Origin of the sequence: Nocardioides nitrophenolicus, assembly GCF_016907515.1 — a bacterium.
Classification (GTDB): Bacteria; Actinomycetota; Actinomycetes; order Propionibacteriales; family Nocardioidaceae; genus Nocardioides; species Nocardioides nitrophenolicus.
Genome location: NZ_JAFBBY010000001.1, coordinates 4,726,279 through 4,838,378, shown reverse-complemented (window position 1 = coordinate 4,838,378; position 112,100 = coordinate 4,726,279). Strand labels below are relative to the sequence as shown.

Sequence of the window (112,100 nt, the reverse complement as noted above, 5' to 3'; positions counted from 1 at the left end):
GTCCATGGCGACGTAGAGGAAGCCGAACTGGCCGAGCGACATGAACGCGCCGACCGCCGCGACCGTGCGCCACGGCACCGGCGGCGGGTCGAGGAGGAACACCGCCGGCACGACCACCGCCAGGAAGCGGGCGGCCACGAACAGCAGCGGGGGGACCTCGCCCATGCCCCAGTCGATGACCACGAAGTTGAAGCCCCAGATCACGGCGACGAGGGCGGCGAGGGACTGGTCGCGACGGCTCACCAGGCCATCCTCCCGGCCGTCACCGTGAAGCACCAGCGAACGTTGATGCATGTTTGGATGTAGCTTTGCTGCATGATCGATCTCGACGCCCTCGCGGGTCTGCGCGCCGTCGCCACCCACGGCTCGGTGGTCGCGGCGGCGGCCGCGACCGGCTTCACGCCGAGCGCGATCTCGCAGCAGGTCAAGCGGCTGGAGCGGCAGACCGGCGTCCCCCTGCTCGAGCGGGTCGGGCGCGGCGTGATGCTCACCAGCCACGGCCAGCACCTCGTCGAGGCGGGCGAGCAGGTCCTCGCCGACCTGGAACAGCTCGAGGCGCGACTCCAGCAGCGCGCCGGCGTGGTGGCCGGCCGAGTCCGGCTGGCGGCCTTCTCGACGGCGATGCGCGGCCTGGTCGCGCCCGTCGCCCGCGGGCTGCGCGACGCGCACCCCGAGCTGACCCTCACCCTGTTCGAGGGCGAGCCGTGGGACGTCGTCGAGCTCGTGGCGAGCGGGCGGGTCGAGCTCGGGATCGTGCACCGCTGGGGCGGCGTCCCGCTCGCCGTCCCCGACCACGTCGCCGCGACTCCGCTCCACGGCGACGTCGCCGACCTGATCGTGCACCGCGACGACCCGCTCGCCGCCCGCCCCGGGGTGACTCCCCACGACCTCGCCGACGTGGGCTGGATCGCCACGCCCGAGGGCACCATCTGCCGCCAGTGGCTCTCCCGGATGTACGACGGCACCGGCCGCCCGCCCCGGATCGCCCATGTGTCGGCGGAGTTCGAGTCCCACCTCGCGCTGGTCCGGGCCGGGCTCGGCGTCGCGCTGATTCCCCGGATGGGGCGCGCCCCGCTGGGCGAGGACCTGGTCGCCGTACCGGTGACCGACCCGGAGCCGGTCCGGCTGATCGACGCCCTGCACCGACGCACGATGACCGAGTCGCCGGCGGTCCAGGCGGTGCTGGCGGCGTTCGACGGCTAGGACGTCGGTCGGCCTCGGGCGTCAGTCGGCGCCGCGGAGCACCGCGAAGTCGCCCAGCCCGATCCGGATCTCGAAGCTGCGCCGGGTGAGCAGCCAGCCGTCGCCCTCGCGGACCCAGTGGTCGTCGTACTCCCCCAGGCACTCGTAGAACGAGCCCTCCATCGGGCCGGCGCCCACGTGGTAGACCCGCGCATAGGTCCGGGTGCGCGCCCGGTCGCCGTCGACCTCGACCCGGTGGTTGCCGAGCAGGTGCTGGGTCGGGCCGACGCCGTCGAGGTGGGCCCGCATCTGCGCGACGATGGCGTCGGGACCACCGTCGCGGCCGTAGCCGTGGGCGTCGGGGGTGAACGCACGGGAGAGGGTCTCCCAGTCGCGCCCGTCGATGGCTGCGGCGATCTCGGCGAGGCGCTCGATCAGCGCTGCGCGGTCGTCCATGTGGCTTCCTCTCGGTGCGAGCGACGGTGTCCCGGACGTCGGGGACGTCCGGGACACCGTACGGATCAAGCAGGGTCCGTCGGGACCAGTCGGGGTCGGTCGGGATCAGCTCACTTGCCGAGCCACGCGTCGTCGAAGAGCACCGCCGTCTGGGTGGTGGGCGTGATCCCGTGCACGTTGTCGTTCCAGGCCTCGAGGAAGCCACCGAAGCCGACGTTGAGGTAGACCGCGTCCTTCTTCCACAGCTCCTCGATCTTCGCCAGGGTCGCGTCGCCCTCCTCGGGGCCGTCCGCGGCCCGCAGCTCCGCGAGCAGGCCGTCCATCTCCGGGCTGGCGTAGCGGCCGGGGTTGGCGCCCGAGGTGCTGTTCATCGCGGTGTCGAGCGCGGCGTACGGGTCGGAGTCCGGGATGCTGTTGGACCCACGGGCCAGGTCGAAGTCGCCGTCGACGTACACCTTCTTCACGACGTCGCCCACGGCGGAGACCAGGTCGAGCTGGACGTCGAAGCCGACGGCGTCGAGCATCGCCTTGATGGCCACGGCGCCCGACTTGGAGACGGCGTCGCTGAGGCCGACGTAGTGGAGCTTGCCGTCGAAGCCGTCGGCCTTGGCCTCGTCGACCAGCTTCTTCGCGGCGGCGGCGTCTGTCTCGACCGGCGCGACGCCCGTGTCCCAGATCGAGTTCGCGCCCATCAGGCCCCGGTCGGCGAGCAGGTCGCTGCCGGTGGTGCGCTCGAGGAAGGTGTCGGCGTCGAAGGCGAGCTCGATCGCCTGGCGCACGCGCACGTCGGCCGTGGCCGTGCCCTCGCGGTGGTTGAAGTTGATCGTCGGCACGCCGCTGACCGCGCTCATGTTGCCGGTGTAGCCCTTGGCGACCAGGTCCTTGACGACCTTCTCGCTCCCCACGTAGACCGCGTCGACCTCACCGGCCTCGAGGGACTCGAGCTTGGTCTGGTCGGGGCCGAGCTGCAGGAACTCGATCTTGTCGAGATGCGGGCGGCCGCCGAAGTAGTCCTCGTTGGCCTTGACCACGGTCTTCTCGCCGGGCGACTGGCTCTCCAGCACGAAGGGGCCGGCGCCGATCGGCTTGAAGCTCGCCGGGTCGGCGTACGCCGCCGGGGCCAGGATCAGGCCGGGCCCGGCCGCGAGCAGGCTGGGGAAGCGCGCCCACGCGCCGTTGAAGGTGAAGGTGACCGTCGACGTGTCGGTCGCGACCATCGACTTCAGGTTGGCGCCGAGGATCTGGCCGTGCAGGCCGCGGTTGGTGATGAAGCGCTGGATGCTGGCCACGACGGCGTCCGCGTCGAGCGGCGTGCCGTCGGTGAACTTCACGCCGTCGCGCAGGCTCAGGGTCCAAGTGACGTTGTCGTCGCTGGAGAGCGCCTCGGCCAGCTGCGGGTCGTAGCCCTGGGTCTCGGGGTTGTAGCGCATGAGGGTGTCGTAGATCGACGCCATCACGTTGAGGCCGGTCGAGCCCGTCGGGTAGGTCTTCGTCGGGTCGAGGACGAGCGCCTCGGAGTACTCCGCCATTCGCAGGGTGCCCCCGTCGACCGGCGTGCCCGGGTCCTTCTTCGGGTTGACGATCCCGTCCTTGTAGAGGTCCTTCGGCGACGCCTGGGCGCCGGAGGAGTCCTTGTCCCCGTCGTCGCTGCTGGCGCAGGCCGTGGCGGCGAGAGCGGTCGCACACAGGGCCGCGGCCATCCGCGTGCGCACGGAAATGCGTGTCTTCACTGTTCACTCCAGGTGGGTCTCGTACGGGGCTGTCGGGGCGCCTCCAGGCCCCCGGTGGCCTGTGCGTGGCGTCACACTAGGAAGGCGCCGCCCCGTGGAGTCGCGACGATTCCCACTCAGCGGGCAGGCAGCAGCGCCTGTCGTCCCTGCTCGACGAACTCCCTCTCGATGGCGTCGCGACCCGCGTCGTCGAGCAGCCGGAAACCGGCGGTCCGGCCGACCCGCACCCATACCGGGTCGGTGGTGTGCCACGCCGCGCGGCGAAGCGGCCCCTTGTCGATCTTGCCGCTCCCGGTGAGCGGCATGGCGTCGATCACGCGGACGTACGTCGGCCACCACTTGGCGCCGAAGTCCGGCTGTGCCGCGAGGTGCTCGCCGAACGCGACCGGGTCGAACGCGGCGCCCGGCTCGAGGTCAACGGCGACCATGACGTTGTCGCCGGTGCGCGGGTCGGGTACGGCGAACACCGGCGCGGCCGCGACCCACGGGAGGCGCTGGATCACGCGCTCCACCGGAGCCGCGGAGAAGTTCTCGCTGTCCACGCGCAGCCAGTCGGAGGAGCGGCCGGCGAAGTAGAAGAAGCCGGCCTCGTCGCGATAGGCGAGGTCGCCGGACCAGAAGTCGTCACCGCGCACCCGGTCGGCCATCGCGCCCGGGTTCTTGTAGTAGCCCTCGAAGGCGGCGGCCATGCCGACGGCGACCAGCTGCCCGACGGCGGCGCCGTCGACCAGCCGGCCCTGCGCGTCGAACCGGGCGCGCGGGCACTCCGCCCCCGTCTCCTCGTCGAGCACCCGGACGTCGACCTCCCCGGCGGGCAGGCCGAGCGAGCCGACCGGGGTGTCGGGCGTGCGGTTGATCCGGAAGACGCCCTCGCTGAGGCCGTAGCCCTCCATCACCTCGCAGCCGAACCGCTCGGTGAACCGGGCGACGTCGGCCTCCGACGCCTCGGTGCCGAAGGCCAGCTCCAGGGTGCTGGTGCGGTCGCGCGGGTCCTCGGGCCGAGTCAGGACATAGGACAGTGCTCGCCCGACGTAGTTGACGTAGGTCGCGCCGTGGCGGTGGATGTCGTCGGCGAACGCGCTCGCCGAGAACCTGCGGGTCATCGTCACCGTCGCGCCCGTCGCCATGGCGGGCGCCAGGTTCATCATGACCGCGTTGCCGTGGAACAGCGGCATGCACAGGTAGGTCACCGAGTCGCGGCGCATCCGGACCCGTCCGACGATCGCCTGGGTGAGCCGCCCGAGCCGGCCCTGGCCGACCACGACCGCCTTCGGTGCGCCGGTCGATCCCGAGCTGAACAGCAGCATCGCGAGGTGGTCGGGGCCGGGCAGCGCGGCGGGCTCGGGCACGCAGGCGCCGCGGAAGGGTGCCAGCCATTCGTCGTACGCGCCCTCGTCGACGTCGTGGACCGGCACGCCGTCGAGGTCCGAGGCGAGGTGGCGCAGCCGGCTCTCGGTGACGACCAGGTCGACGTCGGCGTGCCGGGCGTCCTGCGCGATCTCGGGAGCGCTGCGGCTGGCGTTGAGCCCGACCACGACGGCATCCGCGAGCGACGCCGCGGCGATCCAGAACACGTAGTCGGGGACGTTCTCGAGCAGCACTCCGACATGGACCTGGCGCCCCTCCGGCGCCGGCACGGTGGCCCGCAGCGCCGCGGCGCGCGCCGCTCCCTCGCGGACCACCTCGTCCCAGGTCCACTGCCGGTCCTCGAAGAGCAGGCCCGGCTCGGCGTCACCGGTGCGGCTCGCCACGATCTGCGCGAAGGTCTCCATCACACTCTCTCCTCGGCCGACGGATGCGTCGGCGTCTCGATTCTTGCGGGTCTCTCGGGTCTCTCGGGGTCGCTGCGCCGGGTCCGCCCCAGCACCAGGCAGGCGACGGCGGCGACCAGCGAGAGGCCGGCCCCCGCCAGTCCCCCGGCGACGAAGCCGGACTCGCTGGTCTGCCGCCCGTCCCCGGCGCAGGCCGCCAGCACGGCCAGCGCCAGTGCGCTGCCCGTGGACATGCCGAGGAAGCGCAGGACCAGGTTGAGGCTCAGCGCACTCCCGGTCTCCGCGGGCGGCACGAAGCGCACCATCAGCCAGGGCATGGAGTTGAAGGTCATCCCGCTGCCGAAGCCGCCGATGACCACGGCGAGGGTCACCTGCCACAGCGCGTCGTGGCCCAGCGCGAGCGCGAGGTTGGCGGCGGCGAACAGCAGGCACCCGGAGGCGAGCAGCACGTCCGGTGCCACGAACCGGCCCAGCCACAGCGCGATCCGCGAACCGAGCACGCTGGTGACGGCGTACGGCGTGAGCATCAGGCCGGCCACCGCGACCGACCGGCCGAGCCCGTAGCCGTGGTCCTCGGTGGTCTGCACGAGGATCATCGACAGCGACAGCAGCACGAACATGCCGAGCGCGGCCAACAGCCCGCAGACGTTGGCGACCAGCACCCCCGGGCGCACGGCGACCCGCAGGTCGACGAGCGGACGCCGGGCACGGAGCAGCCACCAGCCGCACCCGACGTAGGTGAGCACCCCACCGGCCAGCAGGCCGAGGGTCAGGGGTGCGGTGAGACCCCAGGCCGTGGCCTGGGTGACGGCGAGGAGCACGGCCGCGGTGGCGGTGCTGAGCAGGACCGCGCCGAGCCAGTCGACGCCGCGCGGCGCCTCCTCGTCGCTGTCCGGTACGACGAGCAGCGCCACCACCAGCGCCGCCGCCGCCAGCGCACAAGCCCAGCCGAAGGCGCCCTTCGTGCCGGCGAAGGTCGCCACGAGGGCCGTGACCGGGAACCCGAGGCCGGCGGCGGTGACGTTGGCGACCGAGATCGCCGCCACGGCGCCGCGGACCCGCTCCTCGGGCAGCTCGCTGCGGGCGATCGAGAACGCGAGCGGCACGATCGCGAACGCGAGCCCCTGTAGGATCCGGCCGGCCAGCAGGGGGCCGAACCCGAGCGGGAGGGCGCCGAGCGCGGTGCCGAGCACCACGAGCACCAGGCACCCGAGCAGCACCGGTCGGCGGCGGCGTCCGGCGCCCAGCCGGCCGACGATCGGGCACACGACGGCCGCGGTGACCAGGGTGGCGGTGATCGCCCACTGCGCGGTGACCAGCGAGACGCCCTCGGTGTGCGCGATGCCGGTGACCAACGGCGTGCCGAGACTGCCGACCACGCCGGTGACGGTGGTGACGAGCAGGATGCCCGGGAGGACCCAGCGGTCCTCCCGGGCCTCCCGGGAGTCGGGCATCCTCGGGCTCAGCCGAGCCACGCGTCGTCGAGCAGGATCATCGAGTTCGCGCCGCCGGTGATGCCGTGCACCTTGGTGTTCCACACGCTCAGCTCCGAGAACGGGCCGAAGGTGACGAACGGGACGTCCTCGTTCACCTGTTCCTGGAGCGCGGCGATCGCCTTCAGCTGGTCGTCCTTCGTGGTGGCTGCCTGGAAGGCGGCGATGTGCTCGTCCATGGCGGGGCTGGTGTACATCCCGTAGGTCTGGGTGCCGCCGCTGTGCATGGTCGCGTACATCCGGGCGAAGGGGTCGGCCTCGACGAAGTTGATGCTCCAGCCCGCGAGGTCGTAGTCACGCTCCACGGCGATCCGGGTGATCTGCTCGGAGATGGTGCGGGCCGGCTTGGACTCGAGGGTCATCCCGACCGCCTCGAGCGAGGCCTTGACCGCCTGGGTGGCGGCGCGCGAGGCGGGGTCGGTGCCGTCGACGTACCGGATCACGCCGTCCCAGCCGTCCGCCTTGGCCTCCTCGACGAGCTTCGTGGCCTGCTCCCGGTCCGGCTCGAGGCCGGCGACGTCGGTGTGCCACACGGAGTAGTCGGGGAACAGGTCGGACGACGCGATGCCGGTGCCGCCGAACATCCGCTCCCGCATCAGGTCCGGGTCGATCGCCAGCGCGATCGCCTTGCGGACCCGGACGTCGTGGCCGGCGGCGCCCTCGGCGGCGTTGATGATGGCGACATTGCTGGCCGCCCGCATGTTCACGTACGCCGGCAGCCTCTTGTCGAGCACCTCGTCGACGAGGTCGGGATCGCGGACCAGGGCCGCGTCGATGTCGCCGCCCTCGAGCGAGTCGAGGCTGGTGCGCTGGTCGCCGAGGAAGGCCATCCGCACGCTGTCGAGATGAGGCGCGCCGTCCCAGTAGTCCTCGCGGGCCACCAGCTCGATCGACTCGCCGTGCTTCCAGTCGCCGAGCGTGAACGGACCGGCGCCGACGGGGTTGAAGCTGCCGTCGGCGCCCACCGACGACTTCGCCACCACCATGCCGGGACCGGTGCTCAGGATGCCCGGGAACAGCGGCCACGGCCGGGCCAGCTCGTAGGTGACCGTGCGCGCGTCGGTCGCGGTCGCCGAGGTGACGTTGCCGGCCCACAGTGCGGTCTCGGGGGCCTTCGCGGTGGCGTAGCGCTGCTGGCTCCACACCACGGCCTCGGCGTCGAGCGGCGTGCCGTCGGAGAAGGTGACCCCGTCGCGGAGCTTCAGGGTCCAGGTCGTGTAGTCGGCGTCGGGCTCGATCGACTCCGCGAGCCGCGGGACGAACTCCTGCTTCTCGGGGTCGAAGGTCGTCAGCGTGTCGAAGATGTTGGCCATCTCGTTGCCGCCGGTCGTCGCGGCCGCGATGGTCACGGTCGGGTCCAGCGAGGTCGGCTCGGTGTAGGCGCCGTAGGTCAGGGTGCCGCCGTCGACGGGCTTGCCGCCGTCGTCGACATTGCGGAAGCCCTCGGCGAGGGCCTTGCCCTGGCCGCGTGGCTTCTTCTCCTGCTCGGACGCGCAGCCGCTCACGAGCAGCGCCGCGGCCACCACGACCGCGGCGGTGCGACGCAGTCCCGGGACTCGGATGGACATGACGATCTCCTTCGGTTGAGAGGGTGGTTGCGACCAGGTCAGACGAGACGGACGTCGCGGCGGTTGACCTTGCCGGTCGCGTTGCGCGGCAGCTCCTCGAGCGTGATCTGCCAGCGGGTGGGCACCTTGTAGCGCGCGAGACCGGCCGCGGTGTGCGCGCCGAGCTCCTCCTGGGTGACCTGCGCCCCGGGGTGCAGCACCACGACCGCGGCGACGCCCTGGCCGTAGTCGGGGTCCGGTACGCCGAGGACGATGCACTCGCGCACGGCCGGGTGCGCGACGATCCGGTCCTCCACCTCGGCGGGGTAGACGTTCTCTCCCCCACGCAGGATCAGGTCCGAGCGGCGGCTGGCGATGTGCAGCTGTCCGTCGGCGAGGTGGCCGAGGTCGCCGGTGCGGAACCAGCCGTGGGGCGCGGTCGAGGCCGCGGTCGCCTCGGGGTCGTCCCAGTAGCCGAGCATCAGCTGGGCGCCCCGCAGGTGGATCTCCCCCTCCACCCCGTCCGGCACGGGAAGGCCCGCGGTGTCGCGGACCTCGACCTGCACGGTCGGCACCGGCCGGCCCACCGTCGACGGGTCGGCGGCCAGCTCGGCGGCCAGGGCGAGGGTCGCCGCGGTGCTGGACTCGGTGAGGCCGTAGGTCGTGCCGAGGGAACGGCCCGCGACGGGCAGCGCCCGGCGCAGCGCCTCCTTGAGCTCGGGCGAAGAGGGCGCGCTGCCGACCGAGATGCTGCGCAGCGACGACAGGTCGAAGTCGGCGAGCCGGTCGCCGAGCTCGACGATCCGGCTGAGCATGGTCGGCATCGCGCCCCAGTTGGTGAGCCGCTCGGACTCGATCAGCCGCAGCACCTGCTCGATGTCGAACTTCCCGAGGTGCAGCACCGCCGTGTCACCGACGACCATCCGGACGACGGCGAGGTTGTGCAGCGCGGCGATGTGGAACAGCGGCGTGACCAGGAGGAACCGGCGGTCGACCTGCGGGAAGCCCAGCTCGGCCGCGACCGCGTCGTTGAGCAGGTGGAACCACACCGCCGCGATCACGTTGCGGTGCGAGTGCGTCGCGCCCTTGGCCCGGCCGGTGGTGCCGCTGGTGAACAGGATGACGGCCGGGTCGTCCTCGACGATCTCCCCGTCCGGCTCGGGCAGCGCGACACCGCGGCTCTCGGCGGCGATCCGCGGCAGGTCCTCCTCCACGGTGAGCACCGGGACGCCCGTCCCCTCGGCCATCCGGGCCCGTGCCGCGTCGGCGATGAGCACCTTGGGCGTGGTCAGCTCCAGGCCGTGGACCAGCTCGGGCCGCGCCCACATCGAGTTCATGCCGACGGCGACGGCGCCGATCGAGACGGCGGCCCAGAAGCCGACGATCCACTCGGGGCAGTTCGCCGCGCACAACGCCACCCGGTCGCCCTTGCCGACGCCGTGCTCGGCGCGCAGGACCTGGGCGAGCGCGGCGACCTCGTCGTAGTGCTCGGTGAAGGTGATCCGGCGCTCCCGGGTCACCAGGTACTCCGCGTCCCCGAAGCGCCGGGACGCCTGGAGCAGCTCGCGCAGCGAGTGCTGCCGGTGGGCGTAGACCTCGAGGCCCTCGCCGCGCACGTCCTCGACGCGGATCTCGTAGGGCGCGCCGGGCGCGGTCAGGCGCGCGACGGCCTCCTCGCGGGTGGTCATCCTCGGTGTCTCCTTCGCTGCTGTGCTCACCGGACGGTCAGCTGCCCGCCGTCGACGTTCCACGCCTGCCCGGTGACCCAGGCGCCCTGGTCGCTCGCGAGGAACACCGCGACCGCGGCGACCTCCGCCGGCGAACCGGCCCTGCCGAGCGGCAGGTTGGCGCGCACGTAGGCCCGCCAGGACTCGGGGTCCCGGTCCGCGATCCGTCCGGTCTCGGTCACGCCCGGGCACAGTGCGTTCACCCGGATGCCATGGCCACCGAGCTCCTTGGCGGCCGAGGACGTCAGGGACTGCACGCCCGCCTTCGAGGCGGAGTACGCACCGGTGCCGGCACCGCCGAGCTTCCCGCCGATCGACGAGATGTTGACGATGCTGCCGCCGTCACCCTGCGCGACCAGCTGCCGGCCGAAGACCTGGGTCATCAAGAAGGTGCCGCGCAGGTTGACCGCGATCACCCGGTCGAACGCCTCGACCGGGAGCTCGGTCAGCGGCACCCGGTCCTCGCCTCGCGACGCGGCGGCGTTGTTGACCACCACGTCCACCCGGCCGAGCTCGGCGAGCACCAGGCCGAGCAGTCGGCGTACGTCGTCGGGGTCGGCGACATCGCACACGACGGGCAGCGCCCGCCGGCCCAGGGCCCGGACCTCGTCGGCGACCGACTCGATGTCGCGCCAGCCGGCGGCGGCCTCGTCGGCCGGCCGGTCCTCGGCACGACGACCGGTGCCGGTGACCACGACGTCGCACCCGGCGCGCGCGAGCTCGACGGCCAGCGACCGGCCGATCGAGCGCATCCGGCCGGCGCCGGTGACGACGGCGACCTTGCCGGCCAGGCCGGTCAGCTCGTAGCCGCTGCTGCCCATGGGACCTCCTGGAGCTCGATGAACAGTCCGCGTGCCTCGACGGTGCGCGCGCCGTCGACCTCGACCCACGCCTCGGCAGTGGTCTTGCGCCCCGTGGTCTCGAGGATCCGCGCGCCGAGCTCGAGAGGTACGTCGAGCGGCGTGCGCGCCAGGTAGCGCAGGTCGAGGGTCCCGGTGACCGAGCGGCGCCCGGTCGCCTGGACCAGGGTGCCGAGCATGCAGTCCATCAGGTGCGCGAGATAGCCGCCGTGCACCGACTCGGGCGGTCCCTCGTAGAGCGCGTTCGGCACGGTCGTGGCGGACGCCGCGTCACCGTCGAACCGGATGGCGAGGGGCAGCGCCTGCGGGTTGAACCGGAAGACCGGCCAGGCCAGCCCGGGCCCGATCTCCCGGGCCCGCGCGGGCTCGTCGAAGGAGGCACGCAGCGCGCGGGGACGGGTGCGCCGGCCCAGTGTCGCGGCGAGCTCGTCCATCCGGTCGCGGGCGGCGCGGAGCTGGTCGGGCTCCACGTCCGTGGTCGCCGCGGCCAGCATCAGCCGCCGGGTGGCGGCGGCGAGCTCGGCGACGTCCTCGGCGGCCACGTCAGACCCGCTCGATGATCGCACCGGTGACCTGCGCTCCGCCGGCGCAGATGGCCACCATCGCCAGCTGCTGGTCGCGGCGCTCGAGCTCGTCGAGCACCGAGGCGATCAGCCGGACACCGGTCGACCCGACCGGGTGGCCGAGCGCGATCGCGCCGCCGTTGACGTTGAGCCGGTCCTCGTCGACCCCGTGCACCCGGGCGAAGGACAGCGGCACCGAGGCGAAGGCCTCGTTGACCTCGAACAGGTCGATGTCGCCGATCGTCATCCCGGTGCGCTCGAGCAGCCGCTCTCCAGCCCGGACCGGGCCGTCCAGCAGGTACCGCGGCTCGGCGCCCAGCAGGGTCTGGGCCACGATCCGCCCGCGCGGACGCAGGCCCTCGGCCCGAGCCCGGTCCGCTGACATCACCAGCGCCGCGGTGGCGCCATCGGAGATCTGCGAGGCGGTGCCCGCGGTGTGCAGACCGCCCTCGCGGATCGTCCTCAGCCCGGCGAGCGCCTCCAGGCTGGTCTCGCGCAGGCCCTCGTCGCGACTCACCACGGTGCCGTCGGTCAGCTTCACCTCGATCACCTGTCCCGCGAACCGGCCGGCGTCCCATGCCTCCCTGGCCCGCTGCTGGGAGCGCAGGCCGAAGGCGTCGAGGTCGGCCCGGGTCAGGCCGCGCCGCTCGGCGATCCGGTCGGCCGCCTCGTACTGGGCCGGCAGGTCGACGGTCCAGTCGTCGGGGCGCGGCCGGCCGACGGTGCCGTCGCCGAGGTTGGCGAGCAGCGGCACCCGGGACATGGCCTCGACGCCGCAGGCGATGCCCGCGTCGACGTACCCAGCCGCGACCTGGGCGGCGACCAGGTGGACCGCCTGCTGGGCCGAGCCGCACTGGGCGTCCAGCGTGGTGGAGCCGACCTCCTCGGGCAGGCCCGCGTGCAGCCACGCGAAGCGCACGACGTTGCCGGACTGCTCCCCCGCCTGGGTGACGCAGCCGCCGATCACCTCGCCGACCGTGGCGGGGTCGACACCGGTGCGCTCGAGGATCGCCCGCTGGGCGCGGCCGAGCAGGTCGACGGCGTGCAGGCCGGAGAGCGCGCCACCGCGCCGGCCGTACGGCGTGCGGATCGCGTCGACGATGACTGGTCGGGACATGGGATCTCCTGGTCGGTCGGGGGTCAGGCCGGGGCGCCGATGCGCGGGGCGGTGGGGAGCACCTCGCCGAGCTCGGCGGCGACGGCGTCGCCGCCGCCGAGCGAGAAGGCGAGCTGCCGGCCCCACAGGAAGTAGCGGTGGATCGGGTAGTCGACGTCCGCGCCGATGCCGCCGTGCAGGTGCTGCCCGGCGAGGACGACGCGCAGCCCGCCGGCCGAGGCCCACCACTTGGCGACCAGGCTCGCGGACTCGCCGGCCTCCTCGCCGCCGTGCTCGGGGTGGTCGAGCAGCCAGGCGGCCTTGAGCGTGGTCAGCCGGATCGCCTCGGTGTCGAGGTACGCGTCGGTCGCCCGAACGGCGACGGCCTGGTTGGTCGACAGGGGCCGGCCGAACTGCACCCGCTCGGAGGTGTAGGCGGCGGTGATCCGCAGATCCTCCTCGCAGACGCCCAGGGCGAGCGCGGCGAGTGCGATCCGCAGCCGGCGCCGGGTCCAGGCGACGACCGTGGCACCGTCGGCGGGGAGTAGGTCGTCGTCGGTGAGCACGACGTCCTCGAACGCGACCGCACCCGCGCTCTCGTTGCTGGTGGCCGCGACCGGGACCACGCTGACGCCGTCCCGGTCGACGGGGACGAGCGCGACCCGCAGGCCGCCGCCCTCCACCGCCACCGGTACGACGAGCGCCGCGGCCACCGGTGCGGCCGGCACCTGCGGCAGCTCACCGCTCACTCGCAGCCCGCCCTCGGTCCGCAGCCCCGTCAGCCGGGCGAGCTGGCCGGGAGCGGCGTCGAACGCGCCGGTGACGACCTGCGTGCCCTCGACGATCGGTCCGAGCCAGCGCTCGACCTGCGCGGCCGAGCCGAACTCCGCGAGCGGCAGGGCGGCTCCGGCGACGACCGACCACAGCGGCACGGGTGCGACGTGGCGGCCCTGCTGCTCCAGCACGGCGACAAGCCCGCCCAGGCCGAGGCCGGCGCCGCCCTTCTCCTCGGGGACGGCGATGCCGATCAGGCCCGAGGAGGCGAGCGTCTCCCACAGCTTCGCGTCGAAGCCGCCGTGGTCGCGCTCGACGTCGACGACGCGCTCCACCGGGGCGAGGTCGCCCAGGATCCGCGCGGCCAGGTCGCGCACCTCGGCGTGCTCCTCGATGAGGTCGAAGTCCATCTCAGTTCCCGTCCTTCTTCGCGGTCTGGTTCTCCTTGCGGCGGGCGCCGAGCGTCATACCGAGCGTCTTGGCCGCGACGATCTCGCGCATGACCTCGTTCGTGCCGCCACCGAAGGTGTTGTTCTGGGCGCGCCGGCCGAGCGACTCGACCCGGCCCTGGACCGCCGCGCCGGGTGAGCCCGGACGCAGCAGGCCGGCGGCGCCGAGCACCTGCTGCAGCCGGCCGTAGGCGGTCACCACCGCCTCGGTGCCGAAGATCTTGGCTGCGGCCGAGTCGCCGCCGCCGAGGGTGTTGGCCGCGACGTCGGAGACCAGGCGCAGGTTCATCAGGTCGGCCGCGCTGAGCAGGGCGTAGGTCTCGGCGAGGGCGCTGCGCACCCACGGCACGTCGTACAGCGTGGTCGCGCTGTCGGGACCGACCTTCTCGGCCTGGGCCCAGGCCAGCACCTCGTCGTACATCTGGTTGGCGATGCCGCCACGCGCCGCGAGCGCGACCCGCTCGTGGTTGAGCTGGCTGGTCATCAGCTTCCAGCCCTGGTTGAGCTCGCCGACCACATTGCTCAGCGGGACCCGGACGTCCTCGTAGTAGGTGGCCGAGGTGCTGATCCCGCCGACGGTGTGGATCTCGGTGACCGAGAAGCCGGGGCTGCTGGTCGGCACGAGCACGACCGAGATCCCCTGGTGGCGCGGCGCGTCGGGGTCGGTGCGGACGGCGAGCCAGACCCAGTCGGCGAAGACGCCGGCGCTGGTGAAGATCTTGTTGCCGTTGATGACCAGCTCGTCGCCGTCGACCCGCGCCCGGGTCTGCAGGCTGGCGAGGTCGGTGCCGGCGCCCGGCTCGGTGTAGCCGATGGCGAACATGAGCTCGCCCAGCAGGATCTTCGGCAGGAAGAAGTCCTTCTGCTCCTGCGAGCCGTGCTTCATCAGGGTCGGTGCGACCGTGTTGAGGGTGACCAGCGACAGCGGGGCGCCCGCGCGCAGCGCCTCGTCGTAGAAGACGTAGAGCGCCTCGGGGTCCTCGCCACGGCCGCCGTACTCCTCCGGGAAGCCGAGGCCGAGCCAGCCGTCCTTGCCCATCCGGCGCAGGACCCGGTCGAACACCGGCCCGCCCTCGGTCTGCTCGGCCAGTGCCGCGCGCTCCTCGTCGGTGATGGTGGCTGCGAAGTACGCGCGCAGCTCGGCGCGCAGTGCCTGGGAGCTGGCGGAGAGCTCTGGGTACATGGCTTTGCTTCCTTGGTCGGTGGTTGTCAGCGCGGGAGCCGGAGCACCCGGCGCGCGATCACGTTGAGCTGGATCTCGATGGTTCCGCCGCCGACGAGCACGGCGGGCAGGCCGAGGTGGTCGATGACGGGGTCGGTGGTGTGCTTGCCGGTCGGGGGTACGGCGACCAGCGCGTCGCGTCCCAGGACGCGGAGCAGGTCGCGGGAGTTGTCGCGCTGGGCGAGGGCGTTGCAGACCTTCTGCACGCTGATCTCGGCGCCCAGATCCAGCCCGTCGATCCGGGCCAGCACACTGCGCAGGTTGAGCGCGGCGAGCGCCATCTCGCGGCCGACGCAGCGGCCGAGCACCTCGACGACGGCGTCGCGGCCGGCCTCGTGGGCGCCGGAGGCGAGCACCGAACGGACCAGGTCACTGGACCCGTGGCTGAGCCGGGCGCCCATGCTGAGCCGCTCGTTGGCGAGCGTGGTGACGGCGAGCCGCCAGCCCGCGCCGGGCTCCGCGACGAGGCACTCGTCGGGCACGAAGACGTCGTCGAGGAAGACCTCGTTGAACTCCGAGAGCCCGGTCGCCTGCCGCAGCGGCCGCACGTCGACACCGGCGCTGCGCATGTCGACGAGGAAGTAGGAGATGCCCGCGTGCTTGGCGGCGTCGGGGTCGGTGCGTGCCAGGCAGACGCCCCAGTCGGCCTCGGCGGCCATCGAGTTCCAGACCTTCTGGCCGGTGAGCACCCAGCCACCGTCGACCTTGCGGGCGCGCGTGGACAGGCCGGCGAGGTCGGAGCCGGCGCCGGGCTCGGAGAACAGCTGACACCAGAAGATCTCGCCGCGCAGGGTCGGGTCGACGAACCGCTGCTGCTGGCCGGGCGTGCCGTGCAGCAGCAGCGTGGGCAGCACCCACTCGCCGATCACGGTCGAGGGCTGCGCGAGCGCGCGGCGCGCGAACTCCTGGGCGATCACCGCCTGCTCCTGCGGCCCGGCCGCGCGTCCCCAGGGCTCCGGGTAGTGCGGCGCGACCAGGCGCGCGTCGGCGAGGTGCTCCTGACGCCGGCCGCCGCGCGAGGGCGCCCATCCGGTGGCGGGAACGCCGTCCTCCGGGAGCTCGAGGGCGGCGTCGAGGACGGTCGCCAGCTCGGCACGCAGGTCGGGCAGGGCGTCGTCCGCGACGAAGCCGAAGTCGCGCTCCGCGTCGAGGGCTGCGCTGCCGAGGCGGGCCGCCCAGGTGGCCTCCTCGCCGAAGGCGGCGGACAGGCTGATGGCGCGGCGCCAGTAGAGGTGGGCGTCGTGCTCCCAGGTGAAGCCGATGCCGCCGAAGAGCAGCACCGCCTCGGCAGCGAGATCGACCACCGCCGGCAGCGCGGTGAGGCCGACCTGGGCGGCGGCGAGACGCTGCTGCTGCGGGTCGTCGTGCTCGTCGCCGCCGGCCCGCGCCGCGTCCCACGCGACCGCGCCGATCGTCTCGGCCCGCACCAGCAGCAGCGCGGCCTTGTGCTGCACCGCCTGGAAGCTGCCGACCGGGACGCCGAACTGCTCGCGGGTGGAGACGTGGTCGACGACCGCGTCGACGAACCACCGGGCGACGCCCGCGGCGTCCGCGGCGAGCAGGGCGGCGGCGACCAGCTCGACCCGCTCGACGGCGGGTGCGGTCAGCACCTCCGTCGCGGGCACCGCGCGGCCGTCGATGACGAGCCGGCCGACCGGGCGGGAGAGGTCGGCGGCCGGCTCGCAGACGACCTCGCCGGCGGCGGGCGTCAGCACGCACCACACCGGCTCCCCCGCTGCCGTGGTCGCCCGGACGACGACCAGCTCGGCGCCGGGCAGGCCGAGGACCGGGCGGCTCTCCCCGTCGAGCAGCCAGCCGCCGTCGTAGGGCGTGGCGGTGAGGCCGGCGCCGTCGGACAGCGCTCCGGTCGCGCCGTCGGCGAAGCGCGCCAGGGCGGCGCTGCGGACCGGGCTCGCCGGTGCTGCCGCGACGACGGCGCTGGCGAGGACGGTGCTCAGGAAGGGTCCGGGGTGCAGGGCGCGACCGAGCTGCTCGGTGACGACGGCGAGCTCGACGAGACCGGCGCCCGCGCCGCCGTCCTCCTCGGGGAGGTGGATGGCGTGCAGCCCCTGCTGGACGAGGGCGTCCCATGCCTCCGGCCGCTTGCCGGCGGCGAGGTCGTCGAGCTGGGCGCGGGTCGCCTCGATCGGGGCGACCCGGCGGGCCCAGGCGGCGACGGAGTCGGCCAGGTCGCGCTGGTCGTCGGTGAGGGCGAGTGCCATGTCAGAGCCGTTCGATCAGGAGGCAGGTGGTGGCGGCCGAGGCGCAGATCGCGACCATCGCCACCTGGCCGTCGCGGCGCTCGAGCTCGGCCAGCGCGGTCGCGATCAGCCGGATGCCGGTGGCGCCCGCGGGGTGACCGAGGGCGATCGCGCCTCCGTTGGGGTTGAGCCGGTCGTCGTCGACACCGTGGACCCGCGCGAAGGACATCGGCACCGACGCGAACGCCTCGTTGACCTCGAAGACGTCGACGTCGCCGATCGTCATGCCGGCACGGGCCAGCACCTTCGTGGCAGCCTCGATCGGCGCGTCCAGCAGGTACTCCAGGTCGCCGCCCATCACGCACTGGTTGAGCAGCCGCGCCCTCGGCCGCAGGCCGAGCTCCTCGGCCCGCGCCCGCGACATGAGCAGGGCGGCGCTGGCGCCGTCGGAGACCTGGGAGGAGGAGCCGGCGGTGTGCAGGCCGGCGTCCTTGACCGGCGTGAGCCGGGCCAGACCCTCCATCGCGGACTCGCGCAGGCCCTGGTCGCGGGTCACCGTGCCGTGGTCGGGCGTGGCGACCGGAATCACCTGGTCGTCGAAGAAGCCCGCATCCCAGGCCGCGGCGGCACGCTGCTGGGAGCGCAGGCCGAAGGCGTCGAGGTCTTCGCGGGTGAGGCCACGACGGGCCGCGATCCGGTCGGCGGCCGTGTACTGGTCGGGGCTGTCCACCGACCAGCTCTCGGGACGCGGCGTACCGAGGCCGGTGCCGACCTTGTAGGTCAGCGGCACCCGCGACATCAGCTCGACGCCGCAGGCCAGGCCGACCTCGAGCGAGCCGATCGCGATCTGGCCGGCGACCAGGCTGACCGCCTGGGCGGCCGTGCCGCACTGCGCGTCGATGGTCGTCGTACCGGTGGCGGTGGGCAGGCCGGCGTGCACCCAGGCCGTCCTGGTGATGTTGCCGAACTGCTCGCCGATCGGCGTCACGCAGCCGCCGATGGCCTGCTCGACGAGGGCGGGGTCGATGCCGGTGCGGTCGAGGACGCCACGCTGGGCGTGGCCGAGCAGCTCCGCGGCGTGCACGCCGGACAGCCAGCCGTCGCGCTTGCCGAACGGCGTGCGCGCGGCGTCGACGATGACGGGACTCATGCGGGTGCTCCTTCGAGGGAGTGGACGGCGAGGCCCCAGTCGCGGATCAGGTCGAGGCTCACGGTGGTGCGGCCGGTGACCTCGGCAGCGCAGTCGCACAATGCGAGCACCGCCTCGACCATCTGCTCCAGCGACTCCACCTGGTCGGGGCGGATGGTGTCGCCGACGAGCAGCGACGCCCCTTCGCTGAGGACGGCGGCCCGCGGCTGGACGGTGTTGACCCGGACGCCGGTGCCGTACAGCTCGGCGCCGAGGCCGTTGGTGATCCGGTTGAGCGCGGCCTTGGACGCGGCGTACACCGCGAGCTCGGTGCCCGGCTCGACCAGCTCGAACGGTGGGCCGTCGAAGTGGCGGGCCGACGCGCTCGAGACGTTGACGATCCAGCCCTCCCCCGCGGCACGCATGCCCGGGAGCACCGCCTGGACCAGGTCGAGCGGCGCGTGCACGTTGACCTCGAAGGTCAGCCGGCGCCGGCGCAGCGGGAAGTCGCCCAGCGGCTGGTAGATCGCGGCCGCGGCGTTGTTGACCAGGATGTCGACGCTGCCGCCGAGCAGCTCCTCGGCGGCCGGCACGACCCCGGCCCGGCTGTCCTCGTCGGCCAGGTCGGCGACGTACGACGCCACCCGGGTGCCGTGCTCCGCCACCCGGGCCGTCACCTCGGCGAGGCTGCCGTCGAGCCTGCTCCCGCCGGGCTGGGCGGTGCGGGCGACGAGGACGACGTCGGCGCCCTCGGCGGCCAGCCGCTCGGCGACGCCCGCCCCGATGCCCCGGCTGGCGCCGGTCACCAGCGCGCGGCGGCCCGCGAGTCGCCTGCTCATCGGTCCGCGGCGAGGACGAGGGCCGAGTGCGGGACCGGCGAGCCGCCGGTGACCAGCACGTTGTCGAGCGTCTTGGCGGGCTGGTTGACCGACCTACCGCGGATCAGGCGCACGCCCTCGGCGATGCCGTTGACGCCGTGGATGTAGCCCTCACCGAGCTGACCGCCGTTGGTGTTGACCGGGAGCCGGCCGTCGACCTCGAGACTGCCGTCGGCGATGAAGTGCCGGGCCTCGCCGCGACCGCAGAACCCGTACTCCTCCAGCTGCAGGAGCACCATCGGCGTGAACGCGTCGTAGAGGATCGCGGCGTCGATGTCGTCGGGGCCGATCCCGGCCTGGCGCCACAGCTGCTGCGCGACCAGCTCGACCTCGGGCATGGCGTCGATGTCGTCGCGGTAGTAGCTGCTCATCGAGATCTGCTGCGGGCCGACGCCCTGCGCGGCACCGGTGATCACGGCCGGCGGGTGCGGCAGGTCGCGCGCCCGCTCGGTGCTGACGATGACCAGGGCCTGGCCGCCGTCGCTCTCCTGGCAGCAGTCCAGCAGGCGCAGCGGGTCGGCGATCATCCGCGAGGCCTGGTGCTCCTCGATCGTGATCGGGCGCTCGTAGAACCAGGCCTTCGGGTTGGTGGCCGCGTGCTTGCGCGAGAGGACCGAGATCCGGCCGAAGTCGGCGCTGGTGGCGCCGTACTTCTCCATGTAGAGCCGCGCGAGGAATGCCTCCTGCTGAGCCGGCGTGAGCAGGCCGTAGGGGTTGATCCAGTTGCGGTACTCCTGGTCGGTGTTCTGGTTGTAGGCGAACGGCGGCGGGCCCTGGCCGAAGCGGTGGCCCGAGCGCTCGTTGAACGCGCGGTAGACCACGACGACGTCGGCGACACCCGACGTCACGGCCAGCGCGGCCTGCTGTACCGGAGCGCAGGCGCCGCCACCACCGTGCGGGATCCGGCTGAAGAAGGTCAGCTCCGGGATGCCGAGCGCGCGGGCCACGGCGATCTCCGGGTTGGTCTCCATCGTGAACAGCGCGAAGCCGTCGACCTCCTCGACGCCGACCTGCGCGTCGTCGAGGGCGGCGAGCACGGCCTCGCAGGCCAGCTGCCACTCGCTGCGGCCGGAGTTCTTGGAGAACTCGGTCGCGCCGATGCCGGCGATCGCGGCGCCGCCGGAGAAGGGGCGGGTCACTGGATGCCTCCGCTGGGGTGGTCGATGGTGACGGTGGCGGTGACGTGCGCGCCGCGGACGTTGCGGCCGACGACCTTCAGCGTCACGGCGACATCGGTGACCTCGGCGACCTCGCCGGAGAAGGTCATCGTGTCGCCGGGGAAGTTCGGCACGCCGAGGCGCAGCGCCACCTTCCGGATCCGGGTCGCGGGGCCGAACAGGTCGGTCACGTAGCGGTCCAGGAAGCCGTTGGTGGAGTTGATCGACATGAAGATGTCGGGCGTCCCGCGCTCGTTGGCCTTGCCGGGGTCGTGGTGGACGTCCTCGAAGTCCTGGCTGGCGATCGCGGTCGCCACGATGGTGGTGCGATCGAGCGGCAGCGCCAGCTCGGGCAGCGTCTCGCCGACGACGGGCCGCACGACGGTGGGCGTGCTCATCGGGCACCTCCTGCCGGACGGAGCTGCGGCAGCATCTCGCCGTGGGCGTGCTCGGCGAAGCCGACCTCCAGCTCGAGCCCGCGGCGCAGGTCGTCGTGGTCGACGCCGCTGATGTCGGCGACCAGACGGGTGCCCTCCTCGAGGTCGACCAGGCCGACCGCGAGCGGGTAGGTGAACGCCGGGTCCTGCGGGTGGTGGACCACCGTCCAGCTGTGCAGGGTGCACCGGCCGCTGGCGGTGACGGTGTCCCACGCGAAGGACCGGCACGCCGGGCAGGCCGGTCCGGGTGGGTGTCGCAGCGTCTCGCAGTCGGCGCAGCGCTGGATCTCCAGCCGGCCCTCGCGGGCGGCGGCGAAGAAGAACTCGTTGTCCTGGGTGACGGTCAGGCCGGGGACGGCGGTGCGTCGCTCCGGAGTGGCGTCCTTCATGCCGCGGGCTCCTTGGGTGCGTCCTTGGTGGTGGGGTCGAAGCGGAGGATCACGAACCTCTCGTCGACGAGGAGCCGGTCGGCCTGGTCGACGTACCGCTTGCGCAGGGTGATGAAGCAGCCGTCGCCCAGGCCGGTCCGCTTGACCGGGGAGATGTCCTCGATGGTGAAGTGGCAGGTGACCCGGGTGCCGGGCGTGAGCTCGCGGACGTACTCCTGCTCCTGCGCGGTCGCGACCACCGAGCTGAACCCGTGCTCGTCGAGGAGCGCGAGCAGCCGCGAGTAGGCGTGGCTCTCCTGGACCCCCTCGGCCCGCAGCGCCTGGACCTGACGCCAGCGGCGGTAGCCCTGCATCACCCAGGTGGTGACCATCGCCGGCGGGCAGATCACGTCGTCACGGCCGGTGGCGCGCGCGGCCTCCGGGTCGACGTACACGGGGTTGAGATCGTCGTGCGCCTCGACCCAGTTGCGGATCATCGCCTCGTTGACGGCGTACCGCGCCACGCGGGGCGGCTCGGCCACCTCGCCGACGAGCTCCCCGAACCGGGCCTCGAGCTCCTGCATCGACCGTCCTCCGCCAGATCGCGCCTACTTGAGCAAGCGCTTGGTTATAGACCGTCGGAACGGCCCCTGCGCTTCCTCACGATGTCCGCCTCCGGCCGTGCCGCGCGAACGGCACTCCCGCTGAGCGGACACGCATCCACGACGTCCCGACAGGCCGGAGAGAATCCACGACGACCCACCAGGAGGTACCCATGCGCACGATCACCGGGCGTCGCACCGAGATCATGGAGGTCGCGGCGGCGATGTTCGCCGAGCGCGGCATCGGCGCGACCACGGTCCGCGAGATCGGCGAGTCGGCCGGCGTGCTCTCCGGCAGCCTCTACCACCACTTCTCCTCGAAGGACGAGATCGTCCGCGAGGTGCTCGCCGACTTCATGGACCAGATCGAGCGCGCGTTCTCGGCCGTGGCGGCCGCGTCCGGGTCGCCCGAGGACACCGTGCGCGGCCTGGTCCGCGCGACACTGGAGTGCATCGACAGCCACCCGCACGCGACCCGCATCTACCAGCGCGACCGCGCCTACCTGCGCAAGCACGACCTGCTCGACGCGATCGACACCAAGGCACGCTCCGTACGCCGACACTGGCGCGCGGCGATCGAGGCCGGGGTGGCGACCGGGGAGTTCCGCGCCGACGTGCCCGGCGACGTGTTCTACCGCTCGCTGCGCGACACCCTGTGGGCCACCATGCACTGGCCGAACCGGGCGTCATGGTCCACCGAGGAGCTCGCCGAGCTGCTGGCCTCGATGTTCCTCGGCGGATTCCGGGCCTGAGACTCGATCGCTGCGCCCGTGCGCACTGGCCGGGAGCGACTGCGTCGCGACGCGGGCCTCCGGCAGTACCATCCGCGCGTGAGCAACGAGGTCCTCATCGCCGTCCAGGAGCTGCTCCCCGGGATCACCGAGCGGGCGTCCGCAGCCGAGGACGCCCGCCGGATCCCGGACGAGACGGTGGCCGAGCTGGTCGGGGCCGGTGTGTTCCGGATGCTCCAGCCGAGTCGGTACGGCGGTCGGGAGGGCGACCCCCTCGAGTTCTACGAGGTCGTGCGGGCGATCGCCGGGGCCTGCGGCTCGACCGGCTGGGTGGCGGGCGTCGTCGGCTGTCACCCGTGGCAGGTCGCCCAGTACCCGGACGCCGCGCAGCAGGAGGTCTGGGGCGCGGACCCCGACACGCTGATCGCGTCGTCATACGCACCCGTCGGGACGATCACCCGGGTCAAGGGCGGCTTCCGGCTCAGCGGGCGGTGGAGCTTCTCCTCAGGCTGCGACCACGCGGCGTGGGCCACCCTCGGCGGCCTGCTGGTCGACGCCGAAGGCCGCCCGCAGGACTTCATGACCATGCTGCTGCCGCGCGCGGACTACACGATCGTCGACGTGTGGGACGCGATGGGACTGCGGGGGTCGGGCAGCAACGACATCGTCGTGGACGACAGGTTCGTGCCCGACCACCGGGCACTGCGCAACTACGAGCAGCACCAGCTGCGGGCGCCGGGGCGTGCCGTCAACACCGGGCCGCTCTATGCGATGCCGTTCGGGACCGTCTTCCCGATGGCGATCACGGCTCCGGTGATCGGCATCGTCGCCGGCGCCCACGACCGCTATCTAGCGGCGATGCGCGACCGGGTGCGGCTCAGTCTCGGCGGCGGCCGGTTCGCCGAGGACCCGCATGCCCACGTCACGGTGGCTCGCGCCGCCTCCGAGATCGACGCCGCGGTGCTGCAGACCGAGCGCAGCGTCCGCGACGTCTACGCCTGTGCCGTCCGCGGCGAGGAGATCCCGATGGACTGGCGGTTCCGGGCGCGCCGCGACCAGGTCACCGCCACCGAGCGAGCGCTTGCTGCCGTCGACGCGCTGTTCAAGACGGCCGGAGGCTCGTCGCTGCGCCGCGGCAACCCGATCGAGCGGGCCTGGCGCGACGCCCACGCCGGCGGCGTCCACGTGGCGAACGACGTGGAGCGCGCGCTCACGATGTACGGGCGCCACGCGTTCGGGCTCGACGTGGAGGACACCCTGGTCTGACCCGGGTCGGGTCAGCCCAGCATGTCCCGCACGGCGCGCCACCCGAACACCATGGCGGTACCGATCGGAACGCCCGGTCCCGGGTAGCAGGCGCCCGACAGCGACGCGCTCGCGTTGCCGGTGGCGTACAGCCCGGGCAGCGGCTGGTCGTCGGCCCCGAGCACACGCGCGTCGACGTCGGTGCGCAGCCCGCCCTTGGTGCCGAGGTCGGCGAGCACCAGCCGGGCGGCGAAGTACGGCGGCCGGTCGATCGGCACCAGGGCGGGATTGGGCCCGTCACCGATGGCGAAGAACCGGTCGTACTCGTCGGTGCCACGTCCGAAGTCCTCGTCGACCCCCGCGGAGGCGAAGCCGTTGAACCGGTCCAGGGTCGCCCGGAGCTGCTCCGCGGGCAGCCCGGTGTCGATGGCGAGCTCGGCGATGCTGTCGGCCCGCACCCAGGTGCCGGCGGCGAGATGCTCCTCGACAGGCATGGCCGGCATCGTGATCGCCGGCGCGACGCCGCCGGACCGGGAGTCGAAGACGAACCAGGCGGGGATCCGGCCGGGCTCGGCGGAGAGCCGGCGACCCATCTGGTCGTAGGGCAGGGACTCGTTGGCGAATCGGCACCCCTGCTGGTCGACCACGACGCCGCCGCGGAACCCCAGCGTGAAGGCGGCCTGCCCGTCGGGGGTGGCCAGGCCCGGGCACCACCACCCCTCGTCCATGAGCTCGGTGGTCGCGCCGACGGCCACGGCTGCCGCGATCGGCTCGCCGGTGTTGGTCGCGGCGGGTGCCATCGCCCACGCGGCCGCCCCGGGGACGCCGTACGTGGTCCGGAGGTCCTGGTTGCGCTCGAAGCCGCCGCTGGCGAGCAGGACGCCGCGCTGAGCGGCGATCCGGCGCGGTCTCTCGGCCGTGGCGACGAGGACGCCGACGACGCGGCCGTCAGCGACGAGCAGCTCGGTCATCTCGGCGCCGGTGTGGACGGTGCCGCCGTTGTCGTGGAAGGCGTGGAGCAAGCGTCCGATCAACGCTCGGCCCCCGACGAGAGGCTGGTCCGGATCGTGCCCGAGGCCGGCGCGGTCGCGGTCGACGGCGGGGCGCACCAGGTCGGCCAGGCCGTCGGGGAGCGCGTCGGCCGGCAGCGCGACGGGGACGATCGAGCGGCCGCCGGCCACCCGGCCGGGCGCGTCGAAGTAGTCGGGGAACGCCTGCGCCACCAGCTCGATCGCCGGCTCCGCCTCGAGCTCGGCGACCACGGCGGGCGCGCTCTCGAGGAATGCCTCCTGGCGCTCGACCTCGGCCTCGCCCAGCAGCGCGCGCAGGTAGGTGCGGCCGGACTCCGTGGAGTCCGCCGACCCCGCGCGACGGGTGACAGCGCACCCGGGCAGCCACGCCGCGGCCCCTGAGTACGCCGACGTGCCACCCAGCAGCGCGGACTTCTCCAGCACGACGGTGCGGAGCCCGTTGCGGGCCGCGGTCACGGCGGCGGTCATCGCGCCCGCTCCGGAGCCGACCACGACCACGTCGTAGGTCTCGTCGTACTGCGTGGTCATCGGGCGCCTCCTGAGTCGGGGAACGTGCCGGACCACCTTGGCGGCGGCGTCGCGACGGCGTCGGTGCGGCTCCCGATCAGCGGAAGGTCGCCAGCCGGTGGGCGATGACCCGGGTCGCGCGCACGACCACCGGGGCCAGCTTGTCGACGTCGATCTGCGCCCCGCCGACGAGCGAGATTCCGCCACAGGGGCCGTCGCGGCCGATGATCGGTGCCGCGACGCAGCCGAGCCGCAGGTGGTTGCGCCCGCGGTCGAGGACGACGCCCGCCCGGGCCCGGACCCGGCCCAGCTCCCGGTGCAGCGCGGCGAGGTCGACCCGCGGCCGGTCCGGGGCATGCGCCTGCTGGGCGGCCACGAGTGCGTCGACGTCCTCGGGCGGAAGGAACGCCAACTGGGCCCGGCCCACCAGGGCCCGCGCCGCCGGCAGCCGTACGCCGACCCGGGTGGGAACCCGAGCGGCGAACGCGCCGCCGAGCTTGTCGAGGATCCGGACGTCGGCGCCCTCCAGGACTCCGAGGTGGACGACCAGCCCGGTCTCCAGGTGCAGGCTGCGCAGCGTCTCGGCCGCCGCTGCGCGCAGGTCCATCTCGGGAGAGTCGCTGCCGCCGAGGCCGAGTGCCCGGCTGCCGAGCGCGTAGCCGGCCGGCGTGTGCCGCACCCAGTCGAGGGCGATCAGCTGGTTGAGGATCCGGTGCGCGGTCGACCTCGGGAGCCCGGTCGCCTCCTGGACGTCCTCCAGGGACAGCCGCGCCGACGGCCCGCCGAAGGCGACCATGATCGTGGTCATCCGCTCGACCATCGACAGCGGACGCTCCTCGGCCCGCTCCCGATCGGCCCTCTCGAGGACTCCGCCCGACGTGCTCATCGCCACCTCCTGCTCGAGTTCCGGCACTTTAGCAAGCACTTGCTTGGTTAATGAAGAGCCTCGCCCGATCCCGTTCGCGGATCTGCGACGGACCTTTCCGGTGTGCGGGAGACCGGCGCGCCCCGTGCGGCCGGGCGCGGCAGGCTGCGCGCGTGCACACCTCGCGAACCGCCACCTACGAGCACCTGCTGGCCCCTGGGACGATCGGTCCGATGCGCCTCGCCAACCGCGTCGTCATGCCCGCGATGGACATGAACCTGTGCCACGACGGCGTCATCGACGACGGCGACATCGCCCACTACGCCAGCCGTGCGGCCGGTGGGACCGGCCTCATCATCACCTCCGCGGCCGCGGTCGCGTATCCCGTCGGCGCGACCAGCCGCAAGGAGCCCGGCCTCTCCGACGACCGGTTCATCCCCGGACTCACCGCACTCGCCGACGCGGTTCACGCCGCCGGCGCCAAGCTCTGCGTCCAGGCCACCCACCACGGCAAGATCGCCAAGGTCGACACCGCCGACGGCCGTCCGCTCTTCGTCCCGTCGATCCCGGTCGGCGAGCGCGACCTGACCGCGCTGCGCGACAACACCCCGACCGAGCTCGGCGCGATGGCCACCGCCGTCTCCGAGGGGAGGACGCCGACCTACCGCGAGGCGACCGAGGAGGACATCGCCTGGCTCGTCGGGCAGTTCGCCGCCGCCGCCCGGCGCGTGCGGCAAGCAGGCGCCGACGCGATCGAGATCCACTGCGCGCACGGGTACGTGCTCGGGAGCTTCCTGAGCCGGGCCGACAACCGTCGTACCGACGCCTGGGGCGGGTCGCTCGAGAACCGGGCCCGCCTCGCCTGCGACGTGATCCGCGCGGTGCGGGAGGAGGTCGGCGACGGCCTGGCGATCCTCGTCCGCGTCGCGGGCAAGGAGTACGGCGACGACGGCGCCCTCACGACCGAGGAGGCCGTGGCGGCTTCGCGGCTGTTCGAGGCGGCCGGCGCGGACGCCATCCACGTCACCGGCTGGGCGCGCAACCCCTTCCGGGACTTCACCGACGGCCCGCTGCCGAACCAGGTGGGCGCGTACGCCGAGCTGGCCCGCGCGGTGAAGGACGCCGTCTCGATCCCGGTCATCGCCGTGGGCCGGGTGCTGCCCGCCCTCGGCGAGGAGCTGATCGCCAGCGGGGGCGCGGACTTCGTGGCGATGGGACGACAGCTGCTCGCCGATCCCGAGCTGGTCGGCAAGATCCGCGACGGGCGCGCGGCCTCGGTGCGCCCCTGCATCAACTGCTACGTGTGCGTCGAGCAGAACTTCTGGGACGGCGTACCGGTGTGCGCGGTGAACCCGGCCCTCGGCGACGAGACCCTGCTGCCCTTCCCCACCATCGCCTCACGCCGTCATGTCGTCGTCGTCGGCGGCGGGCCCGGCGGCCTGGAGGCGGCGCGCGTCGCGGCCGAGCGCGGGCACCGGGTCACCCTCGTCGAGAAGGGCGACCGGCTCGGTGGCTCGGCCTGGTTCTCCCAGCTGACGACTCCCGCCAACGGACCGCTGCTGGAGTGGCTCCAGCACGAGGTCGAGCGGCTCGGTGTCGACGTACGGCTGGGCGAGCAGGTGGACGCCGACGCCGTCGCGGCGCTCTCCCCCGACGCCGTCGTCGTCGCGACGGGCGCCCGGCGCGGCCTGCCGCCCGTGCCCGGCGCCGACCTCCCCCACGTGCACACCGGCGACACGCTGCGCGGACTGATCACCGGTGAGGGCGGCTCCGGCAGCCGGACCCTGCGCCTGCTCGGTGCGGCCGGCCGGATGAGCGGGCTGACCCGCGACCCCGAGCGGATCCGCGACCTGACCCGCAAGGTGCTCCCGATCGGCAAGGACGTCGTCGTGGTCGGCGGCTCGCTCGTCGGCCTCGAGCTCGCCGAGTTCCTCGCCGAGCGCCGCAAGAGCGTCACCGTGCTCGAGCAGGGTGCCCAGGCCGGCCTCCCGATGGCCGTCCCGCGCCGCTGGACCGCCGTACGCCAGGCCACCGAGCACGGCGTCACCATCCACCGCGACGCCGAGCTCGTCGAGATCACCGCGTCCGAGGTGCACTACCTGGTCGGCGACGAGCTGGCCCGGGTCCCCGCGGACCTGGTCGTCGTGGCGTCGTACGTCGAGCCCGGCGCTCCCCTCGCCGACTCCCTCCGTGCCCGCGGCCTCGACGTGCACGTCGTCGGCGACGCCGCCGAGGTCGGCTACCTCCAGGGCGCGATCCACTCCGCCTGGCGGGCCTGCCGCACCCTCTAGCGCGACCCGGCAGAAACTGGCCCGGATTTCGCGCCGACCCGGCAGAAAGTAGCTCGCAGAACCGGCCGACCCGGCAGAAAGTAGTCGCTCAGCGGGCAACTTTCTGCCGGGTCGGTGGGATTCCGGCGGGACTTTCTGCCGGGTCGGCCGAAATCCCGAGCCAGCTTCTGCCGGGTCAGCCGAAGAACGCCTGCCCGCCGTCGAGGGGGATGGTGGCGCCGGTGAGGTAGCGCAGGTCGCTGCCGACGAGGGCGACGACGGCCCGGCCGATGTCGTCCTCGCAGTCCCCGATCCGGCCGGCGGGGATGGCGGCGACGAACTCGGCCGCCTCCTCGGGGTTCGTCTCGGTCCACCGCTTCAGGCCCGGCGAGAGGGCGTGCGGGGCGATGCTGTTGGCGCGGATGCCGTCGCGGGCCCACTCGACCGCGGCGGTGCGGGTCAGGGAGCGCACGGCCTGCTTGGCGGCCGCATAGACGCCGTACGTCGTGGGGTCCCAGCGCACCATCGCGGAGGTGACCAGGTTGACGATGTGGCCGCCGCCGCGGGCGACGAAGTGGGGGTGGCAGGCCTTCATGAAGGCCAGGGTGGCGAACGGGCCGGAGGCGAAGCTGCGCTCGACGGCAGCGTCGTCGAGGGCGAGCAGCGGACCGTAGGCACCGGAGTAGGCGTTGTTGACCAGGATGTCGACGCCGCCCAGGGTGGCGACGACCTCGGCGACCGTGGCCGGGATGGTCGCGGTGTCGACGATGTCGCAGACGAAGGGCTCGGCCCTCACCCCGCGCTCGCGGACCAGCGCGCACGTCGTGTCGAGCTTGGCCGCGGTGCGGCCGACCACCGCGATGTCGGCGCCCTCGGTGGCGAGTGCCAGGGCGATCCCCTGGCCGACACCCTGGCCGGCCCCCGTCACCAGTGCGACCCGTCCCGTCAGCGAACCCATTCCTGCCTCCTCGATCCGGACCGCACGGCGCGGTCCCGCGGTCATGATGCTGGCGGCGGCCCGGTCGTCCGGAGCGCGGTCCTGCTCAGCGGAAAGCAGCCGCCGGCGTGGCACCACCCGGTGAGCGGGAGTGGCGCTCGCGGAGCCACGGCCGGCGTTCCTAGGGTCACCACGCCGACAGGGGCAGGACCAACCGAAGGAGCAAGTCGTGGGCAACACCGACCTCACCGGTCGTACGGCGATCGTCACCGGCGCGGGCGCCGGGCTCGGCCGCGCCGAGGCACTGGCGCTCGCCGCCCAGGGCGCGAACATCGTCGTCAACGACATGGGGGACGCCGCCGACGCGGTGGTCGCCGAGGTCGAGGCGCTCGGACGCCGGGCGGTCGCCGTCAAGGGGGACGTCGGCAGCTGGAGCATGGGCGAGCAGCTCGTCGACGCCGCCGTCGACACCTTCGGCGGCCTCGACGTCGTCGTCAACAACGCCGGCATCACCCGCGACACCATGCTCTTCAACATGACCGAGCAGCAGTGGGACGACGTCGTCCGGGTCCACCTCAAGGGCCACGCCGCCGTCTCCCGCGCCGCCGCCGGGTACTTCCGCTCGGCGTCGAAGTCCGCCGGCGGGCCGGTGTTCGGCCGGTTCGTCAACACGGCCTCCGAGGCGTTCCTGTACGGCGCCGCCGGGCAGTCGAACTACGCCGCCGCCAAGGCGGGCATCGTGGCGCTGACCCTGTCGACGTCCCGCGGCCTGGAGCGGTACGGCGTCACCGCCAACGCGATCTGCCCGCGCGCCCGCACCGCGATGACCTCCGCCGTCTTCGCGGAGGACGGCGACACCCAGCGGCTCGACATCCTCGCGCCGGAGCGGGTCGCGTCCTTCGTCGGCTACCTCGCCTCCCCCGCCGCCGAGCGCATCAGCGGCCAGGTCTTCGTCGTATACGGCGACATAGTCGCGCTGATGGCCGCGCCCACCGTCGAGAGCACCTTCGTCGCCGCCGACGGCACCTTCAGCGTCGGCGAGCTCGACGCGCGGCTGACGCCGTACTTCGAGGCCCGCTCGCCGCACCAGACGTACGCCGCGTACAGCGTCGCGAAGCTGGACACCACCGGCGTCGAGACGATCAACGGCTGACGCACGCCCCGACGCTCACGCGACGGTGGTCGCCAGGACGGCGACCGCCGAGGCGACGAGCGTGCCGATGACGAGCGGCCGTAGCCGCTCCGGGGACACCCGGTCGAAGATCGCGTCGCCGACGCGCCACCCGAGCGGCAGCCCGGCGACACCGCCGAGCGCCAGCATCAGCACATCGGCGTCGATGTGTCCGAGCGCCGCGAAGGCGACCACCGCGACGGCGTCCTGCCCGGCGAAGACCGCCTGCAGGGTGGCCCGGTAGCGCCGCGGCTCCCGGTCGACGAGCGCCGTCACCAGCGGCGGCCCGTTCATCCCGGTCGACGTCAGGAGGCCCCCGCTGACGACGCCGGCCAAGGGCAGGCCACGCCCGTCGACCCGGAGTCCGGTCGCCAGCAGGGCGACCATCACCAGCATCGCCGCGGCGATACCAGCCGCCAGCGGCCCCTCGTCGACGACACTCAGCACGACCAGTCCCCCGGGCATCCCGACGACCCCGGCGACGGTCAGCACCACGGCGTCGCGCCGGTCGACGTACGGTCGCTCCCGCACGGCCACGCCGGCCGTCAGCACCAGGCTGACCACGGTCGCGGCCACCACCGCGTGCGCCGGGTCGGCGACCAGCAGCAGACCGGGTACGGCGGCCAGCGCGGACCCGAATCCGGTCACCGCCTGGACCAGCGCGGCCACCACGAAGACCACGACCGCCACACCGGCGACGACGATCAGCTCCACCGCCGCGGGCTGTCGACGCGGCTCAGCCGGCCAGCGGCGCGTGCCGCGGCCAGGGTGCGGCCCGCTCGAGCTGGCCGGCCAGCGACAGCAGCAGCGCCTCGCCGCCGAGGTCGGTGAAGAAGTGCGCGCCCAGCGGCAGCCCGTCGGCGTCGAACCCGGCGGGCACCGACATCGCCGACCCGCCGGTGACGTTGACCAGGCTCGTGAATCCCGCCATGCCGGGCGCGAGGGTGTACATCACCTCCGGGGTGGTCGTGTCGAGCACCCCCAGCCTCGGCGTCCGCAGGCACAGCATCGGAGTCAGTACGACGTCCAGCGCGTCGGGGCCGGTGAAGAGCGCCGCCGTCGCGAAGCCGACCTGCTCGAAGCCTTCGAGCGCGCGCAGCAGGTCGGCCATCGGCAGCGACGAGTAGCGGTCGTACATGACGCGCGTGAACGGCTCGATGTCGTCGTCGCGCAGCCCCCGCCCGAGCTCGGCGAGCCGGTCGTCGACGTGCGCGACCAGGTTGGCGCCCATGACCACGCCGGAGTGGCGGGCGAAGTCGGGATAGGCGACCGGGAGGGCGATCTCGACCACCTGGTGTCCGAGATCGCTCAGCAGGTCCGCCGTACGACGGGCGGCAACCACCCCCGCGGGGTCGACCGCGGGCCCGTCGGGAACCACCGTGGCGAGCCCGATCCGCAGCCGGCCCGGGTCCCGCTCGACGCAGCCGAGGTAGCCCCCGGCGGGTGCGGTCGCCGCGAAGGTCGCCTGCCCCGCAGCGCGCCCGGCCGAGACGTCGAGCATCAGGGCGGAGTCGCGGACGGTGGTGGTGAGCGCGCCGTGGACGCTGGTCGGCGAGGAGATCGTCGAGGCGTACGGCGCCCCGGGGATCAGGCCGCGGCTCGGCTTGAGCCCGAACAGGCCGCAGACCGCCGCCGGGATCCGGATCGAGCCGCCGCCGTCGTTGCCGTGGGCGACGGGCACCAGGCCGGCCGCGACCGCCGCGGCGGACCCACCGCTGGATCCGCCGGTGGAGTGGTCGAGCGACCAGGGGTTGTGGCAGGCGCCGTGCAGGACCGGCTCGGTGCTCGCGTTCTTGCCGAGCTCGGGGGTGTTGGTGGTGCCGAGGACCACCATTCCCGCGGCCTTGTAGCGCCGCACGAGCTCGCTGTCCGCGGTGGCGACGTCGTCGGCCCACAGGCGGCTGCCGCCCGTCGTGGGCAGCCCCGCCACGTCGGCGGCGAGCGACTTGACGACCACCGGGACCCCGGTCAACGGGCCGTCGGGCAGTCCGGCGTCGACCTCGGCCAACGCCTCGTCGAACCGGGTGCCGACCATCGCGTTGAGCCGCGGGTCGAGCCGCTCGATCCGGCGGATGCTCTCCTCGACCACCTCGCGCGCGGTGGTCTCGCCGCTGCGGACCGCGGCGGCGGTGGCCATGGCGTCGGGCAGCGCGGTGCTCACCGGCTCACTCCTCGGTGCTGGGGTCGACGATCGGGTGGTGGCAGGCGACGTACTGCCCGGGACGGACCTCCCGCAGCTCCGGCTCCTGCTCGGCGCATCGCTCGGTGGCCAGCGGGCAGCGGGTGCGGAACCGGCAGCCCGAAGGCGGGTTCAGCGGCGAGGGCAGCTCGACGGCGGCCGCCGACGCGCTCAGCTCGCGGTCGCCGGCGCCGGGGATCGAGGCGAGCAGCATCCGGGTGTACGGGTGGGCGGCGTCCAGCTCGATGCGGTCCGACGGGACGACCTCGCAGGTCTTGCCGAGGTAGAGCACCATCACCCGGTCGCTGATGTTCTTCACCACCGACACGTCGTGGGCGATGAAGACCATGCTGAGGTCGTAGCGCTGCTTGGTGCGCTCGAGCAGGTTGAGGATCTGGGCCTGCACCGAGACGTCGAGCGCCGAGACCGGCTCGTCGCAGATCAGGACCTCCGGGTTCATCATCAGCGCCCGGGCGATGCAGACCCGCTGGCACTGGCCGCCCGACAGCTCGTGCGGACGGCGGTCCCAGACCACGTCGGGGTCGAGGCCGACCGCGGAGAGGGTCTCGCGGACCAGCTCCTCCTTCTCCTGCTGGCTGCCCTCGAAGCCCCAGATCGCCAGCCCCTCGGTGACCAGGTCCTTGACCTTGCGACGCGGGTTCAGCGAGGACGTGGGGTCCTGCATGATCATCTGCATCCGGGAGCGCGCCTTGCGCAGCGGCCGGGAGGTCAGGCCGGTCAGCTCGTGCTCGCCGAGCCGGACGGTGCCCGACGTCGGCGACGGCAGCTGCATGACCGCACGACCGGCGGTCGACTTGCCGCAGCCGGACTCGCCGAGGATGCCGAGGGTCTCCCCCGGCAGCAGGTCGAGGCTGAGCCCGGACACCGCGTGCACCTTCTGCCCGCGGCCGACGGGGAACTCGACGACCATGTCGTCGACGGCGAGCACGGGCGCCTGGTCGGGCCGCAGGTGGGCGGTTCCGCTTCCGGCCATCAGCTGATCTCCTCTGCGAGGGCGGCCCGCGGTGCGTCGAGCTCGACGTCGGGCAGCGGGAAGTGGCAGGCCGCGACGTGGGAGGTACGTCGGGCACCGATCTCCAGCAGCTCGGGCTGCTCCGCGGTGCAGCGGTCCTGCACGTAGGGGCAGCGTGGCGCGAACCGGCAGCCCTCGGGCGGGTTCGCCATGTTGGGCGGTGAGCCGACGATCGCACGCAGCGTGGTGTGCGGCGGGTCGGACAGACGCGGGATCGAGGCCAGCAGCCCCTCGGTGTAGGGATGCCGGGGACCTGCGAACACCTCGGCGGTGGCGGACCGCTCGACCACCCGCCCGGCGTACATCACCTGGACCCGGTCGGTGCGGCCGGCGACGGCGCCGAGGTCGTGGCTGATCAGGATGGTCGCCATCTGCCGGCTCTCCGCGAGCGAGGTGAGCAGGTCGAGGATCTGCTTCTGCACGGTGACGTCGAGGGCCGTGGTGGGCTCGTCGGCGATGAGCAGCCGGGGATCGCAGCACAGCGCCATCGCGATGACGACCCGCTGCCGCATGCCGCCCGAGAGCTCGTGGGGGAACTGGCTCATCCGGCGCGCCGGCTCCGGGATCCCGACCTGACGCAGCAGGTCGATCGCCCGCTCGGCCGCGGCCGCCTTGCCCAGGCCCAGGTGCAGGCGCAGCGCCTCGGTGATGTGGGTGCCGACCCGCTTGACCGGGTTGAGGCTGGTCATCGGGTCCTGGAACACCATCGCGACCTCGGAGCCCCACAGCCCACGGCGCTGCTTGGCGCTGATCGCGTGCACGTCCTGGCCGGCGATCCGCACGCTGCCGTGCACCTGCGTCCCGTGACCCGTCGTGATCAGGCCCATGATCGTGCGCCCGAGGACCGACTTGCCCGACCCGGACTCACCGACGATGCCGAGCGTCTCGCCCGCGCGCAGGCTCAGCGAGACGCCGTCGACCGCGCGGACGAGGCCGCGGGCGGTCTGGAACTCGGTGCGTACGTCCTCGACCTCGAGAACCGTCTGGTCGCTCACAGCTTCGCACTCCTCGGGTCCCAGCGCTTCTGGGCCTTCTCGCCCAGCAGGTTGAACGAGAACACGGTCAGGAACAGGAAGACGCCGGGCACCAGGACGATGTGCGGGTGCTCCTGCATGGTGCTGCCCTCGGCCTCCGAGATCATGTTCCCCCAGGTCGGCTCGGGCGCCTGGACGCCGAAGCCGAGGAAGCTGAGCGACGCCTCGGCGACGATCAGCACCGAGATCATCACGACCATCATCGAGAAGATCGGCAGGACGACGTTCGGCACCAGCTCGCGCCACATGATCCGCAGCCGGGTCGCGCCCATCGCCCGGGCGGCGAGCACGAACTCGCGCTGGGCGAAGGCGATCGTGTTGGCCCGGGCCAGCCGGATCATGCTCGGGATGGTCAGCAGCGCCAGGGCGAGGGCGACATTGCGCAGCTTCGGCTCGAGGACGGTGGCGAGCGCGATCAGCAGCACCAGCGGCGGTACGGCGAGCAGGGCGTTGGTGAGGATGCCGACCACGCTGTCGACGCCCGAGCGCAGGAAGCCCGCGACGACGCCGATGCTGCCGCCGACGACGGTGCCGATCGCGACCGCGGAGAGCGCGATGACGAGCGACGTCCGGGCGCCGTAGATCGATCGGGAGAGCATGTCGAGCCCGTAGTTGTTGGTGCCGAACGGATGGTCCGAGAGCAGCCTCGGCGCCTGGTAGATGGGCGCGTCCAGCGCCTTCACCACGTCGACGTGCTCGCCGAGCGGCAGCACCGGCGCCAGCAGCGCGACCACCGCCAGCAGCGCCAGCCAGCCGCAGCACAGCCACAGCAGGATGTCGGGCCGGCCGCCGCGGACCGCCCACACGACCCGGGACAGGCCCTGGGCGAGGACGATGACGCCGGCGAGGACGAGCACGGCCTTCACGAACAGCAGCAGCGGGGCGCTCCAGCCGACGACCAGCAGCGCCAGGCCGGCCACGACCATCCCGGCACCGAGGACACCGAGGCCGCGGGCCGAGCGCGTCGACCCGACGGGGTTCTTCCTAGGCATGAGCACGGCGGGTCCTTGGGTCGAGGTAGCCATAGGAGAGGTCGATCCCGGCGTTGATCACGACGTAGATCGCGGCGATGAGGAGCACGGCGCCCTGCACCATCGGGAAGTCGCCGTTGTTGGCGGACTTGATGACCAGGCTGCCCATGCCGGGCAGTGCGAACAGGTACTCCACGATCACGGTGCTGCCGATCAGCCGGCCCAGGCTGATGCCGAGCAGGGTGACCAGCGAGAACGACGAGGGACGCAGCGCGTCGCGCAGCAGGATCCGCAGCGGCGGCATCCCCTTGGCGCGCGCCGCGAGGATGTAGTCCTCGTGCAGCGTCACCAGCAGGTCGTTGCGCAGCACCCTGGTGAACAGCGCGAGCTCCATCAGCGCGATCGTCAGCGCCGGCAGGAACGCGTGGTAGAGGTTGTCGAGCGGTCCGTCGCCGAAGCGCACCCACTGCGCCCGCGGGAACCAGCCCAGCCCGTTGGCGAAGATCGCGATCAGCAGCAGTCCGCCGAGGAACGACGGCACGGACAAGATGGCGAACATCGACGCGCCGATCGCCCGGTCGACCAGGCCGCCCTCGTGCGAGGCGCTCCACATGGCCAGCGGGATCGCGAGCACCAGCGCCATCAGCAGGCCCAGGCCGGCGAGCTCGACGCTGACGGGCAGCGCGGTCAGGACGCGCTGGATGACGTCGCTGTTCGGCGGCACCAGCGAACGGCCGAGGTCACCGGTCAGCGCGTGGCCGAGCCACTCGGCGTACCGCGCGAAGACGTTGCCGTCGAGGCCGAGCTCGGTGCGCTTCGCGGCGTACTCGGCAGGAGTATGGCCCTCGCCGAGCACCGCCACCGCCGGGTCGCCCGGCATCAGCGACACCATCATGAACACGCCGAAGCTGACCAGCAGCAGCACGGCCACCAGCTCGCCGAGGCGCAGCGCCAGGCGGCGGCTCATCGGGCCGCCCCCGCGCCGGCCGGCGCGGCTGGCATCGGATCGAAGGACATCCGCTCGCATCCCTTCAGACGGTGTCGGGGGTCACATCCCCCGAGACGTCGGGCAGCGTAGGTCGCCGCTCGGCGCGCGCGACGGCGCGCTTCCCACTGACCGGGAGGCACTTCGGTCACGCCGTCACCTCCGCCACCGCGTGGCTGAGGACCGGCTGGTCGCCGCGCTCGGGACAGGACGCCGCCAGGACGAGGCGGTCGCCGTCGCACCAGACCGAGGTGCGGATCGTCTCCCCGGGGACCAGGGTCCCGGCGAAGCGGACCGCGAGCCCGCGCAGCCGGGTGGCGTCGCCGTCGAGGAGCCGGTCGACGAGCGCCTTCGCGACGATGCCGTACGACGCGAGGCCGTGCAGGATCGGCCGGTCGAAGCCGGCGGACGCCGCGAACGCCGGGTCGGCGTGCAGCGGGTTGAGGTCGCCGTTGAGCCGGTAGAGCAGCGCCTGGCCGGGGTCGGTGGGACTGTCGAGCACGTGGTCCGGAGCCCGGTCGGGCGCGCTCCACGCCGGGTCCGGTCCGGGCCCGCCGCCGAAGCCGCCCTCCCCACGCACCCAGATCTGCATCCGCCCGGTCCACAGCGGGCCGTCGGCGTCGGCGACCCGGTGCTCGAGCACGACCACGGCGGCGTTGCCCTTGTCCCAGACGTCGGCGACGCAGGTGCTCAGCTCGGCGCTGCCGGCGGTGGGGATCGGGCGGTGCACGGTGAGCGCCTGGCCGCCGTGCAGCACGCGGTGCAGGTCGACGTCGATCCCCGGCATGCGCATCGCCGGGGCACTCGGCTCGTCGCCGGCCGAGATCGCCTTGCCCGCGACGACCGCGAACGTCGGCAGCACCTGGAGACCTTGCCCGTCCACCCCCTGCTCGAAGGTGTAGGCCAGCTCGGGGTCGGCGTCCGCGTGGCGGCCGGCGCCGAGCGAGAGATGGTAGAGCAGCACGTCGCGCCGGGTCCAGGAGATGGCGCGGACCGCCGGCGGTGCGGCCAGGGCGGTGGCGAGGTCGATCGGCATCGGGGCCCGCTCAGTAGTGCTCGGCGGGTCGCAGCGTCGCCTCGGCGCCACCGTCGACGTAAATCACCTGTCCGGTGACGTGGCTGTTGACCTCGCTCACCAGCCAGGCGAGCAGCTCGGCCGGGGCCTCCGGCTCGGCGTACCCGTTGAGCGGCATCGGGACGGCCGCGTCCATCACGGCGCGCATTCTCGGGTCGTCCATCAGGCCGGCGCTCATCGGGGTGAGGATGACGCCGGGGGCGATCACGTTGAGCGGCACGCCGGCGTCGGCCCACCCGGGCGCGACGCAGGTCGCGCGGGCCCACCGGGCGAGCGCCGCCTTGGTGGACGGGTAGATCCGGGTCGGTGCGCCCTCCTCGACCAGGGCCGCCGCGCGGTCGGTGGCGGCCGTCGTACGGCCGGCGAGGAGGAGGTCGACCAGCTCGGGGTCGTGGGGCTGGGTGCCGGAGATCGAGCCGACCACGGCCACCCGGCCCGCCGCCGAGGCCGCGAGAGCCGGCTGCAGCCCGGCGACCAGCTCGACGGTGCCGAAGTAGTTCACCTCGACCATCAGCGGGCTCGGGACCGAGGTGCCGGCGCAGGTCACCAGGCCGTCGAGGAAACCGTCGCAGCGCTCGGCGATGCCGACGACGGCGGCGGCACGTCCCTCGGCGGTGGCGAGGTCGGCGACGACGTCCGCGTCGACCCGGTCGACGGTGATGACACGGTCCCCGCGGGCCTCGAGGATCCTCGTGAGCGCGGCGCCGATCCCGGAGGCGGAGCCGGTGACGGCGATGGTGCGGGACATGGGTCTCCTCCGTGCTGGTCTGGGTCAGTCGGGGTGGTCAGATGTGGGAGCCGCCGTCGACCCGCAGGTCGAGGCCGGTGAGGTACGACGCGTCGGACGAGGCGGCGAAGGCGACGGCGGCCGCGATCTGCTCCGGCCGCGCCGGGCCGAGGGGCGAGCGGATCCGGTCGAAGGCGCTGAGGTCGAGACCGGGCTCGACGGCGACACTGCGGGTCAGCGGGGTGTCGACGGTGCCCGGCGAGAGCGGGACGACCCGGATCCCGCGGCCGACCAGCTCGGCGGCCAGGCTCAGCGAGAAGCCGAGGACGGCGCCCTTCGACGCGGAGTACGCCGACATGTAGGGGTTGCCGTGGGCGGCCGACGTCGAAGCGACGTTCACGATCACCCCGGTGCCCTCCGGCAGCAGCGGGACCACCTCGCGACAGAAGAGCGCCGTACCGACCAGGTTGACCTCGAACAGCTCCCGCAGGTCGGCGACCGTCAGGGACCCGATCGGCGTCGTACGGTGCGCGCCGGCGACGTTGACGAGGACCTCGACGCTGCCGAGCTCCGCGCGCGCCGCGCCGACCGCGGCGACGACCGCCGCCTCGTCGGTCACGTCGACGACGGCCGTGCTGACCCGTCCGGGCCCGACCGACGTCGCGACCGTGTCGGCGAGCCCCGCCGCATCACGGTCGACCGCGAAGACCGCCGCCCCCTCGGCGACCAGGCGCACGACCGTCGCCTGGCCGATGCCCGACGCGGCGCCGGTCACGATGACATTGGTGCCGCTGAACCTCTGCATGACCGCGACCCTAGGGACGATCGCGTCCCCGGGCCGCGGCGATCACCGGTCAGTGGGAGTGGCCGCGCCTCACGCGTCGAGGGGACGCAGCAGCAGGGCACAGGCGGCCCGGATGTCGTCCTCCGCGTCCTCGATCGAGAACCGGTTGTTGAGCAGGGAGACCAGGGTTCCGAACCAGCAGGAGACGATCAGCCGGATCTGCCGCTCCCCCTCCTCGGTCGCGTCGGTCATGCCGGCCGCGCGCTGGACGATCCGCGCGAAGCGCGCGTCGTCGAAGGCCGACTCCTGGGAGCCCATGGCGTAGGCCTGGCTGTTGGCCTGGATCATCGCCAACGAGAGCTTGGGCATCCGGGCCATCTCCCGGCTGATCCGGATCAGCAGGTCCGCCACGCCGGCCGCCGGGTCGGCCACCTCGACGGTCTCGGGCTGCTGGTCGTACTCCCCCACCCGCCACCGCATCACCGAGCTGAACAGGTCGACCTTCGAGGGGAAGTAGCGGTAGAGCGTGGCGATCGCGACGTTGGCCTGCTTGGCGACGTCGTTCATCTGGACGTGCTCGAGGCCGTGCTGGGCGCCGAGCTTGGCCGCCGCCCGCAGGATCCGCTGGTAGCGGTCCTTCTGCACGCTCGAGCTCGGCTTGGCCGCCGGCCGGCCCTCCGCGATCCGTGGCACTGCTGACTCCCTCCGGTGACTGCGTCCCGATGGTCCGACCGGACGGGGGCGATCGCGTCGCATGCTACCGGTCAGTGGGATCCCGGACCGGGTGATCGGGCCCGTCGCCCGGGCCGCGACCCTTCCGGTGAGTGGGACCGACGGCACCGGCCGTCGTACGACCCCGGACAGACTCGCCGGACCAGACATCCGCGCCCGGCGTCCCGTCCATCGGCACCCATCGGCGCGACGAGCCCTCGAGGGGAGATCCGCACATGACCGCAGTCGGAGACGAGGTCCGCCACATCGAGTCGGGCCCGCCACCCACCCGCTTCGCACGCGGCTGGCACTGCCTGGGTCTGGTCCGCGACTTCGAGGACGGCACGCCGCACCAGGTCAACGCCTTCGGCCAGAAGCTCGTCGTGTTCGCCGGCGAGGACGGCGCGATCAACGTGCTCGACGCCTACTGCCGCCACATGGGCGGCGACCTGTCGCAGGGCGAGGTCAAGGGCAACGAGATCGCCTGCCCGTTCCACGACTGGCGCTGGGGCGGCGACGGCCGCTGCAAGCAGATCCCCTACGCCCGTCGAGTCCCGCTCCGCGCCCGCACCGCCGCCTGGCCCACGATGACCCAGGACGGCATGCTCTTCGTCTGGAACGACCCGGAGGGCAACCCGCCGACCGAGGACGCCGTCATCCCGCGGATCGAGGGCTACGACAACCCCGAGTGGACCGACTGGGTCTGGTACACCACCACGATCGAGGGCTCCAACTGTCGCGAGATCGTCGACAACGTCGTGGACATGGCGCACTTCTTCTACGTGCACTTCACCTTCCCGACGTACTTCAAGAACATCTTCGAGGGCTCGGTCGCGACCCAGCTGATGACGGGCACCGGTCGCGAGGACGTCGCCCGCCCCCAGAACAGCGGCGACGGCCCGAAGAGCACCGGCACCACGTCGACTGCGGCGTACTACGGCCCGTCGTTCATGATCGACGACGTCACCTACCACTACAGCGACGGCAACGACATGCCGACGACGCTGATCAACTGCCACTACCCGATCGACGCGAACTCGTTCGTGCTGCAGTACGGGATCATGACCAAGAAGCCCGCCGGCGTGGACGACGACGCGGCCACCGCCACCGCGCGCCGCCTCGGCGACTTCATCCGGATCGGCTTCGAGCAGGACGTGCAGATCTGGCGCAACAAGGCCCGCATCGAGAACCCGCTGCTGTGCGAGGAGGACGGTCCGGTCTACCAGCTGCGGCGCTGGTACGAGCAGTTCTACGTCGACGCCGCCGACGTGACCCCCGAGATGGTCGAGCGCTTCGAGTTCGAGATCGACACCACCAAGCCCAACGAGGCCTGGCGCCACGAGGTCGAGCAGAACATCGCTCGGCGAGACGCCGCCGCGGGCCAGCCGGTCTGATGGCCGTCCGGCCCGACGTACGGCTCGCCGAGGGCCCCATGCAGCCCGTCTCGTGCGGGACCTGCGGGGCCGTCGTCGAGGCCCGGAAGAGCTCGTGGGACCAGACCAGCATCCAGTGGAACGACGCGGCGCTCGCCGCGTGCATGGAGCGCCGCGCCTCCTCCCCACGGCCCGGACCCAACGGTGCGACCTTCCCCGGCTGCGCCGCGCTGCGCGACGCGATCCGGGAGGCCGCCGTACGCGGCGACCTCTCCGTCATCGACGAGGCCCCGCTGAGGACCAACCCCGACCACCACGCCAACGACTTCGACACGGAGGTGCACGCCTGATGGGCGTCGACCTGGAACGCCACGGCCCCTGGGCCGTCATCGCCGGCGGCTCGGAGGGCGTCGGTGCGTCCTTCGCTCGGCAGCTCGCCGAGACCGGCCTGAACCTGGTCCTGCTGGCCCGCAAGCCCGGCCCGCTGGAGGAGACCGCGACCGCGTGCCGTGAGCTCGGGGTGGACGTCCGCACGCTCGCGGTCGACCTCACCGCCCCCGACGCGATCGAGCGGGTCGCCGAGGTCACCGAGGACCTCGAGGTCGGGCTGCTCGTCTTCAACGCGGGTGCCAACACCTACGGCCACGAGTTCGTCACCGGCGACCTCGACCGCTTCCAGGGCGTCATCGACCTCAACGTCACCGCCCAGCTCGCCCTCGTGCAGCTCTTCGGCGCACCGATGCGCGAGCGGCGCCGCGGCGGCATCCTGCTGATCGGCTCGCTGGCCGGCTACCTCGGCGCGGCCCAGATCAGCATCTACGCCGCCGTGAAGTCCTTCTGCCGGGTCTTCGCCGAGGGCCTGTGGCTGGAGATGCAGGCGTACGACGTCGACGTCCTCGAGTTCGTCCTCGGCGTCACCCGCACCCCCGCCATGGAGCGCGCCGGCCTCAACTTCGACATCCCCGGCATGCACGTCTCCGAGCCCGACGACGTCGCCCGCCAGGCCCTCGCCCTGCTGCAGGACGGCCCGGTCCGGGTCGCCGAGGGCAACGAGCGGGTCGCCGAGCACCGCAGCGGCCACGACCGCTCCGCGCTGGTCCGCGAGGCCCTGGCGACATCGAGGAAGCTGCTGCCTGCCGCCTCCGAGTAGCGCGACCCGGCAGAAAGTGGCGCCGGGGTTGGGCCGACCCGGCAGAAAGTGGCGCCGGGGTTGGGCCGACCCGGCAGAAAGTGGCGCCGGGATTCGGCCGACCCGGCAGAAAGTGGCGCCGGGGTTGCGCCGACCCGGCAGAAAGTGGCTCACGGTCGGCGCCGGTCCGAGCCGAGGATGTCGCTAGCGACACGCGATTCACGCTCCCGTCCACAGGCCGGGAAGCTCCATGGTTGGCCGCTGTCCGCACGGGCACGCGGCCGACCATGAGACGAACCGACCTCCAGCACCTGACCGAGCTCCCCGCCGACTTCCCGTTGCCGCTCGACCAACCGTTCACCACGACGACCGCGCGACGTGAGGCCGGGCTGTCCCCACGCCAGCTCGCCTGGCTCGTCGACCAAGGCTTCCTGCGACGCCTCGTCCGCGGCGTGTACGTCGCAAACCAGGTCCCCGACAGCCTCGAGCTGCGCTGCGCGGCCCTCCGCCTCGTCGTACCGAGGGACGCGGTGGTCTGCGACCGTCACGCCGGGTGGCTGCACGGCGCCGACATGGTGCTCGAGCCCAACGAGCACGTGCACCTCGCGCCGGTGTGCGTCTTCCTTCCCACACCCGGCCGCCGCCTGCGCATCGGCCTCGCGGCGAGCGGGGAACGCAGCTTCGTGCGTGGCGACGTGATCGAGCTGAACGGGCTGCGCGTCACCTCCCCGTTGCGGACGACCTGGGACCTCGGCCGTCAGCGGTACGTCGAGGCGTCGCTCGCCGCGATGGACCAGATGCTCCGGCTGGGCCTCTTCTCGCCTGCCGAGCTCGCCGCCGGCGTACCTCGTTTCAAGGGCATGCGCTGGGTGACGACGCTGCGCACCATGGTCGCGTACGTCGACGGCCGCGCCGAGTCGCCGCCGGAGTCGATCCTCCGGCTCCGCTGGATCGAAGCGCACCTGCCGCCGCCGATCCCCCAGCTCGAGGTCTACGACGTCGAGGGCACCTTCCTCGCCCGGCTCGACCTGGGCGCGACGGACCTCCCGTTCGCGGCGGAGTACGACGGCGACGAGTGGCACTCCAGTCCGGACCAGCTCCGCCACGACCGGGAGCGGCGGGCGCTGGTCGAGGCGGAGACGGGGTTCTCGATCGCGGTGGTGCGCAAGGAGAATCTCTTCGGTCCGCGCGCCGATGTCGAGGCGGTCCTCCGGCGCGGCGTCGCGGAGGCTCGACGACGGTGTGGTCTGCCAAGATGAGCAGCACCACTTTCTGCCGGGTCGGCCCAACCCGGGCACCACTTTCTGCCGGGTCGGCCCAACCCGGGCGCCACTTTCTGCCGGGTCAGCGCGACGCAGCAGCCAGCCCGGCGCGGCGGCCGAAGAAGGTGCCGTCCCCGAGCGAGGTGCCGGAGATGTACCCCTGCCCGTGCATGCCGGAGCTGGCGCGGCCGGCGGCGTAGAGGCCGGGGATCGGGACACCGTCGAGCGACAGCACCTCGCCGTCGACCGTCGTGCGCAGGCCGCCGAGGGTGAAGCCGGCGAACCCGGTGGCGCCGGGGGCGGCGCGGTGGGTCGGGTTGTGGAAGCCGATCCGCGGGTCGATCGCGGCGAACGGACCGGCCAGGACCCGCGTCCAGCGCGCGTTCTTGTGGAACACTGGGTCCCCGCCAGCAGCAGCGCCCGCGTTGTAGCCCGCGAGGGTGCGTGCCAGCGAGCCGCGAGGCATGCCGAGATCGGCCTCGAGCTCCTCGATCGTCTCGGCGGCGTACGACGGCACGGTCCCCCACAGGTCGGCCTCGCCGACCTCCTCGAGTGCCTGCGCGTCGACGATCACCCAGCAGGGGCCGGGCTCGTGCAGCGCGGCGTGGCTGAACAGCCCCGGGTAGACGTCCTCGTTGATGAACCGCTCACCGCGCGCGCTGACGAGCATGCCGCGGCAGGCGAGCGCCGGCAGTGCGGTGTAGGCGACCTCCACGACCGACATCCGACGTACCGCGGCGCCCAATGCCTGGGCCATCACGATGCCGCTACCGTCGTCTCCGCCGTCGCTGACCACGCCGTGGCCGAGCAGGTCGGGTGCGTGCGCGGCGACCATCTCGGGGTTGTCGGCGAAGCCGCCGGTCGTGACGACGACGCCCCGGCGGGCGCGATAGGTCACGTCCTCGCCGAACCGCCGAGCGCGTACGCCGACCACCCGGCCGGCCTCGACGACCAACGACACCGCGCGGGTGTCGGTCTCGGTCACCACGCCGGCCGATGCACACGCGGCGACCAGGCGGTCCATGACCAGCCAGCCGCCGAAGCCGCCGGTGGCGGGTCGGTGCCCGCGCGGGACGGGGCGGGCGATCTCGTCGTACGGCCAGGCGTTCTCGCCCAGCCACATCAATCCGTCGGTGGTCGGCGGCATCCAGGAAGGCGCGTCGTAGAGCGACTTCTCGAACTCGAGCCCCAACCCGCGGAACCATTCGAAGTGCTCGACGCTGCCCTCGCAGTAGAGCCGCAGCTTCTCCTCGTCGGCATGCGGACCGAGCGCCGCGCGCAGGAAGGCGAGCATGTTGTCGGCGTCGTCCTCGAACCCGAGGGCCTCCTGCACAGCGGTCCCGCCGCCGAGATAGAGCTCGCCGCCGGACTGTGCCGATGAGCCGCCCGCCCCGCTGGCACGCTCGAGGACGACCACGGAGGCGCCGGCGCGCCGGGCCTCGATGGCCGCGGCGCCACCGGCGCAGCCGAAGCCGACGACCACCACATCGACGTCGGCATCGGCGCCGTGCACCGCGTCGCTCACGCCGGTGGGAGGAAGGCGGCGAGCGGCTCGGACCCGGACCAGTCGTGACCCCAGTAGCTGTCCGCGGTGATCTCCTCGGCGGTGTAGAACGCCTCGTCGACGAGCATGCCCTCACAGCCGTACTCGAGGTCCCAGCCGCCGGGCGCGCGCACGTAGAAGGACACCATCTTGTCGTTGGTGTGCCGCCCGAGCGTCGAGGACAGCGAGAACCCGGCCTGGTTGACCTTGTCGAGTGCGCGGCCGACGGCGTCGAGGCTGTCGACCTCCATCATCAGGTGCACCAGGCCGGGCGCCTCGCCGTGCGGCGCGGGACAGACGGCGAGGCTGTGGTGACGCTGGTTGACGCCCATGAAGCGGACCCGGCGCGGCGGGAGTGCCGCGCCCATCCGGATCGCACCGCGGGGCAGGAAGCCGAGCACCTCGGTGTAGAACGAGACGGTCTCGTCCGCGGCCGTGGTCGGGAGGACGACATGGCCCATCCCCTGCTCGCCGGCGACGAACGCCTGGCCGTGGCCGGTCAACACGGGGCTGTGGTCGAGCACCGGGCCGAAGAACACCTCGACCGGCGTACCCGCGGGATCGTCGAACCGGATGGCCGCCTCGACCCGCCGCTCGTCGCACTCCTGCTGGCTGAGCTCCTTGAACGGCACGCCCGCCGCCTCGACGGCGGCGGCGACCTCGGCGAGGCCGAACTGGTCGCGCACCTCCCAGCCGACGGCGACCACGCGGTCGACCTCGCCGGGCAGGACGACGAGCCGCGCGTACCGCTCGTCCATGCGCAGGTAGAGGCCGTCGGCCACCGGCCCGGTGGTCTCCTGCATCGCCAGGCAGTCCACCGTCAGCTCGCGCCAACGGGGCAGGTCCTGGCTCTGCACGATCAGGTAGCCCAGGCCACGGATCGCCGTCATCTCGTTCTCCTCATTCTCAGTCTCAGTCGTCGTCAGGGGTCAGATCATCGAGAGCATCGGTCCCGGCGGCGGCGTCACGTCCATCGCGGTCAGCGACTGCACGTGGAACACCGATCCGGGGACGTGGATGGCGTGCGCGAGGCCCATGTGCCCGTCGCGCCAGAACCGCTGGATCGGGTTGTCCATCCGCATCCCGTTGCCGCCCGACCGGGCGACGACCTCGTCCATCGCGCGGACGGCGCGCCAGGCCGCGGAGACCTGGGTACGACGGGACTCGGCCCGCTCCGCGAAGGTCACGTCCTCGCCGCGCTCCGCCTTGGCGTAGAACCGGCGCGCGTTGTCGAGCATGCTCACCCGGGACGCCTGGATCTCCGCTGCAGCCTGGCTGATCGCGAACAACACGTAGGGGTCGTCCTTCACCTTGGTGCCGGTGATCTGGACCCGCGTGCGCTGGTAGGCGAGGTGCGCGGCGAGCGCACCTTCGGCGATGCCGATCACGGCCGAGGTGATGCCGAGGGGGAATGCCGTGGTGAACGGGATGTGGTACGTCGGGTTGGCCAGTCCGGCCTCGCGCGGCTGGCTCCCGTCGGCGAACCGGGCGAACTCGACGACGCGGTAGTCGGGGATGAACGCGTCCTCGACGGTGATGTCCTTGGACCCGGTGCCACGCAGGCCGACGACGTTCCACGAGTCCTCGACGATCGTGTAGTCCGATCGCGGCAGGATCACGTGGTGGACGCGGGGCGGCATGATCGCCTCGCCGTTCTCGTCGCCGAGGTAGGCGCCGAGGAAGATCCAGTCGCAGTGGTCGGTACCCGACGAGAACTGCCAGCGGCCGTTGAAGACGTAGCCGCCGTCGACCGGACGGATGACGCCCATCGGCGCGTACGGCGAGGCGATCCAGGTGTCGTTGTCCTCGCCCCAGACCTCCTCCTGCACCCGCGGGTCGCACATCGCCATCTCCCACGGGTGCACGCCGACGATGCCGGCGACCCACCCGGTGGAGCCGTCGAGGCTCGCGAGCCGCATCACGGCCTCGGCGAACTCGGCGGGGTGCGCCTCGGCGCCGCCGTACTTCGCGGGCTGGAGCATCCGGATCACGCCCGTCTCGCGCAACAGTGCGGCGGCGCGGTCGTCGAGCCGGCCCAGCCTCTCGTTGCTGGGGCCCAGCGCGGCGATCTCCTCGGCGCGGGCCTCGATCCTCTCGAGCACCTCACTCATCACGAACTCACTTCCTCGGCGTGGGTCTGCACGGTGGCACCCGGCGCGACTGCGACGGGCGGGGTCTTCCGGTCATCGGCGAGGCCGGCGGCGTGGCGCGCGGCGAGGTAGCCGAACACGATCGAGGGGCCGATGGTGGCGCCGGGGCCGGCGTAGTCGGTGCCCATCACCGACGCGGCGCAGTTGCCGGTGGCGTAGAGACCCGTGACCACGCTGCCGTCCTCGCGCAGCACCTGTCCGCGGTCGTCGGTGACCAGACCGCCCTTGGTGCCGAGGTCGCCGACCTCGATCCGGACGGCGTAGTACGGCGCCCGGTCGATGACGTCGAGGTTCGGGTTGGGCAGCGTCGGGTCGCCGTAGTAGCGGTCGTGGGCGCTCTCGCCGCGGCCGAACTCCTCGTCCCTCCCTGACCGGGCGTAGCCGTTGAACCGGTCGACCGTGGCGCCGAGCACGTCCGCGGGCACGCCGATCGCGGCCGCCAGCGCGGCCACCGTGTCGGCGCGATGCACGATTCCCTGGTCGTAGAACCCCTGCGGGAAGGGGGCTCCCGGCAGGATCTGCGCGAACGGGTAGCGCGAGCGCGCCCGAGAGTCCATCACCAGCCAGGCCCTCTCGTTGCCGCTGGCGAGCTGGTCGTGGACGAAGTTGACGTACGGCGACGCCTCGTTGGTGAACCGGCGTCCGTCGATGCCCACGATCACCTGGCCGGGGATCGCCCGCTCCGAGACGAGCGGGATGGTCGCACCGGCCGGGTGCGTGACCGAGGGCATCCACCAGGCGTCGTCCATCAGGGCGACCGCCGCGCCGGCCGCCTGGCCCGCCGTGATCGCGTCACCCGTGTTCTCGACGGCACCGAGGCTGTGGTCGGGACGCGCACCCGCGGGCAGGTAGCGCTCCCGCATCGCCGGGTTGTGGTCGAAGCCGCCGGCCGCCAGCAGGACCCCCTTGCGGCCGCGGATGCGGACCTCCGCGCCGTCGCGCGTGGCGACGACTCCGGCGACCCGGCCGTCCTCGAGGACGAGCGAGGTCATCGCGGTCTCCAGCCACAAAGGGATGCCGGCGTCCTTGAGGGCCATCCGCATCCGGGCGACGAGGGCGCGGCCGCCGGTCGCCATGTGGCGGCGGCGTACGACGTTCGAGCCGACCCGCCAGGCCGCGCGCAGCGAGGCGCGGCGCCCCTGCCAGGTCCGCTTGACCATGGCGAGGTCGTGGTAGTCCTTCGCGGTGACCCAGAGCCCGAGCGGGCCCTTCATGCTGTTCGGACGCTGGTACGCCTCGTCCTCCCCCAGCTTGCGGGTGTCGAACGGCCTGGCCTCGATCGAACGGCCCGCGGGACGGCCGCCGGGGAGCTCGGGGTGGTAGTCGGCGTACCCCTTGGTCCAGGCGAACCGCACCCACCGCGACCGCTCCAGGAGCTCCATCGCGGCCGGGCCGTGGTCGACGTACGCCGCCAGTCGGGCCGGGTCGACCGTCCCGCCGGTGATCGTGGTCAGGTACTCCAGCACCGACGCACGCGAGTCGTCATGGCCGGCCCTACGCAGGGTCGGGTTGTTGGGCACCCAGATGCCGCCGCCGGAGATGCCGGTGCTGCCGCCGAACTTGGCACCCTTCTCGATCACGACCACCGACAGGCCGGCGTCGAGCGCGGCCAGCGCGGCCGTCATGCCGCCGCCGCCGCTGCCGACGACGACGAGGTCGAACTCGTCGGTCCAGGTCGCGCTCATGCGGCGTGCTCCCCGTCCTGCTCGGTGAGGAAGGCGAGCACGGTCCGCTCCCAGGCGCGCTTCTGCTCGATCATCGCCCAGTGCCCGCAGTTGGCGAACACGTGCACCTCGACGTCGGGGATGGTCCGCATCGGGATCAGCATCATGTCCATCGGGCTGACCCGGTCGTCACGGCCCCAGGTGAGCAGGGTGCGCGCCTTGATCCGGTCGAACTGCGCCCAGCCGGGGGTCGCCTGCGCCGAGCTCCCCGCGCCGGCGAAGGCGGCGGTGATCGCGGCCCGGCCGTACATCCGGCGCGCGACCTCGAGCGTGTCCGGCTCGGTGGCGAGTGCCCAGCGCTGCTCGATCAGCTCCTCGGTGACCATCGACTGGTCGAAGACCATCGAACGCAGCCAGGCGACCAGGTTCTCGCGGGTCGGGTTCTCGACGAACTCGACCAGCAGGTTGATGCCCTCGCCCGGGGCGGGGCTGAAGATGTTGCGGCCGACGCCGCCGACGGTGACCAGTCGTCGTACCCGCTCCGGCTGGCTGATCGCGAGCCGGGTCGCGACGCCGCCGCCCATGGAGTTCCCGATCACGTCGACCCGGTCGAGGCCGAGCCCGTCGAGGAATCGCTGCACGGCCGGAAGCGCCGCAACCATCGGGTGCTGGTCGGTGGTGTCGCTGACGCCGAAGCCGGGCAGCTCGAGCACCAGGCACCGGAAGTGCGGCGCGAAGGCGGGAAGGTTGTCGCCGAAGTTGCGCCATCCGGTGACGCCGGGTCCGGAGCCGTGCAGCATCAGCAGCGGGGGGCCGTCGCCGGCCTCGTGGTAGCGCAGCACGCCGGCGTCGGTGGCCAGCTCGCGTCGCGTGGAGTCGTGGGTCAGCTCGGTCACGCTCCGCACGCTAGGTGGCCCTCCACGAACGGGCCCGCCCCCTTCCCGGTGACCGGGAAGCCCAGTCCTGGCGGGCGATTGCGGGCCGTCGTACGTCGTCGGGCGGGTGCTCGGGCCGTCCGCCGTCACTCACCGGGACCTGCCCGACCCTCGCACCACGGCGTCGCTAGCGTCGACGGCATGAGCACCGCAACCGAGCCGTCCGCACTGGAGATGCGCGCCGCGATGGGCAACTTCGCGACCGGCGTGACGATCGTGACCGGTCTGGACGACGGTGAGCCGGTCGGCTTCGCGTGCCAGTCCTTCGCCTCGGTCTCGCTCGAGCCGCCGCTCGTGCTCTTCTGCGCCGACCACTCCGGCCGCGCCTGGCCACGGATCCGGCGCTCGGGACGGTTCACCGTCAACGTGCTCGGCGAGGATCAGGCCGACCTGTGCGAGCGGTTCGGCTCGAGCCGCGGCCGCAAGTTCGAGGACCTCGCCTGGGACCTCTCCGCCGACGGCACCCCCAGCCTGCCCGGCGCCCTGATGCGGGTGCACGCCGTGGTCGAGAACGTCGTCGTCGCCGGCGACCACGACGTCGTCATCGGCCGGGTCACCCGCCTCGAGACCCCGCATCGGGCCGCCCCGATGCTGTTCTTCCGCGGGCGGTTCGGCGTCGAGGACCAGCACGAGCAGCTCGCTCCGGACCTGTGGGGCTGGGGCGACCACTGGGGCTGACCCGGCAGAAACTGGCTCTCAATCTCCGCCGACCCGGCAGAAACTCGCTCTCAAAACACGACGACCCGGCAGAAACTGGCACCTGCGGGATGCCACTTTCTGCCGGGTCGGCCGGCTTTCACGACCACTTTCTGACGGGTCGGCCGAAATCCGGAGCCAGTTTCTGCCGGGTCGGCTATACCCAGGCACCGGAGGCCGCGTCGGCGACGAGACGTTCCATAGTCGCGGCGGACCAGGTGGGCTGGGTGGCGGGGGGCGCGGGAGTGCGGGCCGGTCGCGCGGCAGGGGCGGGCGCCGCCTCGGGCTGCGGGAACAGGTCGGCCGCGGTCTGCCGGGCGGCGCGGAGCACGAGGGGGGCGACCCGCTCGACAGGCGCCCGCAGGTCGCCGACGAGGGAGACCGCGCCGACCGCACCCTCGGGGCTGCGGATGGCGGCGGCGACGCAGGCGATGTCGGGGTGTGCCTCCCCACGCTCGTACGCGACACCGTGGCGACCGCGGATCCGGTGCAGCTCCTGGTGCAGCAGGGCGAGGTCGGTGATCGTCGACTTCGTCAGCCGGGCGGGCCGGGCATCGACGATCTCGTCGACGCGCTCGGCGGGCAGCCAGGCGAGGATCGCCTTGCCGAGGGCGGTGGCGTGGGCCGCGGCGTGACCACCGACCCGCGACGGCACCCGTACGGCGAAGCGGCCGCCGATCTTGTCGAGATAGCGCACGTCGGGCCCGTCGAGCACGGCGAGGTGCGCGACCAGTCCGGTGCGGACCTGCAGCTCGTGGAGGTACGGCGCGGCCGCCTCCCGCAGCTCGGTGTCGGCGCGTCCGCCGCCGCCCAGGCCGAGCGAGCGCGGTCCGAGCGAGAAGCCGAACGAGGTGTGGGCGAGCCATTCGAGGCGGACCAGCTGGTCGAGGATCCGGTGGGCGGTCGAGCGCGGGAGGTGGGTGGCCCGCGAGACCTGCTCGAGGGTGAGCCGCGCGGCAGGGGACTCGAAGGCGTCCAGGATCAGCGACATCCGCTCCACCATGGACGGCGGCAGGTCGCGGCCCGCGCTGGTGGTGGCACCCTCGGCGACCGGCTCGACGATCTGAGCGCTCATGACTGCTCCCCTCGGTCAAAACTGAAATGAATTCTTGTTTTGCTGATCCGAAGGTAGCAAGAGGAGACGGACGCCACAAGCCCCCACGCCCCGCCGGTCCCCACCACTGAGCGAGAGCGCGCGCCCCGCAACAGCCGACGGACTGCTTGACTGCCGCCCGAACCCAGCGGAAGGAAGCACCGTGCAGCTCGGCCTCGTCAGCCCGATCGTGACCGCCAACCCCGGGGCGCACGCCCCCTGGGAGGCGAACGCCGGCATCGCCGAGCTCGTCCAGGTCGCGCGAGCCGCCGATCGGCTCGGCTTCCACCACCTCACCTGCAGCGAGCACGTCGCCGTCCCCACCGCGGCCGCCGACCAGCGCGGCGGCACCTACTGGGACCCCCTCGCCACCTTCGGCCACCTCGCCGCCGTCACCGAGCGACTGCGGCTGATGACCCAGGTGCTGGTGATCGGCTACCACCACCCGCTCGCCATCGCCAAGCGCTACGGCACCCTCGACCTGGTCAGCGGCGGCCGGCTGCTGCTCGGCATCGGCGTGGGCTCGCTCGAGGAGGAGTTCGCGTTGCTCGACGCCCCGTTCGCCGGCCGCGGCGAGCGCGCCGACGACGCGCTGCGCGCCCTGCGGGCCAGCCTGGGCCGGCGCGAGCCGGCGTACCACGGCAGCCACTACGACTTCGAGGGCTTCGTCGTCGAGCCGCACGCCGTCCAGGAGCGGGTCCCGCTCCTCATCGGCGGTCGTACGCCGCGCAGCCTGCGCCGCGCCGTCGAGCTCGGCGACGGCTGGGTCCCGTTCGGCCTCGGCCTCGGCGAGCTGCGCACCCTGCTCGCGCGCCACGACCTCCCCGACGGCTTCGAGGTGATCCTCTCCCCCGGCGCGATGGTCGACCCCACCGGCGACCCCAGCGGTACGACGGCCCGCCTGGCCCGGGTGCGCGAGGCCGGCGCCACGCTCGTCACCACCGCCGTCGAGGCCACCTGCGCCGACCACTACTGCGACCAGCTCGAGGCGCTGGCCGCCCTCGCGAAGGAGATCCCATGACCGACGACCGCCTGGCCGCACTCGAGCGCCGACTCCAGCGCCTGGAGGACGAGCGCGAGATCGTGCAGCTGCTGACGACGTACGGCCCGCTGGTCGACTCGGGCTGCGCGGACGAGGTCGCGGCGATCTGGACCGAGGACGGCGTCTATGACAACGACGTCATCGTGATGACCGGCCGCGAGGAGATCCGCGCGATGGTCCGCTCGGCGTCCCACCAGGGCTTCATCGCCGGCGGCTGCGCCCACTTCAACGGACCGGTGTCGGTGCGGGTCGACGGCGACACGGCGATCGCGGTCACCCACTCGCTGATGGTGCTGCACGAGGACGGCGCCTTCCGGGTCAACCGCGCGACCGCCAACCACTGGCAGCTGCGGCGCACCGACGAGGGTTGGCGCGCGACGGTGCGTACCGGTCGGCTGCTCGACGGCGCCGAGCTGGCACACGCCCTGCTGCGCACCGGCGCCCTGGGTCAGCTCCCGCCGGGCTGACCCTCGAACCGGGCCTCGAGCCTGCCGTCCAGCGCCGAGCGAGCCAGGTAGGTCGCACCCGCGACCGCCGCGGGCATGACCAGGATGCCGCCGAGCGGCACCAGGAAGCAGGCCTGGACGCAGACCCCGAAGCCGAGCATCGCGCCTCGGTGCCGGCGCATCAGGGCCGCGCGGGCGGCGCGGTCGAGCCCGCGGGCCTCGAGCGGGCGGGAGACCAGCTCGCCGGCGAGCAGCCGGCCGGAGACGACCAGGCCGAGCACCGCGCCGACCACGGTGCCGATGACGGGCAGCAGCCCGATCAGGAAGACGCCGACCGTGGTGAGGATGCCGAAGCCGACCAGCACCAGCCCGTCGAGCGCGCCGCGGACCCAGCCGACCCCGCGGTCGGGCACGTCGCCGCCGAGCGAGAGCTCGACCTCCTTCCAGATCTTCTCGTAGAAGGGGTCGCCGACCGCGAGGGTGAGCCCGGTGAAGGTGACGATCGCCAGCATCGCCGCGCCGGCCAGCACGAGCAGGTAGAGCGCGCCGCGGAACAGCCCGCGCACGGCGTCGTCCCAGTCGTCGGCGAACGGCGTGGCCCAGCCGACCACGTCGTCGGCGTAGATCACCAGGACGACGAGGAGCGTGGCCACGAAGGCGGCCACGATCACCGCGGGCACGATGCCGAGCAGCATCAGCGCGGGGCGCTCCCGCCAGAGCCGCAGCCCGCGCAGGAGGTACCCGGCCCCGCGCCCGAAGCCCATCAGAACAGCGCGGAGGCCAGCGCCTGACGCCCCTTGAGGACCCGCGGGTCGTCATTGCCGACGGCGCCGAAGAGGCCGACGAGGTGCTCCCTCGCCCGGTCGCGCTCCTTGCCCGACGTACGCCGGACCAGCTCCACCAGCCGGGCGAAGGCGTCCTCGACGTGGCCGCCGAGCATGTCGAGGTCGGCGACCAGCGTCTGTGCGTCGACGTCGTCTGGGTCGGCCGCCGCGGCGGCGCGGGCCGCGTTCAGGTCGACGCCCTGGGTGCGCTGCAGCAGCTTCGCCATCGACAGCCCGGCCGCGGCCTCGTGGTCGGCGGGGTTGGCGTCGACCAGCTTCTGGTACTCCGCGACCGCCGCGTCGATGTCGCCGGCCGCGAGCGCGTCCTGGGCCGGAGCGTAGCGCGGGTCGATCTCCGGCTCCTCGCCCTCGGCGACCTCGCCGCCCGCGGCGCCGAAGGCGTTGGGCTGGTGCCGCCCGGTGATGCCCTGGGCGGTGAGCTGCTGGGCGAGCTGGTTGAACAGCGCCCGGATGTCGTCGATCGGTGCGGCGCCGGGGATCGGCTGCGTCGCCGGCCGGCCGTCGAGGAGGACCAGCATCAGCGGCACTGGCAGTTGAGGGATCTGCATCGCCTGCCCAACGACACTTGCCAGCTGGGGCACGGCGTCGACGTCGATCGACGCCGCCAGGAATCGGCCGTCGTACTCGTCGGCGACGGTGGCGACGTCGAGCGCGAGCTGGGCGCTCTCCGGCGACTGCGACGGCGAGGAGAACACCAGCACGACCGGCGCGGTCATCGACGCCTCGAGCACCGCCTGGAAGTTCGCCTCGTCCACCGCGACGGAGTACGCCGACGTCGAGCCTCCGGCGCCGCCTCCACCCGCGGGCGCGCCGGCGGCACCGCCGGCACCGGCACCGGCCGGCGGGGTGCGCTTCAGCGCGGACAGGTCGATCGCACCGGGACGGGAGAACGGCTGCTGCGTCATGGGCGCAATCCTACGGACGCTCCTCAGTTCGGGACGCGCGGTCCCCGGAGTCCCGCCCGCTGGACCACGCGCTGGATGGCGAGGTCGCGGTCGTCGGGCCGGCCGACGTACCGGATGTCGCGCAGGCCCTGCTCCTGGGCGGCGGACTCGAAGCAGAAGTGGCCGAAGCCGAGCAGCCGGCCGTGCAGCGGCTTCTGCACCGAGATGTCGAGGATTCGGCTCAACGGCATGGTCGCCAGGCTCTGGGAGAGGACGCCGTGCACCCGGAACACCCGCATGTTGGTGATCACGAACCTGTCGCGCAGCACGCCGAGGGCCTGCCATCCGGCGCGGGCGAGGAGCACCACGGCGACGATGATGAGTGCCCACGCGACGTGCACGGACACGAACCAGCTGCCGACGAGCAGCACGAGCGCCAGCCCGGTCTCCAGCGCGGGCCGGACGTAGGCGAACCAGTGGTGGGTCACCTCGTCGACGACGACCTCGCCCTCGTCGCGCAGCAGGTGCTTCCCGATCTTCGGGTCACCCATCCGGGCCACGACACCGGAGACGAACGACAGCACCATGGACTCGGCGCCGTCGGTCAGTCCATCGCGCCGACGAAGTCGATGACCCCGTTGAACGCCTGGGTCGTCAGGTCCCACCCACTGCTGGCCGCGGCCTTGGAGGTGTCGGCGAGTCCGCTCGGGTCGGTGAACATCCAGAACCCGAGGAAGACGATCACCACGAGCGCGACCAGCTTCTTGGTGTCCATGTGCGGGCGTCTCCATCCGTGTGCGGGTGCGCCCCCGAGGGCACAGATCAGCACATTGGTACCAAACGCACCACCCGCCACAGGGGAGGCGCGCCCGGTCAGCCGCAGGTCACGCCGGCCAGCCCGTTGTCGGACGTCGCCGCCGGCATCGACCCACCGCGCAGCCAGGCGTCGAAGAACCCGGACAGGTTCTGGTTCGACACGCTGGCGGCCAGCGCCTCGAACTGCTCGACGGTGGCGTTGCCGTCGTGGTGCTGGGCGACCCAGGTGCGCAGCACGGTGCCGAGCACGTCGGCGCCGATCCGGTTGCCGAGGGCGGCGAGGACCATCGCACCGCGGTCGTAGACCGCCTCGTCGAAGATGTGGTCCGCGCCCGGGTTCGCGATGTCGAGGCGCCAGAAGTCCGAGCTCGGCGTGGTGCACTCCTTGTCGTACATCTTGTCGAGGTACGCCGGCACCGACGGTCCGCCGTGGGCGGCGGCGTAGGCCGCCTCCAGGTAGGTCGCGAAGCCCTCGTTGAGCCAGATGTCGCGCCAGCGCTGGACCGCGACGCTGTCGCCGAACCACTGGTGCGCCAGCTCGTGCACGATCACGCTCGGGTAGATCCAGCTGCCGTACGTCGGCCGGGACTGGTTCTCCAGGGCGAACCCGACGTCGAGGCCGGTGACCAGGCCACCGGTGGTGGCGAACGGGTACGGACCGAGCTGGCCCTGCAGCCAGTCGGTGATCGCGCCGGTGCGGCCCAGGACGTTGCGGACGTAGCGGCGCGTCTTCGGCTCCAGGTCGCGCGAGACCGCGTTGAGGTAGGGGATGCCGGCGGCGGTGGTGCCGCGGTCGACGACATAGCGCCCGGCGGCGAAGAAGGCGAGATAGGTCGCCATCGGGTCGCTCATCCGCCAGTGGGTGGTGGCCAGGCCCCGCTTGACCGTGCGACCCACCCGGACGCCGTTGCCGATGACCTGCTTGCCCTTGGGCACGGTGACCCGGACGTCGAAGGTGGCCTTGTCGCTCGGGTGGTCGTTGGACGGGAACCACCACGGCGCCATGTGCGGCTGGTTCATCGCGACCACCTCGGTGCGGCTGGCCAGCCAGTTGCGCTCCCCGGCGTAGCGGTACGCCGCCGGGCGGCCGTCGTAGCGCACCACGACCCGGAAGGTCGCGCCCGCGGCGATCGGGGTCTTCGGCCTGACCCGCAGCTCGTGCTTGCCGGCCTTGCGGAAGCGGGCCTTGCGCCCGTCCACCGTGACCGCGGTGGCGGGGAGCAGCAGGTCGAGAGAGAAGCTGCTCAGCGCGGCGGTCGCGGTCATCGTGATGGCGGTGCGGCCGCGGAGCCGGCCGCTCGCGAAGTCGTAGCGCACCCGGACGTCGTAGTGCTGGGCGTCGGTGCCGCCGTTGCCGTCGAGCGGCCAGTAGGGGTCGACGCCCCGCGCGGATCCCTTGCCGCCGTCGCGCGTCTCGACCCCGGGGAGGGCGGAGGCGGGCGTCAGGCCCGGCAGGCACAGCAGGAGGGCGAGCAGGAGGCCCAGCAGGGCGGCAGGTCGGCGCACCGGGTCAATGTACGCCGATAAACCGGTTGCCCGCCCGCGCGCGGCTCCGGCAGGGTGGGTGCGTTCGTCCGCGATCTCACGCGGACCTGTCGAGAGGAGCGTGACATGTCGATCGCTGTCGTCGGCCTGCCCTCAGTCCGCACCCTCTCGACCCCGAGGAATCACCTTGTTCCAGGAGCACCCCTCCACCCCTGATGTCTCCGACATCGACCCCCGCTTCGTCTTCGACTTCGAGGCGTACGACGACCTCGACGCCGGCCAGCGCTGGTCCACGTGGCTCGACGTCGAGCCGCTCTCCCGCGGTCCCGAGCCGCGTCCCGACTGGGTCGTCACGTCCCAGGGCGCGATCGACACCGACCTGGGGATCTTGAAGACCGGCAAGGAGGCCGACGTCTTCCTGCTCGACCGCACCGACCCGCACGACCCGGCGCAGAGCGTCGTGATGGCGGCCAAGCGCTACCGCTCCTCCGACCACCGCACCTTCCACCGCTCCGCCGCCTACACCGAGGGCCGCAGCATGAAGCGCTCGCGCGACGAGCGGGCGATCAAGCGCAAGAGCACCTTCGGCCGCGAGGTCGCCGCCGGGGAGTGGGCGATCTCGGAGTGGTCGGCGCTCAACCGCTGCTGGTCGCTCGGCCTGCCGGTCCCCTACCCGGTGCAGGTCGACGGCACCGAGATCCTGATGGAGTGGATCAGGGTCGAGGGGAACGACGGCGCCGAGACCGCACCCCGGCTGGCGCAGACCCGGCCCGACCCGGCCCTCCTGGCGTCGTACTTCGACCAGCTGCGGGCCGCACTGCTCACGCTGGTGGGGGCCGGGCTGGTCCACGGCGACCTGTCGCCGTACAACATCCTGGCGGCCGGCGAGCGGCTGGTGATCATCGACCTGCCCCAGCTGGTCGACCTGGTCGGCAACGTCCAGGGCTTCGACTTCCTGCTGCGCGACTGCACCAATGTGTGCACCTGGTTCCAGCGCCGCGGGCTGGAGGTCGATCCCCAGGACCTGTTCGGCGAGCTGATGGCGCAGGTCATCTAGGAGAGCTCCGGGCCCGAGCCCTGCCACGCCGCCTCGAGGATCCGCTCCAGGTCGGCTCGGGTGGGCGGCACCGGGTTGCGGTATGGCGCCGCGAGGACCTCGTCCGCGACTCGGGCCAGGTCCTCGTGGGCCACGCCCAGCGCCCGCAGCCCGTCGGGCACGCCGACGCGGTCGGCCAGCGAGCGCAGGGCGCCGGGGACGTCGTCGACGCCGAGCGCGCGGCGCAGCGCCGCGTCGGCCTCGGGCACGGCGGGCAGGTTGAAGGCGGCGACGTGGGGCAGCACGATCGCGTGCGTCTCGGCGTGGGGCAGGTCGAGCATGCCGCCGAGCGCGTGGCACAGCTTGTGGTGCAGGCCCATCGTGGTCGCGCCGAGGCAGGCCCCGCACAGCCACGCGCCCTCCAGCGCCAGGCTGCGCGCGGCACCGTCGGAGCCGTCGGCGACCACCAGCGGCAGCGCGGCCGCCAGGTCGCGCACCCCGCGCTCGGCCATCGCGCTGACCACGGGCGTGCCGTCGGGTGCGTAGAGCGCCTCGACGGCGTGCGCGATCGCGTTCAGCCCGCTCGGCCCGGAGACCGCGGGCGGGAGGCCGTAGGTGAGCTCCGGGTCGTAGACCACCGAGCGCGGCAGCACCACCGGGTCGCGACCGGTCGTCTTGCGGCCGTCCTCAGTCAGCCCCCAGACGGTCGTCATCTCCGACCCGGCATAGGTCGTCGGCACGACCACCGACGGCAGCCCGAGGCGCAGCGACAGCGCCTTGGCCAGCCCGATCGTCGAGCCGCCGCCGATGGCGAGGCAGCCGTCGGCGCCGAGCTCCTCGGCCACCTCCCGCGCCGCCGCGACCGTGGCGACCGGGACGTGCATCCGCGCTCCGTCGTAGGTTCCGGCGGCCCGCTCGCCGAGCAGCCCGGTGACCCGGTCGGCCAGCGCGCCTTGGCGGGGCGTCGAGAGCACCAGCACCCGGCGCAGCCCGAGCCGGTCGACCTCGTCGGCGACGCGGTCGAGGGCCCCGGTGCCGAAGACCACGCGCATCGGCAGCGAATCGTGGACGAACACGGCCCCAGTCTGCCGGACGCCTCAGCCGAGGAAGGAGCGCACCAGGTCGTGGTAGCCCGGCGGCTCCAGCAGGAACGAGTCGTGGCCCCAGGGCGAGGGCAGCTCGGTGTGGTCGACGGCGACCCCGCGCGCGGCGAGCCGGTCGCGGATCCGCAGCGAGTGGGCAGTCGGGAAGCGCCAGTCGGAGTCGAAGGAGATCAGCCGGAACCGGGTCGACGGTACGACGTCCGGGTGGGTCGCGAACGGGTCGAAGTAGTCCATCGGCCGAGTCAGGTGCAGATAGGACAGCGCGTCGAACCGCTCCAGGAAGCTCTCCCCCTGGTGCTGCAGGTAGTGCTCCACCTCGAAGTCGGCGGCCAGCCGCTTCTCGGTCCCGGCGGTGTCGCGCGCATGCCCGAACTTCTCGGCGAGTGAGGTCCCGGAGACATAGGTGATGTGGGCCATCATCCGGGCGATCTTCATCCCGTGCCGTGGGCTGACGCCGTGCTCGGCGTACCGACCGCCGCGGAAGTCGGGGTCCTCCAGGATCGCCGCGCGGGCGACCGCCGAGAACGCGATGTTCTCCGTGGTCAGCCGAGAGCTCGCGGCGACGAGGACCGCGCGCTCGATCCGGTCCGGCTCCTGGAGCGCCCATTCCAGGATCTGCATCCCGCCGAGCGAGCCGCCGACCGCGGCATGCAGACGCTCGATGCCGAGGTGGTCGAGCAGGCCACGGTGGGCGGTCACGAAGTCGGCCATGTCGAGCGTCGGGAAGTCCGGTCCGTGGGCCCGGCCGGTGGCCGGGTCGACCGACGAGGGACCGGTCGTGCCGGAGCAGCCGCCGAGCAGGTTGGCGCTCACCACGAACAACCGGTCGGTGTCGAGCGCCTTGCCCGGCCCGATCAGGTTGTCCCACCAGCCCGGCCGCCGCGCGCCGTCGTGCCAGCCGGCGGCGTGGGCGTCGCCGGTGAGGGCGTGGCAGACGAACACCGCGTTGTCGCGCGCGGGCGACAGCTCGCCGTACGTCTCGTAGGCGACCTCGACGTGGTCGAGGCGCGCCCCGGAGGTCAGCACCAGCGGGCCGTGCTGCGTGAGCACGGCCCGCCGGGTGGTGACCGGCCCGACCGACCCGGCGAGCGCCGGGGCGGGGCCGGTGTGGGAGGTGGTCACTTGGCCGCGATCAGCGCCTGCTCGAGGTCGGCGATGATGTCGTCGATGTTCTCGATGCCGACCGAGAGCCGCACCAGGTCCTCCGGTACGCCGGCCGCCTCGAGCTCCTCCGGCGTGAGCTGGGAGTGGGTGGTCGTCGCGTTGTGCACCGCCAGGGACTTGGCGTCGCCGATGTTGACCAGATGGCTGAACAGCTGGAGCGACTCGATGAACCGCTTGCCGCCGTCACGGCCGGACTTCAGGCCGAACGAGACCAGGCCGCCGTATCCCTTGCCGGTGAACAGCCGGTTGGCGATCGCGTGCGACGGGTCGGTCTCGAGGCCGGGGTAGCTGACCCAGGCGACCGCCTCGTGGGCCTGGAGGTACTTCGCGACGGCGAGCGCGTTCTCGCTGTGCCGCTCCAGGCGCAGGTGCAGGGTCTCGAGGCCCTGCAGGAACAGGAACGAGTTGAGGGGCGCGATCGCGGCGCCGGTGTTGCGCAGCAGCACCGTCCGGGCGCGGATGATGTAGGCGAGATTGCCGACCGCCTCGGTCCACACCACGCCGTGGTACGCGCCGTCCGGCGTGGTGAGGCCGGGGAAGCGGTCGGTGTGGGCCGCCCAGTCGAAGTTGCCGGAGTCGACGATGATGCCGCCGATGGAGGTGCCGTGACCGCCGATGTACTTGGTCGCGGAGTGCACCGAGACGTCGGCGCCGTGGTCGAAGACCCGCTCCAGGTAGGGCGTGGTGACCGTGTTGTCGACGACGAGCGGCAGCCCCTCGGCGTGGGCGGCGTCGGCCCAGGCCCGGATGTCGACGACGTTGATCTTCGGGTTGCCGACGGTCTCGGCGAAGACCAGCTTGGTCTTCTCGTCGACGTGCTGGGCGAGGTCCTCGGGGCGGTTCGGGTCGACGAAGCGGACCTCGATCCCGTACTGCGGCAGCGTGTGCGCGAAGAGCGCGTAGGTGCCGCCGTAGAGCGTGGAGATGGCCACGATGTTGTCGCCGGCGTAGGTCAGGTTGAGCACCGCGTAAGTGATCGCCGCCGAGCCCGAGGCGACCGCGAGGGCCCCCACGCCGCCCTCGAGCTGCGCCACGCGCTCCTCGAACGCCGACTGGGTCGGGTTCATGATCCGGGTGTAGATGTTGCCCGGCTCGGCCAGCGCGAACAGGTTGGCGGCGTGCTCGGTGTCGTTGAAGACGTACGACGTCGTCTGGTAGATCGGCACCGCTCGCGCGTTGGTCGCGGGGTCGGGCTGCTCCTGGCCGGCGTGCACGGCGAGGGTCTCGGGGCGGTGGGTCATCGGTGGCTCCTGTCGCTGGCCCCTCGATCGGAAGGGCGATGTCTCACCAGATTAAAGTCAAGTTAATCAATAGACAAACACCGTCCCACAGGGCAGACATCGGCCGGGTAGCGTCCGCCCGGTGAGGAGACCCCGCACCCGCAGCGTCGTCGTCGAGTGCCGCACCGACGCCGACCACGCCCTCGAGGCCGGAGCAGGTGCCGTCGCCGGCAGCCACGTCGCCGGCCTGGACATCGGCCGCACCCGCCTCTACACCGCCGACGAGCTCTACGACGCGCCGCGCTACGCCGACACCCTCGACGGGCGCGCCTACCACTGGGCGCTGGCGACCTCGGGCCCCGCGGAGGCGCTGGCCGAGGTGCTGCACGACCAGGCGATCGACACCGCGCTCGGCGCCTGGGTCGCGCAGGCCGGGCGCGGCCTGGTCGGGGTGATGGGCGGTCACGCCGCCGACCGCGGCACCCCCGCGTACGCCGAGGCGGCCCGCCTCGGTGCCCTGCTCGGCCGCGACCACGTGGTCGCCACCGGCGGCGGGCCGGGCGCGATGGAGGCCGCCAACCTCGGCTGCCGGCTGGCCGCGGCGCCCCCGGACGCCCTCACCGAGGCGCTGCGCCGGCTGGCCGCCGTCCCGTCCTTCCGGCCCTCGGTCGACGACTGGGTGGCGGCGGCCCGCGACGCGCTCAGCCTCACCGCGGACCCCACCCCGTCGCTCGGCGTACCGACCTGGCACTACGGCCACGAGCCGCCGAACCTGTTCGCGACCGCGATCGCGAAGTACTTCCGCAACGCCCTGCGCGAGGCGATCCTGCTGCTGGTCTGCGACGCCGGGATCGTGTTCCTGCCCGGCGCCGGCGGCACGGTCCAGGAGATCTTCCAGGACGCGTGCGAGAACTACTACGCCACCGACGACGCGGTCGCGCCGATGGTGCTCGTCGGCCGGCGCTACTGGACCGAGGAGCTGCCGGCCTGGGCCCTGCTGCAGGCGCTCGCCCGCGGCCGCGCGATGGAGCAACACGTCCATCTCGTCGACACGGTCGAGGAGGCCGCGAGCCTGCTCGTCACGCGGCCCGCGCGCTGACCCGGACGCCGAGCACCGCACGGTAGTGGGCGACCAGCTGCTCGTTGATCGCGTACCACGACCGCTCCTGGACCGCCCGGACCCCGGTCGCCGCCATCCGGCTCCGCACCAGCGGGTCCCGGGCCAGCCGGTCGACCGCGGCCGCCAGGTCCGCACCGTCGCCCGGCCGGTAGAGCAGGCCGGACGCTCCGTGCGCGACCACGTCGACCGGTCCCCCCGCGGCCGGGGCGACCACCGGGACGCCCGCCGCCAGCGCCTCCTGCGCCGACTGGCAGTAGGTCTCGTAGCGGCCGGTGTGGACGAACACGTCCAGCGAGGCGTACGCCCGACTCAGGTCGTCGCCGTGCAGCAGCCCGAGGAAGGTGGCCCGGCCACCCAGCAGGCCGCGCAGCCGCTGCTCCTCCGGGCCCCCGCCCACGACCACGAGCGCGTAGCGCGGGTCGTCGGCGAGGTGGGTGAGCAGGTCCAGCTCCTTCTCGGCGGCCAGCCGGCCGACGTACCCGACCAGGAGGCGGCCGTCCGGCGCGATCCGCCGGCGCAGCTCCTCGTCGCGGTGCCGCGGGTGGAAGGCCACCAGGTCGACACCCCGGCCCCACCGGTACACCTCGGGGACACCCAGGTCCCGGAGCTGCTCGATGCTCGCGGTCGACGGCGCGAGGGTGCGGTCGACCTGCTGGTGGATGCGGCGGGTGAGCCCGGCGGCGGCCCGCACGCCCCCGGGGACGTCGTACCTCTCCGCGAAGCCGACCAGGTCGGTCTGGTAGATCGCGACGGTCGGGATGCCGAGCTCGCCGGCGGCGCGAGCGGCCTGGTAGCCGAGCGTCGCGGGCGAGGCGATGTGGACGACGTCCGGGCGGAACTGCAGCATCCGCTGGCGCAGCCGCCGGCGGGTCTCCAGGCCGAGCCGGAAGTCCGGGTAGAACGGCAGGTTCGCCCCCCGGGCGCGACGGACCCGGAAGCCGGCATAGGTGTCCGGGCCGGTCGGCGCCACCAGCTCGGCGTGGTGCCCCTCGGCCGCGAGGTGCTCGAGCACCCGGCGGACCGAGTTGGTCACCCCGTTGACCTGCGGGAGGAAGGACTCGGCGACCACCAGGACGCGGAGCTTCCTCTCTGCCCTCATGGCCTCGCTCATGGCCTCGCTCATGACACGGACGCTAGGAACCGCGCGTCAACACCAGCCCGGGATTGCGCGAGTGTCGGGCGTCCCGTTCGTGAACGACTGGCGTACGACGACACGTGACCCCGGTCACCCCCGCGTCGTTGCCTGCTTCGTGGAGATCTCTCGCCGAAACCTGATCCGCAACGCCATCGCCGCCGGTGGGCTCGCGGCCGCCGCCACCACGCTCCCGGGCGTGCTCCGCTCCCCCGCCTCCGCCGACCCGGCCCCCGCTCCCGCTCCCGCCACCCTCGGCCGGACCTACGCCACCGGCCCCGCCGGCGCGAACGGCTACCGCAGCGTGATCACCGCCTCGGGCGAGCCGCACGTCGCCCGCACCGCCCTCGGCGTGCTCAGCGACGCCGGCCGCGCCGGGCGCCGACAGGGGCTGCTCTCCTTCGTCCAGCTCAGCGACATCCACATCGTCGACGCCCAGTCGCCGCTGCGCCTGGAGTGGACCGACCGCCTCGACGACCCCAGCCCGCTGCCGTCGACCGGACTGTTCACCTCGTCGTACCGGCCGCAGGAGATGCTCACCGGCCACGTCGCCGACTCGATGGTGAAGGCGATCAACCGGATCGGCGCCGGACCGGTGACCGGCAAGCCGTTCGCCCTCGCCATCCAGACCGGCGACAACTCCGACAACTCCCAGTTCAACGAGGTGCGCTGGAACATCAGCGTCCTCAACGGCGGCCAGGTCCGCGTCGACTCCGGCAACCTCACCCGGTGGGAGGGCGTGGCCGACAGCGCCCCGCTGACCTACGACCCGGCGTACTGGCACCCGGAGGGCAACCCCGCGGGCAAGCCCGTCGACCACCCGCGCGCGGAGTACGGCTTCCCCGTCGTCCCCGGTCTGCTCGACGCCGCCCGCCGCCCGTTCACCGCCGAGGGCCTGACCATCCCGTGGTACTCCGTCTTCGGCAACCACGACGGCCTCGCCCAGGGCAACTTCCCCGCCTCCACGCTGCAGCTCAACCTGATCGCCCTCGGCGCCCTCAAGATCGTCTCGCCGCCGCTCGGCCTCGACCCGGGCCAGCTGCTCCAGGACCTCACCACCGACCCCGCCGCCGTGCTCACCGGCCTGCTCAGCGGCGTCACCAACGCCGGCGTGCGCGCGGTCACCCCCGACCTCAACCGCCGGCTGCTCACCCGCAAGCAGATCGTCGAGCAGCACTTCCTGCTCGGCGGCGCTCCCTTCGGCCACGGCTTCACGAGCACCAACCGCCAGCAGGGCACGGCGTACTACTCCTTCGACCAGGGCCGGTTCCGCTTCGTCGTGCTCGACACGGTCAACCCCAACGGGTACGCCGACGGCTCGCTCGACAAGACCCAGTTCGCCTGGCTGCAGGCCCTGCTCGCGCAGTCGTCGGACAAGGCCGTGCTGGTCTTCAGCCACCACACCTCCGACACCATGGGCAACCCGCTCATCGCCACCGGCGGCTCGCTGGAGACCCGGGTCACCGGCGCCAAGGTCCTCGACGCCCTGCTCGCGACGCCGTCGGTCATCGCCTGGGTCAACGGCCACACCCACCGCAACAAGATCACCCCACGCCCCCGCCCCGCCGGCGGCGGCCTGTGGGAGATCACCACCGCCTCCCACATCGACTGGCCGCAGCAGGCCCGGATCATCGAGGTCGCCGACAACCGCGACGGCACGCTGTCGATCTTCACCACCATGGTCGACCACGCCGGCCCCGCCTCCGCCGGCGCGGGCCTCGCCAACGCCGAGCAGCTCGCCGGCCTGGCTCGCGAGCTCGCCGCCAACGACTGGCACGACCACGGCGCCGGCCTCGGCACCCCCGACGACCGCAACGTCGAGCTGCTGGTGGCCAACCCGCTGGCGTGAGCCCTGGAAGCCGAGGGAGTGCTACTCCGCGGCCGCGAGCTGCCCGCAGGCGGCGTCGATCTCGCTGCCTCGCGTGTCCCGCATGGTCGCCGCGATGCCTTTGGCCTGGAGCCGGCGTATGAACTCGGTCATGTCGTCCTCGCGCGAGCGGGTGAAGCGCGAGCCCCGCACCTCGTTGAGCGGGATCGGGTTGACGTGGACCCAGCTCGTGCCCCGGCCGTCGGCGGCGAGGACGTCGGCGAGCAGGTCGGCCCGCCAGCCCTGGTCGTTGATGTCGCGCATCAGGGCGTACTCGATCGAGACCCGGCGCCCGGTCTTGGAGAAGTACTCGTAGGCCGCGTCGACCGTCTCGGCGACGGAGAAGCGGGTGTTGATCGGGACCAGGTCGTTGCGCAGCTCGTCGTCGGGCGCGTGGAGGGAGAGCGCGAGCGTGACGGGGATGCCCTCGTCGGCGAGCTGCCGGATCCGGGGCACCAGGCCGACGGTCGAGACCGTGACGTGGCGCGCGGAGAGGCCGAGCCCGGAGGGTGCCGGCTCGGTCAGCCGGCGTACGGCGCCCAGGGTCGCCTTGTAGTTGGCGAGCGGCTCGCCCATGCCCATGAAGACGACATTCGAGAGCCGCCCCGGTCCGCCGGCGACGTCGCCGCTGGCCATGGCCCGGGCGCCGACGACCACCTGGTGCACGATCTCGGCGGTCGACATGTTGCGCTGCAGGCCGCCCTGGCCCGTGGCGCAGAACGGGCAGGCCATGCCGCAGCCGGCCTGGCTGGAGATGCAGATCGTGGCCCGGTCCTTGTAGCGCATCAGCACCGACTCGACCAGGGAGCCGTCGAAGAGCTTCCACAGCGTCTTGACGGTCTTGCCCTTGTCGGCGCTCTGCTGCCGGATCGGGTCCATCAGGTCGGGCAGCAGCGCACCGACCAGCTCGGCCCGCTGGGCCGCCGGGAGGTCGGTCATCTCGGCGGGGTCGTGGACCAGCCGCGAGAAGTAGTGGGTGGAGACCTGCTGGGCCCGGAAGCCCGGCAGCCCCATCTCGACCAGGAGGTCCTTGCGCTCGGCCGGCGTCAGGTCGGCGAGGTGCCGGGGAGGCTTCTTGCGTCCCCGCGGCTCCGCGAGGACGAGGGGAAGCGAGCGCGGCGGCGCGTCGGGCTGGTCGGACATCGCGACGATTCTCCCACCCGGGGGCGCCGGGACCCAATCCCGCTGGATCCGGGCTCAGGCGTCCTTGGCGAGCAGGAACCACACCACGGCGATGCCGACCCCCGCCACCACGAGCAGCGTGGAGACCATCCCGAGCAGCATGTAGCGCCCGAACCGGCGGGTGTGCTGGGGCACGAGCAGCCCGATCGGCACCACGAACATCAGCAGGACGAACGGGAACAGCTCCTCGACGCGCTTGTAGCCGGCGAGCCACTTGATCACCGCGGCGTACAGCCCGGGCACGACGATGACCGCGACCATGCCCGTGAAGAAGCCGGCCAGCGGGAAGAAGACGGGGTGCCCGCGGTGGAACCAGTCGGGGCGCCGAGACCTCTCGTCCGGCGCGGCCACCTCGCCGCCCACGCGGCCGTCACCTACGTCACTCATGTCCGGGCGATCGTAGCGGGGAGACACCAAGGACCGGGTATCCGCCACTCATCGAGCACTCCGTGGTCGATCGCGACCACCCGCTCGTCGCGACCTCCCGAGCGCGGGCCGAGCCATCTCACCCGGCATATCTGCTCCGATTCGCCCGGATCACCGACCCGGATGCCGGGTGCGACGGATCAGGTGAAGATGCCGTAGTGCAGCAGCAGCCAGATCGGGGCGATCGTGGCGAGCAGCGAGTCGAGGCGGTCCATCAGGCCGCCGTGGCCGGGGATGACCTGGCTCATGTCCTTGATGCCGAGGTCGCGCTTCATGACCGACTCGCACAGGTCGCCGAGAGTGGCCATGACGACGGCGATCAGGCCCAGCGCGACCCCGATCCACCAGTCGCCGTCGAGCAGGTAGACCACGAGCGCGACGCCGGCGCCGACGGTGGCCAGGGTGGAGCCGGCGAAGCCCTCCCAGGACTTCTTGGGCGAGATGACCGGCGCCATCGGGTGCTTGCCGAAGAGCACGCCCGCGACGTAGCCGCCGATGTCGGAGGCGATGGTCACCAGGATGAAGGTGATGATGCCCTTGACGCCCGGGTCGTCGAGGCCGCCGCCGTCGCGGCCGCCCTCGGCGAGCATCAGCGCGACGAACGAGCCCAGGAAGGGCACGTAGACGAGCGCGAACACCGAGGCGGTGGCGTTCTTGACGTAACCGTCGATGCCGCGGCGCAGCAGCCACAGCATGATCACCAGCGCGCTCACGGCGGTCGCCGTCACCAGGGCCGCGGAGCCCCACAGGTAGGCGACGACGACCATCACCACGCCGCCGATCATCAGCGGCTGCTCGGGCAGGTCGATGTCCTTGGCGAGCAGGCCCTTGCGCAGCTCCCAGACCGCGACCACCACGGCGATCGCGACGATCACCATGAACGCCGGCTTCCAGAACAGCAGCGAGGCCGCGATCGCGCTGAGCAGCACGACCGCGGACCCGACCGCCGCCTTCAGGTCCCGGCCGGCGCGGCCGTGGTCCTTCTGGGGGGCGGCGTCGTTCGAGGAGGGAGACGTCGAGGACATGGAGTGGAGCGTCGCGAGGTCGTCAGACCTCGAGCAGCTCGGCCTCCTTGTTCTTCAGCAGCTCGTCGATCGCGTCGGTGTGCTTCTTGGTCAGGCCGTCGAGACGCTTCTCGGCGCCGGTGACGTCGTCCTTGCCGACCTCGCCGTCCTTCTCGAGCTTCTCCAGGCTCTGCTTGGCCTTCTGACGCACCTGGCGTACGGCGACCTTGCCGCCCTCGGCCTTCTCCTTGGCGAGCTTGATGAACTCCTTGCGGCGCTCCTCGGTCAGCTCGGGGAAGACGCAGCGCAGCTGCTTGCCGTCGCTCGACGGGTTGATGCCGAGGTCCGAGTCGCGGATCGCGCGCTCGACGTTGCCGATCGCGCTCACGTCGAACGGCGCGACGATGATGATGCGCGGCTCGGGGGCCGTGAACGACGCGAGCTGCTGGATCGGCGTGGGGGTGCCGTAGTACTCGACCATGATCTTGCTGAACATGCTCGGGTGCGCACGCCCGGCGCGGATCGCCGCGAACTCCTCACGGGTCGCGTCGACCGACTTGCCCATCTTCTGGTCGGCCTCGTTGAGGGTGTCGTTGATCACCGGTTCTCCTTCGTTGCCTTCTGCTCAGCCTGCGCTGACCCGCGTGCCGATCCTCTCACCCTGCACGACCCGCAGGATGTTGCCCTCGGGCTCCATGCCGAAGACGATCATCGGAAGCTTGTTCTCGCCGCACAGCGCGAACGCCGTCTGGTCCATGATCCGCAGCCCCTGGGCGATCGCGTCGTCGTAGGTCAGCTCGTCGTACTTGGTCGCGGTGGGGTCGACGTTCGGGTCGGCGCTGTAGACGCCGTCGACGCCGCTCTTGGCGACCAGGACCACGTCGCACCGGCTCTCCAGCGCGCGCTGGACGGCGACGGTGTCGGTGGAGAAGTAGGGCAGGCCCATGCCGGCGCCGAAGATCACGACCCGGCCCTTCTCCATGTGGCGGATCGCGCGCCGCGGGATGTAGGGCTCGGCGACCTGGCCCATCGTGATCGCGGTCTGCACGCGGGTCTCGACGCCCTGCTTCTCCAGGAAGTCCTGGAGCGCGAGGCAGTTCATCACGATGCCGAGCATGCCCATGTAGTCGGCCCGGACCCGGTCCATGCCGCGCTGCTGGAGCTCGGCGCCCCGGAAGAAGTTGCCGCCGCCGGTCACCACGGCGATCTGCACGCCGGCGTCCGCGACCGCCTTGACCTCGTGGGCGATCGCCTGGACGACGTCGGGGTCGACCCCGACCTTGCCACCGCCGAACACCTCACCGGAGAGCTTCAGGAGGACGCGCTTGTAACCGGGCACGAAGCGACCTTACCGGGGTTCGCGTGCCACCCCCTCATTGCACCCGCTGCACCCGCTGGCGGTACTTGTCGCTGTTGTCGCCCTCGATGTCGGAGTTGCGCGTCTTCGAGATGTGACCGACCTTCTCCTCGCCGCCCTGGACCGGCTGGGCGGCGATGAGGGTGTCACGCTCGAACTGATGGGACTTGTCGTTGTTGCGGTAGTAGCGGTAGAAGGCCCAGTACGTCGCCGCGCCGCCCGCGGGCCCGGCGGCCAGCAGCCAGACGGCGCCGTCGTCGGAGGCCATCGGGATGAGGGCCGTGATCAGGTCGAGTGTCATGCCATCGCCACCAGGATCGCGCCGGCGATGCCTTCGAGGAAGGTGCCGACAGTGAATGCCGCGAGGAGCAGCTTGGGCTGGGAGACCGGGATGCTGCCCATGGTCTCTCCCGTGCGGGCGTTGACCGCGATGTAGTGGAGCATGCCGTTGCTCTCCTGGCGGTAGGAGTACAGCCACACCGGGAGGTACATCGACACCCAGCGCGAGCCGCCGACGTCGAGCTTCTCCTGCTCCCAGCGCACGCCGCGGTCGAAGCGCCCCAGCGACGCCCGGACCTGCGAGCGGCCGATCGAGAGCAGCTGGTCCTCGAGGTGTGGACGGACCGCCTCGACGTTCAGGTCGCGCTTCTCGCTGGTGAACCCGACGAGGTAGCTGGCGTTCCACTTGACCGCGTTCTTCGTGTCGAACGGCAGGATCGTGTTGATGATGTTGTTGGTGTTCGCCGGCCCGATCTGGGCGCGCTCGGAGGAGCCCTCTACGGTCAGGTCGTCGACCGTGAACGACACCTGCCGGGCCACCTGGTAGACGTCGGCGGCGTAGTAGGTGACGTTGTTGTCGCCCTGCTTCTCCGTCCAGCGCCGGGTCTGCACCTCGCCCTTGCCCCAGTACTGCGACTCCGCGCGCGCGTCGATCACGAGGTAGGGCAGGTAGACGCCGAGGACGTTCTCCGGCACGAACTCCTTCTTGAACCGCTTGTGCGCGAAGAGCCGTCGCTTGGAGGCGAACTCCCGGATCTTCTCGACCGCCTCGTCCTTGGTCAGCCGGAACGGCAGCACCGCGTCGGGTACGGCGCCGTTGGGGATCTGCTGGTTGACGTTGAGGGTGTGCCGGCACCAGTGGCAGCGGGCGTTCAGCGCGTGGGCCGTGTCGACCACGACCTCCGCGCCGCACGCCTCGCACTTGAAGGTGAGCTGGTCGGCCGCATCGGCCGCGATGTCACCCGCACCGCTGGCGATGACCGTGCCCTCGAGCTGGTCGATGCCCTCGCCGAGGCCGAACTCCTCCTCGACGCGGGCCTCCTGCCATTCGTTGCGGCAGAACAGGCACACCAGCATGCCCGTGGACCCGCGCAGCTGGACGTCGGTCGAGCCACACTTCGGGCAGCGGTTGAGGCCGTCCTTGAGCGACTCGTTGACGGTCTCGATGCTCGGGCCGGGCTCCGGCTCGGCCTTGGCCGCGGCGAGCTCCTCCTCCAGCGACAGGGGTGGCCCGTCGAAGGTGGGCTGCTTCGGCTCAGCGGAGTCCTGGGTCATGTCAGAGACCGAGCGCCTTTGCCTTCGCCGCGTCGTAGTCCTCCTGGGTGATCAGCCCGGCGTCGAGCATCTCCTTGGCCCGCTTGAGCACCGCCATCGGGTCCTCGGCGGCGGGAGCCGCCGGGGCCGCGGGCGCTGCCGGGGCGGCGGGCGCCGCCGGAGGCGCGGTCGCAGCCGGGGCCGCGGGGGCGCCGGCCGGCGGGACCGGCTGCTGGAGGCCGCCCAGGCCCATGCCGCCGGTGGCCATGCCCATGCCGATCAGGCCGCCCGGCCCGGCGTTCTCACCGGCCGCCTCGATGCCGGCCGCGACCGACGCCTGCAGGTTGGAGTTGCCGCGCGAGCCGGACAGGGCGTCGGCGCGCTGGACGTTCTTGAGCAGCTCGCGGGTGTTGGCGTCGTACTCGATCGAGATGATCGCGGTCTTGACGATCTCCAGACCCCGGTCGGTGCGCCACTGGTAGTTCTGCTCGACCGCCGCGGACAGCGACTGGGCGAAGCCGATCGAGTCCTGCTGGAGCCGGGAGATGCGGTTCCCCTTGGCCGGGTCGTTGGTGTACATCGAGAACGCCGGCGCGAGCGAGCCGACGACCTCGTTGAACAGCTGCTCACCGGCCGGGTTGTCCATGTCGGTGAAGTCGAACCGACGGCGACCGGTGATGACCTCGGCCGGCACGAAGTTGCGGATGAAGGTCAGCGGGTCGGTGATCTTCAGGGTGTAGGTGCCGCGGGTGATCGCGCCGACCTGGGTGTTGAGGAAGGCGTCGTCCCAGTAGATCTCCGACTGGGTGCCGAACTTGTTGTTGGGCAGCTCCTTGAGCGTCACGAAGATCGCGGACTGCTGGGCCGAGGGCCGCCCGCCGAACTTGAAGCGCTCCCAGCTCTGCTTGATCAGCGAGTCGACGAGGCCGCCGCCGGTGAAGATCGACTGCGAGGCCGGGTCGTCGGAGTTCCAGATGTAGGCACCCGGCTCGGCGGCGAAGCCGGTGAAGGCGCCGTCCTCCATCAGCACCAGGCCGTAGCCCTCCGGCACGATGATCTTGGAGCCGTTGGTGATGACCCCCTCGGAGCCCTGGGTGTTGCTGCCGCGGCCGGCGTTCTGGCCCTTGGCGACCGCCGGGAACACCGCGACCGTCGAGCCGACGCCGTCGGGGACGCCGTAGAAGTCGACCCACTGGTCGGCGAGGGTGCCGCCGATCGCACCGATTGCAGCCTGGATGAGTCCCACGTGACGTCTCCTTCTGACATCGAGGTGCGTCCGCGAGCGCGGACGCGCAGGTCCGACACATGTCCGATGGCCGGGCGGCACAAACCTACCCCCTGCCGGTTGACGGCACAGGGAAAAAACAGACGACCGGTGGCCACCCGAAGGTGGCCACCGGTCGTCGGTGCGTCAGCTAGGCGCCGACCTCGAAGCGGGCGAACCGCTTCACGGTCGTGCCGGCGGCGTCGAGGACGGCCTTGACCGTCTTCTTCGACTCCGAGACCGACTCCTGCTCGAGGAGCACGAGCTCCTTGAAGAAGCCGCCCAGGCGACCCTCGACGATCTTCGCGACGGCAGCCTCGGGCTTGCCCTCCTCGATCGTCTTCTTGGTCAGCACGTCCTTCTCGGCCGCCACGATGTCCGCGGGGACCTCGTCACGGGTGAGGTACTGCGCCTTGAGGGCCGCCACCTGCATGGCGGCGCCGCGGGCGGCGGCCTCGTCGCCCTCGTACTCGACGATGACGCCGACGGCCGGCGGGAGGTCGGCCGCACGCTTGTGCAGGTAGACCGCGACGGGGCCGTCGAAGTACGCCACGTTGCCGAGCTCGATCTTCTCGCCGATGGTGATGGCGAGGCCCTCGACGACCTGGCCGACGGTGCTGTCGCCCAGGGGCAGCGCCTTGGCCGACTCGGTGTCGGTGGCCTTGCCCGCGTCGATCGCCTCGGCGATCTGCTGGGCGGCCTTGATGAACTCCTCGTTCTTCGCGACGAAGTCGGTCTCCGACTTCAGCTCGACGAGCGCGCCACCGGCGTTGGCCACCAGGCCGGCCGAGGTCTCGCGCTCGGCGCCGCGGGCGGCCGCCTTGGCGGCACCCTTCACGCGGAGCAGCTCGACGGCCTTGTCGAAGTCGCCGTCGGTCTCGTCGAGCGCCTTCTTGCAGTCCATCATGCCGGCGCTGGTCAGCTCGCGGAGCTTCTTGACGTCAGCAGCAGTGAATGCCATGGATCCTCGTTCGATTCTCAGGGGTGGACGGGGAGGGGGCTCAGGCCTCGGCCGGAGCGTCGGCCGCGGGGGCCTCCTCGGCAGCAGCCTCGGCGGCGGGCGCCTCGGTGGCCTCGGCGGCGGTCTCCTCGGCGGCCGGGGTCTCCTCGGCGGTGGCCTCGGTGGCCTCGGTGGCCTCGGCGGCCGGCGCGGCGGCGTCACCCTCGAGGAGCTCGCGCTCCCACGCGGCGAGGGGCTCCTCGGCGGCGGGGCTCGACGCGGAGCCGGCGCCCGAGCGGGACATGAGGCCGTCGGCCGCCGCGTCCGCGATGACGCGGGTCAGCAGGCCCACCGCGCGGATGGCGTCGTCGTTGCCCGGGATCGGGAAGTCGACGTCGTCGGGGTCGCAGTTGGAGTCCAGGATCGCGATGATCGGGATGCGCAGCTTGCGCGCCTCCTCGACGGCGAGGTGCTCCTTGTTGGTGTCGACGATCCACACCGCGGAGGGGATCCGGGACATCTCGCGGATGCCGCCCAGCGTCTTCTCGAGCTTGGCGTGCTCCCGCTTCATCTGCAGGAGCTCCTTCTTGGTGCGGTTGGAGCCGGCCACGTCGTCGAAGTCGACGTCGTCGAGCTCCTTGAGGCGGTTGATCCGCTGGTTCATGGTCGCGAAGTTGGTGAGCATGCCGCCCAGCCAGCGCTGGTTGACGTAAGGCATGCCGACGCGGGTCGCCTGCTCGGCGATCGACTCCTGCGCCTGCTTCTTGGTGCCGATGAACATGATCGTCCCGCCCTTGGCCACCGTCTCCTTGACGAAGGCGTAGCTGCGGTCGATGTAGGCCAGCGACTGCTGCAGGTCGATGATGTAGATGCCGTTGCGGTCCGTGAGGATGAATCGCTTCATCTTCGGGTTCCAACGACGGGTCTGGTGTCCGAAGTGGACGCCGCTCTCGAGGAGCTGGCGCATGGTCACGACAGCCATGATGATCTTCTCCTGTTGTTTTCAGTTGGTGCCTGTCGTCTGCGCGTGATCCGACCTCCCGGACCGGGTCCGGGAGGACTGAGGATCGACGCCCACGGGCGATCGGCTCCGCGAGGAGCCGTCGTGGTCTGCGGACGAGCGAATTCCGGTCCAGGGCGGACCGGTGCCTCCAAGCGTACGGCGTCGAGCACTCGTCGTACCAATCCGTGACCTGGACTCTCCACAGCCCCCTCTCCCCACCCCCACTCTCCACAGCCCCACCCTCCCCACCCCCACTTCCGTCCCACCTCCCCCGCACGCTCTCCCCATGACCCGCTCACCCCTCCGCCTCACCGCTCTCCTCGCCCTCCTCGCCCTGGTGCTCGGCCCGCTCCTCACCGGCCCCACCGCCCGAGCCGACCCCGGCGACCCGGTCGGCGTCTGGCCGCTGTGGCCGGTGCCCGACGTGGTCCGCGCCTTCGATCCGCCCAGCTCCCCCTACGCCTCCGGTCACCGCGGCGTCGACCTCGCCGGACACGTCGGTCAGCAGGTCCGCACCGCACTCCCCGGCACCGTCCTCTTCGCGGGCCGGATCGCCGGCCGCGGCGTGGTCGTCGTCGGCCACGGCGCCACCCGCACCACCTACGAGCCGGTCGCCGCCGCCGTCACCGTCGGCGCCCGGCTCCCCGCCGGCGCCCCGATCGGGACGCTCCAGCTGCCCGGCTCCCACTGTCTCCCCCGCGCCTGCCTGCACTGGGGCTGGATCGCCGGCGAGACCTATCTCGACCCGCTCCGCCTGGTCCGCGCCGGTCCGGTGCGGCTGCTCCCGCTCTGGCGCGACCGTCCGGCCGGACACACCGGTCCTCCGCTGGGTGCCGCGACCGCCGCGCGGGCGGCCGGCGCCGCGGACGACGGGGTGGTCGACACGACCCGGTGAGCGCTCCCCCGCCGGGCGCCCGACGACGGCTGCGCGTCAGGCTCGCGGGTGGGCCTGCTGGTAGGCCCGGCGCAGGCGGTCGGTCGTGACGTGGGTGTAGCGCTGGGTGGTCGCGAGGGAGGCATGCCCGAGCAGCTCTTGGACCGAGCGCAGGTCGGCGCCGCCCTCGAGCAGGTGGGTGGCGGCGGTGTGGCGCAGGCCGTGCGGGCCCAGGTCCGGCGCGCCGGGGACGTCGGCGAGCCGGCGATGGACCAGCGTCCGGACCGCGCGCTGGTCGATCCGGCCGCCCCGCGCGCCGAGGAACAGGGCCGGACCGGACCCGGGACGAGCCAGGTCCGGGCGGCCCTGGCTGAGCCAGCGGTCGAGGGCGGCGGCCGCTGGCTGGCCGAACGGCACGGTGCGCTCCTTGCGCCCCTTGCCGAAGACCCGGACGACGTTGCGGTCACGGTCCACGTCGTCGACGTCGAGGCCGCAGAGCTCACCCACGCGCATGCCCGTCGCGTACAGCAGCTCGAGCATCGCCACGTCCCGCAGCCCGACCGGGCTCCCGTCGTCGGCGAGCTCGGTGGCGGCGCTGATCAGTCGCGTGGCCTCATCGACCCGCAGCACGTCCGGCAGGGTGCGGTGCGGGCGCGGAGACCCGAGCGCCGAGCCGACGTCGGTGGGGGTGCGGCCGGTGCGGGCGAGCCAGCCCGTGAACACGCGCGCGGCCGTGGCCCGCCGGGCGAGCGTCGTACGCGAGAGGCCCATGGTCTGCTGCTTGGCCAGCCAGCTGCGCAGGGTGCGCAGGTCGAGCTCGGCCAGATCCACCAGCCCGAGCCGGCCGGCGTGGTCGAGGAGCCCGGCGATGTCACCGAGATAGGCCCGGACGCTGTGCTCGGTCAGGTCGCGCTCCGCGACGAGGTGGCGCTCGTAGTCGCCCAGGACCCGGGCGAACGCCTCCGGGAGGACGTCGTCAAGGTCGGCGCCATCGGCCGGCGGCGCACCGTCCAGCTCGCCCGCGGGTGGGTCGGCGGGTGGGTCGGCGGGCCGCCCGGCCGCCCGGCCGGACTCCACCTGCTCCGCATGGACACCCACCCGCCGATCGTAGATCGGCTGGCTCCGGTCAGCCGCCGACCCGCCGGGGCAGCCGCCACCCGGCCGGGAGCCGCTCGACGTGGCCGTCGGCGAGCAGTCCACCGAGCAGGCGCTCGACCTCCTCGGCACCGAGTCCGGCGACGAGGGCGACCGAGGGGGTCGGTGCGGGCGAGGACACCGGGACGGCGTCGAGAACCTGGCGGGCGCGGACGGAGAGCCGGTCGCGGGGGCCGGCGGGGGCGCGGGCGACGTCGCTGAGGTCCTCGCCGGCGGCGCCGAGCAGCTCGAGCACGTCCTCACCGCGGGTGACGAGCGTGGCGGCACCGACCCTGATCAGCTCGTGGACGCCCTCGGAGGCGGCGCTGGTGACCGGTCCCGGGACGCCCATGACGGTCCGGTGGAGCTGATCGGCCCAAGAAGCGGTGTTGAGGGCGCCGCTGCGGATCGCCGCCTCGACGACGACGGTCCCGCGGGTGAGGGCGGCGATGATGCGGTTGCGCGAGAGGAACCTGATCCGGAACGGGGCCGAGCCGGGCGGCGCCTCGGAGACGACGGCGTGGTGGGCGGCGAGGTGGTCGAGCATCTGGCGGTGGGCGAGCGGATACGCGCGGTCCACGCCGCAGGCGAGGACGGCGACGGTCGGGGCGTCGGCGCTGACGGCGCCGCGGTGGGCGGCGTAGTCGACGCCGATGGCGGCGCCCGACACGACCGGGCGGCCGGCTCGGCCGAGGACGGCGGCGATCTCTCCGGCCACCTGGTCGCCGTAGCCGGTCGAGGAGCGGGAGCCGACGATGGCGACGGCGGCGCCGAGCCGGTCGAGGCGGACCGGGCCGCGGACCCAGAGGCCGACCGGCACCTCCCCCCGCGCGTGGAGTACGCCGGCGCCGGCCAGGTCGTCGAGGGAGCCCGGCCACTCGTCGTCGCCCGGGATCACGAACCGGATGCCGCGGCGGGCGGCGTGCTCGAGGACCCGCTCGGGCCGGACCCCGGCGAGCCGACCGGCTGCGGCGGTGAGCTCGGGACGCAGATCGGGCTGCTCGCGCAACACCTCGAGGAACCGGCGGCCGCCGAGCTCGCGGGTCAGGCCGAGGCAGCGCAGGTCGCCGGGCTCGGTGACCAGGTTGATGGTGGCGCGGGCGAGGCGCTCGTCGTCGAGATCACTCACGCGGCCCCCTCCGAGCCCGGCTCCTTCGAGCCCGGATCAGGCTGGACCTCCCCATCGGGCCGGAACATGGCCAGGTCGAGCGACTGGCCCGAGCGCAGCCGCAGGGCGGTGCGGACCTCGTCGACCCCAGGGGCCAGCTCGCGCCCGGTCCGCACGGACCGGAGGTCGGCGACGGTCCAGGCCAACCGCTGCACGCGGACCGCGCCGCGGGCGCTCAACCGACCGGTGAGCATCTCGGCGTCGACGACCCGCTGGGCGTCGGGTGACAGCGGCCAGGTGTCCTTGAGCCGGGGACTCGGGACCTGACCGTTGAGCCGCCAGGGTCGGCCGGCGTAGCGGTCGTGCTGTCGCTGGCGGGCGGCGGCGACCCGGAGCCGCACCTCGGCGGAGGTCTCGACGGTGCGGAACGGGTCGTGGTTGGACGGCGCGGCCGGCTGGACGTGGCGGAGGATGTCGATGCGGTCGACGATCGGGCCGGAGAGCTTGGCGCGGTAGGCGCGGCGGACCGTCTCGGCGCACGTGCAGCGGTTGGCGCGCATCGCGGTCGACCAGTTGCCGCACGGGCACGGGTTGCTGGCGACGACCAGCAGCGCGCTGGCCGGCAGGGTCACCGACTCGTCACGGCGGGCGATGGTGATGTCGCCGTTCTCGAGCGGCTGGCGGAGTGCCTCGACCACGTCGGCGCGGAACAGCGGGAACTCGTCGAGGAAGAGGACCCCGCAGTGAGCCCGGCTAATCGCGCCGGGCTGGACCCGGCCGGAGCCGCCACCGACGACGCTGACCTTGCTCGCGTCGTGGTGGGGCGCGGCGAAGGGTGGACGCACCAGCATCCCCTCCTCGGGGTCGAGGGATCCGGCGAGCGAGTGGAGCGCGGTCAGCTCGAGCGACTCCTCGGGTGTGAGGTCGGGGAGGATCGTGGGGATCCGCTCGGCCAGGCTGGTCTTGCCGCAGCCCTTCGGTCCCGAGAGCTGGAGCGGGTGAGCGCCGGCCGCCGCGACCTCGACGGCGTACTTCTCCTCGGCCATGCCGCGCAGGTCGCGGAAGTCGAGCTCGTCGAGCCGCTCGTCGCCACGCCAGGAGAGCAGCCGGAGCCCGGTCGCGGCGGCCACCGGCGGGGCCAGCGGGAGCTCGTCGCCGCGCAGGCCGGCCACGACCTGCGCGAGCGAGCGGACACCGATCACCTCCATGCCCGGCACCATCATCGCCTCGGCGAGCTGGGGCTCGGGGAGGTAGACCCGCCCGATCCCGGCCGCCGCCGCGGCCAGCACCATCGGGAGCACGCCGAGGGCCGAGCGCAGGCCCCCGGAGAGGGTGAGCTCGCCGATGAAGACCGTGCCGTCGAGCCAGCCGGGCTCGAGCTGGCCGTCGGCCGCGAGCAGGCTGACCGCCATCGCCAGGTCGAAGTGGGTGCCGGACTTGCGCAGGTCGGCGGGCGAGAAGAGGAAGGTGCAGCGCTTGGTCGCGGGCCAGCGCAGGTCGGTGTTGATCAACGCCATCCGCACCCGGTCGACCCCCTCGCGCAGCGACGTGTCGGCCCGGCCCACGACGACCGTGGTCGACTGCCCGACGGACACGTCGGTCTGTACGTCGATCAGGTGGCCCACCGCGCCCGCCAGCGCCACGCACCGCGCGGTCGCGAAGGGCATCAGCCGCACCTCTCGAAGCGGGCAGGAGCGGGAACGCGAGCGGGAGCGCGAACGGGGTCGAGGGCGGGATCACGGGCGGAGGTGGTCATGGGGAGCAGGTTGCCCGGGGGCGGCGGCACGGGGGCATGGCCGGCGTGAGGGCTGTGGACGGGCGGGCCCGGCGAGGGCGGCTGTGGACGAACGAGGTCGGCATGCGGGATCGGAGTGACGGGTGAGGCGGACGGGCGACGTCCCGCTCAGAGGCCGGGGACGTGCTCGACCACGGCCGCGCCGCGCCGCGGCAGCAGCACGGCGACCAGGTCGACGCGGATCCCGTCGGGGTGGACGCCGTGCTCGAGCATCCACCGCTCCCCCAGCCGCCGCAGCCGGTCGAGCTTGACGTCGGTGATCGCCTCGTGGGGAGCGCCGGCGACGAGGGAGGTGCGGGTCTTGACCTCGCACACGACCAGGGTGGCGTGGTCGCGCAGCAGGATGTCGACCTCGCCCTCGGGACAGCGCCAGTTCCGTTCGAGGAGCACCAGGCCGCGGCCGGTGAGGTGCCGGACGGCCAGGTCCTCGCCGTAGGCGCCGATCGCCCGGCGGGCGCGTGCGGTGGTCATCGACCCGGCGCTGTCGTCATCGGTCCAGCGTCGGGAGATCCGCACGCCGACGGGGCCGGAGCCCGGCGGCCTGTGGAGGAGCGGGTCCGCGGGCCGGCCCTGTGGACCGACCCGGTCACCACGCGGGACGTCCGTGTCCCCTGGGGCACCGTGAGGCGGGAGAACGACGAGGAGCGACCCCGAGCTCACTCCACGAGCCGCGGCGCACCACAGCGCGGCTCGTGCTCGACCCACAGGTCGGCGCCGCCGAGGTTGAGTCCCAGCATCTCGGACAGCGTCTTGATCACGGTCGCCTGCAGGCTCGCCGTCAAGGTGTTGAGCGAGGACTTGAGGACGTCGGAGATCTGGGTCGTCAGCGCCGTGGTCAGCTGGGAGGTCAGCGCCGAGCTCGCGGTCAGTACGCCGTGGAGCACCGGTCCGGTGAGGAGCCCCAGCAGCCCGGTCTTGCGGTAGTCGTAGCTGCCGCCGACGGACACGGTGGTGGCCAGCGAGAGGGCGCCGATCTGCGGGATCAGCGTGCCCGGGACGGGATACGCCTTCGGGTGGGCGGGGTCGGACCAGTAGGAGGCGGGCACCGTCACGGTCTGCGTCGATGCGGTGACGCCGGTGGCACTCGCCAGCTTCGGCGTCGCCGTGAGGTCGACCTTCAGCGTCGCCGCGCCCAGCACGTCGGTGCCGACCAGGACGCCGACGAGGGAGACCAGCGGACTGAGCACGCCGGGCAGGCCGCCCAGCAGGTTCGTGAGCAGGGTGGTGCTCTTGGAGACGTCGAGCGTGGCGGTGACCGACGCGTGGATCGCGCCGGAGATGCTGGGGGCCGGCACGGCGGCCGAGTTCACCTGGAGGGTGGCGCCCTGTGGGCCGCCGGTGTCGCACCCGTCGACGCTGAGCAGCGTGGCGTCGGCGTGGGCCAGCTTCGTCACCACCGACAGGTCGATGGCGTCCACCTTCGCGACGATGCCGGTCAGCCCGGCGATGGTGACGGGGAGGGTGCGCTCGGGCGACTGGACCCGGGTGGTGAGCACGATCTGGGACGTCTCGGCGAAGTTCCCACTGTTCGTGCAGGCCTTGCGCGGTCCCTCGATGACGCTCAGCGTCGTGGTCAGGGTGATCCCGGCGACCGGGCCGACGGTCAGCCCGGGAATCGCGACGGCGTGCCCCTTGGTGGCGATCAGCACCGAGCCCATCACCAGGTCGAGGACGTTGACGCTCGAGGCCAGTGCCGAGGGATCGCTGGGCGCCGCCTCGATGAGGTCGGCGATCTTGATTGTCGGGGCGCTGAGCGCGACCGCCGCGCGGATGGCCTGGAGTGCGGTGATGGTGGCGGCGCTGGCGCCGTGCCCCGGCGACGACAGGACGTCGATCGACGCCTGGATCAGGTCGGCGACGTTGACGTCGTCGGCCTTCAGCAGCTCGTTGACCGTCCCGACGCCGAGGTTCCCGGTCTCCACGAGGTCGAGCAGGCTCACGTTGGCGTTGGCGATGCCGTCGTAGCCGACCAGCCCGACGTCGAGGTTGGATCCGAGCAGCCCGTTGAGGATCGGGTTGAGGAGCGTGCTGTCGCCACTGCGGACCTTCGCCACGAAGGACCCGATCCGGAAGCAGGCGCCCTTGTCGGCGGAGGCCACGGCCCGGCGCTGCGCCTTGCCGGTCCGGGTGGTCATGATGGGGAACCCGGTCTCGGTGTGAGCGACGACGCGGACGGCGGTCGGGATCAGGGCGTCGTCGGCCGGCCGGCGGTAGGCATGGAAGGAGCCGTCGACCATCTCGCCCCAGACGACCTCCAGGGTCGGCACGTGTCCGTCGTGGGTGCCGATGACGCTGTCGTTGCGGTCCCGACTCTGGTTCGCGAGCGTCTGGTCCTTGCCGCCGGTGGTGAGCTGGGCGAGCGTCTGGCCCTCGTTCAGCTCCTGGGCCAGGTCGAGCGCCACGACGTCGGCCAGCGACTGCGCGTCGGACCGGGCGACGCGCTGCATCCCGAGGTCGACGGCCAGCGCGGCCGCTACCAGCATCACCGCCATCGCGAACGCGGCGAAGATCGCGACGGCGCCCCGCTCGGGTGCGCGCTGCGGCGACACTCAGCTCACCCTCACGGTGGCGGAGTAGCTGAGGCTCTCCGGCAGGGTCCGGTCGACGAGCGGGACGGACGGGATGACGGGGTGGTCCCGGTACGGGTAGGTCACCGTGACGGTGACGCACTGGGCCGTGCCGGTCCCACAGGAGACGGCGGCACCGATCTGGCAGGTGACGTGCGGGTTGTCGCAGCTGAGCGTCGTGCCGCCGACGGAGAGCGTCGCCAACGCGTCGTCGATGGCCTCCTCAGCGGAGGACGTGCGCTGCGAGGGGTCGAGCTGGACAGCGGCCGCTCGCGCCCCCTCGGTGGCGGCCTGGCTGAGCGTCTGGCGGAACGACAGCATCATGCCGTAGCTGACGATGCCGAACACCAGGAGCACGAGAACCGGCACGATCAGGGCGAACTCGACCGCGGCGGTGCCGCGTTCCCGCCGCGTCGACGACGTACGCCCGCCCAGCACGCAATCCCTCATCAGCCGGCCTCCCCGGACTCGCTCCCATGACGCCCCCGAGCGACGTGGCTCACAGTAATGGCCTTCGGAACGCCCGGGGAACGGATCCCGGGGCATTCCACTCGGACGAAGTAGGCGGGCTAGTTCGTTCGGACTAGGCCGGCCTGGTCCCACCCGTGCGGGACGATGGTCCCGTTCGACCCCACCCGTTCGGACGCCGGACGTGGTGCCGCCACGTCACGGCGTTCCCTGACGGTCGGCCAATCTTGGCTCCCGACCCCGATTGTCACCCGTTCGGGCTTCGCTGCCGGCTCCCGGTTGCCGACAATCGGACGGGAGTTCGGTCGGCTCGGGCCGACGACGGGGAGGCAGTCATGGCTCTGGTACGACGGTGGGTGCGCCGCGCCCGGCGGCGGGACGCCGCGCGGGGTGCGGCGGCCGTGGAGTTCGCCCTCGTCGGCGTGATCCTCGTGCTGATCGTGTTCGGGATCCTCCAGTACGGCCTCTACTTCGACGACTCGCTCAACGCCAACCACGGCGTGCGGGAGACCGCGCGGATGTCGGTGGTCGGCAAGACCACCCCCGGCTGCGGTACGCCGGGCTGGCCCGCCATCTCCTGCACCGTCGAGTCGATGGTCGACCGGGCTCCGGCGGACACCTACGTGAAGCTCTCGGCTCCCGACGGCTGGGCGCGCGGCAACCTGCTGCAGGTCTGCGTCCTGGTCCGCTCGCGCGGCGACTTCGGCATGCTGCCGATGCCCAACGGCGGCTTCGTGCGGGCCAGCCTGCGGATGTCGATCGAGGAGGACACGGCCAAGCCGGCGGGCACCGGGACCGCCGACGCCGTACCGACCGGACAGAGCTGGGCATGGTGCGACTGAGCCGCGGCGGGTCGACCGAGGAGCGGGGCGCCGTGGCGGTGCTGGTCGCCCTGATCGCGGTCGTCCTGCTGATGTCGGCGTCGCTGGTGATCGACCTCGGCCTGGCGCGGGACGTCCGCGGCCGGGCGCAGAACGCCGCCGACGCCTCGGCGCTCGCGGCCGGGAACGTCCTCTACGACGCCGCCGGCCGGCCCCAGATCGCGGCCGCGACCGACGCCGCCCGGGCCTACGCCGCCGACAACTTCGACGTCGCCGAGGCGGCGTGGGGCGGGTGCAAGGACGACGGGCACCTGGACTACGCCCCGGACTCGCAGTGCATCTCGTTCGACGACGCCGAGCGTCCGAGCCGGGTCCGAGTGCGGATCCCGAGGCGTGAGGTCAAGACCGCGCTCGCCGGCCTGGTCGGGGTCAGCGAGCTCCACATCAGCGCGCGGGCGACCGCGACCGTCGACCCGGGCGTGGTCTTCAAGTGCTCGCTGTGCGTCCTCGGCGAGGGCCCGCACACCCTGGGCAACGGCGACGCCACCGTCACCGCGAGCAGCGTGCACTTCAACGGAAGCGTCTCGACCGGGCCGAACGGGCACGTCGAGGCGATCGGCGACGGCAACGAGATCACCGTCGAGAAGAGCGCCACCGGCAACTACTCGCCCGCGGCGGAGAAGGTCTCGAAGAAGATGGGCGACCCGCTCGGGGGCTGGGCGATGCCCGCGCCGTACGGAGCGCCGAGGACCAACCCCTGCACCGACGGCCCGGGGGTGTACGGCGACGCCACGCTCGGCAACAAGGACACCTGCACCCTCGCTCCCGGGCTCTACGTCCTCACCGGCACCTGGAGCATGGGCAACAAGACCGTGCTGAAGGGCACCGGCGTCACGATCTACGCGGCGTGCGGGACGCGGACCGCGCCGACCCGCTGCGCCCCGGGCCAGCAGGGCGGTGCCTTCGACGCCACCAACAGCAACGGCGTCACCCTGACGGCCGGCGCCCCCGGGTTCGGCGACCTGGCGATCGTCTACGACCGCAACAACTCCCGGGTGCTCAACATCCAGGGCAACGGCGAGACCACGATCAACGGCACCATCTATGCGCTCAGCTCGCTGCTGTACGCCAACGGCAACTCCGGCAACCAGGTCAACAGCGGCTCGATCATCGTCGACAGCCTCTACATGAACGGGCAGAACTCCCACCTGATCGTCACCAACGGCATAGACCGCGAGTGGCGGGTGCCGCCGAGCGGCCTGCACCTCGCCGACTGAGCAGATCGGGCCGACGGGGCCCGACCACTCAGGACTTCGGCAGCTCCAGGTCGGAGGTCGCCAGCTCCTCGACGTTGACGTCCTTGAAGGTGAGCACCTTGACGTTCTTGGCGAAGCGCGCGGGGCGGTACATGTCCCACACCCAGGCGTCGGCGATGGTCACCTCGAAGAACACGTCGCCGCCCTCGGAGCGGGCCTTCACGTCGACCGAGTTGCACAGGTAGAAGCGGCGGTCGGTCTCGACGACGTACTTGAAGATGCCGACGACGTCGCGGTACTCCCGGTAGAGGTTCAGCTCCTGCTCGGTCTCGTACTTCTCGAGCTCCTCGGCACTCACGAGATCACCCTAGCCCTCGTCGCCAGGCAGCGGCTCGAGACCGGCCGCGCGTCGTACGTTGACGAACCTCATCCGGTGGATCGGCGAAGGGCCGTGCTCCTCCAGCGCCGCGGTGTGGGTGGCGGTGATGTAGCCCTTGTGGGTCTTGAAGTCGTACGCCGGCCACTCCTCGTCGAGCTCGAGCATGATCCGGTCGCGGGTGACCTTGGCGAGCACCGACGCGGCGGCCACGCAGGCCGCGACCCGGTCGCCCTTCCAGACCGCGAGCCCCGGCACGCCGAGCCCGTCGACGGGGAACCCGTCGGTGAGCACGTACGACGCCGGCAGGTCGAGCTTGGCGACGGCCTGCCGCAGCGCCTGCACGTTGGCGACGTGCATGCCGAGCCGGTCGCACTCGTCGTGGGGGATCACCACGACCGACCAGGCCAGCGCCCGGCGCACGATCTGGTCGTAGCAGCGCTCCCGCGCGGCCGCGGTCAGCAGCTTGGAGTCGGCCAGGCCCGGCACGATCCCGGCCTTGCCGGCCGGCAGGATCGCCGCCCCGGCGACGAGCGGACCGGCGCACGCGCCCCGACCGGCCTCGTCGACGCCCGCGACCGGCTCGAAGCCGTGACGCCGCAGCGCGCGCTCGTAGCCGTAGATGCCGGCGTCGCGCCGGACCGTCGCTCCCCTGGGCAGTGTGGACAAGCCGCGCCCCCTAGGCCCCGGGGACGGCGTCGGCCTTCTTCGCCTTCTCCAGCAGGTCGGCCGACGGGGCGTCGGGAACGCTCTCGAACACCTGGGGACGGCTGATCCAGCGCCAGCGGTCCTGCGGCCAGATCAGGGTGAAGACCTTGCCGACGACGAGGTCGGTGTCGACCCACGGGCTCTGCGTGCAGGGGTCCTCGTCGATGCTGCACAGGTGGGCGCGGGAGTCGGCGGAGTGGCCACGGTTGTCGCCGAGGACGAGCAGCTTGCCCTTCGGGATCGGCCCGATGATCCAGTCGCAGGGCTGGGACCGGCCGCCCTCGCGGGCGCCGATGAAGTCGTCGATCTCGGCGTTGCACTGGCCGGGGTCGGGGCCGAGGTAGGCGGACTCGTCGATGGCCTTGCCGTTGACCTTGATCCGGCCCTTCTCGTCACAGCACTCGACGACGTCGCCCTCGGTGCCGATCACCCGCTTCACCAGGTGACCGCCGGTGGGGTACAGGCCCACCTTGGACAGCAGGTTCGCGACACCGGTCGGCCCCTGGGTGTCGCTCGGGCCGAGCCACTCCCCCGGGTCCTGGAAGACCACGACGTCGCCGCGCTTCGGCGTACGCCCGAACCAGTAGGACACCTTCTGGACCAGGATCCGGTCGTTCTTGACCAGGCCCGGCTCCATCGACTCCGACGGGATGTAGAACGCCTGCACGAACAGCGCCTTGATCACGATCGCCAGGCCCAGCGCCACCGCGAGCAGCAGGATGCTCTCCTGCCACACGGGCAGGTGCTTGCGCTGCGCGGAGGAGGACCGGGAGTCCGCCTGGTCGGTCGCCTCGGGGTCAGGGACCTCGGCGGAGTCCGGAGCGGAGTCGTCGGTCGTCACGAGGTAGGAGTCTAGGAGCACGCCCCAGCCGGAACGCACGAAGGCCCGACCGTGTCGGTCGGGCCTTCGTGGTAGCGACGGTCGCGGAGGTCAGACCTCGCGGCGCTCCTTGATCTTGGCCTTCTTGCCGGTGAGGTTGCGCAGGTAGTAGAGCTTCGCGCGACGCACGTCACCGCGGGTGACGACCTCGATGGACTCGAAGATCGGCGAGTGGAGCGGGAAGGTCCGCTCGACACCGACGCCGAAGGAGACCTTGCGGACGGTGAAGGTCCGGCCGATGCCGGAGCCGTGCATGCGGATCACGACGCCCTGGAACACCTGGACCCGCGAACGGTTGCCCTCGATGACCTTGACGTGGACCTTGACGGTGTCACCGGCGCGGAAGGCCGGGACGTCGTCGCGCTTGGCGGCGTTGCCGAGGTCGGTGACCACGGCGGGGGTGGGGTTGCTCATTGCTCTCCTCGCGAATGCGCACAGGTCAGCCGCGGTTGGTGGTGATGGATCGGATCAGGCGTCCCGGTCGGCGATTCCCCTGTGGCAGAAGCGTCCGTGACACCGACCAGCAATGTTCCCACAGGTCGACGTGCGAGACGAAATCTGCTCGTGACACCGGCCCGGGAGGATGTCGCCATGGACTGGGCGCCGCACACCTACGAGCCACGGCCCTGGCGGCAGCGGGTCGCGCGGGGGCCGCGCGCGGACCGCCTGGTGCGCGAGATCGAGGTCTCGCTGCCGCCGTACGTGAGCGGGCTCGACCTCCCCCTGGACCGCGCGCTGAGCGCGATGACCACCGCGAGCGCCGGGGACCTGAGCCATCTCGACCTGGTGCACGGCCGGACCCTGCGCGCCCTCGACCACCTCCAGCTGCGCACCGAGGCGGTCGACTCCTCCAAGATCGAGAACGTCGACGCGAGCCTCGCCGACTACGGCCGCGCGCTGCTGGGGGTCGGGGCGAACGCGTCGGCGGTCTCGATGGCCTCGGCGACCGCCGCACTGCGCCGGATGATCCGCGACGCCGACACCACGCGGTCGATCCGGCCCGAGGCGATCCTGCGCGCCCACCACGAGCTGTTCCGGCGCAACCCGGCCGAGGCCCACCGCGCCGGGACCTTCCGGACGACGCAGAACTGGGTCGGCGGCAGCGACTGGTCGCCCCTCGGCGCACTCCACGTCCCGCCCCCGCCGGAGACCGTCCCCGGCTATCTCGACGACCTGTTCGCCTACGCGAACCGCGACGACGTGCCGGCGGTGGTCCAGGCCGCGGTCGTGCACGCCCAGTTCGAGTCGATCCACCCGTTCATCGACGGCAACGGGCGGATCGGACGCGCGCTCATCCACGCGGTGCTGCGCCGCCGCCGCGCCACCCGACACCTCACCGTGCCGATCGCGTCCGCGTTGGTCGCCCACCGGGAGCGCTACTTCGCCGCGCTCGGCGACTACCGTGCGGGGACGGCGGCCACCCTGGTCGCCATGCTCGCCACCGCGGTCCGGATCGCGACCGCCGAGTCCTGGACGACGGCCACCCGGCTGCACGAGATCCGGGAGAGCTGGGGTGACGCCGTGGGCGGCTCGCGGCCGGGCACCACCGTGCACCGCGTGCTCGACCTGCTGACCGAGGCGCCGATCGTGAACCCGGCGTCGGTCGCCGAGCGGGTTGACGTACCGGAGGCCGAGGCGGCCGCGGTCATCGACCGGCTGACGACGGCGAAGGTGCTGCGCCGGGCACCCCGCTCGCGCCGGGCGCCGGTGTGGCTGGCCGACGCGGTCCTCGACGAGGTGGCCGGGCTGAGCACCCGGATCCAGGAGTCGTCGCGCCGGATGCGGGAGCACTAGCCTGGTGGAACGGCGCGGGCCCGCCCCGGCGAACCGGGACGGGCCTGCGCGTCGTACGACGGCCGGGTGACTCAGTCGAGCGCGTAGCCCTCGCCGTGGAGCACCAGGTCGATGCCGGCGATCTCGTCCTCCTCCTTGGCGCGGAAGCCGATCGTCTTCTCGATCGCCGTGGCGAAGACGTAGGAGACGACGAAGGAGAACGCGATCACGGTGAGCGAGGAGAGCAGCTGGGCCAGGAACAGCTTGACCTCGCCACCGAACACCAGGCTGCCGCCGGTGAGCGCCTCAGCGCCGAAGATGCCGACCCACAGGCAGCCGATGAAGCCGGCGACCAGGTGGATGCCCACCACGTCGAGGGTGTCGTCGAAGCCGAGCTTGAACTTCAGGTCGACCGCGAAGGCACAGATCGCACCGGAGACCAGGCCGAGCACCATCGCCCAGATCGGGGTCAGGAAGGCGCAGGCCGGGGTGATCGCGACCAGGCCGGTGACGATGCCGGACGCGGCGCCGACCGCGGTGGCCTTGCCGTCCTTGAACGCCTCGACCGCGATCCAGCCGAGCAGGGCGGCCGCGGGGGCGACCAGGGTGTTGAAGAAGATGAGCGAGGTCTGCCCCTCGTCGGCGCCGTAGACGCCGGTGTTGAAGCCGTACCAGCCGAACCACAGGATCGCGGCGCCGATCAGCACCAGCGGCACGTTGTGGGCGACCGTCTCCTCCTTGGAGAAGCCGATCTTGCGCTTGCCCAGCACCAGGGCGAGCGCCAGCGCCGCCGCACCGGCCGACTGGTGGATCACGGTGCCGCCGGCCCAGTCGAGCGCACCCTGGCCCAGGCCCCACACGTTGTTGGCGAGCCAGCCGTAGAAGGTGCCCTCGCCGTCGACGCCCCAGATCCAGCGGAAGGTCGGGAACACGACGAACGTGGTGAACAGCGTGGCGAACAGCATCCAGGGCCAGAACCGTGCCCGGTCGGCGACCGCGCCGGAGACCAGCGCCACGGTGATGATGCAGAACGCGACCAGGAAGGCGTGGCTGCCGAAGGCGTTGCCGGCCTCGCCGCCGCCGACCCCGGTCATCAGGTCGCTCATGCCGAAGTCCTGGAACGGGTTGCCGAACAGCTTGCTGCCCCCGTCCGTCCCGTTCCCGGCGATGCCGGTGCCCCCGATGAGGACATAGAGGAGGACCACGACGGCGATCGAGCCGAAGCTCAGCATCATCATGGACACGACGGACTTCTGCTTGACCAGGCCGCCGTAGAAGAAGGCCAGCCCGGGGGTCATGAACAGCACCAGGGCGGCACACAGCAGCTGCCAAGCGAGATCGGTAGTCATAAGCGAACCTCTTGCTCTACTCGGGAAACGTGGCGCAGGGCAGCAGCCCTGCTGCCGGCGTCCGTGGAGAGCATCGCGGCGTGGGGTTTCGCCGGGGTCCGGGGCAGGTTTCGGGGCGGTTACAGCTCGCCCGGCCGTGTGACGTCCCGATGACGCCGGGCCGTCTCGTCCGGCACCCGCTTGGTCAGCGTGACGGTGTGGGGCGGGCCCGGCAGGCCGGCGCGCAGCCGGAAGCCCGCCCGCTTGTACAGGCGCTGGTTGCGCGCGCTCGCCGCGCCCGTGAACAGCAGGTACGACGTCACGCCGGCCGGCGCCACCGCCTGGATGTGCTCGAGCAGGGCGCGCCCCAGCCCGCTGCCCTGCAGGTCGGGCGCGACCATGATCCGGCCGATGTCCCAGGTGTGCTCGCCGTCGAGCCGGCCGCGCACCGCGCCGACCAGTCGGCCGGCCCGCCGCACGACATAGGTGTCCCACTCCGCGATCGAGGCGCGGACGTCGTCGAGCGACTCCTGGAGGGCCGGGATGTCGAGGGTGTCGTTGGCCAGCGCCTCCTGCACCCAGCAGGCTCGCTGGAGGGTCAGGATCTCCCCCGCGTCGCCCGGGGTGGCACGCACGATCGGGCTGCCGTCGTCGAGCACCGACGGGGCGAGCAGGTCGGGGCGACGCTCGGCGGTCCGTCGTACGGCCTGCTCGTGGCGCCAGGCCGCGACCTTGCCGTGGTCGCCCGAGCGCAGCACCGCGGGGACCTCGCGACCGCGCCAGGCCGGCGGCTTGGTGTAGACGGGGTACTCCAGCAGCCCGCCCTCGGCGTGCGACTCCTCCACCAGCGAGGCGGCGTTGCCCATGAAGCCGGGCAGCAGCCGCACCACGGCCTCGGTGATCGCCAGCGCCGCGACCTCTCCCCCGTTGAGGACATAGTCGCCGAGGCTGATCTCGCGCACCTCGGCCACCTCGCGCGCATGGTCGATCACCCGCTGGTCGATGCCCTCGTAGCGGCCGCACGCGAACACCAGGCGCTCCCGGGTCGCGAGCTCCTCGGCGAGGCGCTGGTCGAACGGCTCGCCCGAGGGCGTCGTGAAGACGACCGTCGCCCCCGGCGTGAGCAGCTCGTCGAACGCCTCGCCCCACGGCTCGGGCTTCATGACCATCCCCGCGCCGCCGCCGTACGGCGTGTCGTCGACAGTGCGGTGCCGGTCGTGGGTCCAGCGCCGCAGGTCGTGGACGCCGAACTCCAGCAGCCCGCTCGCCGCCGCCTTGCCCGGCAGCGAGAGCTCCAGGGGCGCGAAGAAGTCGGGGAAGATGGTGAGGTAGTCGAGCCTCACGCGTCGTCCTCGTCGTCGGGGAAGGGCGTGACCAGCCCGGGCCGGTCGGCGATGACCACCCGCCCGCCGGCCACGTCGACCTCGGGCACCAGCGCGGTCACGAACGGCACCAGCGCCTCGCGCCGGTCCGGCGTCTCGATCCGGAGCAGGTCCTGGGCGCCGTGGGTCAGCCCGACCACCTCGCCGAGGTGGACGCCCTCGAGGTCGTAGGCGGCGAGCCCGACCAGCTGGTGGTCGTAGAACTCGTCGGGGTCGTCGGGGCTCTCGTCGGCGGGTACGACGGCGCGCAGCACCACACCGCGGGCCGCCTCGGCCGCGGTCCGGTCCGGCAGCTCCGCGAAGCTCGCGAGCAGCACGCCCTGGTGCCAGCGGGTGCGGGTGACGGTGAGGGTGCGGGCGGCGAAGGCCGAGCCGCGCGGCGCCTCGACCCGGAGCACCGCGCCGTCGGCGTACCGGCGCTCGGGCTCGTCGGTGCGCACGTCGACGGTCACCTCGCCCCGGATGCCGTGCGGCTTCCCGATCCGGCCGACGACGACCTCCAGCGATTCCATGCGGTGCATTCTCCCGGAAATGCGAGCAGCCCCGCACATCGGTGCGGGGCTGCTCGGGTGGGTCGTGCTCAGCGGCGGTCGGTGTCGACGAAGTCGATCCGGGTGCTGCTGTTGCCGGCGATCGCGGAGATCACGGTGCGGAAGGCGGTGGCGGTGCGACCACTGCGCCCGATCACCTTGCCGAGGTCGTCGGGGTGGACCCGGACCTCGAGCACCGAGCCGCGGCGCAGCTGCTTGTCGCGCACGACGACGTCGTCGGGGTGGTCGACCACTCCGCGGACGAGGTGCTCCAGCGCGTCAGCCAGCATCGGCTCAGGCCTCGGCGTTCTCGTCGGCCGGGGTCTCGGCGGTCTCCTCGGCGGCGGCCTCGGCCGGCGCCTCCTCGACCTTCTCCTCGACCTTGTCGGCCTTCTTGTCGGCCTTCTTCTTCGCGGTGGTCGCCGAGGCCTTGGGCTCGCTGGCGACCTCCTTGAGGGCCTCGTTGAAGATCTCGAGCTTGTCGCGCTTGGGCTCCTTGACCTTGAGGGTGCCCTCTGCGCCGTCGATGCCCTTGAACTTCTGCCAGTCGCCGGTGACCTTGAGGATGGCCTCGACGGCCTCGGACGGCTGCGCGCCGACGCCCAGCCAGTACTGCGCCCGCTCGGAGACGACGTCGATGTACGACGGGTCCTCCTTGGGGTGGTACTTGCCGATCTCCTCGATCACCGCGCCGTCGCGCTTCTTGCGCGAGTCGACGATGACGATGCGGTACTGCGGGACCCGGACCTTGCCCAGGCGCTTCAGACGAATCTTGACGGCCACGTTTGTGGTGTCTCCTTGAGAACTGGTGGTGGGTGAGCCAGGGACGACCAGGTGGGGACACCGGCGCCCGGACTCGGACGGGTTCTGCCACCACCGGTTGAGAGGGACCGGACGTCGCAGAACTCAGTCGGACAGTCTGCCACGCCGGGTCGGCAGGGCAGAAATCAGGGGAGGCGCCGACGGCCCCTCAGGCAACGACCCTGCCGCGCAGCACCACCCGGGACGGCTCGGTGAGCACCGAGAGGTCCTCGACCGGGTTGCGGGGGTAGATCACGAAGTCGGCGGGGTCGCCCTCGTCGAGGCCGGGATTCCAGCCCAGCCAGGCCCGGCCGCGCCACGAGGCCGCGCCCAGCACGTACTCGTTCGGCAGGCCCATCGCCGCCATCGCGAGGATCTCCTCGTGGAGCACCCCGTGGCGTGCCGACCCGCCACCGTCGCTGCCGACGTACATCGCGACGCCGGCGTCGTAGGCGGCCATGAGCACCTCGCGCCGGGTCCGGAAGAGCGCCTCCATGGTCGCGCCGTACGCCGGGAACTTGCCCTGCGCGGCGGCCACGAACTCGGGGAACTTGCTCGTCTGCAGCACCGTCGGCACCAGCGCGACGCCCTGGTCGACCATCCGGGCGAGGTGCGCCTCGGAGAGACCGGTGCCGTGCTCGATGCAGTCGATGCCGGCGTCGAGGAGCGGGCCGAGCGAGTCGGCGCCGAAGCAGTGCGCGGTGACCTTCGCACCCTGCGCGTGGGCGACCCCGATCGCGGCCGCGACCGCGTCGGCGGGGAAGGACGGCGCCAGGTCGCCCTCCTCCCGGGAGATCCAGTCGCCGACCAGCTTCACCCAGCCGTCGCCGGCCGCGGCCTGCTCGGCGACCGCGTCGGCGAGACCGTCGGGCTCGACCTCCTGGGCGTAGTTGCGCAGGTATCGCCGGGTGCGGGCGACGTGCCGCCCGCAGCGGATCAGCCGGGGCAGGTCCTCGCGGTCCTGGACCCAACGGGTGTCGGCCGGTGACCCGCAGTCGCGGGTGAGCAGCACGCCGTTGTCGCGGTCCGCGACGGCGGTCCGCTCGATCTCCGCGTCGTCGACCGCTCCCCCGTCGGCGAGACCGAGGTGGTTGTGGGCGTCGACCAGGCCCGGGACGATCCAGCCCTCGCCGGCCGTCTCCGCACCCACCAGCCCGGGCGGACGCTCGTAGGTGACCCGCCCGTCGACGACGTACACCTCCCGGGGCTCGCCGTCGGGCAGGACCGGACCGGAGAACCGCAGCGCACTCACGTGCGCGACGCTACCAACGCCGCCGGTCGGGCGATGCCCCCGAAGGGGGTCACAGGCGAGCCAGCAGCCAGGTCGGCGAGAGAGTCGTCGCACCGACCCCGTGGACCCGGGCGTCCAGCGCCCGGTCGGCGGTCACCACGACGACCCGGCCGCCCTTGTCGGCCACCCGCTCCGTGGCCTTGCGCGCCTCCGCGAGGATCGTCGTATCGCCGTCCTTGGCGGCGTGCACGGTCCGCACGTGCGCGTCCTTGCCGGCCCGGACACCGCCCTTGGCCTGGCCCTCGAGCACGAGCACGACGACGTCGTACTCGATGTCGGCCACGAGGAGCTGCTCGTGGAGCCGAGCAGCCGCGCCCGCCCGGTCCTTCCACCAACCGTCTGGCCGGGCGCCCACGACGTTCGCGCCGTCCACGATGAGGACCGAGGTCATCTCACTCCCTGGGATCTTGGCGACGTCAGAAGCGTCGATTGGGCACAGACTGCACCGCATTGGCCCCGATTTGCACGGTTTGGTCCCAAACCGCAACAGGGCCGAATCCAAGTTGAGTGGCCTACGTAAGAAACCCGCCCTACTTGAGGAACTTCGAGAAGTCCTTGGGCAGCTGCAGGTTCTCCGCCGCGGCCTCGTAGTCGATGTCCTTGCCGATGCCGAACGGGTTCGGCTTGGCCTCGGCGGCCTTCGCCTTGGCCGCGGCCGCCTCCTGCGCGGCCTTGGCCGGGTTGCCGGAGCGCCGGGCGCCCTTGCCCTTGGCCTGCTTGGCCTTCTGCTTGGCGCTGACCCGCTTGCCGCCGCCGGGCCCGCCCATGCCGGGCATCCCCGGCATCCCGGGCATCCCGGGCATCCCGCCACCCCGGGCCATCTGCATCATCATCTTGCGCGCCTCGAAGAAGCGGTCGACGAGGCCGTTGACGTCGGAGACGCTGCGTCCCGAGCCCTTGGCGATGCGGGCGCGGCGGGAGCCGTCGATCAGCTTGGGGTTGGCGCGCTCGGCGGGCGTCATCGAGCGGATGATGGCCTCGATCCGGTCGATCTCGCGCTCGTCGAAGTTCTCGAGCTGCTCGCGGATCTGGCCCATGCCGGGCAGCATCCCGAGGATCTTCTGCATCGAGCCGAGCTTCTTCAGCTGCTGCATCTGCGCGAGGAAGTCGTCGAGGGTGAAGTCGCCCTGGGTGAGCTTCTCGGCGGCCTTGAGCGCCTCCTCCTGGTCGAAGGCCTTCTCGGCCTGCTCGATCAGGGTCAGGACGTCGCCCATGTCGAGGATTCGCGAGGCCATCCGGTCGGGGTGGAAGACGTCGAAGTCGGTCATCTTCTCGCCGGAGGAGGCGAACATGACCGGCTTGCCGGTGACCTGGCGGATGGACAGCGCGGCACCGCCGCGGGCGTCGCCGTCGAGCTTGGTGAGGACCACGCCGTCGTAGCCGACGCCGTCGAGGAAGGCCTGGGCGGTGACCAGGGCGTCCTGGCCGATCATCGCGTCGACGACGAACAGAACCTCGTCGGGCTGGACGGCGTCGCGGATGCCGGCGGCCTGCGCCATCATCTCCGCGTCGACGCCGAGGCGGCCCGCGGTGTCGACGATGACGACGTCGTGGAGCTTGCGCTTGGCCTCCTCGATCGAGGCCTTCGCGACGGAGACCGGGTCGCCGACGCCGTTGCCGGGCTCGGGGGCGTAGACGGGCACGCCGACCTTCTCGCCGTTGACCTGCAGCTGCTGGACGGCGTTGGGGCGCTGCAGGTCGCAGGCCACCAGCATCGGGGTCTTGCCCTGCTCCTTGAGCCACAGCGCGAGCTTGGCCGCGAGCGTGGTCTTGCCGGCGCCCTGGAGGCCGGCCAGCATGATCACGGTGGGCCCGGTCTTGGCGTAGCGCAGCCGGCGCGTCTCGCCGCCGAGGATCGCCACCAGCTCGTCGTTGACGATCTTGACGACCTGCTGGGCGGGGTTCAGCGCCTGGCTGACCTCCTCGCCCCGGGCGCGCTCCTTGACCGCGGCGACGAAGTCCTTGACGACCGGGAGCGCGACGTCGGCCTCGAGCAGCGCGATCCGGATCTCGCGGGCGGTCGCGTCGATGTCGGCCTCGGAGAGCCGCCCCTTGCCGCGGAGGTTCTTGAAGGTCGCGGCGAGACGGTCGGACAGTGTGGCGAACAAGAGCGAGTCCTCGAGGGAGACGGAAAACGGCCAGGATCCACTCTAGTTGAGGTGCCTACACTGACGAGCATGACCGTCGCCGTCTTCCTCGGAGCGGGCCTCGTGCTGCTCGTCCTGGTGCTCGTCGCCGGCCACCGCACGCTCCGCCACGGCGGACCCACCGGCAGCGGCGTCGCCGACGGGATGGGCAGCTTCATCGACGTCTTCGACCCGGCCCGGGCCCGGGCCGACCGCGACCTGAAGTCCCACGACAACCAGGGGACGGTCACGCCCAACCCCGATGACGACGACCGGCCGGTCCGGGTCGACCTCAGCTCGGGCGTGGCGAGGGTACGCCGGACCCGCTGACCGCGCGCCGCACCGCGTGGGCGGCCTCGGCGGCCCTAGTCTCCGACAGCGCGCCGGCCGCGACCTCCTGGACGTAGAACACGTCCACCGCCTGCGGCCCCAGCGTGGAGATGTGCGCCGAGCGCACCGTCATGTCCAGGGCGGCGAGCGCGGCGCTCACCAGGTGGACCACGCCGAGCCGGTCGGCGGCGCGCACCTCGAGCACGGTCGCGTGGTCGCTCGCCTCCGGCCGTACGACGACCGCCGGGTCCAGCTCGCCGGGGACCTGTCGCGCCGCGAGCCGGGCGGCGGGGTCCACCCGCCGGGAGGTGACCGCGTCCAGCTGGTCGCCCAGGGCACCGGGGTCGAGGCCGCTCTCGGCGACGTCCCAGATCGACACGGCGTACTCCCCCTGCGCCCACAGCCGGGCGGCGCGCACCGCGACCCGGCGCAGCGCGAACACGGCGGCCACGTCGGCGAGCAGCCCGACCCGGTCCAGGGCCACCACCGTGACCCGGGAGCCGTCGACGACCGGCTCGACGACGATCGAGACGTCGCCGTCGACGACCCCGGCCGGGACCGGGATCTCGTCGACGGTGAACGCGGGCGGCGCGCTCCCCCGCTCCAGCGCGGCGCGGGCCCGGCGGGAGAGGTCGAGCACCAGCCCGGCCCGCCACGACGACCAGGCCTTGGGCGAGGCGGCCTTGGCGTCGGCCTCGGTGAGCGCGGTCAGCAGGGCCAGCGCGTCGAGGCTGTCGATGTGCTCCAGGAGGGCGTCGATGGTGGCCGGGTCGTCGGGGTCGCGGGTGGTGGCGACGTCGGCGAGCAGCAGGTGCCAGCGCACCAGCTGGGCGATCAGCTCGACCTCCCGGGCCCCGAAGCCCATCCGGGTGGCGATGGCCCGCGCGATCGGGGCGCCCGCGACGCTGTGCTCGGTCAGCTCGCCCTTCCCGATGTCGTGGAGCAAGGCGGCCACCACGAGCACGTCCGGGCGCGACACCTCGCGGATCAGCGCGGCCGCCTCGACGCAGGTCTCGACGACATGCCGGTCGACGGTGAACCTGTGGATGGCCGAGGCGTGCGGCAGCAGCCGGATCCGCTCCCACTCCGGCAGGATCCGGTCCAGCGCACCGGTCTCGTCGAGGGTCTCCCACACCGGCAGCAGTCCCGGCCCCGCCGCCAGCAGCCGCACCAGCTGTTGGCGCGCCTCGTCGGGCCACGGCTCGGGGAGGGCTCCGCCCTCGCGCACCAGCCGCGCCGCGGTCGGCGGAGCGAGCACGACGTCGCGCACCGCCGCCTCCGCCGCCGCGCGGAGCAGCAGCACCGGGTCCGCCGCGGGCCGGACCCCGGCCTCCAGCACGATCTCGCCACGCGAGAGCGCGATGCCGGGCGCCACCCGCTCCAGCTCCGGGCGCCGCGGACGCGCGGCCGGGGTGCGTCTTACGGCGTCGTCGGCACGCCGCCAGGCCAGCCGCGACAGGTGGGTCACCCGCCGCCCGAGCTCGCGCACGTAGCGCTGTGCCGCCGCCTCGTCAGGCAGCCCGAGCCCCTCGGCGAGCGGCCCCCAGTGCTCGGGCGCGATCCGGTCGGAGGCCCGGCCCGCCGCGTCGTGCAGCAGGTCGCGTACGTCGAGCAGCTGCTGCCGGCAGCGCTCCAGGTCGGCCGCGGGCACGTCGACCAGCCAGGTCGCGGTCAGGCTCTTGAGCACGGTCGCGTCCCGCAGCCCGCCCTCGGCCTCCTTGAGGTCGGGCAGGGACAGATGCGCCAGCTCCCCGACCAGCCGGTGGCGGCTGCGGACCAGCTCGCGCAGCTCCGGCAGCCGCTCCCGGGCCTGGCGCCGCCAGTGGGCCAGCGTGGTGGCCCGCAGCCGCAGCGCAAGGCTGGGGTCGCCCGCCACCTGGCGTACGTCGAGCAGGCCGGAGGCCACCCGCACGTCCGCCTCGGCCGCGGCCAGCATCTCGGGGAGGGTGCGCACGGCGTGGTCGAGCTTGGCCCCCGAGTCCCACAGCGGGTACCAGACCCGGCCCGCCAGCTCGTGCCACCGCTCCTCGTCGACGCCCTCGTCGGCCACGAGGACCACGTCGAGGTCGGAGTACGGCGCCAGCTCGCCCCGCCCGTAGCCACCCACCGCGACCAGCGCGACACCCGTGTCGGGACCGGCGGCGTCGTCGTACGCGCTCAGGCAGAGCGCGTCGGCCGCCTCGGTCCGGGCGGCCCGCTCGGCTGCGGTCATCCCGGGCCGTGACCGAAGTGCGGACGGGCCCCGCCGGTGGCGGTGTGCAGGTCGTAGGCGGTCTCGGCGTGGATGACCAGGTCGACGCCGGCGACCTCGTGCTCCGGGTCGACCCGGAAGCCGACGGTCCGTTCCAGCACCCACACCAGCAGCGCGGTCATGGTGAAGGAGAACACGAGGGTCGCGCCGGCCGCCACCAGTTGCTTGCCGAGCTGGTCGGCTCCCCCGCCGTAGAGCAGCCCGTCGACGTGCGTCACCGAGGAGGAGGCGAGCAGGCCGATCAGGACGGTCCCGACCAGGCCGCCGACCAGGTGCACGCCGACCACGTCGAGGGAGTCGTCGTACTTGAAGGTGTACTTGAGCCCGACCGCGAGCGCGCAGATCGCGCCCGCGGCGAGGCCGACCAGCATCGCGCCGATCGGCGTGACCGCGCCGCAGGACGGGGTGATCGCGACCAGGCCGGCGACCACGCCCGACGCGGCGCCGAAGGACGTGGCGTGGCCGTCGCGGTAGCGCTCGACGGCGAGCCAGGCGAGCAGCCCGGTGCAGCCGGCGAGCAGGGTGTTGACGAAGACGATGGCCGCGGTGTTGTCGGCGGCCAGTGCGGAGCCGGCGTTGAAGCCGAACCAGCCGAACCACAGCAGGCCGGCGCCGACCATGACGAGCGTCAGGTTGTGCGGCTTCATCGGGTCCCGGCCGAAGCCGACCCGACGCCCCAGGACGAGCGCCGCCGCGAGCCCGGCCGCACCGGAGTTGATCTCCACCGCCGTACCGCCGGCGAAGTCGAGCGCACCGAGCCGGCTCGCCATCCAGCCGCCACCGAAGATCCAGTGCGCGACCGGCGCGTAGACCAGCACCGTCCACAGCGCGGCGAACAGCAGCCAGGTCCCGAACCGGGTGCGATCGGCGATCGCGCCGGCGATCAGCCCGACCGTGATCACGGCGAACAGGCCCTGGAAGGCCGCGAAGAGGGTGATCGGGTACGACGCGTCGGGGTCGGCCTCGAGCATCCCCTTGAACCCGAGGTACTGGGTGGGGTCGCCGATCAGTCCGCCGCCGAGACCGTCGCCGAAGGCCAGCGAGTAGCCGACGAGGACCCACGCCACCATGACCACGGCCAGCGCCCCGAAGACCATCATCATCATGTTCAGCACGCTCTTGGAGCGGACCATCCCGCCGTAGAAGAAGGCGAGGCCCGGTGCCATCAGCAGGACCAGGGCGGCCGCGGCGAGCAGCCAGGCGGTGTCACCGGCGGCCGAGGCCGGCGCCGCGGACGCGACGAGGAGCAGATCAGGCATCCCGACACTGTGCGGTGACTTTGTTTCGCGCGTGTAACGCGTCTCCCGGCGGCGGTTACGCGCGGGTGAAGCCGGGGCCCGCCACGCCGGCGGGCCCCGGTCACGAGGCGTTCTCAGTTCACAGTGCGGCCGTGTCGGTGTCGCCGGTGCGCACCCGCACCACCGACTCGACCGGGCTCACCCAGACCTTTCCGTCGCCGATCCGGCCGGTGTGGGCCGTCTTCGTGATGATCCCGACGATGTCGGTCGCGTCGGCGTCGTCGACGACGATCTCGATCCGGATCTTGGGGACCAGGGCGATGTCGTACTCCGCGCCCCGGTAGACCTCGGTGTGGCCCTTCTGCCGTCCGTAACCGCTGACCTCGCTGACCGTCATCCCGGTGACGCCGAAGGCCTCGAGCGCCTCCCGGACGTCCTCCCACTTGTGCGGCTTGATGACCGCGGTGACCAGCTTCATGCGCTTACCTCCGAAGGGGTGGACGTGCTCAGGAGCGAGGTACGACGAGCGGCACCGCCGCCGGTGGTGAGATCGTAGGCCGCCTCACCGTGCTCGGCGAAGTCGATCCCGTCGACCTCGTCCTCCTCCGGGAGCCGCAGGCCGATCGCGGCCTTGATGCCGAGCCCGACCACCAGGGTGGCGATCGCCGACCAGACCATCGCGAAGAGCGCGACCAGGACCTGGACGACCAGCTGCTTGGCGCCACCCCCGGTGAGCAGGCCGCCCTCGTTGGACGCGAGGAAGCCGACGCCGATGGTGCCGATCAGGCCACCGACGAGGTGGACGCCGACGACGTCGAGGGAGTCGTCGTAGCCGAAGCGGTACTTCAGGCCGACCGCGAGGGCGCAGACGCCACCGGCGACCAGGCCGAGCACGATCGAGCTCCAGGGCACCAGGTTGCCGCAGGCCGGGGTGATCGCGACCAGGCCGGCGACCACGCCGGACGCGGCGCCGAGCGAGGTCGCGTGCCCGTCGCGGAGCTTCTCCACGAGCAGCCAGCCCATCATCGCGGCGCAGGTGGCCAGCGTGGTGTTCAGCCAGACCAGGCCGGTCTCGGTGGTGTAGGCGTCGAGGTTGACGATCGAGCCGACGTTGAAGCCGAACCAGCCGAACCACAGCAGGCCGGCGCCGATCATGGTCAGGGTCAGGTTGTGCGGCTTCATCGGCTCCTTGCCGAAGCCGAGCCGCCGGCCGAGCAGGAGTGCGAGGACCAGGCCCGCGACACCGGCGTTGATGTGGACGACGGTGCCGCCGGCGTAGTCGATCGGTGCCACCTCGGCGCCGCCGTCACCGGAGAACAGCAGGTCGGCCAGGCCGCCCTCGACGCCGCTGAGGAAGCCCCCGCCCCAGACCATGTGGGCCAGCGGGAAGTACGACAGGGTCACCCAGATCGGCAGGAAGACCAGCCAGGCCGAGAACTTCATCCGGTCCGCCACCGCGCCGCTGATCAGCGCCGCGGTGATCACCGCGAAGGTCAGCTGGAAGGCCACGAAGACGTAGTTGGCGGGGTCGGTGCTCTCCAGCCCGAACTGCGTGAACGGGTTGGAGAAGAGCTTGCCGATCTCCTTGCCGGTCGCGCCGTCCGCGGTGGCGAAGGTCGTGCTGTACGACATCGACCAGCCCCACAGGGCGTACACGATGCCCACCACGCCGAGGGCGCTGAAGGACATCATCATCATGTTGAGCACCGACTTGGTCCGGCTCATGCCGCCGTAGAAGAGCGCCAGTCCGGGGGCGGTCATCAACAAGACGAGCGAGGCCGACACCAGCATCCAGGTGTAGTAGCCGTTTTCCACACCCGAACCATCGGCGGCCCAGGTTTCGGCTCAGCCGACCGGATGTTTCGGGCAGGTAACGGGTGCCCCGGGCCGGTTACGGGACCGTGACGGGCACCGTGGCGCGGAACCGGCGAGAGCTCAGCCCAGCAGCGCGTCGACGAACGCGGCCGCGTCGAAGGGCGCCAGGTCGTCGGGGCCCTCGCCGAGGCCGACCAGCTTGACGGGTACGCCGAGCTGGCGCTGCACCGCGACCACGATGCCACCCTTCGCGGAGCCGTCGAGCTTGGTGAGCACGATGCCGGTCACGTCGACCACCTCGGAGAACACCTTGGCCTGGATCAGCCCGTTCTGGCCGGTCGTGGCGTCGAGCACGAGCAGCACCTCGGTGACCGGGGCCTGCTTCTCGATCACCCGCTTGACCTTGCCGAGCTCGTCCATCAGGCCCTGCTTGTTCTGCAGCCGGCCCGCGGTGTCGACTACGACGGTGTCGACGCCGCGGTCCACGCCCTGCTTGACGGCGTCGAAGGCGACGCTCGCCGGGTCCCCGGCCTCGGGACCGCGGACCACCTCGACGCCGACCCGCTCACCCCAGGTGGCGAGCTGCTCGGTCGCGGCGGCGCGGAAGGTGTCGGCCGCGGCGAGGAGCGCGGTGCGGTCGTCGGCCACCAGGATCCGGGCCAGCTTGCCGACCGTGGTGGTCTTGCCGGTGCCGTTGACGCCGACGACCAGGACCACGCCCGGGGCCTCGCCCTCGCCGCTCACCTTCAGCGAGCGGTCCATGCCCGGGTCGACCAGGTTGATCAGCTCCTCGCGCAGCACCTGACGGGCGTCGGGGGCGGCGCCGCCCTCGACCCGCAGGCGGGTGCGGAGCCGCTCGACGAGCTCCTGGGTGGGCGCGACGCCGATGTCGGCCGCGAGGAGCAGGTCCTCGATCGCCTCCCAGGTGTCCTCGTCGAGCTTCTCGCGGCTCAGCAGGCCGAGCAGGCCACGGCCGAGGGCATTGGACCCCGCCAGCCGCTGGCGCAGCCGGACCAGGCGGGAGGCCGGCTTCTCCGGCGTCTCCACCGTGGGCGCGGCGGGCTCCTCGACCACGACCTCGGCCGGGGGTGCCTCGACCGGCGCCTCGACCGCATCGGGCGTCTCGACGGTCTCGGCGGGCGGGGCCGGCGGAGCGACGACGTCGGTGGTCGCGTCGGGCACCCGCGGCGTCCGGCGTACCCGAGTCCCGACGAAGCCGACGATCGCGAGGACGCCGACGACGGCGATCCCGATGACGAGGTAGAGCCATTCCTGCATGGGCCCCATCCAATCACCGTGACCCCGGGACGTCGGATTCCGGAGGGTAGATTGCGGCCGTGCCCGACGAACACCAGCCCGGACCGGCCACGCCCGACGTCGCGGCCTTCGAGCGCGCCGGCCGGGACCGGCTCGCCGCGCGCGACGAGCTCGAAGGCCTGCGCGCCGAGGTCGCGACCCTGCGCGCCGCGCTCGAGCGGACCCAGGTCGAGCACGCCCGCCGGGTGCGGGAGCTGGAGGCCGAGCTCGCCGCCCGGGACGCGCGCCCGGGCGCACGCCTGCGCCGCAAGGCCGGAGCCGTCGCCCGGCGGCTGCGCGACTGAGCGACTGAGCGACTGAGCGACTGAGCGACTGAGCGGCGACCGCCGGCCGACTCAGCGGATCTGGTAGGGCTCCGGGATCACCTTGTAGTCGCCCCATCGCTGCTTGATCAGCCGGCGCTCGAAGCCATGGACCCGAGGGTCGCGGGTGGCCGACTCGAAGTGGTGGAGCACGACGTCGTGCAGCCACAGGCAGCGCAGGCCGTGCCGACGGACCTTGAGGCAGAAGTCGACGTCGTTGAAGTTGCCGGGCAGCAGCTCGGTCAGTCCGCCGACCTCGTCGAACACCTCGCGACGTACGGCGAGGCAGGCGGCGGTGACCGCGGACACCTCACGGTTGATCTGGAGCTCGCCGCGACTCCCCAGCGCGTCGCCGTCGGCCTTGAAGTAGTGGTGGTGCAGGGTGCCGCTGCCGTAGATGATCCCGGCGTGCTGGATCCGGCCGTCCTCGAAGAGCAGCTTCGCCCCGGTCACCCCGACCCCCGGCTCGCGCAGCGGGGCGATCAGGGTCTCGACCAGCCCGTCGGACACCGCCTCCGTGTCGTCGTTGAGGAGGACCAGCACCTCACCCGTCGCATGCAGCGCGCCGACGTTGATCTTGGCCGAGAAGCTGAACGGCTCCGTGAAGGCCACCAACCGCACCTCGGGGATGCTCGCCAGCTCCGCCAGCACCTCGTCCGGGGTCTCCCTGTCGTAGACCACCACCACCTCGATCGCGCGGTGCCGCGAGCTCGCCAGCACCGATCGGATCGCCTCGACCACGAGCACCCGCGACCGTCCGCCGACCTCGGCGCGTGAGCCGCGGGTCGGCACGATGACGCTCACCGGCGTGGTGAGGTCGGGCTCGCGGCGGACCCGGTAGAGCCACGGCCGGGGTCCGTGCTCCACGGTCGCGGCGATGCCGAGCCGGTCGAGGTGGTCCTGCACCGCCCGGACCCCGGCCACGCTGGCGTACGGCTTGGCCTCGGGGTCCGCGGCCGCCGAGCCCGGAACCTCGCGCCAGTAGTAGAGGACCTCCGGGACGTGCAGCACCCGGCCGCCGCGCTCGGTGACCCGGAGCACCAGGTCGTGGTCCTGGGAGCCGTCGTAGCCCGGCCGGAAGCCGCCGACCTCGACCACCCGCGAGCGGCGCAGCATCGAGAGGTGCAACGTGTACATGTGGTGCCGCAGCCGCTCCGGCGACCACTCCGGCTTGCGGAACGGCTTCTTGCGCCGCCCGTCATCGGTCATCCGGGCCTGGTCGCTGTAGGCGTAGTCGACCTCGTCGGGGCGTTCGTCGGCGTCGACCGCCGCCAGCATGGTGGCGAGAGCATGCGGCTCGAGGACGTCGTCGTGGTCGAGCAGCACCACGAACTCACCCGTCGCCCGGTCCAGGCTGTCGTTGCTGGCCGCCACGATCCCGCCGTTCTCGGCGCGGACCGCGACCTTGACCCGTGGGTCGGCGGCGGCCAGCTCCCGCAACCGGGGCACCACCCAGTCCGCGGGCGAGCCGTCGTCGGTGACCACCCACTCCCAGTCCTCGCAGGTCTGGGACAGCACCGAATCCACGGTGTCCTCGAACGCCCGACGCGGCGGGGCGTAGACGGCGGTGACGAGGGAGACCCGGGGCGGACGCACGAGCGCGATCGTCCCAGATCGGGCCGGATCAGCCCAGCCGCTGCAGGTCGCGCTCGTCGTCGGCCAACACCGGCGCGGAGTCGACCGCGCGACCGAGCGCGTCACCCAGCCACGGCACGACCGGCATCTGCGCGCCCCGGTGGGGATAGGCGACATAGAGGGCGACGACGGCCGAGACGACCAGGCTCAGCCCGATGGCCAGCGCGACGAACAGCACTTCGACTCCTCCGAGTAGGGATCGCGATGCCACCATCCTGCACCCCGGGCCCAAGGGCTCCGGCATCGCCGCTCCCGGGCGCTGCCGGGGAGCGGCGGAGGTCACACCACCAGCGGCGCGACGGCGGCGCGGATCAGCTCGGGGACCGGCGTGGTGGGACGCGCGGGGTCGGTGTCGTCGACGTAGACGTGGACGAACCGGCCCTCCGCCGACGCGAGCGCGCCCTCGCCCTCGGGGTCACCCTGGAACAGGCCGACCCGGTAGACCACCGAGGAGGTGCCGATCCGCTCGACCGCGAGCCCGAGCTCGATCGGGCGCGGGTAGCCCATCTCGGCGAAGTAGCGACAGCTCACCTCGGCCACCACCCCGATCTGGGGAAGCCTGCGGATGTCGGTGCCGGTGGCGTCGTGCAGGTGGGCGTTGACCGCGGTGTCGATCAGGTCGAAGTAGCGCGCGTTGTTGAGGTGACCGTAGACGTCGTCGTCGGACCAGCGCGTCGTCGCCGTCCGCCAGACGCGGTACGCCGACCGGTCGGGCCGGGTGCGGTCGGGAGTCGTCACGCGGACTCGTCCCGCAGCCGCTGGCTGATCACCGCCGACACGCCGTCGCCGCGCATGGTGACGCCGTAGAGCGCGTCGCCGACCTCCATGGTGCGCTTCTGGTGGGTGATGACCAGCAGCTGCGAGTTCTCGCGCAGCTCCTCGTAGATCTCCAGCAGGCGGCCGAGGTTGGTGTCGTCGAGCGCGGCCTCGACCTCGTCGAGGATGTAGAACGGCGAGGGGCGGGCCTTGAACAGCGCGACGAGGAAGGCGACCGCGACCAGCGAGCGCTCGCCACCGGAGAGCAGCGAGAGCCGCTTGACCTTCTTGCCGGGGGGCCGGGCCTCGACCTCGACGCCGGTGGCGAGCATGTCGGAGGGGTCGGTGAGGACCAGCCGGCCCTCGCCGCCGGGGAAGAGCCGCGCGAAGGTGTGGTCGAAGGCCTTGGTGACGTCGGCGTACGCCTCGGTGAAGACCTGCTCGACCTTGACGTCGACGTCCTTGACGATGTCGAGCAGGTCCTTGCGGGTGGCGCGCAGGTCCTCGAGCTGCTCGGAGAGGAACTGGTGGCGCTCCTCCATGGCGCTGAACTCCTCCAGCGCGAGCGGGTTGACCCGGCCGAGCATGCCGAGCGCCTTCTGGGCGGTCTTGAGCCGCTTGGCCTGCTCCTCGCGGACGTAGGGCACAGTGCGGGGCTCGGCGTCGGCGGCCTCGCCCTCCGCGGGCGGCTCGAGGACCGGCACCGGCTGGTCGGGACCGTAGTCGGCGATCAGGCCGTCGGGCTCGAGGCCGAGCTCCTCGAGCGCCTTGGTCTCGATCTGCTCGATGCGCATCCGCTGCTGGGCACGGGCCATCTCGTCGCGGTGGACGGAGCTGACCAGGTCCTGGTGCTCCTTGCCGAGGTCGCGCAGGGTCTGGCGCACGACCATCAGCTCCTGCTCGCGGCCACGGCGGGACTCCTCGACCGACTGGCGCCGGGCGGTGGCCTCCTCGATCGACGCCTCCAGGCGGGCCAGCACGAAGGTGACGGCGGCGGCGACGGCCTGGCCGGCGCGGCCCTCGGCGAGCAGTCGGGTACGACGCTCGGCGGCCCGGGCGCGGGCCTGGCGCTCGGACTCGGCGGCCTTGCGCATCTGGTCGACCCGGCCGTGGAGCGCGCGGGCCCGCTCCTCGGAGGTCCGCAGCGAGAGCCGGGCCTCCATCTCGCTCTGGCGGGCCGCGCGGGTGGCCTCGACCAGGCGCTCCTGCTCAGTGGTGTCGGGCTCCTCGTCGGTGTCCTGCTCGGCGCTCGCCAGCCGCTGCTCGAGCTCGGCCAGCCCGACCAGGGCCTGCTCGCGGGAGGTCTCGGCCTGGGCGATGGCCTCGGTCATCCGCTCGGCCTCGGCCCGGGCGGCGCGGGCCAGCGAGCCGTGCTGGCCGAGCTCCTCGGCCACCGCCGCCAGGGTCGCGTCGGACTCGTGGAGCCGGGCCAGGGCGACGTCGACGCGCTGGCGACCCTCGATCCGCTCGTTCTCGAGCCGGGCCAGGTCGAAGCCGAGCCGCTCGGCGGCGGCGACCGCCTCGACCAGCGCTTCGGCGGCCTCGTCGACCGCGGCCTGGATCTCGATCAGGCTCTGGCTGGCGTGGGAGCCGCCGGAGGCGAAGTGCGCGCCGAGCAGGTCGCCGTCGCGCGTCACCGCGACCACGTCGGCGAGTCCGGCGACCAGCGCACGGGCGGCGTCGAGGTCGTCGACGACCGCGACCTTGCGCAGCAGGCGGTTGAGCGCGGGTCGGATCTGGGCGGGACACTCCACCACCTCGACGGCGTACGACGTGCCGGGCGGGAGCGCCGGCCAGTCGGTCGTGGTCTCGGCCTCTCCCCCGCCGAGCAGCATCCCGGCCCGGCCGAGGTCGTCGTTCTTGAGGTGGTCGATGGCCGCGACGGCGGTGTCGGCGTCGGTGACGGCGACCGCGTCGGCGGCGGCGCCGAGCGCGGCGGCGACCGCTCCTTCGTAGCCGCCGCGGACCGAGACCAGGGCGGCGACCGAGCCGAGCAGGCCGGAGAGGGTGTCGGACGCGGCGAGCAGCGCACCGACGCCGTCCTTGCGGGCCAGGCCGATCTCGAGCGCCTCCTTGCGGGCGCTCAGCCCGGCCTTGTCGCGGTCGGCCTGCTGGGCCTCCTCGCGGACCTTGACCAGGCGCTCCTCGATGTCGTCGAGCGCGGCGACGGCCGCCTCGTGCTCGGCGTCGAGGCCCTCCTCACCGGCGTCGAGGCCGGCGACCTTGGTCTCGAGGGCGGTGAAGTCACGCTGCGAGCGCTCAGCCCGGGCGAGCGCGTCGGCGCGGGCGGCCTCGAGCCGACCGATCTCCTCCTCGGCCGCGTGGGCGCGCGAGCGCAGCGTGTTGACCTGGCCGTGGAGCCGGGCCAGCCCCTCGCGGCGGTCGGCGGCGGCCCGGAGCAGGCCGGCGACCCGGCGCTCCTCGGCGGCCGCGGCCTCCTCGGCCCCGCGGCGCGCCGCGACGGCCTGCTCGAGCGCGGTCTGCTGCGCCGTGACCTGCGCCGCGATCTCGGCCTCCTGGGCCGCCAGCCGCGCGGCCTCGGCCTCGATCTCGTCGGGGTCGCGGCCCTGCTCGACCTCGCTCTCGGCGACTCCCGCGGCGTTGCGCACCCGCTCGGCGGCCAGGCTCTGGGTGCCGCGGAAGCGCTCGCGCAGCGCGGTGAGCGACGCGAGGGTCTCCTGGGCGGCGGACAGCGCCGGCAGGTCCTCGCGCAGCGCGGCCTCGAGCGTCGCCTCCTGCTCGCGCGCGGCGGCGATCCCGGCCTCCACCTCCTCGCGACGGGCCAGCAGCACGCTCTCGTCGGCCAGCTCCTGCTCCAGCGACGTGCGCGCGGTGACCAGGTCGTCGGCGAGCAGCCGAGCCCGGGCGTCGCGGACGTCGGCCTGCACCGTCGCCGCGCGCCGCGCCACCTCGGCCTGGCGCCCCAGCGGCTTGAGCTGGCGCCGGATCTCGCTGAGCAGGTCGTTGAGCCGGTTGAGGTTGCCCTCGGTGGAGTCGAGCTTGCGCAGCGCCTTCTCCTTGCGCTTGCGGTGCTTGAGGACGCCCGCGGCCTCCTCGATGAACCCGCGCCGGTCCTCCGGCGTCGCGTGCAGGATCTGGTCGAGCTGGCCCTGGCCGACGATGACGTGCATCTCGCGACCGATGCCGGAGTCGCTGAGCAGCTCCTGGACGTCGAGCAGGCGGCAGGTCGTGCCGTTGATGGCGTACTCGGAGCCACCGGTGCGGAACATGGTCCGGCTGATGGTGACCTCGGTGTAGTCGATCGGCAGCGCGCCGTCGGAGTTGTCGATGGTCAGCACCACCTCGGCCCGGCCGAGGGGCGGACGCCCGGACGTGCCGGCGAAGATGACGTCGTCCATCTTGCCGCCGCGCAGGCTCTTGGCGCTGGCCTCGCCCATCACCCAGGCGAGCGCGTCGACGACATTGGACTTGCCGGAGCCGTTGGGGCCGACGATGCAGGTGATGCCGGGCTCGAGCTGCAGGGTCGTCGCGGAGGCGAAGGACTTGAACCCCTTGAGGGTCAGGCTCTTCAGGTACACGCGGTCTCCCTTCGGGGTCGGGCAAGGTGGTTCCGACGCGGGGGAAGCTCGGCAGGCCTCACGTTACCCCGGCGGTCCGACGGATCGCTGCACCCCGAGCGGGGCCGTAGTCGTCGTCGGCGTACGCGATGTGCCGGGACTGGGGCACGCCCCGCGCGACGGGCCCGCCGGCGGGTGGCAGTCCGGCCGGGAGGGCGTCGCCGAGCCCCGGGTCGCTCGCGGCGCCGACTGCGGGCTGTAACACGGAGTTCGCTGGCCTTCCGGACCCCAGACGTCGCCAGAACCAGTCCGTGCGGGTCCGGTACAGCCGAACCGCGTCACGAAGAGCAGCGGACTCCGTGTTACAGCCGATCCGATCGAGGGCGCGCCTCCCACTGCGGTTCGAACGCCGCCGTTCCCGAGGCCGAGAGTCGCTGCGCGCTCGCGACGCGCTCTCGCGAGGCGGCCACCGCGCGGAAAAAGGCGTTCGGACCACCCGGCGCCGTTGGGGGCGGGGGTGGTCCGTTCTGGTGTCACCTGGGGCGACGACGGGAGCCCGTCGTCGGAGTCCTGCTCAGGCCGGCTGCATCTCCGCGTCGCCGGTCAAGATCTCGGCCGCGCGGGCCGACATCAGCTTGTCGTTCTCCTCGGAGAGGCGGAGGACGAGGGACTCCAGCTCAGCGACCCGGTTGCGCAGTCGAGCGTTCTCGAGGGCGATGCGGGGGTCGCGGAGGTCGCTGTTCAGGTGGCCGATCAGCGCCTTGGCCATGAAGTTGAGCCTTCCGGTTCGACGGGTGTCGGCCCGTGGGGGGCCGTCTCCAAGAGTCCCACTTCGGGACGGCCCGGTCAAACCTGCGACGCACCCCCGGACCGGGGGCGCGGACGAGTGCCGGGAAGGCCGCGGGTCACCGCAACGGGGAAGGCCCGGAGACCGGGCCCTCCCGGCACGCTCAGGGGGTCAGCAGCCGTGCTTGACCTCGCCGGTGCAGTTGTCGCGCCCGGCACCGCCGTAGACCACGTCGACGCCCGGGCCACCGCGCAGGATGTCGTTGCCGCCGCGGCCGCGGATCACGTCGTCGCCCGCCTTGCCGCGGATCGTCTCGGGACGGTCGCTGCCGAGCAGGGTGTCGTTGCCGGCACCGCCGATGTAGGCCTGGAAGCCCTTCAGGGTCGGCTTGTTGCCGCCCTCCCAGGTGGCCCAGCCGGCGGCTACGTCGAGCCGGACCGGAGTGGTCAGCGGCGCGAGGGTGAAGGTGTCGACGCCCGAACCGCCCTTGAGCACCGAGGTGGTCGCGGTGTTCAGGCCCGGGGTCGGCTCACCCGTCGCCGGCGCCGGGGTGCCGACCAGGAAGGCGTCCTCGCCCTTGCCGCCACGCAGCTCCGCCGAGGTGCGGTCGAAGACGATGGTGTCGTCGCCGGCGTTCATCTTCAGGATGCTGGGGCTGGTCAGGAAGCTGACGTAGGCGATGTCGTCGCCCGCGCCCGCGCTGATGTCGGCCGCGGGGACCTTCGAGGTGATGGTGTCGTCGCCGTCGCCGCCGAAGACGACGTCGTGGCCCTCGAGGACGGTGATCTTGTCGTCGCCGGCCCCGCCGTCGATCCAGTCGTCGCCCGCGCCGCCGTCGATGGTGTCGTTGCCGTCGCCGCCGCAGATGGTGTCGTTGCCCTCGAGGCCGTCGAACTTGTCGTTGCCCTTGCCGAGGTAGACGACGTCGTCGCCGGTCGTGCCGGTGAGGACGTCGTCGCCGTCGGTGCCGACGATCGTCGCCGGCTTGCCGTTGCACAGCGGCGGGTCGACGGCGTACGCCGTCCCGGAGACGACGGTCGTGGCCCACAGGGCCCCACCCGTCACGAGGGCGAGCGCACCCGCCGTACGCCGAAGATTGGTGTGCATGGTTCGTACTCCTTGGATGTCGTCGAACATGACACCCACCACAGCGGATCGCGGAGGTGGGGTATTACAGCCGGTGGTCAGCAGGAGTGCCGGGCCTCGCCCGTGCAGTCGTCGCGCCCGGCGCCGCCGTAGACCACGTCGACGCCCGGGCCGCCGCGGAGCCGGTCGTCGCCCGCCCGGCCCCGGACCACGTCCTCGCCCGCCTTGCCGCGGATCGTCTCGCCCCGGTCGCTGCCGAGCAGGACGTCGTTGCCGATGCCCCCGACGTAGACCTGCATCCCGCGGAGGCGGGCGGCGTTGTCCTGCCAGGTCGCCAGGCCGAGCGCCGCGTCGAGGCGGACCGGCGCCGACTGGGTGACCAGGGTGAAGGTGTCCTCGCCCGAGCCGCCGAGCAGCAGCGAGGTGGTCGCGCGGTTGAGGTCCGGCTGGTCGACGAAGACCGGGTCGGGCGCCGCCTCGAGGAAGACGTCGTCGCCCCTGCCGCCCCGCACGTCGCCCGAGGTGTTGTGGAAGACGACGGTGTCGTCGCCGGAGTTCATCCGCAGCGGCGTGGTCAGCCAGCTGGCGTAGACGATGTCGTTCCCGGCGCCGGCGTGGACGTCGGCGACGGGGACCCGGACGGTGATCGTGTCGGCGCCGTCGCCGCCCAGCACGCCGTCGCGACCGGCGAGCACGCTGACCTTGTCGTCGCCCGCGCCGGCGTCGATCCAGTCGTCGCCCTCCCCGCCGTTGACGATGTCGTTGCCGTCGCCGGCGAGCACGATGTCGTTGCCGTCGCCACCGCAGACGACGTCATTGCCGCCGTAGGCGTCGAAGCGGTCGTTGCCCTTGCCGAGGAAGGCGACGTCGTCACCCGCCGTCCCGACGAGGACGTCGTCGCCCTCCGTCCCGACGACCGTCGCCGGCCGGCCACCACACTCGGGTGGGGCCGCGGCACCGGCGGTGGCCGGGACGCCGACGGCGACCCAGAGGGCGCCGCCCGTCGCCAACGCGGCCAGACTCGTCACTGCCCGAGTTCGACGGTTCATGGTGTGCACCCTCCGAGAGATGGACCGACACCCAGGGAGCGGACGACGGGGGTGAGGGATTACACACCGGCGGACGGGGAAGGCAGGGAAAAGCGGCGCGCGGGTGTAATGGATCGACCACCCGGCCCGCTCACCGTGGTGTGTCAGGATCGATGGCGGTGGGCGAGCTCGGGGAGGTTCCCGGA

At 72.6% G+C, this 112,100-nt stretch carries 109 protein-coding genes and 1 pseudogene (2 of these 110 only partly in view); 22 read left to right on the top strand and 88 right to left on the bottom strand.

Going from position 1 to position 112,100, the window contains the following annotated elements:
* A protein-coding gene (locus JOD66_RS23295) for an EamA family transporter (RefSeq protein ID WP_307823676.1) crosses the window boundary here: on the bottom strand, nt 1-243 show its beginning. 696 nt of this gene lie to the left of the window's left edge; 243 of the gene's 939 nt are visible here — the first part of the coding sequence; its start codon is at nt 241-243; its stop codon lies off the left edge, out of view.
* A 72-nt stretch (nt 244-315) separates the two neighbouring features.
* Here JOD66_RS23295 and JOD66_RS23290 point away from each other — a divergent pair, with 72 nt between their 5' ends.
* A complete protein-coding gene (locus JOD66_RS23290; RefSeq protein ID WP_204839189.1) occupies nt 316-1,203 on the top strand; it encodes a LysR family transcriptional regulator in 888 nt (295 codons plus the stop codon).
* Nucleotides 1,204-1,224: 21 nt separating this feature from the next.
* Here the strand turns inward: JOD66_RS23290 and JOD66_RS23285 are convergent, their stop codons facing one another.
* The 18 genes from JOD66_RS23285 to JOD66_RS23200 all read right to left on the bottom strand — a co-directional run bounded on the left by JOD66_RS23285 (nt 1,225) and on the right by JOD66_RS23200 (nt 21,625).
* Complete coding sequence (locus tag JOD66_RS23285; protein ID WP_204839188.1) at nt 1,225-1,638, bottom strand: nuclear transport factor 2 family protein; 414 nt, start codon at nt 1,636-1,638, stop codon at nt 1,225-1,227.
* A gap of 110 nt (nt 1,639-1,748) precedes the next feature.
* Nucleotides 1,749-3,368 carry an ABC transporter substrate-binding protein gene (locus tag JOD66_RS23280; protein ID WP_204839187.1) on the bottom strand — a complete coding sequence of 540 codons (1,620 nt, stop codon included), beginning with the start codon at nt 3,366-3,368 and terminating at the stop codon, nt 1,749-1,751.
* A gap of 116 nt (nt 3,369-3,484) precedes the next feature.
* Complete coding sequence (locus JOD66_RS23275) at nt 3,485-5,140, bottom strand: AMP-binding protein (protein WP_204839186.1); 1,656 nt, start codon at nt 5,138-5,140, stop codon at nt 3,485-3,487.
* The gene (locus JOD66_RS23270) at nt 5,140-6,594 is read right to left on the bottom strand and encodes an MFS transporter (RefSeq protein ID WP_204839185.1); all 1,455 of its coding nucleotides are present in this window, start codon (nt 6,592-6,594) and stop codon (nt 5,140-5,142) included. Before JOD66_RS23270 ends, JOD66_RS23275 begins: the two co-directional genes overlap by 1 nt.
* Before the next feature lie 8 nt (nt 6,595-6,602).
* Nucleotides 6,603-8,201: an ABC transporter substrate-binding protein gene (locus JOD66_RS23265; protein ID WP_204839184.1), complete on the bottom strand. Its 1,599-nt coding sequence runs from the start codon at nt 8,199-8,201 to the stop codon at nt 6,603-6,605.
* A gap of 38 nt (nt 8,202-8,239) precedes the next feature.
* The gene (gene casG / locus JOD66_RS23260) at nt 8,240-9,868 is read right to left on the bottom strand and encodes a steroid-24-oyl-CoA synthetase (protein WP_204839183.1); all 1,629 of its coding nucleotides are present in this window, start codon (nt 9,866-9,868) and stop codon (nt 8,240-8,242) included.
* Nucleotides 9,869-9,894: 26 nt separating this feature from the next.
* Nucleotides 9,895-10,728 carry an SDR family NAD(P)-dependent oxidoreductase gene (locus JOD66_RS23255; protein WP_204839182.1) on the bottom strand — a complete coding sequence of 278 codons (834 nt, stop codon included), beginning with the start codon at nt 10,726-10,728 and terminating at the stop codon, nt 9,895-9,897.
* Nucleotides 10,704-11,309 carry a PaaI family thioesterase gene (locus tag JOD66_RS23250; RefSeq protein ID WP_204839181.1) on the bottom strand — a complete coding sequence of 202 codons (606 nt, stop codon included), beginning with the start codon at nt 11,307-11,309 and terminating at the stop codon, nt 10,704-10,706. The genes JOD66_RS23255 and JOD66_RS23250 overlap by 25 nt, the downstream gene beginning before the upstream one ends.
* A 1-nt stretch (nt 11,310) precedes the next feature.
* Complete coding sequence (locus tag JOD66_RS23245; RefSeq protein ID WP_204839180.1) at nt 11,311-12,447, bottom strand: steroid 3-ketoacyl-CoA thiolase; 1,137 nt, start codon at nt 12,445-12,447, stop codon at nt 11,311-11,313.
* Nucleotides 12,448-12,470: 23 nt separating this feature from the next.
* Nucleotides 12,471-13,610 carry an acyl-CoA dehydrogenase family protein gene (locus JOD66_RS23240; RefSeq protein WP_204839179.1) on the bottom strand — a complete coding sequence of 380 codons (1,140 nt, stop codon included), beginning with the start codon at nt 13,608-13,610 and terminating at the stop codon, nt 12,471-12,473.
* Between the two features lies 1 nt (nt 13,611).
* Nucleotides 13,612-14,832, bottom strand: a complete 1,221-nt coding sequence (locus JOD66_RS23235; protein ID WP_204839178.1) for an acyl-CoA dehydrogenase family protein — start codon at nt 14,830-14,832, stop codon at nt 13,612-13,614.
* A 26-nt stretch (nt 14,833-14,858) separates the two neighbouring features.
* Entirely contained in the window at nt 14,859-17,093 is a 2,235-nt protein-coding gene (locus JOD66_RS23230) for an acyl-CoA dehydrogenase family protein (protein ID WP_204839177.1), read from the bottom strand.
* Nucleotide 17,094: 1 nt separating this feature from the next.
* The gene (locus tag JOD66_RS23225) at nt 17,095-18,222 is read right to left on the bottom strand and encodes a steroid 3-ketoacyl-CoA thiolase (RefSeq protein WP_204839176.1); all 1,128 of its coding nucleotides are present in this window, start codon (nt 18,220-18,222) and stop codon (nt 17,095-17,097) included.
* Nucleotides 18,219-19,040, bottom strand: a complete 822-nt coding sequence (locus JOD66_RS23220) for an SDR family NAD(P)-dependent oxidoreductase (RefSeq protein WP_204839175.1) — start codon at nt 19,038-19,040, stop codon at nt 18,219-18,221. The genes JOD66_RS23225 and JOD66_RS23220 overlap by 4 nt, the downstream gene beginning before the upstream one ends.
* Nucleotides 19,037-20,218 carry a lipid-transfer protein gene (locus JOD66_RS23215; RefSeq protein WP_204839174.1) on the bottom strand — a complete coding sequence of 394 codons (1,182 nt, stop codon included), beginning with the start codon at nt 20,216-20,218 and terminating at the stop codon, nt 19,037-19,039. Before JOD66_RS23215 ends, JOD66_RS23220 begins: the two co-directional genes overlap by 4 nt.
* Entirely contained in the window at nt 20,215-20,634 is a 420-nt protein-coding gene (locus JOD66_RS23210) for a hotdog family protein (protein ID WP_204839173.1), read from the bottom strand. Before JOD66_RS23210 ends, JOD66_RS23215 begins: the two co-directional genes overlap by 4 nt.
* On the bottom strand, nt 20,631-21,062 hold the full coding sequence (locus JOD66_RS23205) for a Zn-ribbon domain-containing OB-fold protein (RefSeq protein ID WP_204839172.1): 432 nt from the start codon (nt 21,060-21,062) through the stop codon (nt 20,631-20,633). Before JOD66_RS23205 ends, JOD66_RS23210 begins: the two co-directional genes overlap by 4 nt.
* Entirely contained in the window at nt 21,059-21,625 is a 567-nt protein-coding gene (locus tag JOD66_RS23200) for an FAS1-like dehydratase domain-containing protein (protein ID WP_204839171.1), read from the bottom strand. The genes JOD66_RS23205 and JOD66_RS23200 overlap by 4 nt, the downstream gene beginning before the upstream one ends.
* Nucleotides 21,626-21,816: 191 nt before the next feature.
* Here JOD66_RS23200 and JOD66_RS23195 point away from each other — a divergent pair, with 191 nt between their 5' ends.
* On the top strand, nt 21,817-22,395 hold the full coding sequence (locus tag JOD66_RS23195) for a TetR/AcrR family transcriptional regulator (RefSeq protein WP_204839170.1): 579 nt from the start codon (nt 21,817-21,819) through the stop codon (nt 22,393-22,395).
* A gap of 78 nt (nt 22,396-22,473) precedes the next feature.
* On the top strand, nt 22,474-23,640 hold the full coding sequence (gene hsaA, locus JOD66_RS23190) for a 3-hydroxy-9,10-secoandrosta-1,3,5(10)-triene-9,17-dione monooxygenase oxygenase subunit (RefSeq protein ID WP_204839169.1): 1,167 nt from the start codon (nt 22,474-22,476) through the stop codon (nt 23,638-23,640).
* 11 nt (nt 23,641-23,651) lie between these two features.
* Here hsaA and JOD66_RS23185 read toward each other — a convergent pair whose 3' ends face one another.
* Complete coding sequence (locus JOD66_RS23185; RefSeq protein WP_204839168.1) at nt 23,652-25,178, bottom strand: FAD-dependent oxidoreductase; 1,527 nt, start codon at nt 25,176-25,178, stop codon at nt 23,652-23,654.
* Nucleotides 25,179-25,254: 76 nt separating this feature from the next.
* Nucleotides 25,255-26,043, bottom strand: a complete 789-nt coding sequence (locus JOD66_RS23180) for an IclR family transcriptional regulator (protein WP_204839167.1) — start codon at nt 26,041-26,043, stop codon at nt 25,255-25,257.
* Between the two features lie 152 nt (nt 26,044-26,195).
* On the opposite strand from JOD66_RS23180, the gene JOD66_RS23175 reads away from it, so the two are divergent.
* Nucleotides 26,196-28,313, top strand: a complete 2,118-nt coding sequence (locus JOD66_RS23175) for an oxidoreductase (protein WP_204839166.1) — start codon at nt 26,196-26,198, stop codon at nt 28,311-28,313.
* 175 nt (nt 28,314-28,488) lie between these two features.
* Here the strand turns inward: JOD66_RS23175 and JOD66_RS23170 are convergent, their stop codons facing one another.
* The gene (locus tag JOD66_RS23170) at nt 28,489-29,250 is read right to left on the bottom strand and encodes an SDR family NAD(P)-dependent oxidoreductase (protein WP_204839165.1); all 762 of its coding nucleotides are present in this window, start codon (nt 29,248-29,250) and stop codon (nt 28,489-28,491) included.
* 208 nt (nt 29,251-29,458) lie between these two features.
* Between JOD66_RS23170 and JOD66_RS23165 the strand changes: the two genes are divergently transcribed.
* Nucleotides 29,459-30,382 carry an SDR family NAD(P)-dependent oxidoreductase gene (locus tag JOD66_RS23165; RefSeq protein ID WP_204839164.1) on the top strand — a complete coding sequence of 308 codons (924 nt, stop codon included), beginning with the start codon at nt 29,459-29,461 and terminating at the stop codon, nt 30,380-30,382.
* A 15-nt stretch (nt 30,383-30,397) separates the two neighbouring features.
* Here JOD66_RS23165 and JOD66_RS23160 read toward each other — a convergent pair whose 3' ends face one another.
* The 10 genes from JOD66_RS23160 to JOD66_RS23115 all read right to left on the bottom strand — a co-directional run bounded on the left by JOD66_RS23160 (nt 30,398) and on the right by JOD66_RS23115 (nt 39,881).
* Nucleotides 30,398-31,114, bottom strand: coding sequence for a sulfite exporter TauE/SafE family protein (locus JOD66_RS23160; RefSeq protein WP_204839163.1), 717 nt, complete (start codon nt 31,112-31,114; stop codon nt 30,398-30,400).
* 22 nt (nt 31,115-31,136) lie between these two features.
* Entirely contained in the window at nt 31,137-32,561 is a 1,425-nt protein-coding gene (locus JOD66_RS23155) for an amidase (RefSeq protein WP_204839162.1), read from the bottom strand.
* Between the two features lie 4 nt (nt 32,562-32,565).
* Nucleotides 32,566-33,573 carry an ABC transporter ATP-binding protein gene (locus tag JOD66_RS23150; RefSeq protein WP_204839161.1) on the bottom strand — a complete coding sequence of 336 codons (1,008 nt, stop codon included), beginning with the start codon at nt 33,571-33,573 and terminating at the stop codon, nt 32,566-32,568.
* Nucleotides 33,573-34,607: an ABC transporter ATP-binding protein gene (locus JOD66_RS23145; RefSeq protein ID WP_307823673.1), complete on the bottom strand. Its 1,035-nt coding sequence runs from the start codon at nt 34,605-34,607 to the stop codon at nt 33,573-33,575. Before JOD66_RS23145 ends, JOD66_RS23150 begins: the two co-directional genes overlap by 1 nt.
* Entirely contained in the window at nt 34,604-35,638 is a 1,035-nt protein-coding gene (locus JOD66_RS23140) for an ABC transporter permease subunit (RefSeq protein ID WP_204839160.1), read from the bottom strand. Before JOD66_RS23140 ends, JOD66_RS23145 begins: the two co-directional genes overlap by 4 nt.
* On the bottom strand, nt 35,631-36,584 hold the full coding sequence (locus JOD66_RS23135) for an ABC transporter permease (protein WP_204839159.1): 954 nt from the start codon (nt 36,582-36,584) through the stop codon (nt 35,631-35,633). Before JOD66_RS23135 ends, JOD66_RS23140 begins: the two co-directional genes overlap by 8 nt.
* Nucleotides 36,585-36,750: 166 nt before the next feature.
* The gene (locus JOD66_RS23130) at nt 36,751-37,638 is read right to left on the bottom strand and encodes a MaoC/PaaZ C-terminal domain-containing protein (protein ID WP_204839158.1); all 888 of its coding nucleotides are present in this window, start codon (nt 37,636-37,638) and stop codon (nt 36,751-36,753) included.
* 10 nt (nt 37,639-37,648) lie between these two features.
* On the bottom strand, nt 37,649-38,425 hold the full coding sequence (locus JOD66_RS23125) for an SDR family oxidoreductase (RefSeq protein ID WP_204839157.1): 777 nt from the start codon (nt 38,423-38,425) through the stop codon (nt 37,649-37,651).
* 37 nt (nt 38,426-38,462) lie between these two features.
* Nucleotides 38,463-39,209 (bottom strand): SDR family NAD(P)-dependent oxidoreductase, encoded by a 747-nt coding sequence (locus JOD66_RS23120; protein ID WP_204839156.1) that lies wholly within the window; start codon nt 39,207-39,209, stop codon nt 38,463-38,465.
* A gap of 69 nt (nt 39,210-39,278) precedes the next feature.
* On the bottom strand, nt 39,279-39,881 hold the full coding sequence (locus tag JOD66_RS23115; protein ID WP_204839155.1) for a TetR/AcrR family transcriptional regulator: 603 nt from the start codon (nt 39,879-39,881) through the stop codon (nt 39,279-39,281).
* 254 nt (nt 39,882-40,135) lie between these two features.
* Between JOD66_RS23115 and JOD66_RS23110 the strand changes: the two genes are divergently transcribed.
* The 4 genes from JOD66_RS23110 to JOD66_RS23095 all read left to right on the top strand — a co-directional run bounded on the left by JOD66_RS23110 (nt 40,136) and on the right by JOD66_RS23095 (nt 43,660).
* Complete coding sequence (locus JOD66_RS23110; protein ID WP_204839154.1) at nt 40,136-41,293, top strand: 3-ketosteroid-9-alpha-monooxygenase, oxygenase component; 1,158 nt, start codon at nt 40,136-40,138, stop codon at nt 41,291-41,293.
* Nucleotides 41,293-41,622 carry a hypothetical protein gene (locus tag JOD66_RS23105; protein WP_204839153.1) on the top strand — a complete coding sequence of 110 codons (330 nt, stop codon included), beginning with the start codon at nt 41,293-41,295 and terminating at the stop codon, nt 41,620-41,622. Before JOD66_RS23110 ends, JOD66_RS23105 begins: the two co-directional genes overlap by 1 nt.
* On the top strand, nt 41,622-42,422 hold the full coding sequence (locus JOD66_RS23100; protein ID WP_204839152.1) for an SDR family NAD(P)-dependent oxidoreductase: 801 nt from the start codon (nt 41,622-41,624) through the stop codon (nt 42,420-42,422). The genes JOD66_RS23105 and JOD66_RS23100 overlap by 1 nt, the downstream gene beginning before the upstream one ends.
* A 266-nt stretch (nt 42,423-42,688) precedes the next feature.
* Complete coding sequence (locus tag JOD66_RS23095) at nt 42,689-43,660, top strand: type IV toxin-antitoxin system AbiEi family antitoxin domain-containing protein (RefSeq protein WP_204839151.1); 972 nt, start codon at nt 42,689-42,691, stop codon at nt 43,658-43,660.
* Between the two features lie 85 nt (nt 43,661-43,745).
* On the opposite strand, the gene JOD66_RS23090 is transcribed toward JOD66_RS23095, so the two are convergent.
* The 5 genes from JOD66_RS23090 to JOD66_RS23070 are packed head-to-tail and all read right to left on the bottom strand — an operon-like array spanning nt 43,746 to nt 49,916.
* A complete protein-coding gene (locus JOD66_RS23090) occupies nt 43,746-45,188 on the bottom strand; it encodes an FAD-dependent oxidoreductase (protein WP_204839150.1) in 1,443 nt (480 codons plus the stop codon).
* A complete protein-coding gene (locus tag JOD66_RS23085; RefSeq protein WP_204839149.1) occupies nt 45,185-46,096 on the bottom strand; it encodes a VOC family protein in 912 nt (303 codons plus the stop codon). The genes JOD66_RS23090 and JOD66_RS23085 overlap by 4 nt, the downstream gene beginning before the upstream one ends.
* Before the next feature lie 39 nt (nt 46,097-46,135).
* Nucleotides 46,136-47,317, bottom strand: a complete 1,182-nt coding sequence (locus JOD66_RS23080; protein WP_239545400.1) for an acyl-CoA dehydrogenase family protein — start codon at nt 47,315-47,317, stop codon at nt 46,136-46,138.
* Nucleotides 47,317-49,041 carry an FAD-dependent oxidoreductase gene (locus JOD66_RS23075; RefSeq protein WP_204839147.1) on the bottom strand — a complete coding sequence of 575 codons (1,725 nt, stop codon included), beginning with the start codon at nt 49,039-49,041 and terminating at the stop codon, nt 47,317-47,319. Before JOD66_RS23075 ends, JOD66_RS23080 begins: the two co-directional genes overlap by 1 nt.
* On the bottom strand, nt 49,038-49,916 hold the full coding sequence (locus JOD66_RS23070) for an alpha/beta fold hydrolase (RefSeq protein WP_307823671.1): 879 nt from the start codon (nt 49,914-49,916) through the stop codon (nt 49,038-49,040). The genes JOD66_RS23075 and JOD66_RS23070 overlap by 4 nt, the downstream gene beginning before the upstream one ends.
* A gap of 180 nt (nt 49,917-50,096) precedes the next feature.
* Between JOD66_RS23070 and JOD66_RS23065 the strand changes: the two genes are divergently transcribed.
* Entirely contained in the window at nt 50,097-50,633 is a 537-nt protein-coding gene (locus tag JOD66_RS23065) for a flavin reductase family protein (protein WP_204839146.1), read from the top strand.
* A 175-nt stretch (nt 50,634-50,808) separates the two neighbouring features.
* On the opposite strand, the gene JOD66_RS23060 is transcribed toward JOD66_RS23065, so the two are convergent.
* A complete protein-coding gene (locus JOD66_RS23060; protein ID WP_204839145.1) occupies nt 50,809-51,726 on the bottom strand; it encodes an IclR family transcriptional regulator in 918 nt (305 codons plus the stop codon).
* Between the two features lie 181 nt (nt 51,727-51,907).
* On the opposite strand from JOD66_RS23060, the gene JOD66_RS23055 reads away from it, so the two are divergent.
* Both JOD66_RS23055 and JOD66_RS23050 read left to right on the top strand, forming a co-directional pair.
* Complete coding sequence (locus JOD66_RS23055) at nt 51,908-52,765, top strand: LLM class F420-dependent oxidoreductase (RefSeq protein ID WP_204839144.1); 858 nt, start codon at nt 51,908-51,910, stop codon at nt 52,763-52,765.
* Entirely contained in the window at nt 52,762-53,253 is a 492-nt protein-coding gene (locus tag JOD66_RS23050; protein ID WP_204839143.1) for a nuclear transport factor 2 family protein, read from the top strand. Before JOD66_RS23055 ends, JOD66_RS23050 begins: the two co-directional genes overlap by 4 nt.
* Here the strand turns inward: JOD66_RS23050 and JOD66_RS23045 are convergent.
* The 5 genes from JOD66_RS23045 to JOD66_RS23025 form a co-directional block, all read right to left on the bottom strand.
* Nucleotides 53,235-53,996 carry an EI24 domain-containing protein gene (locus JOD66_RS23045; protein ID WP_204839142.1) on the bottom strand — a complete coding sequence of 254 codons (762 nt, stop codon included), beginning with the start codon at nt 53,994-53,996 and terminating at the stop codon, nt 53,235-53,237. The two genes, JOD66_RS23050 and JOD66_RS23045, sit on opposite strands and share 19 nt — an antisense overlap.
* The gene (locus tag JOD66_RS23040; RefSeq protein ID WP_204839141.1) at nt 53,996-54,982 is read right to left on the bottom strand and encodes a co-chaperone YbbN; all 987 of its coding nucleotides are present in this window, start codon (nt 54,980-54,982) and stop codon (nt 53,996-53,998) included. Before JOD66_RS23040 ends, JOD66_RS23045 begins: the two co-directional genes overlap by 1 nt.
* Nucleotides 54,983-55,005: 23 nt before the next feature.
* A complete protein-coding gene (locus JOD66_RS23035) occupies nt 55,006-55,548 on the bottom strand; it encodes a PH domain-containing protein (RefSeq protein WP_204839140.1) in 543 nt (180 codons plus the stop codon).
* Nucleotides 55,549-55,565: 17 nt separating this feature from the next.
* On the bottom strand, nt 55,566-55,736 hold the full coding sequence (locus JOD66_RS23030) for a hypothetical protein (protein ID WP_204839139.1): 171 nt from the start codon (nt 55,734-55,736) through the stop codon (nt 55,566-55,568).
* A 98-nt stretch (nt 55,737-55,834) separates the two neighbouring features.
* Nucleotides 55,835-57,283: a M1 family metallopeptidase gene (locus JOD66_RS23025; protein ID WP_204839138.1), complete on the bottom strand. Its 1,449-nt coding sequence runs from the start codon at nt 57,281-57,283 to the stop codon at nt 55,835-55,837.
* A gap of 166 nt (nt 57,284-57,449) precedes the next feature.
* On the opposite strand from JOD66_RS23025, the gene JOD66_RS23020 reads away from it, so the two are divergent.
* Nucleotides 57,450-58,319, top strand: coding sequence for a serine protein kinase RIO (locus JOD66_RS23020; protein ID WP_239545398.1), 870 nt, complete (start codon nt 57,450-57,452; stop codon nt 58,317-58,319).
* On the opposite strand, the gene JOD66_RS23015 is transcribed toward JOD66_RS23020, so the two are convergent.
* From JOD66_RS23015 to JOD66_RS23005, 3 genes are read right to left on the bottom strand one after another with little or no spacing between them, the layout of a single operon-like run.
* Complete coding sequence (locus JOD66_RS23015) at nt 58,316-59,374, bottom strand: maleylacetate reductase (RefSeq protein ID WP_204839136.1); 1,059 nt, start codon at nt 59,372-59,374, stop codon at nt 58,316-58,318. The genes JOD66_RS23020 and JOD66_RS23015 overlap by 4 nt on opposite strands.
* Before the next feature lie 21 nt (nt 59,375-59,395).
* On the bottom strand, nt 59,396-60,523 hold the full coding sequence (metX, locus tag JOD66_RS23010) for a homoserine O-acetyltransferase MetX (RefSeq protein ID WP_204839135.1): 1,128 nt from the start codon (nt 60,521-60,523) through the stop codon (nt 59,396-59,398).
* Nucleotides 60,520-61,806: an O-acetylhomoserine aminocarboxypropyltransferase/cysteine synthase family protein gene (locus JOD66_RS23005; RefSeq protein WP_204839134.1), complete on the bottom strand. Its 1,287-nt coding sequence runs from the start codon at nt 61,804-61,806 to the stop codon at nt 60,520-60,522. The genes metX and JOD66_RS23005 overlap by 4 nt, the downstream gene beginning before the upstream one ends.
* A 121-nt stretch (nt 61,807-61,927) precedes the next feature.
* Between JOD66_RS23005 and JOD66_RS23000 the strand changes: the two genes are divergently transcribed.
* Entirely contained in the window at nt 61,928-62,884 is a 957-nt protein-coding gene (locus JOD66_RS23000; protein ID WP_204839133.1) for an LOG family protein, read from the top strand.
* Here the strand turns inward: JOD66_RS23000 and JOD66_RS22995 are convergent.
* Nucleotides 62,865-64,028 (bottom strand): glycosyltransferase family 4 protein, encoded by a 1,164-nt coding sequence (locus JOD66_RS22995; RefSeq protein WP_204839132.1) that lies wholly within the window; start codon nt 64,026-64,028, stop codon nt 62,865-62,867. The two genes, JOD66_RS23000 and JOD66_RS22995, sit on opposite strands and share 20 nt — an antisense overlap.
* Nucleotides 64,029-64,155: 127 nt before the next feature.
* On the opposite strand from JOD66_RS22995, the gene JOD66_RS22990 reads away from it, so the two are divergent.
* Nucleotides 64,156-65,886 (top strand): TIGR03767 family metallophosphoesterase, encoded by a 1,731-nt coding sequence (locus JOD66_RS22990; protein ID WP_204839131.1) that lies wholly within the window; start codon nt 64,156-64,158, stop codon nt 65,884-65,886.
* A gap of 21 nt (nt 65,887-65,907) precedes the next feature.
* Here the strand turns inward: JOD66_RS22990 and rlmN are convergent, their stop codons facing one another.
* The 10 genes from rlmN to rpsB form a co-directional block, all read right to left on the bottom strand.
* Nucleotides 65,908-67,047, bottom strand: coding sequence for a dual-specificity RNA methyltransferase RlmN (gene rlmN, locus JOD66_RS22985; protein ID WP_204839130.1), 1,140 nt, complete (start codon nt 67,045-67,047; stop codon nt 65,908-65,910).
* Nucleotides 67,048-67,101: 54 nt separating this feature from the next.
* Nucleotides 67,102-67,473 (bottom strand): hypothetical protein, encoded by a 372-nt coding sequence (locus JOD66_RS22980; RefSeq protein ID WP_204839129.1) that lies wholly within the window; start codon nt 67,471-67,473, stop codon nt 67,102-67,104.
* A 179-nt stretch (nt 67,474-67,652) separates the two neighbouring features.
* Nucleotides 67,653-68,537 (bottom strand): phosphatidate cytidylyltransferase, encoded by an 885-nt coding sequence (locus JOD66_RS22975; protein ID WP_204839128.1) that lies wholly within the window; start codon nt 68,535-68,537, stop codon nt 67,653-67,655.
* A 22-nt stretch (nt 68,538-68,559) separates the two neighbouring features.
* On the bottom strand, nt 68,560-69,114 hold the full coding sequence (gene frr / locus JOD66_RS22970) for a ribosome recycling factor (protein ID WP_205126518.1): 555 nt from the start codon (nt 69,112-69,114) through the stop codon (nt 68,560-68,562).
* Nucleotides 69,115-69,141: 27 nt separating this feature from the next.
* On the bottom strand, nt 69,142-69,855 hold the full coding sequence (gene pyrH, locus JOD66_RS22965; protein WP_204839127.1) for a UMP kinase: 714 nt from the start codon (nt 69,853-69,855) through the stop codon (nt 69,142-69,144).
* Between the two features lie 34 nt (nt 69,856-69,889).
* Nucleotides 69,890-70,174 (bottom strand): hypothetical protein, encoded by a 285-nt coding sequence (locus JOD66_RS22960; RefSeq protein ID WP_204839126.1) that lies wholly within the window; start codon nt 70,172-70,174, stop codon nt 69,890-69,892.
* On the bottom strand, nt 70,171-71,427 hold the full coding sequence (locus JOD66_RS22955; protein ID WP_204839125.1) for a TFIIB-type zinc ribbon-containing protein: 1,257 nt from the start codon (nt 71,425-71,427) through the stop codon (nt 70,171-70,173). The genes JOD66_RS22960 and JOD66_RS22955 overlap by 4 nt, the downstream gene beginning before the upstream one ends.
* A gap of 1 nt (nt 71,428) precedes the next feature.
* On the bottom strand, nt 71,429-72,652 hold the full coding sequence (locus JOD66_RS29650; RefSeq protein WP_204839124.1) for an SHOCT domain-containing protein: 1,224 nt from the start codon (nt 72,650-72,652) through the stop codon (nt 71,429-71,431).
* A 169-nt stretch (nt 72,653-72,821) separates the two neighbouring features.
* Nucleotides 72,822-73,631, bottom strand: a complete 810-nt coding sequence (gene tsf, locus JOD66_RS22945; protein ID WP_204839123.1) for a translation elongation factor Ts — start codon at nt 73,629-73,631, stop codon at nt 72,822-72,824.
* 40 nt (nt 73,632-73,671) lie between these two features.
* Entirely contained in the window at nt 73,672-74,592 is a 921-nt protein-coding gene (gene rpsB / locus JOD66_RS22940) for a 30S ribosomal protein S2 (protein WP_204839122.1), read from the bottom strand.
* A gap of 307 nt (nt 74,593-74,899) precedes the next feature.
* Here rpsB and JOD66_RS22935 point away from each other — a divergent pair, with 307 nt between their 5' ends.
* Nucleotides 74,900-75,508 carry a peptidoglycan DD-metalloendopeptidase family protein gene (locus tag JOD66_RS22935; protein WP_204839121.1) on the top strand — a complete coding sequence of 203 codons (609 nt, stop codon included), beginning with the start codon at nt 74,900-74,902 and terminating at the stop codon, nt 75,506-75,508.
* A gap of 36 nt (nt 75,509-75,544) precedes the next feature.
* Here the strand turns inward: JOD66_RS22935 and JOD66_RS22930 are convergent, their stop codons facing one another.
* From JOD66_RS22930 to JOD66_RS22905, 6 genes are all read right to left on the bottom strand, one after another.
* A complete protein-coding gene (locus JOD66_RS22930; RefSeq protein ID WP_205126517.1) occupies nt 75,545-76,501 on the bottom strand; it encodes a tyrosine recombinase XerC in 957 nt (318 codons plus the stop codon).
* A 112-nt stretch (nt 76,502-76,613) separates the two neighbouring features.
* Nucleotides 76,614-77,750, bottom strand: coding sequence for a DNA-processing protein DprA (gene dprA, locus JOD66_RS22925; protein WP_204839120.1), 1,137 nt, complete (start codon nt 77,748-77,750; stop codon nt 76,614-76,616).
* Nucleotides 77,747-79,396: a YifB family Mg chelatase-like AAA ATPase gene (locus tag JOD66_RS22920; RefSeq protein WP_204839119.1), complete on the bottom strand. Its 1,650-nt coding sequence runs from the start codon at nt 79,394-79,396 to the stop codon at nt 77,747-77,749. The genes dprA and JOD66_RS22920 overlap by 4 nt, the downstream gene beginning before the upstream one ends.
* 236 nt (nt 79,397-79,632) lie before the next feature.
* Complete coding sequence (locus JOD66_RS22915) at nt 79,633-79,995, bottom strand: YraN family protein (protein ID WP_204839118.1); 363 nt, start codon at nt 79,993-79,995, stop codon at nt 79,633-79,635.
* A gap of 185 nt (nt 79,996-80,180) precedes the next feature.
* Nucleotides 80,181-82,073, bottom strand: coding sequence for a pilus assembly protein TadG-related protein (locus JOD66_RS22910; RefSeq protein ID WP_204839117.1), 1,893 nt, complete (start codon nt 82,071-82,073; stop codon nt 80,181-80,183).
* Nucleotides 82,074-82,541 carry a TadE/TadG family type IV pilus assembly protein gene (locus JOD66_RS22905; protein WP_204839116.1) on the bottom strand — a complete coding sequence of 156 codons (468 nt, stop codon included), beginning with the start codon at nt 82,539-82,541 and terminating at the stop codon, nt 82,074-82,076. It lies immediately after the preceding gene.
* A 353-nt stretch (nt 82,542-82,894) separates the two neighbouring features.
* Between JOD66_RS22905 and JOD66_RS22900 the strand changes: the two genes are divergently transcribed.
* Nucleotides 82,895-83,401, top strand: coding sequence for a TadE family protein (locus tag JOD66_RS22900; protein ID WP_204839115.1), 507 nt, complete (start codon nt 82,895-82,897; stop codon nt 83,399-83,401).
* Nucleotides 83,389-84,657: a pilus assembly protein TadG-related protein gene (locus tag JOD66_RS22895; protein ID WP_204839114.1), complete on the top strand. Its 1,269-nt coding sequence runs from the start codon at nt 83,389-83,391 to the stop codon at nt 84,655-84,657. Before JOD66_RS22900 ends, JOD66_RS22895 begins: the two co-directional genes overlap by 13 nt.
* A 28-nt stretch (nt 84,658-84,685) precedes the next feature.
* Here JOD66_RS22895 and JOD66_RS22890 read toward each other — a convergent pair whose 3' ends face one another.
* The 4 genes from JOD66_RS22890 to rplS form a co-directional block, all read right to left on the bottom strand.
* Nucleotides 84,686-84,994, bottom strand: a complete 309-nt coding sequence (locus JOD66_RS22890; protein ID WP_139622508.1) for a DUF2469 domain-containing protein — start codon at nt 84,992-84,994, stop codon at nt 84,686-84,688.
* 9 nt (nt 84,995-85,003) lie between these two features.
* The gene (locus tag JOD66_RS22885) at nt 85,004-85,681 is read right to left on the bottom strand and encodes a ribonuclease HII (RefSeq protein WP_204839113.1); all 678 of its coding nucleotides are present in this window, start codon (nt 85,679-85,681) and stop codon (nt 85,004-85,006) included.
* 10 nt (nt 85,682-85,691) lie between these two features.
* Nucleotides 85,692-86,561, bottom strand: a complete 870-nt coding sequence (gene lepB, locus JOD66_RS22880; RefSeq protein WP_204839112.1) for a signal peptidase I — start codon at nt 86,559-86,561, stop codon at nt 85,692-85,694.
* 90 nt (nt 86,562-86,651) lie between these two features.
* Nucleotides 86,652-87,014: a 50S ribosomal protein L19 gene (gene rplS, locus JOD66_RS22875; protein WP_204839111.1), complete on the bottom strand. Its 363-nt coding sequence runs from the start codon at nt 87,012-87,014 to the stop codon at nt 86,652-86,654.
* 177 nt (nt 87,015-87,191) lie between these two features.
* On the opposite strand from rplS, the gene JOD66_RS22870 reads away from it, so the two are divergent.
* Nucleotides 87,192-88,394: a Fic family protein gene (locus JOD66_RS22870; RefSeq protein WP_204839110.1), complete on the top strand. Its 1,203-nt coding sequence runs from the start codon at nt 87,192-87,194 to the stop codon at nt 88,392-88,394.
* 71 nt (nt 88,395-88,465) lie between these two features.
* On the opposite strand, the gene JOD66_RS22865 is transcribed toward JOD66_RS22870, so the two are convergent.
* The 9 genes and pseudogenes from JOD66_RS22865 to ffh all read right to left on the bottom strand — a co-directional run bounded on the left by JOD66_RS22865 (nt 88,466) and on the right by ffh (nt 95,813).
* A complete protein-coding gene (locus tag JOD66_RS22865) occupies nt 88,466-89,722 on the bottom strand; it encodes an ammonium transporter (protein ID WP_204839109.1) in 1,257 nt (418 codons plus the stop codon).
* Between the two features lie 119 nt (nt 89,723-89,841).
* Nucleotides 89,842-90,279 (bottom strand): GNAT family N-acetyltransferase, encoded by a 438-nt coding sequence (locus tag JOD66_RS28705; RefSeq protein WP_307823785.1) that lies wholly within the window; start codon nt 90,277-90,279, stop codon nt 89,842-89,844.
* Nucleotides 90,280-90,372: 93 nt separating this feature from the next.
* Nucleotides 90,373-91,044, bottom strand: a pseudogene (trmD, locus tag JOD66_RS28700) (tRNA (guanosine(37)-N1)-methyltransferase TrmD); the annotation flags it as partial.
* Complete coding sequence (gene rimM, locus JOD66_RS22855) at nt 91,041-91,604, bottom strand: ribosome maturation factor RimM (protein WP_204839107.1); 564 nt, start codon at nt 91,602-91,604, stop codon at nt 91,041-91,043. The pseudogene trmD and the gene rimM, both read right to left, overlap by 4 nt.
* Nucleotides 91,605-91,663: 59 nt before the next feature.
* Nucleotides 91,664-91,903, bottom strand: a complete 240-nt coding sequence (locus JOD66_RS22850) for an RNA-binding protein (RefSeq protein ID WP_204839106.1) — start codon at nt 91,901-91,903, stop codon at nt 91,664-91,666.
* Between the two features lie 4 nt (nt 91,904-91,907).
* Nucleotides 91,908-92,396, bottom strand: a complete 489-nt coding sequence (gene rpsP / locus JOD66_RS22845) for a 30S ribosomal protein S16 (RefSeq protein WP_204839105.1) — start codon at nt 92,394-92,396, stop codon at nt 91,908-91,910.
* A 187-nt stretch (nt 92,397-92,583) separates the two neighbouring features.
* Complete coding sequence (locus JOD66_RS22840; RefSeq protein ID WP_204839104.1) at nt 92,584-93,666, bottom strand: amidohydrolase family protein; 1,083 nt, start codon at nt 93,664-93,666, stop codon at nt 92,584-92,586.
* A 49-nt stretch (nt 93,667-93,715) separates the two neighbouring features.
* On the bottom strand, nt 93,716-94,096 hold the full coding sequence (locus tag JOD66_RS22835; RefSeq protein ID WP_204839103.1) for an NYN domain-containing protein: 381 nt from the start codon (nt 94,094-94,096) through the stop codon (nt 93,716-93,718).
* Between the two features lie 139 nt (nt 94,097-94,235).
* On the bottom strand, nt 94,236-95,813 hold the full coding sequence (ffh, locus tag JOD66_RS22830) for a signal recognition particle protein (RefSeq protein WP_204839102.1): 1,578 nt from the start codon (nt 95,811-95,813) through the stop codon (nt 94,236-94,238).
* 69 nt (nt 95,814-95,882) lie between these two features.
* Between ffh and JOD66_RS22825 the strand changes: the two genes are divergently transcribed.
* Nucleotides 95,883-96,161 carry a hypothetical protein gene (locus tag JOD66_RS22825; RefSeq protein WP_204839101.1) on the top strand — a complete coding sequence of 93 codons (279 nt, stop codon included), beginning with the start codon at nt 95,883-95,885 and terminating at the stop codon, nt 96,159-96,161.
* Here JOD66_RS22825 and JOD66_RS22820 read toward each other — a convergent pair.
* The 5 genes from JOD66_RS22820 to ftsY form a co-directional block, all read right to left on the bottom strand.
* On the bottom strand, nt 96,124-98,373 hold the full coding sequence (locus tag JOD66_RS22820) for a [protein-PII] uridylyltransferase (RefSeq protein WP_204839100.1): 2,250 nt from the start codon (nt 98,371-98,373) through the stop codon (nt 96,124-96,126). The genes JOD66_RS22825 and JOD66_RS22820 overlap by 38 nt on opposite strands.
* Entirely contained in the window at nt 98,370-99,671 is a 1,302-nt protein-coding gene (locus JOD66_RS22815; RefSeq protein WP_204839099.1) for an ammonium transporter, read from the bottom strand. The genes JOD66_RS22820 and JOD66_RS22815 overlap by 4 nt, the downstream gene beginning before the upstream one ends.
* A gap of 118 nt (nt 99,672-99,789) precedes the next feature.
* Nucleotides 99,790-100,128, bottom strand: coding sequence for a P-II family nitrogen regulator (locus JOD66_RS22810; RefSeq protein ID WP_204839098.1), 339 nt, complete (start codon nt 100,126-100,128; stop codon nt 99,790-99,792).
* Nucleotides 100,125-101,465: an ammonium transporter gene (locus JOD66_RS22805; RefSeq protein WP_307823667.1), complete on the bottom strand. Its 1,341-nt coding sequence runs from the start codon at nt 101,463-101,465 to the stop codon at nt 100,125-100,127. Before JOD66_RS22805 ends, JOD66_RS22810 begins: the two co-directional genes overlap by 4 nt.
* A gap of 120 nt (nt 101,466-101,585) precedes the next feature.
* Nucleotides 101,586-102,752, bottom strand: a complete 1,167-nt coding sequence (ftsY, locus tag JOD66_RS22800) for a signal recognition particle-docking protein FtsY (protein ID WP_372442712.1) — start codon at nt 102,750-102,752, stop codon at nt 101,586-101,588.
* A 50-nt stretch (nt 102,753-102,802) separates the two neighbouring features.
* On the opposite strand from ftsY, the gene JOD66_RS22795 reads away from it, so the two are divergent.
* The gene (locus JOD66_RS22795) at nt 102,803-103,066 is read left to right on the top strand and encodes a hypothetical protein (RefSeq protein ID WP_204839096.1); all 264 of its coding nucleotides are present in this window, start codon (nt 102,803-102,805) and stop codon (nt 103,064-103,066) included.
* Between the two features lie 51 nt (nt 103,067-103,117).
* Here JOD66_RS22795 and JOD66_RS29645 read toward each other — a convergent pair whose 3' ends face one another.
* The 7 genes from JOD66_RS29645 to JOD66_RS22760 all read right to left on the bottom strand — a co-directional run bounded on the left by JOD66_RS29645 (nt 103,118) and on the right by JOD66_RS22760 (nt 111,915).
* Entirely contained in the window at nt 103,118-104,680 is a 1,563-nt protein-coding gene (locus JOD66_RS29645; RefSeq protein ID WP_204839095.1) for a glycosyltransferase family 2 protein, read from the bottom strand.
* A 28-nt stretch (nt 104,681-104,708) separates the two neighbouring features.
* Nucleotides 104,709-104,897: a hypothetical protein gene (locus JOD66_RS22785; protein WP_204839094.1), complete on the bottom strand. Its 189-nt coding sequence runs from the start codon at nt 104,895-104,897 to the stop codon at nt 104,709-104,711.
* Between the two features lie 101 nt (nt 104,898-104,998).
* The gene (locus tag JOD66_RS22780; protein WP_204839093.1) at nt 104,999-105,457 is read right to left on the bottom strand and encodes an acyl-CoA thioesterase; all 459 of its coding nucleotides are present in this window, start codon (nt 105,455-105,457) and stop codon (nt 104,999-105,001) included.
* Nucleotides 105,454-109,014, bottom strand: coding sequence for a chromosome segregation protein SMC (gene smc, locus JOD66_RS22775; protein ID WP_204839092.1), 3,561 nt, complete (start codon nt 109,012-109,014; stop codon nt 105,454-105,456). Before smc ends, JOD66_RS22780 begins: the two co-directional genes overlap by 4 nt.
* A 553-nt stretch (nt 109,015-109,567) precedes the next feature.
* The gene (locus JOD66_RS22770) at nt 109,568-109,762 is read right to left on the bottom strand and encodes a hypothetical protein (RefSeq protein ID WP_141799620.1); all 195 of its coding nucleotides are present in this window, start codon (nt 109,760-109,762) and stop codon (nt 109,568-109,570) included.
* Between the two features lie 189 nt (nt 109,763-109,951).
* A complete protein-coding gene (locus JOD66_RS22765; protein ID WP_204839091.1) occupies nt 109,952-110,887 on the bottom strand; it encodes a calcium-binding protein in 936 nt (311 codons plus the stop codon).
* A 77-nt stretch (nt 110,888-110,964) separates the two neighbouring features.
* Entirely contained in the window at nt 110,965-111,915 is a 951-nt protein-coding gene (locus JOD66_RS22760) for a calcium-binding protein (protein WP_204839090.1), read from the bottom strand.
* Nucleotides 111,916-112,073: 158 nt separating this feature from the next.
* On the opposite strand from JOD66_RS22760, the gene JOD66_RS22755 reads away from it, so the two are divergent.
* Nucleotides 112,074-112,100, top strand: partial view of an RNA polymerase sigma factor gene (locus tag JOD66_RS22755; protein ID WP_204839089.1) — the 5' portion only. The gene runs 621 nt beyond the window's last position; only the first 27 of its 648 coding nucleotides appear in the window; the start codon lies at nt 112,074-112,076; its stop codon lies off the right edge, out of view.

What these genes read in the sequence shown, in the direction of transcription:
- JOD66_RS23290 (WP_204839189.1), top strand. Translation starts at nt 316, where the DNA reads ATGATCGATCTCGACGCCCTCGCGGGTCTGCGCGCCGTCGCCACCCAC.
- JOD66_RS23285 (WP_204839188.1), bottom strand. Translation starts at nt 1,638, where the DNA reads ATGGACGACCGCGCAGCGCTGATCGAGCGCCTCGCCGAGATCGCCGCA.
- JOD66_RS23275 (WP_204839186.1), bottom strand. Translation starts at nt 5,140, where the DNA reads ATGGAGACCTTCGCGCAGATCGTGGCGAGCCGCACCGGTGACGCCGAG.
- JOD66_RS23270 (WP_204839185.1), bottom strand. Translation starts at nt 6,594, where the DNA reads ATGCCCGACTCCCGGGAGGCCCGGGAGGACCGCTGGGTCCTCCCGGGC.
- JOD66_RS23265 (WP_204839184.1), bottom strand. Translation starts at nt 8,201, where the DNA reads ATGTCCATCCGAGTCCCGGGACTGCGTCGCACCGCCGCGGTCGTGGTG.
- casG (WP_204839183.1), bottom strand. Translation starts at nt 9,868, where the DNA reads ATGACCACCCGCGAGGAGGCCGTCGCGCGCCTGACCGCGCCCGGCGCG.
- JOD66_RS23255 (WP_204839182.1), bottom strand. Translation starts at nt 10,728, where the DNA reads ATGGGCAGCAGCGGCTACGAGCTGACCGGCCTGGCCGGCAAGGTCGCC.
- JOD66_RS23245 (WP_204839180.1), bottom strand. Translation starts at nt 12,447, where the DNA reads ATGTCCCGACCAGTCATCGTCGACGCGATCCGCACGCCGTACGGCCGG.
- JOD66_RS23240 (WP_204839179.1), bottom strand. Translation starts at nt 13,610, where the DNA reads ATGGACTTCGACCTCATCGAGGAGCACGCCGAGGTGCGCGACCTGGCC.
- JOD66_RS23235 (WP_204839178.1), bottom strand. Translation starts at nt 14,832, where the DNA reads ATGTACCCAGAGCTCTCCGCCAGCTCCCAGGCACTGCGCGCCGAGCTG.
- JOD66_RS23230 (WP_204839177.1), bottom strand. Translation starts at nt 17,093, where the DNA reads ATGGCACTCGCCCTCACCGACGACCAGCGCGACCTGGCCGACTCCGTC.
- JOD66_RS23225 (WP_204839176.1), bottom strand. Translation starts at nt 18,222, where the DNA reads ATGAGTCCCGTCATCGTCGACGCCGCGCGCACGCCGTTCGGCAAGCGC.
- JOD66_RS23220 (WP_204839175.1), bottom strand. Translation starts at nt 19,040, where the DNA reads ATGAGCAGGCGACTCGCGGGCCGCCGCGCGCTGGTGACCGGCGCCAGC.
- JOD66_RS23210 (WP_204839173.1), bottom strand. Translation starts at nt 20,634, where the DNA reads ATGAGCACGCCCACCGTCGTGCGGCCCGTCGTCGGCGAGACGCTGCCC.
- JOD66_RS23205 (WP_204839172.1), bottom strand. Translation starts at nt 21,062, where the DNA reads ATGAAGGACGCCACTCCGGAGCGACGCACCGCCGTCCCCGGCCTGACC.
- JOD66_RS23200 (WP_204839171.1), bottom strand. Translation starts at nt 21,625, where the DNA reads ATGCAGGAGCTCGAGGCCCGGTTCGGGGAGCTCGTCGGCGAGGTGGCC.
- JOD66_RS23195 (WP_204839170.1), top strand. Translation starts at nt 21,817, where the DNA reads ATGCGCACGATCACCGGGCGTCGCACCGAGATCATGGAGGTCGCGGCG.
- JOD66_RS23185 (WP_204839168.1), bottom strand. Translation starts at nt 25,178, where the DNA reads ATGACCACGCAGTACGACGAGACCTACGACGTGGTCGTGGTCGGCTCC.
- JOD66_RS23180 (WP_204839167.1), bottom strand. Translation starts at nt 26,043, where the DNA reads ATGAGCACGTCGGGCGGAGTCCTCGAGAGGGCCGATCGGGAGCGGGCC.
- JOD66_RS23170 (WP_204839165.1), bottom strand. Translation starts at nt 29,250, where the DNA reads ATGGGTTCGCTGACGGGACGGGTCGCACTGGTGACGGGGGCCGGCCAG.
- JOD66_RS23150 (WP_204839161.1), bottom strand. Translation starts at nt 33,573, where the DNA reads ATGGCCGGAAGCGGAACCGCCCACCTGCGGCCCGACCAGGCGCCCGTG.
- JOD66_RS23140 (WP_204839160.1), bottom strand. Translation starts at nt 35,638, where the DNA reads ATGCCTAGGAAGAACCCCGTCGGGTCGACGCGCTCGGCCCGCGGCCTC.
- JOD66_RS23135 (WP_204839159.1), bottom strand. Translation starts at nt 36,584, where the DNA reads ATGAGCCGCCGCCTGGCGCTGCGCCTCGGCGAGCTGGTGGCCGTGCTG.
- JOD66_RS23130 (WP_204839158.1), bottom strand. Translation starts at nt 37,638, where the DNA reads ATGCCGATCGACCTCGCCACCGCCCTGGCCGCACCGCCGGCGGTCCGC.
- JOD66_RS23125 (WP_204839157.1), bottom strand. Translation starts at nt 38,425, where the DNA reads ATGTCCCGCACCATCGCCGTCACCGGCTCCGCCTCCGGGATCGGCGCC.
- JOD66_RS23120 (WP_204839156.1), bottom strand. Translation starts at nt 39,209, where the DNA reads ATGCAGAGGTTCAGCGGCACCAATGTCATCGTGACCGGCGCCGCGTCG.
- JOD66_RS23110 (WP_204839154.1), top strand. Translation starts at nt 40,136, where the DNA reads ATGACCGCAGTCGGAGACGAGGTCCGCCACATCGAGTCGGGCCCGCCA.
- JOD66_RS23105 (WP_204839153.1), top strand. Translation starts at nt 41,293, where the DNA reads ATGGCCGTCCGGCCCGACGTACGGCTCGCCGAGGGCCCCATGCAGCCC.
- JOD66_RS23100 (WP_204839152.1), top strand. Translation starts at nt 41,622, where the DNA reads ATGGGCGTCGACCTGGAACGCCACGGCCCCTGGGCCGTCATCGCCGGC.
- JOD66_RS23095 (WP_204839151.1), top strand. Translation starts at nt 42,689, where the DNA reads ATGAGACGAACCGACCTCCAGCACCTGACCGAGCTCCCCGCCGACTTC.
- JOD66_RS23085 (WP_204839149.1), bottom strand. Translation starts at nt 46,096, where the DNA reads ATGACGGCGATCCGTGGCCTGGGCTACCTGATCGTGCAGAGCCAGGAC.
- JOD66_RS23080 (WP_239545400.1), bottom strand. Translation starts at nt 47,317, where the DNA reads ATGAGTGAGGTGCTCGAGAGGATCGAGGCCCGCGCCGAGGAGATCGCC.
- JOD66_RS23075 (WP_204839147.1), bottom strand. Translation starts at nt 49,041, where the DNA reads ATGAGCGCGACCTGGACCGACGAGTTCGACCTCGTCGTCGTCGGCAGC.
- JOD66_RS23065 (WP_204839146.1), top strand. Translation starts at nt 50,097, where the DNA reads ATGAGCACCGCAACCGAGCCGTCCGCACTGGAGATGCGCGCCGCGATG.
- JOD66_RS23060 (WP_204839145.1), bottom strand. Translation starts at nt 51,726, where the DNA reads ATGAGCGCTCAGATCGTCGAGCCGGTCGCCGAGGGTGCCACCACCAGC.
- JOD66_RS23050 (WP_204839143.1), top strand. Translation starts at nt 52,762, where the DNA reads ATGACCGACGACCGCCTGGCCGCACTCGAGCGCCGACTCCAGCGCCTG.
- JOD66_RS23045 (WP_204839142.1), bottom strand. Translation starts at nt 53,996, where the DNA reads ATGGGCTTCGGGCGCGGGGCCGGGTACCTCCTGCGCGGGCTGCGGCTC.
- JOD66_RS23040 (WP_204839141.1), bottom strand. Translation starts at nt 54,982, where the DNA reads ATGACGCAGCAGCCGTTCTCCCGTCCCGGTGCGATCGACCTGTCCGCG.
- JOD66_RS23035 (WP_204839140.1), bottom strand. Translation starts at nt 55,548, where the DNA reads ATGGTGCTGTCGTTCGTCTCCGGTGTCGTGGCCCGGATGGGTGACCCG.
- JOD66_RS23030 (WP_204839139.1), bottom strand. Translation starts at nt 55,736, where the DNA reads ATGGACACCAAGAAGCTGGTCGCGCTCGTGGTGATCGTCTTCCTCGGG.
- JOD66_RS23005 (WP_204839134.1), bottom strand. Translation starts at nt 61,806, where the DNA reads ATGACCCACCGCCCCGAGACCCTCGCCGTGCACGCCGGCCAGGAGCAG.
- JOD66_RS22995 (WP_204839132.1), bottom strand. Translation starts at nt 64,028, where the DNA reads ATGAGCGAGGCCATGAGCGAGGCCATGAGGGCAGAGAGGAAGCTCCGC.
- rlmN (WP_204839130.1), bottom strand. Translation starts at nt 67,047, where the DNA reads ATGTCCGACCAGCCCGACGCGCCGCCGCGCTCGCTTCCCCTCGTCCTC.
- JOD66_RS22980 (WP_204839129.1), bottom strand. Translation starts at nt 67,473, where the DNA reads ATGAGTGACGTAGGTGACGGCCGCGTGGGCGGCGAGGTGGCCGCGCCG.
- JOD66_RS22975 (WP_204839128.1), bottom strand. Translation starts at nt 68,537, where the DNA reads ATGTCCTCGACGTCTCCCTCCTCGAACGACGCCGCCCCCCAGAAGGAC.
- JOD66_RS22960 (WP_204839126.1), bottom strand. Translation starts at nt 70,174, where the DNA reads ATGACACTCGACCTGATCACGGCCCTCATCCCGATGGCCTCCGACGAC.
- JOD66_RS22955 (WP_204839125.1), bottom strand. Translation starts at nt 71,427, where the DNA reads ATGACCCAGGACTCCGCTGAGCCGAAGCAGCCCACCTTCGACGGGCCA.
- tsf (WP_204839123.1), bottom strand. Translation starts at nt 73,631, where the DNA reads ATGGCATTCACTGCTGCTGACGTCAAGAAGCTCCGCGAGCTGACCAGC.
- rpsB (WP_204839122.1), bottom strand. Translation starts at nt 74,592, where the DNA reads ATGGCTGTCGTGACCATGCGCCAGCTCCTCGAGAGCGGCGTCCACTTC.
- JOD66_RS22935 (WP_204839121.1), top strand. Translation starts at nt 74,900, where the DNA reads ATGACCCGCTCACCCCTCCGCCTCACCGCTCTCCTCGCCCTCCTCGCC.
- JOD66_RS22920 (WP_204839119.1), bottom strand. Translation starts at nt 79,396, where the DNA reads ATGCCCTTCGCGACCGCGCGGTGCGTGGCGCTGGCGGGCGCGGTGGGC.
- JOD66_RS22915 (WP_204839118.1), bottom strand. Translation starts at nt 79,995, where the DNA reads ATGACCACCGCACGCGCCCGCCGGGCGATCGGCGCCTACGGCGAGGAC.
- JOD66_RS22905 (WP_204839116.1), bottom strand. Translation starts at nt 82,541, where the DNA reads ATGAGGGATTGCGTGCTGGGCGGGCGTACGTCGTCGACGCGGCGGGAA.
- JOD66_RS22900 (WP_204839115.1), top strand. Translation starts at nt 82,895, where the DNA reads ATGGCTCTGGTACGACGGTGGGTGCGCCGCGCCCGGCGGCGGGACGCC.
- JOD66_RS22895 (WP_204839114.1), top strand. Translation starts at nt 83,389, where the DNA reads ATGGTGCGACTGAGCCGCGGCGGGTCGACCGAGGAGCGGGGCGCCGTG.
- rplS (WP_204839111.1), bottom strand. Translation starts at nt 87,014, where the DNA reads ATGAGCAACCCCACCCCCGCCGTGGTCACCGACCTCGGCAACGCCGCC.
- JOD66_RS22870 (WP_204839110.1), top strand. Translation starts at nt 87,192, where the DNA reads ATGGACTGGGCGCCGCACACCTACGAGCCACGGCCCTGGCGGCAGCGG.
- JOD66_RS22865 (WP_204839109.1), bottom strand. Translation starts at nt 89,722, where the DNA reads ATGACTACCGATCTCGCTTGGCAGCTGCTGTGTGCCGCCCTGGTGCTG.
- rimM (WP_204839107.1), bottom strand. Translation starts at nt 91,604, where the DNA reads ATGCACCGCATGGAATCGCTGGAGGTCGTCGTCGGCCGGATCGGGAAG.
- JOD66_RS22850 (WP_204839106.1), bottom strand. Translation starts at nt 91,903, where the DNA reads ATGCTGGCTGACGCGCTGGAGCACCTCGTCCGCGGAGTGGTCGACCAC.
- JOD66_RS22835 (WP_204839103.1), bottom strand. Translation starts at nt 94,096, where the DNA reads ATGACCTCGGTCCTCATCGTGGACGGCGCGAACGTCGTGGGCGCCCGG.
- JOD66_RS22825 (WP_204839101.1), top strand. Translation starts at nt 95,883, where the DNA reads ATGACCGTCGCCGTCTTCCTCGGAGCGGGCCTCGTGCTGCTCGTCCTG.
- JOD66_RS22820 (WP_204839100.1), bottom strand. Translation starts at nt 98,373, where the DNA reads ATGACCGCAGCCGAGCGGGCCGCCCGGACCGAGGCGGCCGACGCGCTC.
- JOD66_RS22815 (WP_204839099.1), bottom strand. Translation starts at nt 99,671, where the DNA reads ATGCCTGATCTGCTCCTCGTCGCGTCCGCGGCGCCGGCCTCGGCCGCC.
- JOD66_RS22810 (WP_204839098.1), bottom strand. Translation starts at nt 100,128, where the DNA reads ATGAAGCTGGTCACCGCGGTCATCAAGCCGCACAAGTGGGAGGACGTC.
- ftsY (WP_372442712.1), bottom strand. Translation starts at nt 102,752, where the DNA reads ATGGGGCCCATGCAGGAATGGCTCTACCTCGTCATCGGGATCGCCGTC.
- JOD66_RS22770 (WP_141799620.1), bottom strand. Translation starts at nt 109,762, where the DNA reads ATGGCCAAGGCGCTGATCGGCCACCTGAACAGCGACCTCCGCGACCCC.
- JOD66_RS22765 (WP_204839091.1), bottom strand. Translation starts at nt 110,887, where the DNA reads ATGCACACCAATCTTCGGCGTACGGCGGGTGCGCTCGCCCTCGTGACG.
- JOD66_RS22760 (WP_204839090.1), bottom strand. Translation starts at nt 111,915, where the DNA reads ATGAACCGTCGAACTCGGGCAGTGACGAGTCTGGCCGCGTTGGCGACG.